This is a genomic window from Desulfitispora alkaliphila, from assembly GCF_050433185.1.
GTDB lineage: Bacteria > Bacillota > Desulfitisporia > Desulfitisporales > Desulfitisporaceae > Desulfitispora > Desulfitispora alkaliphila.
In genome coordinates, this window is the sequence record NZ_JBNPXS010000003.1 from 57672 (window position 1) to 141029 (window position 83358).

The 83358-nt window shown below is 39.0% G+C and carries 90 protein-coding genes, 1 pseudogene, 2 riboswitches and 1 other annotated feature (1 of these 94 cut by a window edge); of the genes and pseudogenes, 26 read left to right on the top strand and 65 right to left on the bottom strand.

The annotated features are described in order from the left end of the window. The 3 genes from ade to GGQ84_RS01920 form a co-directional block, all read right to left on the bottom strand. On the bottom strand, nt 1-181 hold the beginning of the coding sequence (gene ade, locus GGQ84_RS01910; protein WP_429158403.1) for an adenine deaminase. 1622 nt of this gene lie to the left of the window's left edge; only the first 181 of its 1803 coding nucleotides appear in the window; it begins with the start codon at nt 179-181; the stop codon falls past the left edge of the window. 33 nt (nt 182-214) lie between these two features. Beyond that, nucleotides 215-1657: a polysaccharide deacetylase family protein gene (locus GGQ84_RS01915; RefSeq protein WP_429158406.1), complete on the bottom strand. Its 1443-nt coding sequence runs from the start codon at nt 1655-1657 to the stop codon at nt 215-217. Between the two features lie 100 nt (nt 1658-1757). Continuing rightward, nucleotides 1758-2501, bottom strand: a complete 744-nt coding sequence (locus GGQ84_RS01920; RefSeq protein ID WP_429158409.1) for a TSUP family transporter — start codon at nt 2499-2501, stop codon at nt 1758-1760. 99 nt (nt 2502-2600) lie between these two features. On the opposite strand from GGQ84_RS01920, the gene GGQ84_RS01925 reads away from it, so the two are divergent. From GGQ84_RS01925 to GGQ84_RS01945, 5 genes are read left to right on the top strand one after another with little or no spacing between them, the layout of a single operon-like run. Next, nucleotides 2601-3596 carry an ABC transporter substrate-binding protein gene (locus tag GGQ84_RS01925; protein WP_429158411.1) on the top strand — a complete coding sequence of 332 codons (996 nt, stop codon included), beginning with the start codon at nt 2601-2603 and terminating at the stop codon, nt 3594-3596. Further along, nucleotides 3571-4344, top strand: coding sequence for an ABC transporter permease (locus GGQ84_RS01930; RefSeq protein ID WP_429158414.1), 774 nt, complete (start codon nt 3571-3573; stop codon nt 4342-4344). Before GGQ84_RS01925 ends, GGQ84_RS01930 begins: the two co-directional genes overlap by 26 nt. A gap of 1 nt (nt 4345) precedes the next feature. After that, the gene (locus GGQ84_RS01935; protein WP_429158417.1) at nt 4346-5059 is read left to right on the top strand and encodes an ABC transporter ATP-binding protein; all 714 of its coding nucleotides are present in this window, start codon (nt 4346-4348) and stop codon (nt 5057-5059) included. A gap of 5 nt (nt 5060-5064) precedes the next feature. After that, nucleotides 5065-5784: an AzlC family ABC transporter permease gene (locus GGQ84_RS01940; protein ID WP_429158420.1), complete on the top strand. Its 720-nt coding sequence runs from the start codon at nt 5065-5067 to the stop codon at nt 5782-5784. After that, nucleotides 5777-6094 carry an AzlD domain-containing protein gene (locus GGQ84_RS01945; protein ID WP_429158423.1) on the top strand — a complete coding sequence of 106 codons (318 nt, stop codon included), beginning with the start codon at nt 5777-5779 and terminating at the stop codon, nt 6092-6094. Before GGQ84_RS01940 ends, GGQ84_RS01945 begins: the two co-directional genes overlap by 8 nt. Here the strand turns inward: GGQ84_RS01945 and GGQ84_RS01950 are convergent. After that, nucleotides 6074-6964 carry a LysR family transcriptional regulator gene (locus tag GGQ84_RS01950; RefSeq protein WP_429158426.1) on the bottom strand — a complete coding sequence of 297 codons (891 nt, stop codon included), beginning with the start codon at nt 6962-6964 and terminating at the stop codon, nt 6074-6076. The genes GGQ84_RS01945 and GGQ84_RS01950 overlap by 21 nt on opposite strands. A 132-nt stretch (nt 6965-7096) precedes the next feature. On the opposite strand from GGQ84_RS01950, the gene GGQ84_RS01955 reads away from it, so the two are divergent. Beyond that, entirely contained in the window at nt 7097-8098 is a 1002-nt protein-coding gene (locus tag GGQ84_RS01955) for a YeiH family protein (RefSeq protein ID WP_429158428.1), read from the top strand. 68 nt (nt 8099-8166) lie between these two features. Here the strand turns inward: GGQ84_RS01955 and GGQ84_RS01960 are convergent, their stop codons facing one another. Next, entirely contained in the window at nt 8167-9756 is a 1590-nt protein-coding gene (locus GGQ84_RS01960; RefSeq protein WP_429158431.1) for an ABC-F family ATP-binding cassette domain-containing protein, read from the bottom strand. Nucleotides 9757-10394: 638 nt separating this feature from the next. On the opposite strand from GGQ84_RS01960, the gene GGQ84_RS01965 reads away from it, so the two are divergent. Further along, complete coding sequence (locus GGQ84_RS01965; RefSeq protein WP_429158433.1) at nt 10395-10556, top strand: DUF1540 domain-containing protein; 162 nt, start codon at nt 10395-10397, stop codon at nt 10554-10556. A gap of 247 nt (nt 10557-10803) precedes the next feature. On the opposite strand, the gene GGQ84_RS01970 is transcribed toward GGQ84_RS01965, so the two are convergent. Beyond that, nucleotides 10804-11187: a carbonic anhydrase gene (locus tag GGQ84_RS01970; protein WP_429158436.1), complete on the bottom strand. Its 384-nt coding sequence runs from the start codon at nt 11185-11187 to the stop codon at nt 10804-10806. A gap of 209 nt (nt 11188-11396) precedes the next feature. Between GGQ84_RS01970 and GGQ84_RS01975 the strand changes: the two genes are divergently transcribed. Genes GGQ84_RS01975 through GGQ84_RS01985 form a run of 3 tightly spaced genes read left to right on the top strand, consistent with a single transcriptional unit; the run spans nt 11397 to nt 13684 of the window. Then, nucleotides 11397-12227, top strand: a complete 831-nt coding sequence (locus tag GGQ84_RS01975) for an ABC transporter substrate-binding protein (RefSeq protein ID WP_429158438.1) — start codon at nt 11397-11399, stop codon at nt 12225-12227. A gap of 10 nt (nt 12228-12237) precedes the next feature. Further along, entirely contained in the window at nt 12238-12945 is a 708-nt protein-coding gene (locus tag GGQ84_RS01980) for an ABC transporter permease (RefSeq protein WP_429158440.1), read from the top strand. Next, nucleotides 12938-13684, top strand: a complete 747-nt coding sequence (locus tag GGQ84_RS01985) for an ABC transporter ATP-binding protein (RefSeq protein WP_429158443.1) — start codon at nt 12938-12940, stop codon at nt 13682-13684. The genes GGQ84_RS01980 and GGQ84_RS01985 overlap by 8 nt, the downstream gene beginning before the upstream one ends. Here GGQ84_RS01985 and GGQ84_RS01990 read toward each other — a convergent pair. After that, nucleotides 13673-14830 (bottom strand): substrate-binding domain-containing protein, encoded by a 1158-nt coding sequence (locus tag GGQ84_RS01990; protein ID WP_429158446.1) that lies wholly within the window; start codon nt 14828-14830, stop codon nt 13673-13675. The two genes, GGQ84_RS01985 and GGQ84_RS01990, sit on opposite strands and share 12 nt — an antisense overlap. Nucleotides 14831-14957: 127 nt before the next feature. Between GGQ84_RS01990 and GGQ84_RS01995 the strand changes: the two genes are divergently transcribed. Continuing rightward, nucleotides 14958-15317 (top strand): hypothetical protein, encoded by a 360-nt coding sequence (locus GGQ84_RS01995; protein ID WP_429158449.1) that lies wholly within the window; start codon nt 14958-14960, stop codon nt 15315-15317. 252 nt (nt 15318-15569) lie between these two features. On the opposite strand, the gene GGQ84_RS02000 is transcribed toward GGQ84_RS01995, so the two are convergent. From GGQ84_RS02000 to cdaA, 10 genes and pseudogenes are all read right to left on the bottom strand, one after another. Continuing rightward, complete coding sequence (locus GGQ84_RS02000; RefSeq protein WP_429158452.1) at nt 15570-16067, bottom strand: chemotaxis protein CheW; 498 nt, start codon at nt 16065-16067, stop codon at nt 15570-15572. A gap of 53 nt (nt 16068-16120) precedes the next feature. Then, entirely contained in the window at nt 16121-18127 is a 2007-nt protein-coding gene (locus GGQ84_RS02005; protein ID WP_429158454.1) for a methyl-accepting chemotaxis protein, read from the bottom strand. Nucleotides 18128-18539: 412 nt separating this feature from the next. Beyond that, complete coding sequence (locus tag GGQ84_RS02010; protein ID WP_429158457.1) at nt 18540-18968, bottom strand: EAL domain-containing protein; 429 nt, start codon at nt 18966-18968, stop codon at nt 18540-18542. Further along, complete coding sequence (locus GGQ84_RS02015; RefSeq protein ID WP_429158645.1) at nt 18955-19581, bottom strand: diguanylate cyclase domain-containing protein; 627 nt, start codon at nt 19579-19581, stop codon at nt 18955-18957. The genes GGQ84_RS02010 and GGQ84_RS02015 overlap by 14 nt, the downstream gene beginning before the upstream one ends. A 195-nt stretch (nt 19582-19776) precedes the next feature. Further along, nucleotides 19777-19859, bottom strand: a riboswitch (cyclic di-GMP riboswitch). A gap of 293 nt (nt 19860-20152) precedes the next feature. Then, complete coding sequence (locus GGQ84_RS02020; protein ID WP_429158460.1) at nt 20153-20755, bottom strand: hypothetical protein; 603 nt, start codon at nt 20753-20755, stop codon at nt 20153-20155. A gap of 168 nt (nt 20756-20923) precedes the next feature. Then, nucleotides 20924-22756: a glutamine--fructose-6-phosphate transaminase (isomerizing) gene (gene glmS, locus GGQ84_RS02025; protein ID WP_429158462.1), complete on the bottom strand. Its 1833-nt coding sequence runs from the start codon at nt 22754-22756 to the stop codon at nt 20924-20926. 274 nt (nt 22757-23030) lie between these two features. Continuing rightward, nucleotides 23031-24368, bottom strand: a complete 1338-nt coding sequence (glmM, locus tag GGQ84_RS02030; RefSeq protein WP_429158464.1) for a phosphoglucosamine mutase — start codon at nt 24366-24368, stop codon at nt 23031-23033. A 16-nt stretch (nt 24369-24384) separates the two neighbouring features. After that, a pseudogene (locus GGQ84_RS02035) lies at nt 24385-25999 on the bottom strand (NAD(P)/FAD-dependent oxidoreductase). After that, complete coding sequence (locus GGQ84_RS02040; RefSeq protein WP_429158466.1) at nt 25962-26708, bottom strand: CdaR family protein; 747 nt, start codon at nt 26706-26708, stop codon at nt 25962-25964. The pseudogene GGQ84_RS02035 and the gene GGQ84_RS02040 overlap by 38 nt, the downstream one beginning before the upstream one ends. A 2-nt stretch (nt 26709-26710) precedes the next feature. Continuing rightward, complete coding sequence (gene cdaA, locus GGQ84_RS02045) at nt 26711-27529, bottom strand: diadenylate cyclase CdaA (RefSeq protein WP_429158468.1); 819 nt, start codon at nt 27527-27529, stop codon at nt 26711-26713. Between the two features lie 197 nt (nt 27530-27726). On the opposite strand from cdaA, the gene GGQ84_RS02050 reads away from it, so the two are divergent. The 3 genes from GGQ84_RS02050 to GGQ84_RS02060 are packed head-to-tail and all read left to right on the top strand — an operon-like array spanning nt 27727 to nt 29499. After that, nucleotides 27727-28464, top strand: a complete 738-nt coding sequence (locus GGQ84_RS02050; RefSeq protein ID WP_429158470.1) for a DUF881 domain-containing protein — start codon at nt 27727-27729, stop codon at nt 28462-28464. Then, nucleotides 28464-28811 carry a small basic family protein gene (locus GGQ84_RS02055; protein ID WP_429158473.1) on the top strand — a complete coding sequence of 116 codons (348 nt, stop codon included), beginning with the start codon at nt 28464-28466 and terminating at the stop codon, nt 28809-28811. Before GGQ84_RS02050 ends, GGQ84_RS02055 begins: the two co-directional genes overlap by 1 nt. A gap of 10 nt (nt 28812-28821) precedes the next feature. Continuing rightward, the gene (locus GGQ84_RS02060) at nt 28822-29499 is read left to right on the top strand and encodes a DUF881 domain-containing protein (protein WP_429158476.1); all 678 of its coding nucleotides are present in this window, start codon (nt 28822-28824) and stop codon (nt 29497-29499) included. Here the strand turns inward: GGQ84_RS02060 and GGQ84_RS02065 are convergent. Beyond that, entirely contained in the window at nt 29486-31123 is a 1638-nt protein-coding gene (locus GGQ84_RS02065) for a CoA-disulfide reductase (protein ID WP_429158479.1), read from the bottom strand. The two genes, GGQ84_RS02060 and GGQ84_RS02065, sit on opposite strands and share 14 nt — an antisense overlap. Nucleotides 31124-31212: 89 nt before the next feature. Between GGQ84_RS02065 and GGQ84_RS02070 the strand changes: the two genes are divergently transcribed. After that, nucleotides 31213-32199, top strand: coding sequence for a polyprenyl synthetase family protein (locus tag GGQ84_RS02070; protein WP_429158482.1), 987 nt, complete (start codon nt 31213-31215; stop codon nt 32197-32199). 7 nt (nt 32200-32206) lie between these two features. Here GGQ84_RS02070 and GGQ84_RS02075 read toward each other — a convergent pair whose 3' ends face one another. Further along, nucleotides 32207-33247: a tetraprenyl-beta-curcumene synthase family protein gene (locus GGQ84_RS02075; protein ID WP_429158484.1), complete on the bottom strand. Its 1041-nt coding sequence runs from the start codon at nt 33245-33247 to the stop codon at nt 32207-32209. Nucleotides 33248-33480: 233 nt separating this feature from the next. Here GGQ84_RS02075 and GGQ84_RS02080 point away from each other — a divergent pair, with 233 nt between their 5' ends. Next, complete coding sequence (locus tag GGQ84_RS02080; protein ID WP_429158487.1) at nt 33481-34071, top strand: BsuPI-related putative proteinase inhibitor; 591 nt, start codon at nt 33481-33483, stop codon at nt 34069-34071. A gap of 49 nt (nt 34072-34120) precedes the next feature. Here the strand turns inward: GGQ84_RS02080 and GGQ84_RS02085 are convergent, their stop codons facing one another. Continuing rightward, nucleotides 34121-34249 (bottom strand): ATP-binding protein, encoded by a 129-nt coding sequence (locus GGQ84_RS02085; protein ID WP_429158648.1) that lies wholly within the window; start codon nt 34247-34249, stop codon nt 34121-34123. Nucleotides 34250-34354: 105 nt separating this feature from the next. Between GGQ84_RS02085 and GGQ84_RS02090 the strand changes: the two genes are divergently transcribed. After that, nucleotides 34355-34912, top strand: coding sequence for a hemerythrin domain-containing protein (locus GGQ84_RS02090; protein WP_429158490.1), 558 nt, complete (start codon nt 34355-34357; stop codon nt 34910-34912). 74 nt (nt 34913-34986) lie between these two features. Beyond that, complete coding sequence (gene serC, locus GGQ84_RS02095; RefSeq protein WP_429158493.1) at nt 34987-36078, top strand: 3-phosphoserine/phosphohydroxythreonine transaminase; 1092 nt, start codon at nt 34987-34989, stop codon at nt 36076-36078. Between the two features lie 4 nt (nt 36079-36082). On the opposite strand, the gene GGQ84_RS02100 is transcribed toward serC, so the two are convergent. After that, nucleotides 36083-36649 (bottom strand): GDSL-type esterase/lipase family protein, encoded by a 567-nt coding sequence (locus GGQ84_RS02100; RefSeq protein ID WP_429158496.1) that lies wholly within the window; start codon nt 36647-36649, stop codon nt 36083-36085. Between the two features lie 56 nt (nt 36650-36705). Beyond that, nucleotides 36706-36867, bottom strand: a complete 162-nt coding sequence (gene rd, locus GGQ84_RS02105; RefSeq protein WP_429158499.1) for a rubredoxin — start codon at nt 36865-36867, stop codon at nt 36706-36708. Between the two features lie 339 nt (nt 36868-37206). On the opposite strand from rd (GGQ84_RS02105), the gene GGQ84_RS02110 reads away from it, so the two are divergent. Both GGQ84_RS02110 and GGQ84_RS02115 read left to right on the top strand, forming a co-directional pair. Continuing rightward, nucleotides 37207-38562 carry a solute carrier family 23 protein gene (locus GGQ84_RS02110; RefSeq protein ID WP_429158502.1) on the top strand — a complete coding sequence of 452 codons (1356 nt, stop codon included), beginning with the start codon at nt 37207-37209 and terminating at the stop codon, nt 38560-38562. A gap of 35 nt (nt 38563-38597) precedes the next feature. After that, on the top strand, nt 38598-39041 hold the full coding sequence (locus GGQ84_RS02115; protein ID WP_429158505.1) for a universal stress protein: 444 nt from the start codon (nt 38598-38600) through the stop codon (nt 39039-39041). A 14-nt stretch (nt 39042-39055) separates the two neighbouring features. On the opposite strand, the gene GGQ84_RS02120 is transcribed toward GGQ84_RS02115, so the two are convergent. From GGQ84_RS02120 to GGQ84_RS02265, 30 genes are all read right to left on the bottom strand, one after another. After that, complete coding sequence (locus tag GGQ84_RS02120; protein WP_429158508.1) at nt 39056-39979, bottom strand: AEC family transporter; 924 nt, start codon at nt 39977-39979, stop codon at nt 39056-39058. A gap of 124 nt (nt 39980-40103) precedes the next feature. Beyond that, nucleotides 40104-41663: a citramalate synthase gene (cimA, locus tag GGQ84_RS02125; protein WP_429158511.1), complete on the bottom strand. Its 1560-nt coding sequence runs from the start codon at nt 41661-41663 to the stop codon at nt 40104-40106. A 12-nt stretch (nt 41664-41675) separates the two neighbouring features. Then, nucleotides 41676-42743, bottom strand: coding sequence for a 3-isopropylmalate dehydrogenase (leuB, locus tag GGQ84_RS02130; protein ID WP_429158514.1), 1068 nt, complete (start codon nt 42741-42743; stop codon nt 41676-41678). Next, nucleotides 42744-43235, bottom strand: a complete 492-nt coding sequence (gene leuD, locus GGQ84_RS02135) for a 3-isopropylmalate dehydratase small subunit (protein WP_429158516.1) — start codon at nt 43233-43235, stop codon at nt 42744-42746. It lies immediately after the preceding gene. Beyond that, entirely contained in the window at nt 43235-44503 is a 1269-nt protein-coding gene (leuC, locus tag GGQ84_RS02140) for a 3-isopropylmalate dehydratase large subunit (RefSeq protein ID WP_429158519.1), read from the bottom strand. The genes leuD and leuC overlap by 1 nt, the downstream gene beginning before the upstream one ends. Beyond that, the gene (locus GGQ84_RS02145) at nt 44457-46046 is read right to left on the bottom strand and encodes a 2-isopropylmalate synthase (RefSeq protein ID WP_429158522.1); all 1590 of its coding nucleotides are present in this window, start codon (nt 46044-46046) and stop codon (nt 44457-44459) included. Before GGQ84_RS02145 ends, leuC begins: the two co-directional genes overlap by 47 nt. Before the next feature lie 4 nt (nt 46047-46050). Next, the gene (ilvB, locus tag GGQ84_RS02150) at nt 46051-47730 is read right to left on the bottom strand and encodes a biosynthetic-type acetolactate synthase large subunit (protein WP_429158525.1); all 1680 of its coding nucleotides are present in this window, start codon (nt 47728-47730) and stop codon (nt 46051-46053) included. A gap of 19 nt (nt 47731-47749) precedes the next feature. Then, the gene (ilvN, locus tag GGQ84_RS02155) at nt 47750-48238 is read right to left on the bottom strand and encodes an acetolactate synthase small subunit (RefSeq protein ID WP_429158528.1); all 489 of its coding nucleotides are present in this window, start codon (nt 48236-48238) and stop codon (nt 47750-47752) included. A gap of 5 nt (nt 48239-48243) precedes the next feature. Continuing rightward, nucleotides 48244-49911 carry a biosynthetic-type acetolactate synthase large subunit gene (ilvB, locus tag GGQ84_RS02160; protein ID WP_429158531.1) on the bottom strand — a complete coding sequence of 556 codons (1668 nt, stop codon included), beginning with the start codon at nt 49909-49911 and terminating at the stop codon, nt 48244-48246. Between the two features lie 33 nt (nt 49912-49944). After that, nucleotides 49945-51603 (bottom strand): dihydroxy-acid dehydratase, encoded by a 1659-nt coding sequence (ilvD, locus tag GGQ84_RS02165; protein WP_429158534.1) that lies wholly within the window; start codon nt 51601-51603, stop codon nt 49945-49947. A 3-nt stretch (nt 51604-51606) separates the two neighbouring features. Continuing rightward, a complete protein-coding gene (gene ilvE, locus GGQ84_RS02170) occupies nt 51607-52488 on the bottom strand; it encodes a branched-chain-amino-acid transaminase (RefSeq protein WP_429158537.1) in 882 nt (293 codons plus the stop codon). 83 nt (nt 52489-52571) lie between these two features. After that, nucleotides 52572-52820, bottom strand: a binding site (T-box leader). A 69-nt stretch (nt 52821-52889) separates the two neighbouring features. After that, entirely contained in the window at nt 52890-54518 is a 1629-nt protein-coding gene (locus tag GGQ84_RS02175; protein WP_429158540.1) for a hypothetical protein, read from the bottom strand. A gap of 105 nt (nt 54519-54623) precedes the next feature. After that, the gene (locus GGQ84_RS02180; RefSeq protein WP_429158542.1) at nt 54624-54809 is read right to left on the bottom strand and encodes a sporulation peptidase YabG; all 186 of its coding nucleotides are present in this window, start codon (nt 54807-54809) and stop codon (nt 54624-54626) included. Between the two features lie 53 nt (nt 54810-54862). After that, nucleotides 54863-55090, bottom strand: coding sequence for a hypothetical protein (locus GGQ84_RS02185; RefSeq protein WP_429158545.1), 228 nt, complete (start codon nt 55088-55090; stop codon nt 54863-54865). Further along, entirely contained in the window at nt 55074-55265 is a 192-nt protein-coding gene (locus GGQ84_RS02190; protein WP_429158548.1) for a hypothetical protein, read from the bottom strand. The genes GGQ84_RS02185 and GGQ84_RS02190 overlap by 17 nt, the downstream gene beginning before the upstream one ends. 102 nt (nt 55266-55367) lie before the next feature. Continuing rightward, nucleotides 55368-56285: a cation diffusion facilitator family transporter gene (locus GGQ84_RS02195; RefSeq protein ID WP_429158550.1), complete on the bottom strand. Its 918-nt coding sequence runs from the start codon at nt 56283-56285 to the stop codon at nt 55368-55370. Nucleotides 56286-56345: 60 nt separating this feature from the next. After that, the gene (locus GGQ84_RS02200) at nt 56346-56969 is read right to left on the bottom strand and encodes a 4Fe-4S dicluster domain-containing protein (protein WP_429158553.1); all 624 of its coding nucleotides are present in this window, start codon (nt 56967-56969) and stop codon (nt 56346-56348) included. A 64-nt stretch (nt 56970-57033) separates the two neighbouring features. Continuing rightward, nucleotides 57034-57651 carry a YigZ family protein gene (locus tag GGQ84_RS02205; protein WP_429158555.1) on the bottom strand — a complete coding sequence of 206 codons (618 nt, stop codon included), beginning with the start codon at nt 57649-57651 and terminating at the stop codon, nt 57034-57036. A 58-nt stretch (nt 57652-57709) separates the two neighbouring features. Beyond that, a complete protein-coding gene (locus GGQ84_RS02210; RefSeq protein WP_429158558.1) occupies nt 57710-58273 on the bottom strand; it encodes a GNAT family N-acetyltransferase in 564 nt (187 codons plus the stop codon). A 24-nt stretch (nt 58274-58297) separates the two neighbouring features. Next, a complete protein-coding gene (locus GGQ84_RS02215; protein WP_429158561.1) occupies nt 58298-58669 on the bottom strand; it encodes a methylglyoxal synthase in 372 nt (123 codons plus the stop codon). Between the two features lie 74 nt (nt 58670-58743). Further along, on the bottom strand, nt 58744-59763 hold the full coding sequence (locus GGQ84_RS02220; protein WP_429158564.1) for a glycosyltransferase: 1020 nt from the start codon (nt 59761-59763) through the stop codon (nt 58744-58746). A gap of 5 nt (nt 59764-59768) precedes the next feature. Beyond that, nucleotides 59769-61016 (bottom strand): competence/damage-inducible protein A, encoded by a 1248-nt coding sequence (locus GGQ84_RS02225; protein ID WP_429158567.1) that lies wholly within the window; start codon nt 61014-61016, stop codon nt 59769-59771. 100 nt (nt 61017-61116) lie between these two features. Continuing rightward, complete coding sequence (locus tag GGQ84_RS02230) at nt 61117-61524, bottom strand: hypothetical protein (RefSeq protein ID WP_429158570.1); 408 nt, start codon at nt 61522-61524, stop codon at nt 61117-61119. A gap of 4 nt (nt 61525-61528) precedes the next feature. Next, a complete protein-coding gene (locus tag GGQ84_RS02235) occupies nt 61529-62341 on the bottom strand; it encodes an energy-coupling factor ABC transporter ATP-binding protein (protein WP_429158573.1) in 813 nt (270 codons plus the stop codon). Then, nucleotides 62338-63087, bottom strand: coding sequence for an energy-coupling factor transporter transmembrane component T family protein (locus GGQ84_RS02240; protein WP_429158575.1), 750 nt, complete (start codon nt 63085-63087; stop codon nt 62338-62340). The genes GGQ84_RS02235 and GGQ84_RS02240 overlap by 4 nt, the downstream gene beginning before the upstream one ends. Further along, the gene (locus GGQ84_RS02245; protein ID WP_429158578.1) at nt 63087-63698 is read right to left on the bottom strand and encodes a CbiM family transporter; all 612 of its coding nucleotides are present in this window, start codon (nt 63696-63698) and stop codon (nt 63087-63089) included. The genes GGQ84_RS02240 and GGQ84_RS02245 overlap by 1 nt, the downstream gene beginning before the upstream one ends. Nucleotides 63699-63803: 105 nt before the next feature. Continuing rightward, a riboswitch (cobalamin riboswitch) is annotated at nt 63804-63984 on the bottom strand. Nucleotides 63985-64001: 17 nt separating this feature from the next. Beyond that, nucleotides 64002-65261: an adenosylhomocysteinase gene (locus GGQ84_RS02250; protein WP_429158580.1), complete on the bottom strand. Its 1260-nt coding sequence runs from the start codon at nt 65259-65261 to the stop codon at nt 64002-64004. A 130-nt stretch (nt 65262-65391) separates the two neighbouring features. After that, nucleotides 65392-67032 carry a sodium:solute symporter family protein gene (locus tag GGQ84_RS02255; RefSeq protein WP_429158582.1) on the bottom strand — a complete coding sequence of 547 codons (1641 nt, stop codon included), beginning with the start codon at nt 67030-67032 and terminating at the stop codon, nt 65392-65394. Between the two features lie 19 nt (nt 67033-67051). Then, nucleotides 67052-67159, bottom strand: coding sequence for a symporter small accessory protein (locus GGQ84_RS02260; RefSeq protein ID WP_429158585.1), 108 nt, complete (start codon nt 67157-67159; stop codon nt 67052-67054). 187 nt (nt 67160-67346) lie between these two features. Then, nucleotides 67347-69461: a sigma 54-interacting transcriptional regulator gene (locus GGQ84_RS02265; protein WP_429158588.1), complete on the bottom strand. Its 2115-nt coding sequence runs from the start codon at nt 69459-69461 to the stop codon at nt 67347-67349. A gap of 113 nt (nt 69462-69574) precedes the next feature. Between GGQ84_RS02265 and GGQ84_RS02270 the strand changes: the two genes are divergently transcribed. Beyond that, nucleotides 69575-70243, top strand: a complete 669-nt coding sequence (locus GGQ84_RS02270) for a hypothetical protein (RefSeq protein ID WP_429158591.1) — start codon at nt 69575-69577, stop codon at nt 70241-70243. On the opposite strand, the gene GGQ84_RS02275 is transcribed toward GGQ84_RS02270, so the two are convergent. The 4 genes from GGQ84_RS02275 to GGQ84_RS02290 are packed head-to-tail and all read right to left on the bottom strand — an operon-like array spanning nt 70220 to nt 73774. Then, the gene (locus tag GGQ84_RS02275; protein ID WP_429158594.1) at nt 70220-71200 is read right to left on the bottom strand and encodes a lysylphosphatidylglycerol synthase transmembrane domain-containing protein; all 981 of its coding nucleotides are present in this window, start codon (nt 71198-71200) and stop codon (nt 70220-70222) included. The genes GGQ84_RS02270 and GGQ84_RS02275 overlap by 24 nt on opposite strands. After that, a complete protein-coding gene (locus GGQ84_RS02280) occupies nt 71136-71774 on the bottom strand; it encodes a class I SAM-dependent methyltransferase (protein ID WP_429158597.1) in 639 nt (212 codons plus the stop codon). Before GGQ84_RS02280 ends, GGQ84_RS02275 begins: the two co-directional genes overlap by 65 nt. A gap of 11 nt (nt 71775-71785) precedes the next feature. Continuing rightward, nucleotides 71786-73558 (bottom strand): FeoB small GTPase domain-containing protein, encoded by a 1773-nt coding sequence (locus tag GGQ84_RS02285; protein WP_429158599.1) that lies wholly within the window; start codon nt 73556-73558, stop codon nt 71786-71788. After that, nucleotides 73559-73774 carry a FeoA family protein gene (locus tag GGQ84_RS02290; protein ID WP_429158601.1) on the bottom strand — a complete coding sequence of 72 codons (216 nt, stop codon included), beginning with the start codon at nt 73772-73774 and terminating at the stop codon, nt 73559-73561. Nucleotides 73775-73973: 199 nt separating this feature from the next. Here GGQ84_RS02290 and GGQ84_RS02295 point away from each other — a divergent pair, with 199 nt between their 5' ends. Further along, on the top strand, nt 73974-74225 hold the full coding sequence (locus GGQ84_RS02295; protein ID WP_429158603.1) for a DUF1657 domain-containing protein: 252 nt from the start codon (nt 73974-73976) through the stop codon (nt 74223-74225). Nucleotides 74226-74269: 44 nt separating this feature from the next. Here the strand turns inward: GGQ84_RS02295 and GGQ84_RS02300 are convergent, their stop codons facing one another. From GGQ84_RS02300 to GGQ84_RS02310, 3 genes are all read right to left on the bottom strand, one after another. Next, nucleotides 74270-75406 carry a DUF362 domain-containing protein gene (locus GGQ84_RS02300; RefSeq protein WP_429158606.1) on the bottom strand — a complete coding sequence of 379 codons (1137 nt, stop codon included), beginning with the start codon at nt 75404-75406 and terminating at the stop codon, nt 74270-74272. A 113-nt stretch (nt 75407-75519) separates the two neighbouring features. Continuing rightward, a complete protein-coding gene (locus GGQ84_RS02305; RefSeq protein ID WP_429158609.1) occupies nt 75520-75780 on the bottom strand; it encodes a hypothetical protein in 261 nt (86 codons plus the stop codon). A 112-nt stretch (nt 75781-75892) separates the two neighbouring features. Continuing rightward, a complete protein-coding gene (locus GGQ84_RS02310; protein WP_429158612.1) occupies nt 75893-76324 on the bottom strand; it encodes a peptidylprolyl isomerase in 432 nt (143 codons plus the stop codon). 85 nt (nt 76325-76409) lie between these two features. On the opposite strand from GGQ84_RS02310, the gene GGQ84_RS02315 reads away from it, so the two are divergent. Then, nucleotides 76410-77444: a DUF1786 domain-containing protein gene (locus GGQ84_RS02315; protein WP_429158614.1), complete on the top strand. Its 1035-nt coding sequence runs from the start codon at nt 76410-76412 to the stop codon at nt 77442-77444. A 52-nt stretch (nt 77445-77496) separates the two neighbouring features. On the opposite strand, the gene splB is transcribed toward GGQ84_RS02315, so the two are convergent. After that, nucleotides 77497-78519 carry a spore photoproduct lyase gene (gene splB, locus GGQ84_RS02320; RefSeq protein WP_429158616.1) on the bottom strand — a complete coding sequence of 341 codons (1023 nt, stop codon included), beginning with the start codon at nt 78517-78519 and terminating at the stop codon, nt 77497-77499. Nucleotides 78520-78742: 223 nt separating this feature from the next. On the opposite strand from splB, the gene GGQ84_RS02325 reads away from it, so the two are divergent. Next, nucleotides 78743-79210 (top strand): hypothetical protein, encoded by a 468-nt coding sequence (locus GGQ84_RS02325; protein ID WP_429158619.1) that lies wholly within the window; start codon nt 78743-78745, stop codon nt 79208-79210. Between the two features lie 27 nt (nt 79211-79237). On the opposite strand, the gene rd (GGQ84_RS02330) is transcribed toward GGQ84_RS02325, so the two are convergent. From rd (GGQ84_RS02330) to GGQ84_RS02340, 3 genes are read right to left on the bottom strand one after another with little or no spacing between them, the layout of a single operon-like run. Beyond that, nucleotides 79238-79396: a rubredoxin gene (rd, locus tag GGQ84_RS02330; RefSeq protein WP_429158621.1), complete on the bottom strand. Its 159-nt coding sequence runs from the start codon at nt 79394-79396 to the stop codon at nt 79238-79240. A gap of 17 nt (nt 79397-79413) precedes the next feature. Beyond that, the gene (locus GGQ84_RS02335; protein WP_429158624.1) at nt 79414-79743 is read right to left on the bottom strand and encodes a rubredoxin-like domain-containing protein; all 330 of its coding nucleotides are present in this window, start codon (nt 79741-79743) and stop codon (nt 79414-79416) included. Nucleotides 79744-79766: 23 nt separating this feature from the next. After that, nucleotides 79767-80297: a rubrerythrin family protein gene (locus tag GGQ84_RS02340; RefSeq protein WP_429158626.1), complete on the bottom strand. Its 531-nt coding sequence runs from the start codon at nt 80295-80297 to the stop codon at nt 79767-79769. A gap of 204 nt (nt 80298-80501) precedes the next feature. Here GGQ84_RS02340 and GGQ84_RS02345 point away from each other — a divergent pair, with 204 nt between their 5' ends. Next, the gene (locus tag GGQ84_RS02345; protein ID WP_429158629.1) at nt 80502-80918 is read left to right on the top strand and encodes a Fur family transcriptional regulator; all 417 of its coding nucleotides are present in this window, start codon (nt 80502-80504) and stop codon (nt 80916-80918) included. Nucleotides 80919-81003: 85 nt separating this feature from the next. Here GGQ84_RS02345 and GGQ84_RS02350 read toward each other — a convergent pair whose 3' ends face one another. After that, a complete protein-coding gene (locus GGQ84_RS02350) occupies nt 81004-81978 on the bottom strand; it encodes a 2-hydroxyacid dehydrogenase (protein ID WP_429158631.1) in 975 nt (324 codons plus the stop codon). Between the two features lie 103 nt (nt 81979-82081). Between GGQ84_RS02350 and GGQ84_RS02355 the strand changes: the two genes are divergently transcribed. Continuing rightward, nucleotides 82082-82801, top strand: a complete 720-nt coding sequence (locus GGQ84_RS02355; protein ID WP_429158634.1) for a FadR/GntR family transcriptional regulator — start codon at nt 82082-82084, stop codon at nt 82799-82801. 155 nt (nt 82802-82956) lie between these two features. On the opposite strand, the gene GGQ84_RS02360 is transcribed toward GGQ84_RS02355, so the two are convergent. Further along, on the bottom strand, nt 82957-83358 hold a 402-nt coding region (locus GGQ84_RS02360; RefSeq protein ID WP_429158637.1), incomplete at its 5' end, for a (Fe-S)-binding protein.

Sequence of the window (83358 nt, forward strand, 5' to 3'; positions counted from 1 at the left end):
GTACAACTCGCCCCGCTTTAATTACCACATCTTTACCTTGCTCTATTTCTCCAGTGTGGACATTAACAACATTTCCACCTGTAATTATCACATCAGCTTTCTCTATTCCCATGGCAGCAGCTGATAATTCTCTAGAAACCTCTGCTAGTTTGTGGGCTTCATCTCTTTTCTTACTCTGCATACTCTTAACCTCCAGTATATTATTGTTCTATGTTTAGATTAACAATTCCCCGACAGTAACGAATTTGTATCCCTTTTCTTGAAACATTTCTATTAACTCCGGCAATAGTTCCACCGTATTTGGCCTTGGCCCACCCCCCGAATGCATCAAAACTATTGCGCCAGGATGCTTATATCTTTTTACTGTCTCAAACATAGTCTCTACGCTATTAAAGTCTTTATTCCAATCATGGGTGTCTATGGACCAGTTAACTGTCTTGATACCCTTCTCAGCAAAAAAATCAACTTGCTCAGGTGTAATAGCACCATAAGGTGGTCTGAAAATGTGAGGCTCTACTCCTAATACCTCTTTAAAAATCTCTTGTGTACGCTCTATTTGTTCACTGTAAACTCTTTCACTGGAAAAGCGACGAAAATCCGGGTGATTAAAGGAGTGGTTCCCCACCTCATGTCCTTCTGCTACTATTCTCTTGGCCACATCGGGAAAACGCAGTGTGTTCTCGCCAATAAGAAAATATGTTGCAGGCACACCGTACTCTGCCAATATATCAAGTGTTTCTTCAGTGTAGCGAGCATCTGGGCCATCATCAAAGGTAAGGGCCACCAGTTTTTCATCTGTTAGCCCTTCTATGTAAAAGGAATCTGAAAATCCTACCGCTCCATTGGGAACAGGAACCTGAGCAAAGTTTTTACGCTGTAGATCATAATAAGTCTTATAGGTAAAAGTCCTTTGTATATATCTAACTGCTAACCTACCCTCTTCTTTCAAATCTAGTCTCCACTCTCCTTGATTAGCTTTGATATTAAAATATATTTCCCTTTCATCGATTAACTTAATTTCCTCAGCACAAAAAACTGCTAACTTATAACTATTGTTTGCTCTGGCATAAACAATAGCAAACTTGCCTTCCTCTTCACTCCAATTCCAAGCCTTAACTTTGGGATCTCTTTTAACTTCAGCCAAGAACTTATCCCACGCTTTGTCATATACTTCTCTAATAGGCGGTACTTCCTTTGCCTTCCACATATTCCCTTCCCAAACTATATCTACTTCAAAGCTTACTACTGCTTTCCTATCATCTATCTTCTTTATTTGATAATTTTCTCCTGTTTGCTCTTCTAGTAGGAAGCCCCGCTCAGGGTGTGTTATTGCTACGGCTAGCGCTGCTTCGCTTTCACTTCTTTTATAGATATCTACCTCAAGGCTTGCATCTTTGAGTATTACTTGGATCGTTTCATCCTGTAAAATCTCAAGAAGCTCTTGAAATTTTTCTTCATCAGCTCCCTCTCCTATATAGTCCAACATTTCATCTTTTTTCCCATTGGCTAAAGCTACCATGAAACCATTTACATCCTCCCCAGGTTCATGGGCAATGCTGCGGCAACCACTTACTGATACAAAACTTATAAAGATAAAAACACTTAGAATAATTACTGTAATAATTGCTATATTGTTTTTTTCAATTGTTGTTTGCATTTTTGCCCCTCTTTCATTTTAATTATTCCTATGATTCGACTTCTACAAATTTCACCAAATTCCTTTACAAAAAAAACAACCACCATGTGATGGTGGTTGTTTAAATTCCATAAAGTCCTCTTATCAAGTTAAATACTCCCGAGATAATCAGCAAATAAAGCATACAGCGAGATAGCGCACCAGCAGGAACTAAGTGGAAAATTTTCATGCCTATCCCTATTCCTAAAAACAAAAATGGAATAGCAGGTATCCCAGAGCCCACTACAGCTAAAAGAGCCGCAGAATCAATAAACAGCCACATAATAAAGCTAAATGAAAATACAAATGTAAAGCAGGCTGCAATAGTTGCTCTATACGCTTTATTATTCAATCTCTGCTTAGCCAAAAGCATCATTAATGGAGGTCCTGCCAGACTACTAGTAATAGATAAAATTCCACTAAGATTTCCCGCCACTAACATAGCTTTTTTCTCATTTTTAAAAGGCTTTATTTCCTTAGACAGCACCATCATTAGTGCCCCCACAATAATTGCCACACTTACTATAATTCTCAGTTGTTCACTAGTTGTAAAATATAACACTGGAAAACCCATAATTATGCCTAATATAGCCGATTGGATATAATATTTAAGCAAATCATATCGAACTTCATCCCTTTTTAAAAACCAAATATACGGAGAACCAAAAAGCCCAAAGAACAAACTGTAAATAACAACATGCTCCATCGGAAACAATAAGAGCGCAAAAGGCAAAAAGGCAAGTGCAAAACCAGCACCGGTAATACCTTTTACCGTTCCTGCAAAAGTTACCAGAATAGCTAGTAAAAATGAAAACTCAATATGCATACCATCTTCTCCAATCCACAGTATCTTGACAAAAAAATAAAACTATTTATATAATGAAATGATATCATTCAATTCTTTTAATTGCAAAGGGGGATAAAATTGAAAATTAATTTAAAAAAATTCGCACTATTGTTTATTATTTTTACAATGGCAATTGGTATAGTTGCCTGTAATAGCGAACCTGAAACACAAGAGCAAGAAGAGATTTCAGTAAATGTGGCAGCACTTATGGGACCTACAGGCATGGGCATGGTTGAGCTCATGGAGCGAAGTGAAACAGCAGAAACTGATTTGGATTACCATTTCACTTTAATGGGCAGTCCCGATGATTTAGTTGGTAAAATTATTAACGGTGAAGTTGATATCGCGGCAGTTCCCACAAATTTAGCTTTAGTTTTACACAATAGAACCGAAGGAGCTGTGCAGCTAGCTGCAGTAAATACACTAGGGGTTCTTTATGTATTAGAAAATGGCAATAGCATTAATTCTATAGCTGATCTAGAAGGTCAGACCGTTAACATTAGTGGTAAAGGGGCTACGCCAGACTTTGCCTTTAGGTATTTATTACAGAATAATGGTTTAATTCCAGATGAAGATGTAATACTAGACTTTAATTTGCAACATTCAGATCTTGCTGCTGCTACAGCTGCTGGAGACGTTGATATTGCTTTATTACCACAGCCTCACGTTACTACTGCTTTGATGCGCAATGATGACTTAAGAATAGCTTTAGACCTGACTCAGGAATGGAATTCAGTAACGGACAATAGCCAACTAGCTATGGGTGCCATTATTGTTCAAAAAAACTTTGCTGAAAACAATAAAGAAATAGTGGATGCATTTTTAGATGACTATGAACAATCAGTAAATTTTGTTAACAACAATCAAGAGGATGCAGCAGAGTTGATGGCTAAACACGAGATCCTTTCCAACGCAGCCGTAGCTCAAAATGCTATTCCTTATTCTAATATTGTATTCATTGATGCTCAAGAAGCTAAGCCGTTCCTACAAGATTTTTATCAAATATTATTCGACTTTGAGCCAAGATCTATCGGAGGAAAATTAGCAGATGAGAGTTTCTACTATCAAAGATAGAAAAAAGGGATTAAATAAATTTTTAGTTTTTTTATTTTGGATTGCTGTATGGCAAATTCTATATTTAATAATTCAACGGGACATTTATGTCCCGTCTCCTTTTGATGTGTTTAATCGCTTAAATGAACTAATTTTCATGCTTTCTTTTTGGGAAACTGTATTCTCATCTATCTACAGAGTTATTATGGGGATGCTTTTATCTATTGTTTTCGGTGTAGTATTTGGTATTTTGGCAAGTCTGAACAGTTATATTTTCGATTTATTAAATCCTCTAGTCTCTGCTATTAAGTCCACACCAGTAATATCGTTTATCATCATAGCATTAATCTGGTTTTCCTCTAGCAATGTTCCAATTTTCATCTGCTTTCTTATGTGCTTTCCCATAATCTGGACTAATGTGGTAGAGGGAATACGAAATGTGGACAAAAAGCTTTTGGAAATGGCAGATGTTTATAGGGTTAATAGGTGGCTTGTTCTTAGGGAAATCTATCTTCCCTCAATTACTCCTTATTTTACTGCCGCTACCATTACTGCTTTAGGACTAGGTTGGAAAGTAAGTGTAGCTGCGGAAGTGCTAAGCCACCCTAGGAATGGAATTGGAACGCACCTATACAGCGCTAAAGTATACTTGGATTCAGTGGATTTATTTGCTTGGACCCTTGTAGTTATAATACTCAGTATTCTTTTTGAAAATATATTTTCCCGCTTACTGCGAAGTGCCAGAAAACATAGAAAAGAGTTGGTTTGAGATGCAATTGCAATTAAATAGTCTTTCTAAAAGCTATCATGACCTGCAAGTACTTAGGGACTTTACCTTGACTCTTTCATATGAAAAAATCCACTGCCTTTTTGGGCCTTCTGGTTGCGGCAAAACAACCCTATTAAATGTGTTAGTCAATCTAACTCCTGCTGATGCTGGTTCTATCGAGGGTATAAAGGGAAAAACCTTTTCGTATATCTTTCAAGAGGATAGGCTACTCCCTTGGGCAACTGTTAAAGAAAACATTTTATTCATCCTAAAAAGTCATTACTCAATTGTTGACTCAGAGCGTTTAGCAGACGAATACTTGGCACTTGTAAACTTAACTTCATTTAAGAAGCATTATCCAGATCAATTAAGTGGAGGAATGAAACAGAGAGTTGCCATAGCCAGGGCTTTTGCCCATCAGGGAGATATTCTGGTAATGGATGAACCCTTTAAGGGCTTAGATTTAAAACTAAAGAGAAACTTAATGGATTATATCATATCCTTTTGGAAACAGAAAAAAAAGCTTTTAATATTTGTTACTCACGACATAGATGAGGCTCTCTATATGGCTGATAAAATCCATGTATTTAGTGGCCCACCTCTTACGCTTATAAACCAAATTAGCATTCCCATTTCCCACGAAAAGAGAGCAGAGAGCAAAGAGGCACTAAATGAATATAGAGAGCAGTTAATAATAAGAGAAAGCACGAGGTGAGCTTTGTGGCTAATCAATATATTGCAGGATGCAAAGCGGGATTGCCTGTAGCCATAGGCTATATCCCAATCGCCATAGCATTTGGCCTTTTAGCTAAATCCTTTGATATATCAAATTACATTATATTACTGATGTCATTAGTTGTTTTTGCAGGTGCTAGCCAATTTATCGGAGTTAACCTGATTGTGGCGGGAGTCTCACACTGGGAAGTCGTAATAACAACTTTTATTGTAAATTTGCGGCACCTATTGATGTCAGCATCACTATCCCAGAGACTTCCCCAGCAAACACCAAAAAAATTTTTAGCGTTACTTTCTTTTGGAGTGACAGACGAGACTTTTAGTTTGGCCTCCACCCAGAGAGAACGAGAGTTAAATCCCCAGTTTGTGCTGGCCTTAAATTTTATAGCCTTTTCCTCTTGGAATATAGGTACTTGGATTGGTGTTTTTTTCGCTGTTGGGCTTCCCCAATCAATCCAGGCCAGTATGGGAATTGCTTTGTATTCTATGTTTATAGGCCTCTTAGTACCTTCTTTAAAACAAGCAGGTCCTATTCCCTACATTGTATTTATTGCTATTACGGTTAGTTCTGGGTTGCATTGGATTGCTCCGCATTTCATCCAACTCTCCTCTGGATGGAATATTATCATTACAACTATTATAACTGCTGGTATTGGCGCATTAATCTTTCCAGCATCTGAAAAAGTAGGTGATACAAATGGATAGTTTAGTGTTATTAGTGATAGGCATGGGTTTAGTCACCTATATTCCACGGATGCTTCCATTGGTATATTTAAAAAATATTGCATTACCTCCAAGGGTAAATCGTTTTTTGGAATTCGTGCCCTATGCAGTTTTGACCAGTCTAATCTTCCCAGGAATACTTTTCTCTGTGGAAACTATCCAAGCTGCAATTGTAGGCGGTGCGCTATCTGTTATTTTAGCTTTAATGCGCTTTAATCTAATTATTATAATTATTGGTGGAATTCTTGGCGTTTTTATTACAGAAAATTTTCTAATTGAATACATCTTCTAAGTGAGACACAAATGCCAAAAACAAGGGCGAGGGATATTTATTTTGGTGATAAATAAATTTCATATCTCTCGCTATTTTTAAATTCTTAACTGGCATTATTTTGAACTCTCCTACCCAAGTCTCATCATTTACTGCCATTTCCGATACAAATGCAACTCCGATGTTTTCTGTGACAGCTTTTTTAATTGCTTCAGTATTATTTAGTACATGTTTAATGGTGTAATGAACCCCATTCTCCGTCAAAGCCTGCTCAATTATCTCCCGAGTTCCGCTACCTATTTCCCGCAAAATTAAAGTCTCCTGCTCCAATTCTTCAGGAACAATAAACTTGCGCCCATTTTGCACCCAAGGGTGTTCTGATGAGCAAATAAGACACAATTCATCATTTACTAAGTGTTTTACAGTAATATCCTCTGCTCCAACCCCCCCTTCTACCAAGCCTATATCGATTTCATGATTCAGGATCATGCTTTCAATAACCTGAGTATTGTCGATATGAAAAAAAGTCTGGATTTGAGAGTATTTTTCCTGAAATGAGCGGATCAGTTTAGGAAGCATGTAAATTCCCACAGTAGTGCTGGCGCCCACTCTTAAAGTACCTTGCTTTAAAGATACAATATCCTGAATAGTAAATTCTGCTTCCTTGACTAAAAGTAATATTTTATTGGCATAAGTCTCTAAAACTTTTCCCGCGTCTGTTAAAATCAAGTTCTTGCTTATCCGGTCAAATAATTTTACTTGGAGACTATTTTCTAAATCAGAAATAGTCTGACTCACTGCAGGCTGGGTCATATATAACTCCTTTGCCGCCTCTGACATATTTCCAGTTTTTACAACATTTGCAAATACCTTCAACTGCCTTAAATTCAAAAAAATCCCCCCTATAAGTAATAGCTTATTTGTACTATAAATTAATACTATTTTACTAATAGTTTACCATAGTTTATGATTAGATTATACTAAATGCTTGGGCCCGCAAGCGAATGACAAGGAGGAAAACAATTGAACATAACAAAAGATAACCTACAAGGAGGACTTCTAGTACTTTCTATTGCCTCTATGGCACTGCTATTACAACAGTGGGAAAAACTTCAGTTATTGCACCTTAATGCACTTATAATAGCTATTATTTTGGGAATGATTATCAACAGTTCTTTTACCCTGTCCGATTCACTTCAGTCTGGCATCGCTTTCTGGTTAAAGAAAATGTTGTATTTAGGAATAATCCTAATGGGTTTTCGCTTAAACATCAGCGACTTGCAAGTGGTGGGATTAGAGACGTTTTTAGTAGTAACGGTTGTTTCTTTAGTCACCATTATGTTCTCCCTGTGGCTCGGTAAAAAGCTCGGATTGCAGTATAACCTAACCCTATTGATTGGTGTAGGCTCTTCTATTTGCGGTGCTTCTGCCATCGCTGCTGTAGCACCATTGATTAGGGCAAAGGAAAAAGATATCGCCTTCTCTATTGCAACAATAACTGTTTTCGGCACTATGTCCATGATACTTTATCCGGTATTTTTTCATATCTTTCATTTACCAAATCTCTTTTATGCTGTATGGACCGGCGCATCAGTTCATGAGGTAGCACAAGTTGTAGTAGCTGGCTTTGCTGCTGGCGACCAAGCGGGGGAATTTGCAACTGTGGTTAAATTGGCTCGCGTAATGTTAATTGTACCAGTAGCCTTGGTGGTAGTATTCTTGGAAATAAAAAAACAAAAGGACGAACAAGTTAGTTGGCGTGAAGTAACAATCCCTTGGTTCGTAATAGGCTTTTTAGTAGCCATGCTATTAAATTCAACCGTCACTTTGCCTCCTGTTGCAATAGATGGCTTTGTAAAGGCTAGTAGTTTTTCATTTACTGTGGCCATGGCAGCAATGGGCTTAGCCTTAGGAGCAAAGGTATTTAAAGATCTCGGCATCAAACCTTTTCTACTAGGCTTAATCACATCCATTTTTATTGCCTTTATCGGTTTTAGTATTACCTATTTGGTATATCAATTTTAGATTCAAAAAAAGTTAAGGAGTTGCAGCATGCTACTCCTTAACTTTTTTTATTATACTTGTCTGAAAATTTAAGCTTTCATTTTTTCCAAGTATTCATTATAGGTCATTTCCACATCAGTTACTCCCTCTGGAGTTATCTCAATTATTCGGTTGGCAATAGTCTCGATAAATTGATGATCATGAGACGTAAACAGAACGTTGCTACTGTAATTTTTCAACCCATCATTTAATGCAGTAATTGATTCTAAGTCCAAGTGGTTCGTAGGTTGGTCTAATAGGAGCACATTAGCATTAGCAAGCATCATCTTAGAAAGCATACACCGAACTCTTTCCCCTCCAGATAAAACTTTTACTTCCTTTAGTGCCTCTTCTCCCGAGAAAAGCATCTTCCCTAAAAATCCTCTAATATAGGATTCAGCTTTTTCTTCTGAAAATTGTCTCAACCATTCCACCAAGTTAAGGTCTACGTCTTTAAAGTACTCTGAATTATCCTTAGGGAAATACGCCTTTGTAATTGTGATACCCCATTTGAAAGAACCGCTATCTGGCTCTAATTCTCCCGCCAATATTTTAAATAAAGTAGTATTCAATAGTTCGTTAGAGCCCACAAAAGCTATTTTGTCTCCCTTGTGAACTGTAAAGCTAACGTTGTCTAATAGCTTTTCTCCTTCAACTGTTTTGGAAAGACCCTCTACAGTTAAGATGTCATTTCCAACCTCCCGCTCTGGCTTAAAGCCAACAAAAGGATACCTTCTAGTAGAAGGCTGAATATCATCTATTGTTATTTTTTCTAAAACCTTTTTACGAGAAGTAGCCTGTTTAGACTTAGATGCATTAGCACTAAATCGAGCAATGAATTCCTGGAGTTGTTTGACTTTCTCCTCTTTCTTGCGATTTTGATCCTTCATCATTTGCTGCGCAAGTTGGCTGGATTCATACCAGAAATCGTAGTTACCCACATATAATTTGATCTTGCCAAAATCCACATCTGCCATGTGAGTACACGTCTTATTTAAGAAGTGCCTATCGTGGGAGACAAGGATTACAATCCCATCAAATTCAATCAAAAATTCCTCTAGCCAATTAATAGATTTGTAATCTAAGTGGTTTGTGGGCTCATCGAGAATTAATATTCCTGGGTTTCCAAACAGAGCTTGCGCCAGGAGCACCTTTACTTTTTCAGAACCTTGCAACTCAGCCATCTTCTTGTCATGTAGATCCGTAGGAATACCCAGCCCCTGTAGTAAAGATGATGCATCAGATTCTGCTTCCCATCCATTTAACTCGCTGAATTCCGCCTCTAGTTCAGCAGCTCTCATGCCATCTTCATCGGTAAATTCTCCCTTTGCATAGATAGCATCCTTTTCCTTCATAATTTCATTGAGTCTAAGGTTACCCATAATTACTGTTTCAAGTACTTGTACATCATCGTATTGATAGTGGTCCTGCTTTAGCACAGACATCCGCATTCCCGGGCTAATATGAATTTCTCCCGTATTTGGTTCTATTTCACCAGATAAAATCTTTAAAAAAGTACTTTTACCGGCTCCATTTGCCCCTATGACACCATAGCAGTTTCCCTCTGTGAATTTTAGATTAACATCTTCAAATAGCTTCTGATCTCCAAAACGCAGACTTAAATTTGTAACATTTATCACTTCATTACCTTCCTCTACTATATAATTAAAATCTTCAGATATTGTAACATATATTTACTAAAATTACATCTCAACTTCATGTGAAAAAAAACACAATTCCTCTTGACTAATAGTCGTAAAAATCTTATAATTAAATTAACCAAGAAACAACTAGCCAAGTCGGAGTATTGGTAAGGCCTGAAACGTTCAGTAAACTTTGATAAGTTAATACATTACCCACGTTATATTTGTTAGAATTATCAAGACTAAAGGAAGCCCCTTAGGCTTAACGGTTCCCACTTGTGAGGTAACTTGATTGCTGGCAAAAGACAGGTAATGTGAAACTTGGAGTCTGTTTCAGGCAAAAAAGCTAGGAGGTTTTCTTTTGGTACAGCAGTACATTAGGGGAAAAGGGTAGTTCTATCTTGTAGACATACAAGATAGAACTACCCTTTTCCCCTTTAGTCACAAGGCCCTAACTCAAGATATGCTTTATTACCTTTTTCATTATATAGAAGAGGATGGCAAAGCATCTTAATTATTGGATGCTATTGATTTTTAATCGCATCAAATTTTTCTTACAAAGTTAATGGTATAATACATAATTTTTATTTACTTGGAGATACTTTTTAGAGATTGCACTATGGGGAGGTGAAAAAATGTCTGAAATTAAATGTAGAGTTGAAGAATGTCACTATAATCAGAGCGACCTATGCTTGGCTTCCACAATTGAAGTTAAGTCTAGAGTAAAGGACCATATGGTTAGTAATACTGATGATACTGCTTGTGAAACTTTTTTACCTAAAGGAAAAACTAAGTAGTGTAGGCAAGAAAGCCATCGTGTTATTAAAGCACGATGGTTTTCTTTATTTAATTATATGTTGCGAAACATGCTACTTTTTCTATATAAAAGAAATGTACACAACAAACCAATCAGCGACACTACTGATATAATACCAATTCATCAATGGTTAACCATGAAACAGAAAGAAAAAACATAGCAAATCCGAGCATTGCAAAAACGCCAGCTAACCATATTTAATCGATTATCCCCTAAAAGGGGGTTAACTATGCAACTCTATGAACTTTCCAGTTTTCGTCAACCCATAACCCTATTACTACACCTGGCAAATCCCATGATTTAACTGTTTCTACAGCAAGCATAATTTGTTGTAGGTGCTCATTTTTAGATACTGGGTTTCCTGCGCAATCGTAGTGTCCAGCTACAGCAAGAACTTTTGACTGATGTTTATTAAGTGATATGTTAACACTTTTTCTTATAGCTTCTAACGCATAGTGATTACTTCTTTCTGCTAAAACCTTGTCGCACCCTGGTTCTGTAATTACATCTACATAGTCTACTTCAAATTGTTCAAGTAACCATTCTATTACTGGTAGTTGAACCCTTCCGTCAATACAATTAATTGCCGTAGCAAATTTTACGTTACTCATAGCTCACCCCTATTTATTTTATCACGAATGATAGAGCTGAACAATTTAAATTTTAAAAAGCTATACACAATGAACGTATCTTTTCTACTCCAAAACGGCATTACACTTAGAAAAAATTATTTAGCAGGAATTTAGTTTATTATGGAGAACTAGTATCTGTATAGCGATGTGTTCTTCTGAACATAACACTCTTGAAAGGAGTTTTTATATTGAGAGGGTATCTACCATTTATTTTAATTGCACTTATGATTTCAGGACTTCTATTAGGATGCACAGGTTCTGATGAAGAGGCCACTGAAACCCTTCGACTGGCAACTACAACTAGTACTTATGATTCAGGGCTTTTAGATGACATAATACCAATATTTGAAGATAAAGCTAATTACAATGTGCAAATAATCTCAGTGGGAACTGGCCAAGCCTTAGAAATTGGTCGACGAGGCGATGCAGATGTACTATTGGTTCACGCTCTAGAGCTGGAATTAGAGTTTGTGGAGGCTGGCTACGGAACTGAGCGCTATGATGTTATGTATAACGACTTGGTGATAGTTGGCTCCACAGAAGACCCAGCAGAGCTTCATTCTCAAAATAGCGTAGTTGATACCTTAATAGCTATCCAAGAAGCTAACGCTGACTTTGTCTCCAGAGGAGATGATTCTGGAACTCACACCAAGGAAATGGACCTATGGGCTATAGCCAACATTGATACTGAAGGCCAAGCTTGGTATAAATCTTTAGGGCAGGGAATGGGTGAAACTCTGACTACTGCCAATGAAATGAAAGCGTATGCCCTGACTGACCGAGGAACCTACTTGGCAATGCAAAACAATTTGCCCAACATGGAAATTTCTTTTGAGGGAGACGAGAACCTGAATAACCCATACGGGATAATTCCAGTAAATCCAGAAAGTGCTTCCAGCATAAACTATGAAGGGGCGCAAGCACTGGTAGATTTTTTCTTATCTGATGAAATCCAGGAGAGAATTAGGGAATTCGGAAAGGACCAATACGGGCAACCGCTATACAAACTATTTAAGTGAGGTAATATTTATGGAACAATCGCTGATGACAGGAGTACAAGAAGGGATCACTCTATTATTGACCTTCGACCCTAAAGTTTACAATATTATTGCTACTTCTCTGATGGTTTCGGGCACAGCCCTAATCTTTGCTACTTTTATAGGTATTCCCCTAGGAGCCTTTATCGCTCTGACCAACTTCCCAGGTAAATCCTTTTTTATGGCTCTGTTGTATACTGGCATGGGGTTTCCCCCTGTAGCTATTGGTCTTTTTGTGTTCTTACTGCTGTCAGCCAGCGGCCCTCTAGGCGAGCTAGGTTGGCTATTTTCACCCAAAGCTATGATCTTTGCACAGACGATTATTTCCTTCCCTTTAGTAGCCGGCTTTACTATGACAGCTGTTATGGGAGTAGACAAAAACCTATTGCGCCAGCTTCAATCTTTGGGAGCAACTAAGACTCAAGCTACCTGGGCCACCTTGAAGGAGGCAAAACTGGGTATCTTAGTGGCTATTATTGCTGGCTTTGGTACAATTATATCTGAGGTTGGTGCTGTAATGATGGTGGGTGGGAACATTGAAGGAAGCACTAGAGTTCTGACTACAGCTATTGTCCTAGAGACTCGCCGAGGTAATTTTGGCTTAGCTATCGCTTTTGGTATAATACTTTTATCTCTTACATTTATAATAAATTTAGCTATGCTGCATCTGCAGAAAAAGGAGATTGCTGGAAATGACTGATTCCACTTCTGTTTACTCATTAGATAATATATCAAAATCATATAAGAACAGAACAGTATTGCAAATCCCCCAGTTGGACATTTACTCAGGAGAAATATTGTGCCTAGTAGGCCCTAGCGGGGCAGGCAAGAGCACTTTGCTCCGGATTCTTAACTTTATCGAAAACAGCGATTCGGGTGTAGTTGAGTTTATTGGCGACAAGTATCCGGTCCCTACCAAGCCTGCTTTAGAAAAGTTGCGTTTGATGACTACCGTGTTTCAACGCCCAGCACTTATGACAACTTCCGTTTGGAACAATATTGTCTATCCCCTAAAAATTCGTGGTGTAAGTATAAGTGAATCGCAGAAAATCTCTATTCACAAAATTATAAAGCAGCTAGGCTTAGAAAACTTTGTGAAGCAGCGAGCTGATAAGCTCTCTGGTGGTGAAGCACAAAGGGTTGCATTAGCTCGAGCGCTGGTATTTAACCCCAAAGTTTTGCTCTTAGATGAGCCCACAGCAAACTTGGATCCTACAAATATTGATATTATCGAAAAAATGATAGTAAAGTATGTACGGGAAAATAAGGCTACTATCATCATGGTGACTCATAACATCTTCCAAGCCCAAAGGCTTGCCCACAGAATCGGTCTTATGTACAAGGGAGAGCTCACCGAAATTGGCACAACCGACGACTTTTTCAACCGTCCCAAAAATAAAATAACCAGAGATTTTCTCTCTGGTAAGTTAGTATACTAAAAAAAGCGCTCTTCCATAGTTCTCTATGCCAAAGCTAGAAATAATACTTTTGCATTTTTGACCTTGTAGCCACTGAGTAAAGGAAATTGCCTCATTCCACTCTACTCCTGGAACCATTTCAGGGTTAACTGTAACTACTGAAAACACATTCTTCAGGTCTTCATCTTGGTTACCCTTGTCAGCTCCATAGACTATTTCCATTCCGTTCTTATCCCCTGCAATTAAATAGGTGGCATAATCTATAAGCGTATATGCTTCCCTTTCAACAGAATAGTGCAGTGTCCCCAAGTTACCAGCAATCCCAGGACATTTCATGTACCACTTCTCTTGAGGAGTAACCCCAGCTTTTTCCCAAATGCGCAATTCCCTCAAGTGAGTCCCCGAAGCATCTCCCCTACTTATAAAAGGAGCTTTTTTTTCTGAAATAACCCTGAATATATCAACTATTGATTTTTTCTCTTCTAGTTCATTATTACCCACTATTCCTCTGGTCGGACCCACTAAAACATAATTATTAGTCATAATTGGAACTTTAATAGTTCCCCACCCCTGGTTTATAAACTGATCCTCTAGTTCTGGAGCGTGGGTCAATGTCATATCTACTCGACCGCTTTTAGCCATTTCTAAGGCCATACTACTCCCAACCCCTATATGCCTAACTAGAATTCCTGTTTCTTGATAAAATGTTTGCTCAAGTACATCTAATAACCCGGTCTCCACAGGCTCAATAGTACTTGCCAACAACAGTGTCTTGGGTCTTGCTTCCTGCTCCCTTTTCTGGTAGTACCCCTTAATGGGTATTGCTTTCCCCACAAAGTTCTCTAGCTGGGCATCTACTTCTTGTTTAAAGCGCTTAAACTGTAATAACAGTTCCTTCCCTTCATCGGTAAGAAAGGCACCACCACCATCCTGACCACCTACCTTTTTTTCCACTAACTTCATGTTCAATTTTTCTTCAGCCCTTTTAATAAGTCCCCAAGCATAGCGATACGAACACTCTAAATGGGTAGCAGCTTGACGAATAGAGCCGTATGAATTAATCTTCTCTAAGAGATGAAATAAGTGATCTCCTGAAAGCTTCTTTTCATCTCTTAAATCGATAGATATTTTGAAGTCTGTAGTTTTTTTACCTTCCAATTTTATCACCTAAATCCCATGTTCTTAAAACCCTTATTCTATAAAAATATTATTTTTCCTTTCACTTACATGCATGAAAGTAGACTCATGTTATAATATAGTTATATCTTTTTAACATTTTGTCGGAGGTGATTCCTTGAGTACTGAGGAATATAACTTAATGGTAAACTATGAAGCCATAAGGAATATGTTAATTGCCGGTGTTTTTATTTTTATAATTGCATTTGTCATTAAAAATAAAGTGTTTAAAGTTGAAAAAGAACTAATGTACATGGCTGAAAGCCCGTACTTCTTGAAAGCTAGGTTTATATCCCTGCTGATAACAGCATTTTGCTATATTTCTTATTCGCTATATGGTTATTTTTTTTATGACTTAGAAACCGAACGAGTAGCACTTATACCTTTTCTTATTTTGATAGTTCCTATTTCTACCTGGGTCATAGTCAAAGTTCATGAACTAAGAGATCGAATTCGTGACGGTAATAGATCAACTTGACGAGACAGGCTTTTGCTGCACGTTTTAAAGAAGATGCGACTTACTACAAATCAGATTTCATAAACCCAACTGCTTCATTCTCTATATCGTAAGTTCTAAATATTTCTCCCTTATTGTCAAAAACAATGAATACGGGTACTTCTTTAATTGACAGTGTTGATAGGCTTTAAACGTTAATGTTAAATGTTGAGCTCCTCTAACCTAAACCAAAGGTTAGAGAAGCTCTTGTCACTGTTATTTAATATAAATTGATTAACTGCTAAAGGCTAAGTCTTTTTCATTATAATTTGTAGCTTTTTCTAACCTTTCTTTTTCGCCTAAGCTAAAGGTTTTATCCAGATCCAAGAGAATTAAAAGCCTATTCTCCAGCTTACCCACTCCTGTAATGTATTCGGAACCAATTCCCCCTATAAAAGTCGGTGGTGGTTCGATAGCATCGCCGGAAATGCGAAGCACCTCTGATACAGAGTCAACTACAATTCCTACCGTCTGCCCTGATACTTCTATAACAATAATCCGCGTCTCTTCATTGTATTCTATCATTCCCATATGGAATTTCTTTTTAATGTCTACAATTGGAATGACTTTGCCTCTTAAGTTTATTACGCCTTCCACAAAATCAGGCGAATTTGGTATCTTAGTCGGACTAGTTAGCCTGTTTATTTCATGAACCTGGTTAATATTTACTCCAAACTCTTGAGTAGAGTTCTCTGTTTTTAATTGAAAAACAACCAGCTGATTTTCAGTCACATAGATCCCCCTTAATTTTTACTTGGTACTCATAACACACAAAGCTTAAAAGATTACACTTTGAACTTACTTATCAAATTAGTTAGTTCTTCACTCATATTAGCTAATCTATTTGAAGCTTTGTTAATTTCCACCATTGATTTGGATGTTTCATCTGTTCCCTGAGCTATTTGATTAGCACCTTCAGCACTTTGTGATATGGTTTGGGTCACTTCGTCGATTGATTTAGATACTTCACTTACTGAATTTAATACTTTCTCACCCATTTGAGAAGCGTTATCTGTTAAGCTGTAAAATGTATTAGCATCTTTTTTATATTCTTCTGCTGTTTCTAAAAACTTTTTATAGTCACCATCAACGTCAGTGTTCATATACTTTAATAATTCATTGGTGTCTTCAATTAAGGATTTTATATTGTCTTGGACCTTTTCTGTCAATCCTTGAATATTTGTTACTGTTTCAGTAGAATCTGTAGCTAACTTACGAACTTCTTCAGCTACTACAGCAAATCCCTTCCCTTGCTCTCCAGCTCTAGCTGCTTCAATAGCGGCATTTAACGCTAATAAATTGGTTTGTTCAGCAATGCCTGCAATTTGATCCGCCATATAAGAAATTTCATTAACAATTTTGGCTTTCTCAATCCCCTCTTTTAGTCGACTGTCTAGTTCCTTATAGATTCTAGTAGCTTTTTCTTGACTATCTACTACTTCCCCTTGTATTTTTACAGCTTTTTCTTCTATTTCCCTAGCTGTCTGATTCCCTTTTTTCATATTAGTAACTAATTCGGTAGTAGATGTATTCATTTCTTCACTGGATGCAGAAACCTGTTCTGAGGATGCTGATACCTCTTCTAGGCTTGCAGATATTTCCTCAGTAGAAGCCGATACCTCTTCCATGTTTGCTGAGGAACTTTCAGACACACTTGACATTTGTTGGCTAGAGGCCGCTAGTTCCTGTGCAGTAGATTGTATCTCTCCAATAGTCTGTTGGAAACTCTGATTTAAAATTTTAAAGGCTTTGGATAACTCCCCTATTTCGTCATTTCGTGCTAAATATTTTTCGGAAACATTTTGGGTTAAATCTCCAGAAGCCATGGTAGTGGCAAAATTAGCAGCTTCTGTCATAGGGGTAGCTATTAAGCGACCTACAAATAAAGCAAACCCAATTCCCAAAATTAAGAATACTATAGAACCAATAATTATATAAGTCCTTAACTCATTTAATCCCTCTAAAAGCTCAGCTTCTGTAGCTACGACCCCTAGGGTCCAGTCTGTTGATGAAAATGTAGCTAAACCCATATGTATTTCAGACCCTTGTAGTTCATAGGTAATTACACCACTATTTCCCAACCCTAACTCTTGTATTGCCATCCCCCAGTTTTTTAATTCTCCATCGTTTTCTACTTCTGTTATAGCATTTCTTTGATCCATTACGTATTCCCTCGTGGGATGGGAGAATAAGGTGCCTTCGGATCCAATGATATTGGCGTAGCCTTCTTCACCATAACCCATTTGGTCCGTCAAATCATTTAATGCATCACCCGGCCTGCGAGCTATTAAGACTCCTCCTACTTCTCCGTTTAAATCATAAATTGGAGTGGCATACATCAGTACTGCTTCGTTTGTTACTCTACTATTAATGACATCAGACACATTAGTTTCTCCCGCAAAAGCTCGTTGAACATAATCTCTATCCCCTAAATTGGCTTCCGAGCCATCAACATATCTAGTATTTCCATCTGGGAAAACAACACCCACTCCTAAATAACCTCTATTTTCTAACCTGCGAAATTCATTTTGCAATGGCTCTAATTGCTCTTCCCAATCCATTGATCTTACTGAATTTCTATTAGCAATTGTCTCTAAAGTGTTAAAGTTGCCTTGAATAACAGCTTCAATATTGTTAACTCCTTCTTCTGCTAGAAGCATTAGGGCATCGTCGGCTTCATTGATGAGGGCATCTGAGCTGAGTTTATATGCAGTTAACCCCATTCCTAAACATACAACTAACACAAGAACACCTATGTATAAAGAAATTTGTTTAGCTAAATTAAATTTCATATCCAACCTCCGGCTTTCTAACTATTTTTAAATTTTGCTCTCCTCTAAATAATTCACAGATTTTGTAACAAAATATTCTCTTTTCTAAAATCAACAATATCATGCTTATTAGTTCAACAAATCCGTAGTTTTGCTATAACCCTGCACCTCCAGTAAATGAAGAGTTTATCTCCCAGATTGGTTAAGTTCACCCCTTTTCCTTAAAAAGTTCTCTGTTCTTTAATTGAATTAATCAAATAAAAAAAACACCCTTAAAGGCGCCCGGAAAACGTATTCGCAGTATATACCCCGGCAATCTGGCAATCGGAAGATAGAGAAGTTGTATTTTATTGCATTTGTAGACAGGATTATTGGGAGTTGTGTGCTATATGGGGTTAACAAATATTCGGTCCTAAAGAAATACGTTTCCTTACTAACATAGACTATCAGGTTTTAGAAAAAGTCTTTCTGCATCTTGAATATTCAGAGGTTTACTGAAAAAATACCCCTGAGCATAATGACACCCAGTATTTTTTATATGCTTATATTGTTCCTCTGTCTCTATTCCTTCAGCAACGACCTGAATTCCTAAGCTTTTCGCAAGCATAACGATACCCACTATTACTTTCATGCTTAATGATTCTTGATATTTATCACACAAGGACTTGTCCAACTTAATTAAATCAATAGGGAGATATGTTAAATAGTTTAATGATGAGTACCCCTTACCAAAATCATCCAAAGATATTTTTACTCCAATCTCTTTTAAACGATTTAAAAATTCAATAGTCATCTCTTCCTTTTCAATAAAAAGGTTTTCAGTAATTTCGATTTCTATATATGAAGGGTCAATTGTAGCCATAAACAGCCTCCCTTGTCACCCACCGTCCTATTTTAATAATCAAACCAACTTCTTCGGCAATTGGAATGAATTTAGCTGGCGAGATGTTTCTTCCATTTATTCGAAGCAATACTTCAAACCCTGTTATATTAACATCATCCACGCAAACCTTAGGCTGATACAACATTTTAAAGTCGTTTTTCAGTAATGCTTCGTGTAGCCATTTTTCTATCTGTTTCTTCTCATCTAATTGGGCCCCCATAGTGTTGTTATAAAATGCATAACTATTATGGGGTTCTGTTTTGACACTTCGAACTGCAAAATCAGCATACCGAATCAAATTTATAGGATTACTACTATTTTTCGGATATAATGCAATACCTATTGAGCATCTTATATTAAATCCTTTCTCTTCAATCTGTATTAATGTCTTGATTTTTTCATATTCACATGTATTTTCGTAAAGAAGTATAAACTCATCTCCACTAAGCCGATAAACTGATACCTGGTGACTTTCTAGTTTTTGCAAAATCTGAGCAACTTTGATCAGCACTTGGTCTCCAAAAATATGGCCATAACTGTTATTAAAATACTGAAACCTATCAATATTAACTATAATAACAGCACCCTTGATTAATGCTAATTAGCTCATTTAACTTTTCAACAAAAAAGTATCTGTTAGGCAACCCTGTTAAGTTGTCATGCTTATTTATACATCTTATAAATATTTCACTCACGGTTATCCCCCATTAGATATACTCTGCAAATGTATTCCCACAAAAAAAAGGAACCATAAAGGCTTCCAGGTAAACAGTATACTGCAAATAACCTCGGCAATCTGGCAATCGTAGCTTACGCCTTAGACCCATGATTTTGCGTCCCACCCTTTCGAGTGGTTTGCCTTTATCAATAGTTATACTTCGCATATTTAAAATATCACCAAATGGTACTTTAGTCCTGTTTCGTGCACACATAGCAATATACCATATTTTTGTTTTTATATCAATATTTTCTTTAAAATGATTCCCCATCACATAATACATCAACTGTGCCACATCATATAGAGAATGTGTCGCAAGAATTTCTAATTGCGTCCACATCTTGGTTGAAATCTGCAACAATGGCTTTCTAATTCCTCCTGTTTTTATCGATAAATAAGAATGATGTGTCATGCGAACCTCCTAAGATAACGCTCATACTCTGTATCAATAGTTAATTTCCCAAAAAGACTCTTTCAGCGCCAAATTCGCCTCTACATTGTATATGCCGTTATAAGAAACAAACTTCCAGTCACCATCATGACTGCGTTTAGTAAAGATATATTCCAAATACCAGTCTTTTAGCTTGTCGTCGCTACCTGAATATTCCTTTCGGATTACTAATGTACTAAAATGTGTAGTACATTCCCCAGTATCTTCTGAGGTTTCGCATGTCCGTTCTTCTGTTGCAGAAACGACATAAACACCTTCGTGATAAATTGTTGGGTGAATATAACTGTTTCCTAAAGAAAGTGTTTCTAAACTGCTGTTTTCCCAGTCTGCTCCATCAGTCATTGCTATCGTTATAATATTTTTGCCAGCATAACTAAGGACTTCGTTGAATCGTGCAATCAACTTTTCTGCATCGCTTCGTAATATTACATCCTGTGTCTGTAACCAAGCACTCAGCCATTCAACTTCGTCAATCAGAACTGTCGCTTCTTGAATATCGTAATCATATACGACTGTCGGTGCCGCATTTCTTGAGCAGCCACTTGTTAAAGCAATTAATATCATTAATCCCAGTAACAACATATTCTTTATCTTCATATAAGCTTCCCTCCTTGCTGAAAATATTATTAATCTTTGTTTCACATTGACCATCAAATGTAGTTTAGCAAACATTTTAGCGAAATTATAGAATGATTAGAATAAAACTACCAAAAAAACCTCACTCTATCAAGTGAAGTTTTTTTGATATAAATATTGCGATTGTATTTACTCCACAGTCACACTTTTAGCTAAATTCCTCGGTTTATCCACATCTTCTCCCCGTTCAACTGCACCGTAATAGGCTAATAACTGTAGTGGGATTACTGTCAATATAGGTGCTAATAATGTGGTTGTTCGAGGCAAGTAGATAACTTGATCTACAACCTTTTCTATTTCTTTTCTACCTTCAAATGCGATTGCTGTAACAAAAGCATCCCTAGCTTTTACCTCTTTAATATTGCTTACTGTCTTCTCATATATATCCTCTTGAGTTACCAATGCCATCACAGGTATCCCAGGCACAATCAGTGCTAATGTCCCATGTTTCAGTTCACCTGCCGCATAGGCCTCTGCATGAATATAGGAAATTTCTTTTAGCTTCAAAGATCCTTCTAAAGCTACAGCATAGTCTAGACTGCGACCGATGAAGAAGGAATCGTCCCAAGCCACAAATTCTTTAGCTAACTTTTGTATTCTCTCCTCGTCCTGTAAAACAAGCTCTGCTTTTTCAGGAAGCTGCTCTAACTCTTGTAAAAAGTTCTTTCTCACCTGTGCATCCATAGTACCAAGCTTTTCTGCCAAATATACTGCAACTAAATAGAGACTAGCGAGCTGAGTAATATATGCTTTTGTTGAAGCCACGGCAATCTCAGGACCTGCCCAAGTATAGATAACATCGTCTGCCTCTCTAGATACAGAGCTTCCCACAACATTAGTTATGGCTAGTACTCTTGCCCCTTTTCGCTTGGCTTCTCTCAGAGCCGCTAGTGTATCAGCAGTTTCTCCCGACTGACTTATTACAATCATCAAAGTTCTCTTGTTTATCAATGGGTCTCTATATCTAAACTCTGATGCTATATCTGTTTCTACAGGTATGTGCAAAGTCTTTTCCATTACGTACTTACCCACTAACCCTGCGTGATAAGCAGTTCCGCAGGCCACTATGGCAATTTTGTCAATTCGGCTTACCCTCTCTTTTGTCAGTGCTACATTTTCGTCAAATAAAACTGAAGATTTATTCTCTGATATTCTCCCAGTAAGCGTCTCTCTTATGGCTTTAGGCTGCTCGTGTATTTCTTTAATCATAAAGTGGTCATATCCGCCTTTTTCAGCTGCAGCTGCGTCCCACTTCACCCTAAATATTTTCTTATCTACCTCATTGCCCTTAAAATCAAAAACCTCTATTCCATCGGCAGTTACCACAGCCATTTGTCCATCATCTAGAATATAGGTATCTCTAGTGTAGTTTAAAATTGCCGGGATATCAGATGCTACAAAATTCTCTCCATCTCCCAATCCCAGCACCAGTGGACTATCCTGCCGTGCTACAACTAATTTATCTGGTTCATCTTCACAACAAACAGCAAAAGCAAAGGACCCTTCCACTTTTGTCAAAACCTTTTGCACTGCTTCTTGCAGATTGCCCTGATAGTAGTGTTCTACTAAGTGAGGTAAAACTTCTGTATCTGTTTCTGAAGTAAAATTGTGTCCTTCACTCTGTAACCATTCTCTCAAATAAAGGTAGTTCTCAATAATACCATTGTGAACAACAGCAATTTTGCCACTACAGTCGCTATGAGGGTGAGAATTCTTGTCTGAAGGACTTCCATGAGTCGCCCATCTAGTGTGACCAATACCCACATTCCCTTTAAGGGATTTGGCTTTCAACCTCTCTTCTAAAATCTTAAGTTTACCTTCCTTCTTCTCTATTTTCACTTTTCCTTCTTTTACTACAGCAATACCTGCAGAATCATAACCTCTATATTCAAGCTTACTCAATCCATCTAAAAGTATTGGTTCTACTTCCTTAGAACCAATGTATCCCATAATACCGCACATATATTAAATCCTCCTGTCGGTTATAAACAACTCTGCTTACCTACAGGACACCTTTTGTCCTTCCAATTACTCAGAAGCTTTGTAGTGCCCTTTACGACTCTAGCTTGCTTGAGCCGGGAGGCATCCGCCGAAAATCGATAAACCTCCACCTCGTCAACCACTTCTATATTTGTGGTCCTGGCGCTTTAAAATAAAATCTCCAGATTCACCTCCTCTTACTTAGTGCCCACCCCTTGCCCATAACCAATTGTGGTCCATTGGTTAGCCAAAACTATTACACCTTTTGCTTAATTACTGCGGCAATCTTATTTGTTACTTCTTCTAATTCTGCCATATCTGGTCCCTCTGCCATCACTCGAACTAAGGGTTCAGTTCCCGATGCCCTCACTAAAATTCTTCCTCGACCATCTAGTTGAGCTTTAGCTTCTTCTATAACATTATTAATTTCCGCTACTTTGTCTAAATTCCTCTTGTTTTTTACTGTCACGTTTACCAAAACTTGTGGCAGCTTCTCCATTACACCCTTTAATTGGGCTAAGTTCTCTTTCTTCCCGGTCATTACGCTTAATAATAATAGTCCTGTTAGGACCCCATCTCCTGTTGTATTGTGCTCAAGATAAATAATGTGACCTGATTGCTCTCCACCCAATATGCTTCCACTCTTGAGCATTTCCTCTAGTACATAGCGATCGCCCACTTTTGTCTGGGAAACGCTAATATCCAGTCTTTCGCAGGCTTGGTAAAGGCCTAAGTTACTCATAACTGTTACAACTAGTAGGTTCTCCGCTAATAAATCCTGCTCTTTAAGGTTGGAAGCACAAATTGCTAAAATCTGATCTCCATCTACTACCTCACCCTTTTCATCTACTGCAAGAACCCGATCAGCATCCCCATCAAAGGCTAAACCTAAATCAGCACCGTATTTAACTACATTGTCCTGTAAGCTCTCTAGGTGAGTAGAGCCACAGTTGTGATTGATATTGAGACCGTTGGGCTCACAATGCGTTTTTATTACCTCTGCTCCTAATTCTTCAAAAACTTGTGGTGCTACCTGGTAAGCTGCCCCATTGGCACAATCAAGTACAATTTTTACTCCGCTTAAATCAGCTTCTACTGTATTTTTAAGAAAGTTGACATATTCCTGAACTCCTTCAGGATAAGCTCTAACTTCTCCCACCTCTCCTCCTATAGGCACATTATCTTTGTCAACTTCTACCTGAAGTAGCTCTTCTATTTGATCCTCTACACTATCTGAAAGTTTGAACCCGTTTTCTGCAAAAAACTTAATCCCATTATCGGCAACTGGGTTATGGGATGCAGAAACCATAACGCCTCCCATCACCTGGTGGGTCCTAGTAAGATAGGCAATTCCCGGTGTAGGGATTACACCTACAGAAATCACATCTACACCAACAGAGCAAATCCCTGCAGTCAATGCCGCTTCTAGCATACCACCTGAAATCCTCGTATCCCTACCTATGATAATAGCTGGATTTTCTGTATCCTTTTTTAAAACTTGAGCTCCCGCTTTTCCTAACTGAAAAGCCATTTCAGGTGTTAATTCTGAATTTGCTACTCCTCTAACTCCATCTGTTCCAAAAAGTTTACCCATTAAAGCAAAACCCCTTTCAATTTGGTCTATTATATTGACTAATAATCGCCTCTGCTACTCTAATACCATCTACTGCCGCACTGACAATCCCCCCAGCATACCCTGCTCCCTCACCTGTAGGGTAAATACCCTTAATGTTAACAGAGTGGAGGTCCTTTCCTCTTGTTATGCGCACTGGGGACGAAGTTCGAGTCTCAACTCCCGTCATTACCGCATCTCTTGCTGCAAATCCATTTAGCTTTTTGTCAAAGGCTTCAATAGCCCCTCGTAGCATTTCACAGGTCCACTTGGGCAGTAGCTCATTTAAATTATACGGCTCCACCTGAGGCATATAGGTGGGCGTTACCGTACCATTTATCTCACCACTTGTATTATCATCTAAGAAGTCTCCCACAGTCTGCGCAGGTGCAGCGTAATTTGCTCCTCCAGCTTTAAAGGCTGCCCGCTCCCACTGCCGTTGCATGCTAACTCCAGCTAAGGGCCCTTTATTGCCAAAGTCCTCTGTGCTCACTGAAACTACTAAACCGCTATTTGCAATACCGGTATCCCTGTTAAAGTGACTCATTCCATTAGTAACAACTGTGTTGTGTTCCGAGGCAGCAGCTACCACCTGCCCCCCTGGGCACATGCAAAAGGTAAAAGCTGACCTTTCTAAGTCTCGATTTTTATAAACTAACTGATAATCCGCAGCTCCTAACTTCGGATGTCCTGCCATATGGCCGTATTGCGATTTATCTACCAGTTCTTGAGGGTGTTCTATTCTTACTCCCATAGCAAGTGGCTTTTGTTCTATGGCTAATCCCTTTTTCTCCAGTAGTTCAAAGGTATCTCTAGCGCTATGACCTATTGCCAATACAGCGTTTTCTGTCAGTATATGCTCTCCCTGGTTTATTGTGAGTGAGTTTAAGACGCCTTTTTCTATCCCCATATCCGTTACTTTTGAATTAAATCTCACTGTTCCACCTAGGTTAATTATTTTTTCTCTTATCTCCTTTACAATATGGCTCAATTTATCTGTCCCCAAATGTGGTTTCTGTTCAAAGAGTATCTCCACAGGTGCTCCAGCAGAAACCAACTCTTCTAAGACTCTTCTGATCCTCACATCTTTAGTTCTAGTAGTCAATTTACCATCGGAAAAAGTACCTGCCCCACCTTCGCCAAATTGGACATTTGAATCTGTGTTAAGCTCTCGCTGTTTCCAAAACTGATGCACATCTTTAGTTCTAGCTTCCACATCCCGTCCCCGTTCTAGAAGAATTGGTTTATAGCCATTCTTTGCTAGTATCAGGGCGGCAAAAAGTCCAGCAGGACCTGCCCCCTATGACAGCCGGTCTATGGCGCATAGGCTTATCTCCCACAATTATTTTGTTATTTGTGCTTTCCCCTTCGACTTTTATTATATTTTTATCTTTTAGGGCTTTTTTAGTAATATATTTATTCTCCACCTCAAACTGTACGTTAAATATAAATAAGATTTGAGGTTTTTTACGGGCATCTATGGATTTTTTTAGAATTTTCAAGTCTTTGATTACTTCTGATTTAACACCTAATCTTTTTGCAATAGCTGCAGTCAAATCCGTATAATTTGAGTTATCAATCTCCAGCTTCACTTGGTTCATTTGTAATTTCATCATCTGTAACTTCGTCATCTCTTTCGTCATCTTCAGCCTCCTCATCAGGAGTATTATATGCTATTGGAAAAAACACCTCAACCCATTGAGGTCTAGTTTCCACTAAATTGCCCATGGCAACACCTGCTTGGTTTACTACTTCTAGTGGCAGGTTTAGAGTTTGATCACTTTCCAATTGATCATCTAGTTCCACAGTAACAATAACTCTATCAACTCGATTTAAGGTCTCTCTTGCACCTTTTACAAATACCTCTTCAGGTTTAACCAAGGGTTCTGCCAAATTTAGTTCTTCAGGAAATTCTCCTACTAACTCAATACTAACTGGAAACTTACGCTCTTCTACAGAATCCACTATTAAGTTAACCTGAGAAGGTCTAATAGATACTATTTCTATTCCTGAGGGCACAATAGCATTAACGGCTAAGATATTATTGCCAGGGGATACATCCCTCATATCCACAATAGCTCTAATATCTTGAGACGATAAATTTGCCAATGCCGACCTAGAACCCTGTATTCGCACTTGTACCCCTGGAGGACGATTTGTAACTACTAAGCCCTCACCTAACTCGCTGATTTCAACAGGCACATTGCTATATACATCTTCAACTTGGACATTTGTCTGACTATTGACAAATGCCCACAGGAGCACAGCCAATAATATTGCAGATATTTTATATGTCCGATTGCGCTTAAACCCGTTGCTCACTATTACTTTCTCCTTCCCCGTTCAAAAATACTGCTCTTACTCTCAGACATAAAACCAATAAGTAATTCCTTTAAGGTATCAATCTCTATATAACGAGATAGCTGACCCTCGTTGGCAATTGATATAATTCCCGTTTCTTCAGAAACCACTACTGCAATTGCATCAGATTGCTCAGTTATACCCACAGCTGCTCTGTGCCTTGTCCCCAGGGCACGACTAACACTTACACTTTCTGCTAAAGGTAAAAACGCACCTGCTACCGAAATTCTGTCACCTCTTAAAACTACTGCTCCATCGTGTAAAGGGCTTTTGGGTTCAAATAAATTTACTAATAACTCCGCAGAAACCGCTGCATCTAACTTAGTTCCTGAATCAGCTAAGTCTCCTAGCCCCGTTTCTCTTTCAATGACAATTAATGCCCCGGTGTTATTCTTAGCAAGTACTTGTACCGCTCTGGTCAATTCATCTACCAAATCACTTATATCTTCTTTGTTCATTAACTTATAAGGTTTTACAAAAAACTTGCCTCGCCCCAGTTGTTCCAATGCTCTCCTCAGCTCTGGCTGAAACACCACTGGCAATGCAACAAAGAGCATAGTCCAGATATTATTCAAGAGCCAATCTATAGTGTTTAATCCCAACTGACTACTAAAGGTAGAGGCAATTAACAACACTACTAGTCCTTTTATCAACTGCACTGCTTTAGTGCCCTTGATAAGCATCATCAACTTGTAGATAACAAAAGCCACGATTAGAATGTCAATTATATTAACAATTATCATAGCTGGGTTATTCTTTAAATAGATTAATTGTGAAAACATGGCATCATCCCTTTGGAACATAATCCCTACGTTAAAATAAACTAATTCGACAACATAAATCTAAATCCTTTATCTGTATAAAAAAGGATTTTCTGCTTTAGTGGTTAAATTTAAAGCTAGCTAGTGTTTTTCACAAATGTTATAATTAGTTATTACCAAAATAGTATAGTATCATTTACAAATAGGAGGGAAATGGAGTGCAGTTGAAAAAATGGCAGATAACTGTTACACTAGTTTGTCTCATATCGGGCTTCTTGATTTCGCTACAGCTTCAAGTGCAATCCAATATGGCTGATACAGAATTAAATGAGAAAGATGAATTAGTTGCTATGATAAAGGAACTAGAGGAAGAGACCTTCTCAATGGAGGATCGAATCGATACTCTGCGACAGTCCATAAAAAGTTTTCAGGAAGATCTCACAACTGGGCAATATGCCCTAGAGAGTCTTCAAAGTGAATTAAGCATCCTTCGCACCGACTTAGGATTAACAGAAGTTACTGGATCAGGTGTTGTCATTACAATTGACGACAATGTGTCTGGTGCAGAAAGTGCTAGAGCTGAGGGCTTAGATAGATATCATCCAGATGATTACATTATTCATTATAAGAATTTACTATACTTTATTAATGAAATTCGAAATACTACAGACGCTATTTCTATTAATAATCATAGAGTAGTAGCAAGTACTGATATCCGCTGCGTGGGGACAGTAATCTTGGTTAATACTACCAGGCTTGCTCCGCCCTACGAAATCAAGTTAATAGGGAACCCGCGGCAACTTGAATACGCTATTAACAATAGCAGTGAACTAAATTATCTAACCAACAGGGGATTTCCCACTGAAATTAACTTACAAGATGAGTTGACTATTAACGCTTATCGCGGTAGTTATAGATACAATTATGCAGAAATATTTGAGGAGGCTGACGCCTAATGTGGTTACCTATTCTTGGTCTTATAGTTGGTTTGATTCTAGGATCTATTTTTACTTTTCAAATACCTGTCTTTTATGCCAAATATTTGGGAGTAGCTCTTTTAGCAGGATTAGATTCAGTTTTTGGTGGAATTAAGGCTGTAATGGACGACTCCTTCGACAGTACTATTCTTTTGACTGGTTTTTTTACTAACACTCTCCTTGCTGCTTTTTTGGCCTACGTGGGAGACCGCTTGGGGGTTGAATTGTATCTAGCTGCAGTTTTCGCTTTTGGCGTGCGCTTGTTTCAAAATTTAGCAGGTATTCGTCGTATTATAGTATTAAAGCGTACTACTAACGAGAGGTGAAAAAATTCATATGCGAAATAATAAGCACTGGAAAGTACCTTTGACAATTACAATGTTGATATTAGGTTTTTTTCTATCGGTACAGTATAAAGTACAGCAGGATGTGGAAAATGCACTTGCTATGCAAAAAACCGAAGACTTAGTAGCAATGATGCGCAACTTACACGAAAAACGCAATGTGCTAGAAGATGAAATTTCAGATTTACTTCAGGAACGACGCAGTTACCTTGACAATGTTACTGCAGAACAAGCACTTGTTGAAAGCATGGAAGCAGAGCTAAAACGCCTGCAAATTGCTAGTGGTTCCGTACCCATTAAGGGACCTGGTATATCGGTCACCATAACCGGCGAATCTCACCTTCTGTATTTAGATTTGGTTGATATCATAAACGAACTGTGGGCAACAGGAGCTGAAGCCATTGCAATTAATGATATTCGAGTTGGAACTAATACTACTATTTATGACCAAATTTCTAGGGATGCACCTGAAATTATGGTTAACGGAAGAAGTGTGCTCTATCCTGTTATCATTTATGCCATCGGCGACCCTCACACTTTAGAAAAAGGACTTACTTTTCCCGGTGGAATTATTGATAACCTAAATACCCTGTACAATATTTATCCTGAAATACGTCAGGATAAAGAAATTATCTTGCCTGGGAAAAAGAAGGCAACTAGCTCTCGCTAGTTGCCTTTTCATATATATTAAATCCTCCCGAAAGATTCTTAGTTCTATATCCCCTTTGGTTCAAAATGCGTGCTGCTATATAGGAGCGTAAACCCGTTTGGCAAATAATCAATATCTCCTTATCTTTAGGAATTAAGTCTATCTTCCCTCTTAGCTGATCTATGGGAATGTGCAAAGCTTCTTCTATTCTCCCATCTTTGTATTCCTTATCAGTTCTAACGTCTAATAAAAATAGCTCAGGGTCATTTTTAACTTGATGTAACTCATGCCAGTGGATTACGTCTACATCTCCTTTTAAAATATTACTTGCTACAAAACCAGCCATATTCACTGGATCTTTTGCCGATGAATAGGGTGGGGCATAAGCTAACTCTAAATCCTCTAGCTGGTATACAGTCATCCCTGCTCTTATAGCTGTAGCCAAAACATCTATCCTCTTGTCTACCCCTTTTACTCCTACTATTTGTGCCCCTAATATCTCTGCCCTTTCATTAAAGATAAGCTTTACGTTCATGGGAACTGCTCCTGGATAGTAACCTGCATGAGAGGCATTATTTGTTATGGATACTTGGTATGGAATCCCTAGTATCTGAAGAGTTTTCTCATTTACACCAGTTGTCGCCACTGTCAAATCAAATACCTTGGCAATACTAGTTCCTTGGGTGCCCTTATAAGCTTCCATATAGCCAGCTATGTTATTTGCAGCAATTCGCCCCTGCCTATTAGCTGGACCGGCTAAAGGAACATAGGTATCGGTCTTTGTGACAAAATCCTGCACTTGAATAACATCACCCACTGCATAAATATAAGGGTTAGATGTACGTAGGTAACTGTCTACAATGACAGCACCCCTATTACCTAGCTTTAGTCCTGCTTCCTTGGCCAAGTTTGACTCAGGCTGTACACCAATAGCTAAAATAGCTAAATCAAAATCCCTCTGGGTTCCATCTGCAAGGGTTACCTTAGAGTTCTCCAGTGATTTAACACTATTATTTAAAAATAGTTTTACACCCTTCTCTCTTAAATGCTTGTGCACAATGGCTGCCATTTCAAAATCCAAAGGCGCCATCACCTGATTGGCAGCTTCCACTAAGGTTACCTCCATACCCGCATCGGCCATATTTTCCGCCATCTCTAGACCGATGAATCCACCCCCAATCACCACTCCCTTTTGGGGATGGGATGTTTGAATGTGCGCTTTTATCCTATCAGTATCATCTAAGCTGCGCAGACTAAAAATGTTATCTTGGTCTATTCCCGGTATTGGCGGCTTTACAGGATTGGCGCCTGGGGATAAAATTAAATAGTCGTAAAATTCCTCGTAGCTTTCACCAGTTTTACCATTCTTTACTTCTACAATTTTCTCTTCTGGCTTTATTTTTACTACTTCACTATTTGTCCTAATATCCATGTTAAATCTTTTACCCATTCCTGCAGGGGTTTGTACTAAAAGCTTTTTGCGTTCATTAATTGAACCTCCAATATAGTATGGTAGTCCACAGTTAGCAAAAGAGATATAATCTCCTCGCTCAAACATAACGATCTCCACATCTTCTTTCAGCCTTCTCAACCGAGCTGCAGCTGAAGCTCCTCCTGCTACACCTCCGATTATTAGTACCTTCAAATAAAACACCTCCAAATAAGTGGATTTTTAATGCCGTACAAGGCAATAATACCAAATAATATTAGATTACTAAAAAGGTGGTTACTTTAATGACTAACACACTAGTGCAAGAAAAAACTATGGTTGAACTGACAGATATTGTGCCTGAGCTAAAACAAGTAGAAGAAGAGCTCCACAATGTATTAGTATCTGAAAGTATCACCCAAGAGCTATGCACCAGTCTGCTTAAATCTGGGGGTAAAAGGCTACGTCCCTTGTTAGTATTGCTCTCAGGTAAGAGCTGCGGCGCAAAGACACAGGACTTGATTGCAATTGCTGTAGCTGCAGAGCTCATTCACATGGCTTCTTTAGTCCACGATGATATTATTGACAATTCCCATAGTCGTCGAGGTGCTGAAACTATAAATAGCAGTCATGGTAATAAGACCGCAGTGCTTACTGGCGATTATCTTTTTGCTAATGCCTTCAGATTATTGGCTGAAGCTAAGCAGTATAAATCCCTCTCTCTAATGGTAAAAGCAATCAGTGACATGTGTGACGGTGAAATATGTCAGGCAAACAGTTCATTTGACTTGTCACAAGATGAAAGTAGTTACATTGACCGTATTGACAAAAAAACAGGTAAGCTTATAACTGCTTGCTGTCAAGCAGGTGCTCTGGCCGCTAATGCCAGCATGGCTGAAATTGCAGCTCTTAGCGAATACGGGCGAAATCTGGGCATAGCTTTTCAAATTGCCGATGACATCTTAGACTATACTGGTAGCGATTCTAGTTTGGGCAAGCCTGCTTGTAATGATTTGTCTCAAGGAATTTTAACTTTGCCCATTTTACTCCTATTAGAAGATGAAAAGTATGGACCCTGGCTCAAAGATCATTTAAAAAATAAATGTTTAGCTTTGGTGTCACAACAGCAGTTACTAAAAGCTTTACAAGAAACTGGTGCATTAAAGGCTAGTGAAACAAAAGCCTTCCAGCACATTCAACAGGCAAATAGAGCCTTAGATAGGATACCCGCAAATCCTCATAGGGATGTACTCATAAGTATTGCCCATATGGCCTTAAAAAGAAAAAAATAATAGTTATCTAGAGCTTGCCACTATATCTTAATATTTTGCACAGGCGATGCAGTAACTTTGCTCTGCTTCCGCCTGCTTTTATTATCTGAGAGCAATCTCTAGTGGCTACTTTGGGATCTGATAGATACATACCAAGCAACCCCTCAACAACAGTGTTGTGAAAGCTATGTTCCGGAAGAAGTGCTGTACTTTCTTTAGCTCTCTTCACAAAATACTCAAGCCTGTCATGACACTGACTAGAGCTATTATAGTAAAAAACAAAATTTAAATCTCCCTCTTTTTGGTCCTCTTCTTGATCTATATAATAGTCTAGCAGTATGTGTAAGCCACATATCCATGGAAAATAAGCTTCCTTAATCTTATTAGCTTCCTCCGCAGTAAGATTAGGGTTTGAGGCTGCTGCAGTGAGCATAAATATGCCCAGAGTAGAGCCAGTTGCTGCGGCAAATTCATAGGGTAGTAAGTCAGGATATTTGGGTTGATGCTTTTCTATCCACTGCTCCATATAATTTTCCCTTACACTAACATGTAGATGCTTGTATGTCTGTAAGTCACAGTATAACTCTGCTAAGAAGAGTAAGTGTTCCTTTACCAGCCCATAAGATGGCAATTTACTCATGTAGCTTCTGCATTCGTGGACCAGACTTTTTAAGTAACCCCCATCCTCATTATGAGGGTAATGGGCATAGTAATCTCCAGGAGTCCTTTCTATGTCCACTGCATCCAAAAAAGAGTTGTGTAGCTGACGAAACCCTTCTTCACTTTCAAATCCCACCCGATCACACAAGTTATCCAAATAATCGCTAATCGTCTGTAGCGCCACTATAAAAGACACATGCTCTTCATGGGCTTGGGGATGCAAGGCGTATACACTTCCACCCTGACAATGAAACTTTTTGGCCCTAATGCTGGCCATAGCTTGATCTGCCAACACAGTATCAGGGCAAGCCGCACCCAGTTGAGCCCAACGGTCTAACTCATTATCTACCTTTGGAAAAACATCTTTTACAAACTTACTTACAAAGAGTATTTGTTTTAGTAAGTGCATTTAGCATCCCTCTCTCTTAATGTAAATTCTGAATTTAGATGAAATTTCCTCTAAACATTCTCTATTACCATTATCTGCTCTAATAGCATGTTTTAAACAAAAATACAACTATGCTTCGGTAAATATTTGATAATTGTATTCTAAAAATAAAGTATACGTAAACCAAAGCCAGTAATAGAGCATATAATAAATTACACTATTCAATCATTACGTATAAAAAGGGGGGAAACTCAATGTTCTTCACTCACGAAGTGCAAGCAGGTGAGAATTTAGAGACACTAGCAGAGCGCTTTGATGTCACCGTGGATGAAATTTTAGCAGTTAACGAACTCCCAAATCCCGGCAGACTTCCTACTCGTATCGTTATTCGCATACCTATAGCATTTTTACCACCAACAGTACCTTCTCCTAGACCCATGCAAAATATAACAACACGGATCGTAGGAAACTTGCTCTATGTGTTTATAACAGATAGAATGCTTTATCGCCGCCAACAGCCTGTTCGGCTTACACTAATTAAAACTAACATTTCTAATAGACCTGTTGTGCTTACCTACCGTACTACACAGAGATTTAATTTTCTTGTGCGTAGAAGTAGAACTGGAAGGCCCATCTGGGATTGGGCTTTCGATCGCGCATTTGGCCCTGCCATAGAGAGAAGAGTTTTGGAACCTGGTCAATCCCAAGTATTTAGAGCAACCTGGGATCAACGCACAAATGAAGGTAATCTGGTAACACCGGGAGTGTTTTTTGTCTCAGGAGTAAATGTTGCTGAAGAGCTTCGCGGAAGAGAGATAACCTTGCGTATAAGAATAACTGGATAATTATAGAAAGCCTGTAACCAAGACGGCTACAGGTTTTCTATAATTATCTTCACTCCCCAGGGAAGGATACATGCATGGTAGTCCCTTCTCCTATTTTGCTTTCTACATTAATATCTCCCCTGTTTTCTACAACGTATTGGTACACAATAGCTAAACCTAACCCCGTCCCGTTTTCAATAAATCTTGGTACTAATTTCTACATAATAATTTGCATTCCTCTAAATAGATTACTCATATATTGAAGAACTTTTTCACATGCTATAGGTATGGAGGTGTTTAGTGGATGAATCCAATCCAAATATTAGTTGATGAACATGTGCATATAAAGAAGGTGCTGAAAGCTATTCGCAAACACTGTTTAGACGTTGTAGAGGGGAAGAGGGTAGACCCAGAATTACTTCGAGATGTTATTGATTTTGTTAGAAATTACGCAGATAAATACCATCACCAGAAAGAAGAGGATTACCTGTTTAATAAAATTGAACAGGTAGAAAATTACCAAAAAAACACGGGTCCTATTGTAGGAATGCTTTTGGAGCACGATTTAGGAAGATCGTATATTTCTAATTTAGAAGAAGCCATCAAAAAACATGAAACTGGTTTTAAGGATGCAAAATTAGATATAGTGGCCAATGCCATTGCATATGTAAACTTGCTTACAGACCACATCCATAAAGAGGATAATGTTATCTACCAAATGGGCGAAAAGGTTTTAGATAAAGAAATTCTTCAAAGCTTAGAGCAAACTTTTACTGAAATTGAGGCCAATGAAGAAAATACCACCATAAGAAAACGTTATATCGCTCTTGCTCAAGATATCTACAGCCGTGCTAATATTTAAAATTTCATGTTGTAATGCTGTTGTATATTAATTATAATAGAATGAAAACAATTGCATTACAAGGAGGAAAAATCATGTCAAATCGTGTTTTTAATTTTAGTGCAGGGCCTGCAACTCTGCCATTAGATGTCCTGAAAAAAGTACAAGAGGAAATGTTGAGCTATGATGGCAAAGGTATGTCATTAATGGAAATGAGCCATCGCTCAAAAGAGTTTGAGCAAGTTATACATGAAGCCGAAGCTCTTTGCAAGGAACTTCTCAATATATCAGATGACTATCGTGTATTATTTTTACAAGGTGGTGCTAGTACTCAGTTTTCCATGGTGCCTTTAAATTTCTTGACTGAAGATAAAACAGCTGACTATATCGTTACTGGAAGTTTTGCTAACAAAGCATATAAAGAAGCTGTCAAATTAGGTAATGTAAATGTGGCTGGAAATACTAAGGAAGCAAACCACAATTACATCCCAAGTCAAGATGAGCTTACTCTAAGTGAAGATGCTACTTATGTTCACATTACATCTAATAATACTATCTTTGGAACCCAATGGAATGAATACCCTGATACAGGAGACGTTCCGTTAGTAGCTGACATGTCTAGTGATATTATGTCCAAGCCAATGGACGTTAGCAAGTTTGGCTTAATCTATGCAGGTGCTCAGAAAAACTTAGGTCCTTCCGGAGTTACTCTTGTTATAATTCGCAAAGACCTATTAGAAAAAGTTCCTGAAACTTTACCTAGCATGAGTCGCTATGACCTAATGGCTGAGTCAGATTCCATGTACAATACCCCCCCTACCTTTGCTGTCTACATATTAAAGTTAGTGCTTGAGTGGCTTAAGGCAAGAGGTGGCTTAGATGCAGTTAACCAGTTCAACTTGGAAAAGGCAAAGTTTATTTACGATGCCATTGATAACAGTGATGGTTTTTACCAGGGTCATGCTCAAAAAGAACATAGATCTCTAATGAATGCCACTTTCCGTTTAGCAGATTCCGAACTGGAAAGTACGTTTATTAAAGAAGCTGCTGAAAACAACTTAGTTGGCCTAAAGGGACACCGTTCCGTTGGTGGTATCAGAGCCTCCATTTACAATGCAATGAGCAAGGAAGGTTGTATTGCTCTAGCTAAATTCATGGAAGACTTTAAGGCTAAGCATAGCAAGTAATTTCTTAAAGTAAATCTGGAGTTATTAATTGGGCCATCAAATGATGGCCCTTTTCATTTGGGTGCAAACCATCATCTAAGCAATCAATTACTTCAGGATTACTACTAAAATCTACATAAGGAATCCCAAGAAGCTTTAGACCCTGCTTTAAATCATCTTGATATTGCTCCATCTGTTTATAGATATGGTCTAAATCCAGCTCTCTACTCCACTCTTTCGAGACTCTTTTAGGATTGATATTGAAGGGTATACCTACAATTGGCGCTATTTCTCTGTGTAGAGCATGGGCTACTAGAGTCATTATATTACTTATTGCTACTTTAGGTTCTATCTGCCACCAGATATCATTTGTACCACCCATTATAAACAGGTGGGATAGATTAACTGCTTCTACCTCTTTGTCAAATCTCGAGACCATACCCAAAGTTGTATCACCGTTTATACCCATATTAATGTGATCTGATTTCAGTTTATTACTAGCAATAGTTGTCCACCTTTTGTTAACTGCAACTTCTGACCCAACAGTTAAGCTATCTCCAATAAAAATTATGCGTTTTTCATAAGCATTCACTATATAATTACCTCCAATAAAAGAACAGTGCAGAGCACTGTTCTCAGATAATTTTATTACTTAGAAACTTCAAAGACTTCTTTCCCAGCTCCACAAATAGGACAAACCCAATCCCCTGGCAAATCCGCAAAGGCAGTTCCTGCATCAACACCATTTTCAGGATCTCCTTTTTCAGGGTCATATACATATCCACATACTGTGCATTCGTATTTATCCATGCTTACCACCCCCCTCACTTCACCATTTATCCAAGTAGCCTATTTATAATGTTAACCCTTATTTCTATAACATATCATGTTTTTCCTCTATATGCTGTCTATTTACTTTTAAATTTTAATTTTTCTGAATAGTGAAATAAATTTGTGTAAATTATACTTTACATGTAAACAATGCTAAAAAGTCAACTGTATAAAGGTTCTACACCAAACTGTAAATTATAGTATACTTTTTGTTTTTGGATATTTCTAAAAGTTCAGAAAATACAGTAAACTTTCTCTTGGCATAAATCTTGCATAATAATACCCTTTAACAACTAATAAAGGAGCGTGTTTAAAAAAATGGCATTTCTCAAGCGCGAAGATGGAAAGGAACAACCTTATTGGCCTGCTGGCCCTTTTAAAATTAGGTTACCAGTAATCCACTATAAACCTGAACCTGCTGAATTTATTCAAGCTCTGTTTATGTTTGTAGTAAGTTTATCCATGATACCCCTACTACAGCAATACCTCGGACTTCCTTACGAAGTTGCTTTGGCTTTTGTGGTTATTTGTGGGATTGGGTTTATGCTTCCCGCACTATTAGGAGTGCCATTTGTCCCAGGCTGGATTACCCCAGCAATTCCAGTTGTAGTTTTATATTTGGGACAATTTACTCCTGGACCAGAGGCTATTAGAGCACTGGTAGCTCTCCAGCTAATTGTAGCGGTGATATTCTTGCTCTTGGGAATTACAAAATTGGGAAGTACATTGGTCAATAATGTTCCCAATTCTCTTAAAGCAGGAATATTGATGGGAGCTGGAATAGCAGCTATTATGGGAGAAATTCAAACCGGTGGTAGATTAGATGCAACTCCTATCTCATTAATCATTGGCTGTGTTCTCAGTATTTATATCCTATTTTCCCTTTCCTTTAAAAACTTACGAGAAAAGAGCGCTATAGCTAGAATCCTTGCAAATTATGGAATGGTACCTGGAATTATCGTGGCTATGGTTATAGGCTGGATAGTAAATGAATATCCTGTTCCAGATATTAAGTTTGGAATTACTCAGCCTGCTTTTACTGAAATGTGGGCATACTTGCCTTTTTCTGTAGGTTTTCCATCTCTAGACCTTTTTCTTTTAGCAATACCCACTGCAATCATAGCTTACATTATCGCATTCGGTGATATAATCGTGGGAACTACTCTAGTCAAAAAAGCAGATGCTATCAGGAAAGATGAATTTGTTGATATAAATTCTGATCGAGTCCATATAGTTACTGCTATTAGAAATTTCATTCACGCTTTTTTTGCTCCTTATCCAGGCTTAGCAGGTCCCATCTGGACGGCTGTCACTGCAACAGTTGCCGAACGCTACAAATATGGACGTAAAGCTATGGATTCAATCTACGGTGGCGCAGGAACCTTCTGGATTGCTGGCTTTATAGCCCTGTTCATCCTACCTCTAGTCTCCATGTTCCAACCAATCTTACCAATTGGTATGTCCTTAACACTTATTATCACTGGATATCTCTGTATCAGCGTTGGAATTGAACAGGTTAACAAATCTACTGAAAGGGGAGTAGCCGGAGTTATGGCGGTAGTCTTGGCAGTTAAAGGAGCTGCTTTTGGGTTGGCAGTAGGGATAATTCTCTATTTATTAGTCGAGAGACCCTCTCTCATGAAGCAATCTAAAAAAGATAATATCAACATTTAGTAAGAAGAATAACAATTATTTTGGGGGTGTTCATTATGAAAAAAATTTTATTGGCAGTCGATGGATCAGAAACATCGTTAAAAGCAGCTGAACAGGCTAAAAAGTTGGCTCAAGCTTTTGGTTCAGAAATAGTTATTTTATCAGTAGCCCATGAGCCAGAGCTTCATATCTTTACCGAGGGAGCTTTTTTGCCAGATATTAAAGAGGAGCAGGCTAAAATCCTTAAGGCTAGAATAATTGCCTGCGAAAAACTAGCTAAAAGCATTGCCGAAGAAAACGTGGAAAAGGGCATTAAGGTAGATTATAAGGTAAGGGAAGGTAGACCCTCTGATGAAATTATCAAGGAAGCTGACCAGGAGCCCTATGACTTAATTATTCTTGGAAGTAGAGGTCTTACTGGGGTAAAGCGATTTGTCTTAGGTACTGTTAGCGGAAAAGTAGCTAATAATAGTATCTGCTCAGTTATGATCGTCAAATAACATTACTTTGTTTGCTAAATTCCAAAAGCTAGCATAATTAGGGGTATTGTTATAACGCATAACAAGGTAGTAATAAATACAGCTGTAGCCGAAAAACCTGCTTCTCCTCGATATCTTTGAAATAGAAGAGGTGCACTTACCATTGTCGGTGTAGCTGCCTCTAACAAAATTACAGCTGCCACAATACCACTTATATTAAATAACTGTATAAATCCATAGGCGACCGCAGGTAGAAACAGTAATTTAATAGCTATTAAAAGATTCATTTCTTTTCCTTGCCACTCTATCTTACCCTTAAGTTGACTTAAAAGTGCCCCAACAAATATCATTGCCAAAGGTCCAGTCATACCTGCCACCAATTCCACTCCATCTAGTAGAATCACAGGAATAGTAACATCTAGCATACTAATAGCAAAACCTAAAATTAGTGCTATTACTGGTGGGTTTATGAATAATTTTAACTTTTCTAGAACGCCGTTCTGATTAGAACTACTGATTACATATATTCCAAAAGTAAAAAGCACAAAAGTCATACCCAAGTCAAAAACTGTAGCTAGCAAAGCTCCTTGGGGTCCAAAAATTGCCAAGCATACAATAATACCAATAAAGCCAGTATTACCAAAGGTTGCTGAAATGGTAAACTGGTCTTTTTTTTCCTCATTTAGAGATAAAATTTTATATATAGTTTTAGAAATTCCATACCCCAAAAAGGCCATTCCCATTCCAAAGGCCAGCACCACATACATTGAAACTAACATATCTCGATCGAACCCAGCTACAAAACTGTAAAAAATCAGGGCGGGTAATCCTACATCTACTACCAACTTAGATATATCTTCTAAGCTTTCTTTTTTTATTTTTAAACTATAGCCTAATACTATTAGGGCAAACATCACTCCTAAGTTTCCCATTAAGTTAATACCAAAAGATAGATCCACCTATTCCCCTCCCAGCATTATAAAATCGTGGATTAAACTAAAAACACAGCCTCTCGACAAAAGTCGAGAGGCCTCTTTATTTCTTATATCCCTTTTATACTATAACAGGTAGTAATACTTTTTGCTACTTTTTTAGTAAACCGTACTTCATACTGTCAGCTAACGCCTGCCAACTGGCCTCAATTATGTTGGCCGATACTCCAACTGTACTCCAGTTTCTATGTTTATCTTTAGTTTCTATTAGAACTCGCACTTTAGCTTCTGTACCATCTTTTTCTTCCAGTACTCTTACCTTGTAATCAGCTAGATACATTTGTGCCAGCTGCGGATAGAACTGTTCCAAAGATTTTCGCAAGGCGTTATCTAGAGCATTAACAGGACCATTTCCCTCAGCTGCCGTGTGCACAATCTCTCCGTTCACTTCTAGCTTTACAATCGCCTCGGATATAATTCCGTTATCCGATTGCTTCTCTAACATTATCTTAAAGGAGACTAGCTTAAATAACTCATCTATTTCCCCTTTAGCCTTCATTAAAAGCAACTCAAGTGATCCCTCTGCACCTTCAAACTGGTATCCCTGATGCTCCAATTCTTTAATTTCTTGAATTACTTTCTTAGTCTCCGGAGCGTCTAAGTCCACATCTAAATTAAGCTCTTCAGCTTTGTAGCGTAGATTACTATAGCCAGAAAGCTCAGATACTAGTACTCTCCTTTTATTACCTACTAACTCTGGCTCTAAGTGTTCATAGGTTTTAGGATTCTTGAGCAGGGCACTCACATGAATACCCCCTTTATGTGCAAAGGCACTATACCCTACAAATGGCTGGTTTGTGGGCGGAACTACATTAGCTATCTCATTAACATATCTAGACACTTCTGTAAGCATACCCAGTTGCTCTAATGTGACTACCTGATAATTTCCCTTTAGCTGCAGATTGGGGATAATGGAACAAAGATTGGCATTACCACATCGCTCGCCAAAACCGTTAATAGTCCCTTGAACCTGCCGTGCTCCCGCTTCCACCGCTATAACAGTATTTGCAACAGCCATGTCACCATCATTGTGGGCGTGAATTCCAACGGGAACGTCTATCTCCTCTACAACTGTAGAAATTATGTCTTGAATAGTATGGGGAAGGGTTCCCCCATTAGTATCACATAGGGCTATCCAGTCCACCCCTGCCCGTTGAGCAGCCTCTAGTGTTTTCATTGCATACTGAGGATTTTTTTGATATCCATCAAAGAAGTGTTCTGCATCAAAGATTACTTCCAAACCTTTTTCTTTCAAGTATTTGATGGAGGAGTAAATCATATCTAGATTTTCTTCTAATGTAGTATTTAATGCTGCTTCTACGTGAAAATCCCAGCTTTTACCTACTAAAGCACAGGCCTTAACTCCAGCTTCTACTAAAGCTTTTAAGTTGTTATCCTCATCAACTTTAACATTAGGCCGCCTAGTGCTACCAAAAGCCGTTATGACAGCGTTTTCTAATTCTAAATCCTTAGCTCGGTTAAAGAACTCCATATCTTTAGGGTTGGAACCAGGCCAGCCCCCTTCGATATAATTTGCTCCCAGTTTATCGAGCTTAAGAGCTATTTTCAACTTATCTTCTACACTGAGACTGACTCCCTCGCCCTGGGTTCCATCTCTCAGTGTAGTGTCATATAAGTATACTTTTTCCACACCATCATCCCCTTACAATTGCTCAACTACTAGGTCGCCTATTTGTGAAGTAGTGGCTTCCTTTTTCCCTTCTTCCATTAGGTCAGCAGTTCTATACTCTCCATTTAGAACCTTTTCTACAGCTATCTCTATTTCTTCAGCAGCACTTTGTAGATTAAAGGAGTATTTAAGCATCATAGCTACTGATAGGATAGTAGCTAACGGGTTAGCCTTCTGCTGCCCTGCAATATCGGGTGCAGAACCGTGAGCAGGTTCGTAAAGTGCCACTTCCCCTCCAACACTTGCTGAAGGCAACATGCCTATTGATCCCGAAAGCATAGAAGCTTGGTCAGTCAATATATCTCCGAACATATTCTCTGTAACAATGACATCGAACTGCTTGGGCCAACGCACTAACTGCATAGCACAATTGTCTACATACATGTGTTCCAACTCAACCTCTGGATAATCTTTTGCTACTTCATTTACTACATCTCTCCACAAGCGCGATGATTCCAATACATTGTGCTTATCAACTGAGGTAAGTCTTTTATTTCGCTTCATAGCTGTTTCAAACCCAAGACGAGCTATTCTCTCTATTTCCTCGGTAGTGTAAACCATTGTATCATAAGCTCGCTCACCTGTTTCAGTTTTTTCTCTCTTTCTCTCGCCGAAGTAGAGACCACCTGTTAATTCCCTGATACAAACTAAGTCTACACCTTCAATTACATTTTTCTTAAGGGTAGATCCATCAACTAAGGCAGGATATATTTTTGCAGGCCTAATGTTAGCATATAGACCTAAGTTTTTTCTCAATCCAAGCAAAGCTGCTCCCTCTGGTCTAAGGTGGACAGGTAGGTCATCCCACTTTGGCCCACCAACTGCTCCTAACAGCACTGCATCACTATTCTTACACAATTCCAGTGTCTTATCTGGCAATGGTACTCCAACCTCATCTATTGCAGCTCCACCAATTAAGCCATATTCATATTCAAAACTTACATTGTGTTTTTCACCTATGGCATCTAACACCTTTACAGCTTCTGCCACAATCTCTGTTCCAATACCGTCACCGGGTAATACTGCGATCTTTTTTGTCATCTACTTCACCTTCTTTTCCACATATTTCATCAATCCACCAGCACTAATCAGTTCTTGCATGAATTCCGGTACTGGAGTTGCTTGATAAGTTTCATCTTTCGTCAAATTGTATATCTTCCCTGTAGAAGCGTCTACTTGCACCTGGTCGCCTTCGTCAATTCCTTCTACCGCCTGTGCAGATTCGAAAATTGGCAATCCGATGTTAAAGGAGTTTCTATAAAAAATTCTAGCAAAAGACTTTGCGATTACACAGGAAACTCCAGCAGCTTTAATAGCAATTGGTGCGTGCTCCCTGGAGCTACCACAGCCAAAGTTCTTGTCTGCAACTATAATATCTCCTAGATTTACCTTGTTAGGAAATTCTGCGTCTGCATCTTCCATACAGTGCTTTGCCAAATCTTTTGGATCTGAAGTATTTAAGTACCTAGCAGGTATGATTGCATCTGTGTCTATGTCTTTTCCAAACTTCCACGTTTTTCCTTTGAACTCCATTATTTACATACCTCCTCTGGGCTAACTATATATCCTGCTACTGCCGAAGCTGCTGCTACTGCTGGATTTGAAAGGTATACTTCGCTATCAGGTGATCCCATTCGACCTTTGAAGTTTCTGTTAGTAGTTGCTAATGCCTTTTCGCCTGCGGCTAGAATACCCATGTGCCCACCTAAGCATGGTCCACAAGTAGGCGTACTAAACACAGCGCCAGCATTTACAAAAATTTCTGCCAAGCCTTCCTTAACCGCCTGCAAATAAATCAGTTGCGTTCCAGGGATAACTATCAAACGCAGGTCTCTGTTAACTCTCCTGCCCTTAAGCACTTCCGCAGCTACACGCAAATCTTCTATACGGCCATTAGTACAAGAACCAATTACTACTTGATCTAATTTCACATTCCCCGCTTCACTTACAGGTCTAGTGTTTTCTGGTAAATGAGGAAAAGCAACTTGTGGTTCTATATCTGCCACATCAAAGTCATAAGTCTCTACATAATTGGCATCCTCATCGCTCTTGTATAATTCAAACTGCCTTTTTGCTCTCTTTTCCACATAAGCCAGTGTAGTTTCATCAGGGGCAATAATTCCGTTTTTGCCTCCAGCTTCAATAGCCATATTAGCCATGGTCATACGACCGTCCATGGATAGGTTCTCGATAGCCTCACCCATAAATTCCATTGAGCGATATAGGGCTCCGTCCACTCCAATTTTACCTATGGTATAAAGGATTAAATCCTTCCCACTAACCCACGGCTTAAGCTCTTTTCCGTGATAGTTAAACTTCATAGCTTCCGGCACTTTAAACCAGGCTTCTCCTGTAGCCATTCCCGCAGCCATATCAGTACTTCCCACACCAGTAGCAAAAGCACCTAAAGCTCCATAAGTACAAGTATGAGAATCGGCACCTATAATTACATCTCCCGGCAATACTAATCCTTGTTCTGGCAACAAGCAATGTTCTATTCCCATTTCTCCTATTTCAAAGTAGTTAGTAATCTCGTGCTTACGCGCAAACTCTCTTACTAGCTTTGCCTGCTCAGCTGATTTAATATCCTTATTTGGTGTAAAGTGATCGGGAACCAGCATAATTCTGTCCTTATCATAAACTTTGGTAGCACCTGCTTTTTCAAATTCCTTTATAGCAACGGGGGCTGTAATATCGTTTCCCAATACTACATCTAGCTTTGCATTAATTAATTCCCCTGCCTCTACCCTTTCCTTACCGGCATGTGCAGCTAAGATCTTTTCTGTGATTGTCATTCCCATTTTCTTGTTCCTCCCCTTCATTTTGCTTTTCTACTCCTATTTCATATGCTAATTTATTTAGTGCATTTATATAAGCCTTAACACTGGCTTCCATAATATCAGTGCTGATACCTCTGCCTGTAAATACGTTTTCATGGTGCTTTAAGGTTACATTTACTTCTCCCATAGCATCTCTTCCACCAGTAATGGCGTTTAGAGCAAAGTTTTCTAGCGTAGGGTGAATTCCAATAGCCTTATCTAACGCTCTAAAAGATGCATCAATAGGTCCTCCAGACCCACAGGCAGCTTCTTCAATCAGTTGCTCATCCACAATTACCCCCACAGTAGCAGTGGGCATTATTCTAGTACCGCTAGAAATATGGACGTATTCAAGCTTAAATGCCTCAGGTATCTTTTTAATTTCATCTTCTACTATGGCATCTAAATCTTTATCAGTTATTTCCCGCTTTTTATCTGCTAAAGACTTAAATCTCACAAAGGCCTTCTCCAAATCTCCTTCGTCCAAGTTGTGTCCAAGCTCTTGTAGCCTCACTTTAAAAGCGTGTCTGCCCGAGTGCTTACCCAATACTATGTTCTCTTGAACCAAACCAATCAGTTCAGGATTCATAATTTCGTAAGTAGTTCTCTCTTTTAGCACCCCATCTTGATGTATTCCCGATTCGTGAGCGAAAGCATTCTTGCCCACAACTGCTTTGTTAGGCTGAACAGACATGCCGCTAAGGTTTCGCACCAGGCGGCTAGTTCTGTAAATTTCCCTTGTGTCCACGTCAGTTTCATAATTAAAAAATGTCTTTCGGGTATAGAGGGCCATCACTATCTCTTCTAGGGATGCATTACCGGCCCGTTCACCAATCCCGTTTACTGTACACTCAACCTGCTGCGCTCCATTCTTTATAGCTGCCAGTGAATTGGCAACCCCTAAACCTAAGTCATTGTGGCAGTGTACACTTAAAAGCGCTTTGTCTATATTTGGAACTTTCTTCTTTATTTCTGCAATAAAGTTTCCGAATTCCCAAGGGGTAGCATACCCCACCGTATCCGGGATGTTCACCACAACTGCTCCTGCATCAATTACTGCCTCAACAATTTGGCACAAGTAATCTAAATCGCTTCTGAATGCGTCCTCTGCAGAAAATTCCACATCATCTGTCAAAGTAGCAGCGTAAGCAACTGCTTCAACTGCCTTTTTCAGCACTTCATCTCTAGTCATCTGCAACTTGTACTTCAAGTGAATATCAGAAGTAGCGATGAACGTGTGTATTCTCGGTCTGTCACTATATTTAATGGCTTCCCATGCTCTGTCAATATCCCCCTTAGAAGCCCTAGCTAGAGCAGCTATTGCTGGGCCTTTAACATTCTGAGCAATAGCTCTAACTCCCTCAAAATCGCCTTGAGAAGCTATAGGAAAACCTGCTTCGATAACATCTACCTTTAACTTTGCTAGTTGTTGAGCTATTTCCAACTTTTCCTGAAGATTGAGACTGACACCAGGTGATTGCTCCCCATCTCGCAAAGTAGTATCAAATATGTGAATTTTATTCATGTCTTCACTCCTCTTTATTGGGTCCTGTTACCATTTCTCCTATTCCAGCTCCTGCCATAACCATTGGATAAACTAACTCCTTGTCGCTAACATGACAGTCAACTATAGTCAGTTTTCCGTTATTTAATGCTTCCTTTAAGACAGGCTCTATTTCCTCTACTCGTTCTATGCGAAGCCCTACTGCATTGCGATAGCATTTAGCAAGCTGCGCAAAGTCTGGGTTCCCAGTAAATTCTATTGCAGAGAACCTTTTGTCGCAGTAAAAGTGCTGTAGCTGCATTACCATCCCTAAAGAGCTATTATTTAATATAATTATTTTTACAGGTAGCTCCTGCTCCACAGCAGTAGCCATCTCAGTCATATTCATCTGGAAGCTACCATCTCCTGTTATTGCTATTACTGTTTTATCCCTCTTAGCCATTTGAGCACCAATAGCAGCTGGAAAACCATAGCCCATAGTACCAAGGCCACCTGAACAGATAAAACTGCGGGGCTCTTCAAATTTTAGGTGTTGAGCCGCCCACATCTGATGCTGCCCCACATCTGTGGCTACTATGGCTTTTCCTGCTGTCAACCTCCCTAAAACTTCTAAAACCTGTTGAGGCTTTACCTGCTTCCCTTCATCTATGTGAATTTCGTTTTCTCTTTTTAGATCCTGTACCCGCTCAATCCAAGCAGGCTTTTCTTTTGGCTCTAATTTCTCCAGTAGTTGGTCTAAAATGTTCTTTATATCCCCTACAATAGGCAAATCTACCCTGACATTTTTTCCTATTTCAGCAGGGTCAACATCTAAGTGTACTACTTTTGCCTTTGGAGCAAATTTATTTACTGCACCAGTAACCCGATCATCAAATCGTACTCCTACTCCAATTAACAGATCACATTCAACTACAGCTTTGTTAGCTCCAGGTAGACCGTGCATCCCCAACATCCCTACGTTAAGCTCGTGGGAACTGGGAAAAGAACCTATCCCCATTAAAGTGGTAGTAACGGGAGCGTTTATTCTCTCTGCCAGGGTGCGCAGCTCTTCATGGGCGTTGCCACTGACAACTCCTCCCCCAGCATAGATTAACGGTCTTTCACTTTCTCCAATCCACCTAATTAAAGACTTAACTTGAGAGGGATGACCTTTATAAGTGGGTTTATAGCCTCTTAAGTCCACTTCTTCAGGGTATACAAATTCTAACATGCTGTCTGTGATATTTTTCGGCAAATCTATTAAAACTGGTCCCGGCCTCCCTGTTCTGGCAATGTGGAAAGCCTCTTTAACTATTCTAGGAATATCTGCTGTATCTTTTACTAGGTAATTGTGCTTGGTCATGGGCATAGTTATACCCGTGATGTCTACTTCCTGAAAGGCATCAGTTCCAATCATGCTAGTTGGAACTTGCCCAGTAATGGCTACAATCGGAATTGAATCCATATATGCTGTAGCCAAACCAGTTACTAAATTAGTGGCACCTGGTCCCGAGGTAGCCATGCAGACTCCCACACCTCCACTAACCCTTGCGTAACCACTAGCCGCGTGAACAGCACACTGTTCATTGCGGACAAGGATATGTTCAATAGGAGCTTCTATGAGTTCATCATATATATTCAGAACTGCTCCTCCTGGATATCCAAATATCTTTTCAACACCTTCTCTTACAAGAGATTGCATTAATGCCTTTGATCCGGTAATCAAACCAAGCACCCCCCCATTTTTAATCTTTATTCTTATGCCCCCTAACCATGGCTATTTTTCCCGTCCTTACTAATTCTTTAATCCCAAAGGGTCTAAGTGACTGTTCTAAGGCATTGATTTTCTCTTCGTCTCCAGTACCTTCAATCACCAATGATGTTCTCCCTATATCTACTATTCTAGCTCTGAAGATGTCAACTATCTGCATTATTTCCCCTCGCACAGCTGGCTCAGCAGTTACTTTAATCAGAACTAATTCCCTATCCACAAAAGCATCTTCCGTAACATCACTAATTTTAATAACATCTACCAGTTTGTTTAGTTGCTTCGTAACCTGTTCAATTACATCCGCATCCCCTTCAACTACTATGGTCATCCTAGAAATTTGCGGATCCTCAGTTGGTCCCACGGCAAGACTTTCTATGTTGTAACCCCTGCGAGCAAAGAGGCCTGCCACCCTCGTCAAGACACCTGAATGGTTCTCTACCAATACTGCTAAAATATGTCTCATAGTACTTACCTCCCTAACAACATATTGGTTATTGGTTGGCCAGGAGCCACCATTGGAAATACATTTTCCTCTTCTTCTACAATACAGTCCAAGACAAAAGGCACTCTTGCTTTAATTGCTTCTTCTAGTGCTGGGCCTACTTCTTCAGCCTTTGTGACTCTTTTGCCCTTAGCCCCATATGCTTCAGCTAACTTTACAAAGTCTAAGCCTTGGTCTTCAAAGCTACTATGAGAATACCTCTTGTCAAAGAATATATCCTGCCACTGTCTAACCATTCCTAAGTATCCATTGTTTATAATAACTGTAATTACTGGTAAATTGTTATCCACAATTGTGGCAAATTCCTGTGAATTCATTTGAATACTGCCATCCCCAGAAATGTTTACTACTGTCTGGTTTGGTTTTCCTACTTGGGCACCCATGGCTGCTGGCAGCCCATATCCCATAGATCCAAGCCCACCTGATGTGAGTAGGCTGCGATTGTTAACAAATTTATAGAACAATGCTGTCCACATCTGATGCTGACCTACTTCAGTAGTAATAATGGCCTCTCCACGAGTCACTTCAAAAACCTTCTCAATTACTTGCTGCGGTTTTAGAGTGCTGTCATCATACGTAAGTGGATTTTCCTTACGCCATTGATATATCTTGTCAACCCAACCCTCAATATCTGCTTTTGTCACCAACTTATTCAGCTCTTTTAGTACTATTTTTACATCTCCTACAATGGGAACATCTATTTTTACGTTCTTGCCTATCTCTGCAGGATCTATATCTATATGAATTACTTTTGCGTTAGTGGCAAAACTATCTACTCGACTGGTAACTCTATCATCAAATCTAGCTCCAATTGCAATAAGCAAGTCACATTCACACACTGCAAAATTTGCAGGTTTTGTTCCATGCATTCCAAGCATTCCCATAAACAGAGGATGGGTACCCGGAAAAGCGCCTAAGCCCATAAGCGTACTAGTAACCGGAATTCCAGTCTTTTCCGCTAACTCCACTAGCTCCTTATTGGCATCAGCAGAAACCACTCCACCACCATAATAAATTACTGGTTTTGCTGCCTTTTTAATCAAGCTAGCTGCTTGTTTGATTTGGTTCTTATTACCCTCTTGAAAGTATTTATAGCTCTTAATGGATATTGTTTCTGGATATATAAACTCGTGTTTTTCCGCTAAAACATCCTTGGGAACATCTATCAAGACCGGTCCTGGCCTACCTGTTGTGGCAATGTGAAAAGCTTTCTTAACCGTTTCTGCCAACTTTGAAATATCCTTTACTAAAAAGCTGTGTTTGGTTATGGGCATTGTAATCCCTATTATATCTGCTTCCTGAAAGGAATCCTTGCCGATAGCCGCACTGGCAACCTGCCCAGTAATAGCTACTAATGGTACCGAATCCATGTATGCATTAGCTATTCCCGTCACTAGGTTTGTTGCACCGGGCCCAGATGTGGCAAACACCACACCAGGTTTTCCCGTGGAACGAGCATACCCGTCAGCAGCAAATATCGCCCCCTGCTCATGCCTGGTGAGAATATGTTTTATGTCTGAGTGATAAAGGGCGTCATAGAGAGCTAGTACAGCACCACCTGGTATTCCAAAAATTGTTTCTACACCTTCTGCTTCTAAGGACTTTAAAAGCATTTCTGCACCTGTACACTGCATAACTGTCTCTCCCCCTATTATTGTTTTTATTACTTAATATTTAAACACCGCACCCGTGCTGGCAGATGTAACCATCTTTGCATAGCGGACTAAATATCCACTCTTTACTTTCGGTTCTGGCTTCTGCCAAGCAGACCTGCGCTTTTCTAATTGCCCTTCATCTACCTCTAACTTAATACTTCTTTTTGGGATGTTAATGGAAATTAAATCTCCATCCTCTACTAATGCTATATTCCCACCTTCTGCAGCCTCTGGTGAGACATGGCCGATTGATGCCCCCCTAGTTGCTCCAGAAAAGCGCCCATCTGTAATCAATGCTACTTTATCGTCTAATCCCATTCCAGCTACAGCAGCTGTAGGAGTTAACATTTCTCTCATACCTGGACCACCTTTAGGTCCTTCATATTTAATAACTACAACATCTCCAGCTACTATTTTATTACCCATAATGGCCTCTACAGCCTCTTCTTCTGAAGCAAACACTCGAGCAGGACCTTGGTGAATTAGCATTTTATCTGCTACAGCACCCTGCTTAACAACGGCACCATCAGGAGCTAGGTTTCCTCTTAAGATTGCAATTCCACCAGTAGCAGTGTAGGGGTTATCTACACTTCTAATCACCTCTGGATTTACCACTTTTTTATCTTTAATATTTTCAGCAACAGTTCCCGTTACTGTTATGCTTGATGTATCAATCAAATTGGCCTTTGCCAGTTCACTGATGACAGCTTGGATGCCTCCTGCTTCGTTTAAGTCTTCCATGTGATGAGCACCTGCTGGACTCAACTTACACAACTGAGGCGTTTTGTTGCTAATCTCATTAATTACGTCTAAGTTTAAATTCACTCCCGCCTCATGGGCAATAGCTGGAAGGTGTAGTACTGTGTTAGTTGAACATCCAAGTGCCATATCCACAGCCATTGCATTATTAAAGGCTTCTTCAGTTATAATTTGGTTAGGCCTAATGTCTTCTTCATGCATCTTCATAACTAGTTTTCCAGCCTCTTTGGCAAGTCTAGTTCTTCCTGCATGAACTGCTGGAATAGTCCCGTTTCCAGGTAAACCTAATCCTAAAGCTTCCGTCAAACAGTTCATTGAGTTTGCCGTGAACATGCCTGCACAAGAACCGCATCCCGGACATGCACCTTCCTCTATCTCACTTAGCTCAGCTTCATCCATTTTGCCAGCTTTCACAGCACCTACAGCTTCAAAAACATTACTCAGACTCAGCTCTTTTCCGTTAACTTTTCCCGCTAGCATTGGCCCGCCGCTTACAAACACAGAGGGTAGATTCAGCCTAGCTGCTGCCATTAACATACCCGGTACTACTTTGTCGCAGTTAGGAATAAAGACCAGTGCGTCAAAAGCGTGACTGATTGCCATAACTTCAATGGAGTCTGCTATTAACTCCCTACTCGCCAGGGAATACTTCATCCCCAGGTGATTCATTGCAATTCCATCACAAACAGCAATTGCTGGAAATTCTAACGGTGTTCCCCCTGCCATTAACACTCCTTTTTTAACTGCCTTTGCAATTTCATCTAAATGGATATGCCCTGGTACTACTTCATTTTGCGAGTTAACAATACCAATTAAGGGCTTTTTTATTTCATCATCGGTGAGTCCCAATGCTTTCATGAGCGATCTGTGGGGTGCCTTTTCTACTCCACTTTTCATCTTGTTGCTATTCATTTCCTAACCCTCCCTGATAAGTGGTCCATCGACTTTTGTTAGCTGTCGATAATCTTCAATTAAATTATTGGTAATTTGCCCTGGGTGTCCTGTGCCTATTTTTCTGTCATCTACTTCTATTACAGGTATTATTTCTGCTGCTGTTCCCGTGAGGAAGCATTCATCGGCTATATACACATCAATCCGAGTAAATAGCTTTTCCTCCACTTTCATTCCCCTTTTTTCAGCTAACTCCATAACTGTATTGCGAGTAATTCCCTCTAGAATACCTACATAGGTAGGTGGAGTGATAAGAACTCCATTTTTTACTAGGAAAATATTATCCCCTGTCCCCTCGGTAACGTATCCTTCATTGTTAAGCATAATTGCTTCATTGACACCAACTGCCGTGGCTTCCATTTTAGCCATTATATTGTTCAGGTAGTTTAGTGATTTAATTCTAGGGTTTAGCGCTTCTGGCACATTTCTTCTGGTTGGAACTGTTCGAACCGGCATTCCCTTTTCATATAACTCCTGAGGAAATAACTTGATATTGTCAGCTATGCATATAATAGATGCTTTAGGACACTTTCTAGGATCTAGCCCCAAGTCTCCTTTGCCACGGGAAACTACTAGTCGAATATACCCGTCTGTTAAATTGTTTCTTCTCAGTGTCTCAAGCACTACCTCTTCCATTTCTTGCTGACTCAGCTCTATGTTTAGTCGGATAATATGAGCTGATTCATATAATCGTTCGATATGCTCCTTTAGCTTAAATACTCTTCCGTTATAAGCTCTAATTCCCTCAAAAATCCCATCTCCATATAATAGTCCGTGGTCAAAAACTGAGACAACTGCCTCTTTTTCATCCACATACTCTCCATTTAAGTAAATAATCAGTCCCACAACTATCACTCCTTATATTTTAGTAACTGTTTAACTATCATTTTTTATATAAAAAAACCCCCTCGTGCCCTGAAAAATAAGACTTCAGGGACGAGAGGTTTCCCGCGGTACCACCCTGATTGCTGCGTCGCAACAACCAACTTTGTGTTCTATCAAACACTCAAGAATAATTAACGGCTCTTGACATCCGGCACAGCCTACTTAGCTCTATTGAACCTTTCAGCCTGCAGCTCCGGGAAGAGATTTATATAACACATTAGCGCTGGTTTTCAGCTACCCCAGCTCTCTGTGGCTAAGAGATGATATATACAGACTCCCATCATTGCTTTTGTAAATTATATTATAACAGTTTGTATTAAAAACAAGTATACTGGAACAGGGCATAAAAGTCAATACTTTTTCTATATTTCTTTACTTGTCTTTTTCCCCCATCCAACAGCTTTTATCAGCTGCCTATAATCAATAATTGGTTGATCTCCATTCCTCCTCAGCTTGACCTGTTTGCGCTGCATATCTTTAAAAAGGGCCCATAGCAAATGTGACCCTTCTGAGCTTTCCTTAGCCTCGATTGGCGTCATCCCATTTAAATCAACCAGCTTGGTACTTAGCCAACTGGAGAGCTTTTCGTCTTTATCTTTCCCTGTTAATTCCCATTGATATAGTAATTGGGAAAGACTAATATTATCTTGGTCTAGAATAGTATACTCTATCTCTAAAGGAACAATGGTATCTAGTAGCTCAAGTTCTTCGTCAAACTCTTCCTCAAAAATATCCAATACATGTTCTAGCTTTTCTGAATTCTCAGCTGCTACTACTAGTTCATCCTCGTGAAGAATAAAATCAGCTTTGACGCCTTTTCTTAAATCTATCCCATTCTCCAAAACATTATCTAGTTCCCACCACTTGTAAAACATCATATCTTCACCAGCTTGAAATAACTCAACTCCATAAAAACTTTCCAGCACCGATTGAACCTTTTCCCATTCAAACACTTCAAAAACTGCACTGACTTTATTATCTGATATGACCTCTTCAAGCCAATTCCAATCCAGTTGTTCTCTGAGCACTTCATCTAAATGGGTTATTTTCCATATTTTTTCCGAAGTCAACCTTAAAGAAAACTTCCAATGAATCCTCCACAGCTCAGCACCGCTATCTAAAATTAATTCCGCCAAAGCATTACACACTTCTCCATCTTCCTCTATATTTAGTATTTTACTTTGGAGAATAACACCCTCTTCTCTTATGGAATACTTCCCCCCACTTAACTGTTCAATTAATCTTCGGTCTCCTTGCCGCTCTGCTAAACAAAAGGCGTTTACAGTCTTAGTAGGTGTAATATTATTGCCCAAAATCTCATTTTTCACTTTATATTCCCCTTGTGCTAGAGCTAACTCCAAAAAGTCCTTATATATACTCAAACCAATAGCGGGAAGAGTGTCGTTTTCTTCATTACATTTAAAGGCATGATTTACTAGTATCAGCGCCTGTTCAAAACCAACTTCTTCATACTTTTCATCAGATTTAGCTGATTCAAGTTGTTCCATAGAGAGCTCTGTACTTCTATAGAAATCCCTAATGCCAAATTTATCAAAAGATAACATGAAGAAAAAAGCGTTGTATGTTTGGCTACTCTCATTCCTAAAAGCCACTAACAAATTAACATGACCTTCTAACCGAGACTTTGATGCCATTGCAATTTCAAAGTCTTCTTTTGAAAACTCTCCCAAGTTCAAGTGTATTTCTTCAATATCTATTCCAGCCATTTGCAACTTGTTTAAAGCCCTTTTGGCCTCAGCAGAAATACTATCTGTAGAGTATTCTCGAAGAATAAGTTTGAAAAAAACACCCACATAAGGGCTGTGTACTACAGATAGGTTTCGCAGTAGAGAAACACGCGCCTCCCAGGGAATTGTTTCAAAGAGCTTTAGCGCCAATAAACAACCCTCTTCAGTATCGATTAGGTCGCTTAAGTCTTCGGCAAGCTTTTTCATCATATTCTTTGATAGGTTACCCTTTTTATTTATCATTACAACTCTCCCTTAATCCCATGTAATTTCTTAGCTACTCCCCAAGTTTATCGTATTTGTAGTACAACATCAACTGAGCAAGTGGGTTTTTAAAAAATAAAAGCCCTAGAGCTTCCCCTGGGCCAAAATGTTTTCTAAATCACTTAATGGTGCATCTACTAAAAAGGAATGATTATACAATGCTTTTAAAATAGCTATTATTTCACCATCTTCACCAGCCGTGAAACCAATTATACAAAAAGCTATATCGTTATCATAGGATTTTCTAGTTACCAAGTCTCCAACCTTCATTTTCCACACCTCCTAGTTCATCATATGAGAATGACAACTAGAAGGTGTTTCACCTAATCTAGGTCTATTTCACTATTTTTATCTATAATAGAGAATGGTGCCACGCCTTGATTGTGGGGCTCCGATCTATACAAATAGCCATCGTCAAAAGAGGTGCCGTACCACCAGATATCCCTATGGGAACTAGAGCCCTCCGCATTTGTTTTGTGCATTCGCATGGATCGCTGTCCTCTGTTTAATACTCCACTAACTCTTCGTTCACAATTATATTTTTCTGTCATCTAAATCCTCCCCTTCTTCGTCATCTATTTCGTCTAAAATTTGCGCCTCTGTTTCATTCATTCTCATTGCTAGGTTTGGCTTTGTCTCTGGCTTTCTCGTTAGCCAAATGTACAGTCCTCCTAGAAGAATAACTGTCGGTATAGCTAAAGCAATCCAAAAAGCAGTAGAAAACATTAAGTCAGTCCTCCTATGATTTTCTTTTCACATGCTTATTGTTAGCATTAATGGTTTTTTTTAAACATAAAAGAACCGAGCAATTGCTCGGTTCTTTTATGTTTAAAGCGCCCATTTACGGTCACTTGTAAATGAAATTGTCAACCATTTTTCATAATTTATTTTGCTTAAATTTTGTTTTATTTCCTCTCTGACTTTATCCTGATCAGTTATAGTTTTAATTTTCGAGTTGTTGTCAACTACAAAATCTACTTCAATCCATAATGTTTTACTTGTTTTCGAAACGCGAATAAAACTTTCAGCTAAATTATACTCTTTCTCGATATTAACCATAACTTGTTCCACTTCTTGTCTCAATTCTTTTTTTGGTGCCATGCTCAACACTTCACGCAAAGAGGCTTTAATCCCTTTAATCGGTAGTTTCATAAAATACAAGGATATTATTATTACCATAACTGGATCTACATAAGGTACTATATAGGCTAAGGAACTTATATTTTGCAGAATAGATGCAACTATGAAAGCGATTAGCACTCCAGCACTTACAAATGTATCTATTAGCCACTGGTTGGATTCTGCGGTTAAAAATCCAGATTGAGTTTTTCCCGTATGCTTTTTGAAGTATAAATAAGTTAAAAAACAACCAACTGTTCCTACAAGTGAGTATATCAACGCAACTCCAATTGCCACATCTCTACCGCCTTGAAATAAGGAAATCATAGCTACTATAAGAGACGCAACCACTAATAGAAATATAATAGTATACTTTATAATAATCACAATAGGCTCTATAACATCTTTACCAAAAGGGAACCTCTTCCAGTCATTTTTTCCTATATACTTAGCCGCCAATAGCGATAACCCAGAGAGAGCTACACTTATCAAAGAGTAAATTCCATCAAAGAAAATAAATTGCGAATTGACTAGCAACCCGATAACAATACCCAAAACAGAAAACCCTATTGCTGCATAAACAGAAATTAACAGCAATCTTTTTTCTAAATTACTAATTTGAATCATAAACTTGCACCTCAATATATTTCATTTATCTATATATTATATGTCTAATTCCTTTTATAGTCAAATACTGAACTTTTCCAACCCTAATCTATCAACCAAATGACTTAAACGTTCTTCTGGCTCGGAGTGGCTCTTGTACAGTCTAATGCAATTTCTCAGTAATTGTTCTACTTGACCTTCATCAGCTAGCTCAACTAACGTCCTGGCTAGAACTGGTCTTCTACCTAATCTGCCTCCAATTATTACTTTGTATCCCCCTTCACTGGCAATAGCTCCTTTTGAGCAGGCGGAGATACATCTACCACAGCTTAGACAGTTATCCCACAGCACCCTAGCCTTTCTACTCCGCAATTCTATTCCCCGTTCACGGCACGAGGTAACACAGACACCACAACCGTTGCACTTTTGCTCCATTACAAAAGGTTGCTGTTGACCTATTACAGCAAAATCTTTAATCTGAGGTTCTGAGCAACTATTAGGACAACCGGACACAGCAGCCTTAAAGCGATGATGGGAACGAACAGGCTTCCCCTCTAGTCTTTTCGCAATAAATTGCTCAAGTTCTTCCTCTTCATTTACCCTTTTAATTAAATTAACTATTCTATTATCATCTATTACAGAATGAGGGCAACCCTTAACACCGCCACAAACTTTAATTTGATAAAACTCTTCCTCTATATGCATCTTACTCCCCCCCTTGGTAGCATTCTAACTAAATTCAATAAAACCATCTATGACCTATATCACTTCAACACCACTCTTGACCTAATAGTTCAATTTTCATCTGTCCATTTGTAAATTCTATTACTTGACTATGAAAATCATCTACTTCACTGACCAGGACCTTTAAATACAGCTTGACCACATGGGAGTAGTCAGTCTCCTCCACCTCAAATCCTTGCTGGGTTAGATAGTGTTGAACTGCACCTAATTGCTGATAATCTAGAGCTAGTTCTATATTTTCATAGAGGCCTCGGCGCACTATTCCACTAGCATCTATTCCACATTTGGCAGCTTGTCCATATGCTCTGATAAGTCCTCCAGCTCCTAGCATAATTCCACCAAAATAGCGAGTAACTACTATAACCACATTGGTCAGTCCCTCTTTTTTAATCACCTCCAGCACTGGTGGTCCCGATGTCCCTTGGGGTTCCCCATCATCACTCATTCTCTGTATTTCACCCTTAAGTCCCACCTGATAAGCATGTACATTGTGAGTAGCATCCTTAAACTCCTTCTTTAACTTATCTACAAAGTCTTTTGCTTCTTCTTCTGTATCTACAGGAGCTACAGAAGCAATAAACCGAGATTTTTTAATTTCAATTTCAGTACGAGCGTATTTTTTTACAGTTAGATAACTTTCCACTACGACTTCCTCCTTTAAACCGAAAATCCTCAACACATATTCTGCCTGTGTTGAGGAACTAGAGTAAAACATTGGACAGAGCGCCCTTAATATTATCGGCCACTATTTCGTTAACCTCTAAGCTTTGAACATTAAAAGAGTGAAACATCATTTCTAAGTTTGTATCCTGGACTACTTTTTTGTATTTTGATAAATCTAGCTTTACTGCCCCTTGTTTTCGAAAAAAATCTTTACGCATTTCTAACCCTTCTGCCTGGTGAACCTCAAACAACATCCCATAAACATCTTCCTGATGCTCCTCTAACATAGACACCGTCTTTTGATACAACCCTACTCCAATTCCTTCACCCCTGTACTCAGGGAGCACTGCTATATAATCTAAATATCCCAAATTAACCCTTTGCAGATAATAAAATAGCGAAAACCCAACTAATTGGTCCCCTTTTTTGGCAACAACAAAAAAGAACCTATTGGGAGCCAATTTCTTAGGTATAAGTAAATGTTTTAATACCCTATGGGTGTCGGCCCTACTCAAATTAAATAACAACTGACAATAAAACATGGCTTCCTTGTAGTCAAAGGAGTGGGGACTAGTCAGCTCTTCATAGCGGACGGTATCCATCAAGTATGACACCTCTTTCAAATTCTATTCGCAAACAGTTAGATGCTGTAATATCAAGGATGCCGTTCTATAATTTGTTGCTACTGGAATATTGTGAACATCACAAATTCGCAAAAGAGCAGTTATATCAGGTTCATGAGGCTGTGCTGTTAAGGGGTCGCGCAAAAATATTACTAAATCCACATTTCCAGAGGCGATTTCTCCACCTATTTGTTGATCCCCTCCCATTGGCCCTGATAAATAGCAGTGAATATCAAAATTTGTAGCATCTTTAACCATACTACCTGTTGTCTTTGTTGCACACAATTGGTGCTGCGAAAATTCTCCTTCATGTTCTTTAACAAATTTCAACATCTCTTCCTTTTTCTTATCATGAGCTATTAGTGCAATTTTCATTGTGCTTCCCTCCGTTAAAGGTAATTAAGGATAATATAACATAATCCTAGAAAGATGCAAAGTTTTGGTAATTTTTAGCAATTTTTATCTATTAGCATTTTGTATAGCTGTACATAACGTTCCCTTTCTGCATCTAAATCATAAGCAAATCTAAGAGACTTCCCCTTTTGCCCAAGCGCCTTCAACCATGGAGGGTTTGCAGCAAGCTCCACAGCTAAACTTATAAAGTGATCTTTATTTTTAAACAGAAGACCTGAAATTTCATCTGCAACTATGGCTCTATTCCCAGCCACATCATGAGCCAATGCTGGAACCCCGAACACTTGCGCCTCTAAAAGTGAATTAGGCATTCCTTCTGAAGCTGAGGTGTTTATTATAATATCAGCGACTCCATAGACATAGGGCATTTGGCTGTGGGGAATTTCGCCTCTATAATTAGCCCACCACTTAGATTTCAATCTATTTTTAAGCTCCTCAGCTAATTTTACATCTAAGACTGGCCCAACCAACTCTAATCTCACTGCAGAGTTTTGCTCATGCACTGCTTCCATTAAATCTAGTGCCCAGAGTGGTCTTTTGACTTCCCTTATCCCTCCAGCATATAAAAACACTATTTCATTTGGTTTTATAGACCATTTTTCTTTAAAATTCACCCCTTTTTCCTCATCAAAGGGATATGCGGCCTGGGGAACTACTTTGACTTTACCTGCATCTATACCTATATTTTTCAAATCATCTTTTCCCTCATTGTGGAATACATAAATTCCTTTTGCATAGTTTAGCAGCCTTAGAGCCTCTGCATTTTCTATTTTATTATTCTGCTCATTAATTGTGCTCAAATCGGTTCCCGTAAAACTTATTGCTAATGGTTTCTTTGCTTTATAGATAACATCCTTTATTACTAACCCCGACTTATAAAGATGAAAGCAGTGAATAATATCATATCCTCTAACCATTTCTGCGTCTACTTTGTCTACATCTATAACAGAAACTTTTTCAACATGTGCTTCTAATCCTAATTTTAATCTGTTAGCTGTAACCCAATTTCCCGCTGTCCTTTTAGTGTTTACAGGTACTACCATTAATATTTTCATGTATTTTATTGCCCCTCTAACCCTTTTAAACTGCGCCACAGGTCATATAGTGCCAGTTGAGTACTCCGGTATTTAACCTCTTGGCGCCCACCGATAAGTATCCTATGACGACGAATAGTTTCAATTCCCTTGCCTACAATTGCCAAGTGCACAGTTCCTACTGGCTTATCTTCTGTTCCCCCCCCTGGACCAGCTATTCCCGTAATAGCCACAGCCACATCTGCACCAGTTACTTTTATTGCTCCTTCAGCCATCTCCACAGCAACTTGCTCACTGACAGCGCCGTATTGCTCTAAAGATTGCCTAGATACTCCTAGTACATTTTCCTTGACACTGTTAGCGTAAGAGACAATCCCCCCCAGAAAATATGCAGAAGAACCAGCCATAGAAGTTATCCTGTTCCCCAATAGGCCTCCTGTACAGCTTTCAGCACAGGCCAGCTTAAGCCCCTTTTGACGCAACAGATCTCCCACTACTCCCTCTATTGTATCGTGGTCAGAGCCAAAGATATACCTACCTATTCTAGTAGTAATTTCATCTTTAATTGGCTTAATCCTACCCCAGGCTTCCTCATCACTAACTGCTTTCGTGGCTAATCTTATATGTACCTCTCCACTCTTAGCATAAAGCGCTACAGTTGGATCTGTTTGCTTTTCGATTAACTCTCTAATTTCATTTTCTAAAGGCGCTTCCCCTATCCCAATAGTTTTGATAACATGAGAGCATAAGTGTTCCTTAGATTTGACAGCCAGTCGCTGATATAACTCATTGTCAAATACATACTGCATTTCTATTGGTGGACCCGGTAAAGCAACTACAATTTTTTCATCTTTTTCAATATATACCCCAGGAGCAGTGCCTCTGGAGTTGCTCATGGGGATAGCTCCTTCAGGCATGTATGCTTGTTTTATATTGTTTTCTGTTAACTTAACGCCAAACTTCGCAGTTACTTCTCTCAAATATTCCAGCCAATCTTCATATAAAACCAAGGGACTATCCAAGGTGCGAGCAATAACATTAACAGTAATATCATCTTCAGTGGGCCCTAAACCACCGGTAGTAATTACAATATCAGATCTATTAAGCGCTTGTTTAATAACTTCTTTTAGACGCTGATGATTATCCCCCACAGTAGTTTGATAGTATACATCTATCCCCAACTCCCGAAGCTTATCTGCAATATATCTGGCATTGGTGTTAGTTATTTCTCCCATGAGTATTTCTGTTCCCACACTAATTATTTCCGCCTTCATATTATCAGCTCCAATATTTTCATAAATTTATTTATATATATATCCTACCACAAAAAAACAGCTATATAAAATTATAGCTGTTTTAAAAAAAATATATTCTTTACTTTTTATTTCTCATATGAAAAAGACCAGCAATAACTGCTAAAAATAATACCCCACCTGTTGCTCTCAACCACAGTGATCCGTGTTCCTGAACCGGTTCACCTATCACCCACTGGACTCGATGCCCTACACCATCATCAGCCACCATCTTCATTCCCTCTAGGTTTGGATCATATTTAAAGTACCCATCCCCATCAGTCTGTCCAGTTAATATTTCTGTGCCATCTAAATCCGTAATCACAATATCTGCAACAGCCACTGTGTCGTCGTCAAATACTACCCGCACTAATCCTTCTTCCACAGGTCTGATGATCATCCTATGAGCATGTGCATCATTGCTTACAACTAGCATGAAAAATAAATTAAGTATTAATGCAGTTACAATAACCTTCTTAAATTTAAACATTTTTTTAACCTCCTTGTGTTTTTCTAATTTTTCTCAAAATTTGATTTGCCTCACCAGCGCTCTTAGGGGTGAAGTCAGTGCCTGCAAAAACTTTTGCCAACAAAGGGGTTCTGAGCTTTGCCTCCTTCATGACTTTTTCCTCACCTAACATAGCAACAGAACCCTTAATTTTTAATTCTCCTTTTGCTAGTATGGCTACATCTTCAGCCCATGAGTAGGCTATATCCACATTGTGAGTTGAGAGAATAATCGTCTTACCTTCCTTAGATAACTCCTCTAACAGATCCACTATTTTCTCTGTTGTATCAGGGTCTAATCCTGAAGTAGGTTCATCTAGTACTAATATTTCTGGCTTCATGGCAAGCACACCAGCTATTGCCGCTCTTTTCTTTTGTCCCAAGCTCAAGTTATGGGGTGACTTATTCTTCAGATCAATTATTCCAACTTGATCCATGGCAGCCTCTACTCTTTCCTGTAACTCTTTCCCTCTAATACCTTGATTCATAGGCCCAAACGAAACATCTTCTGCAACAGTGGTTGAAAACAGTTGATTATCCGGATTGTCGAAAACCATACCTATCTTGTTTCTAATCATAGTTAAGTTACTTTTTTTAACTCTATAGTCTTTGATAGATATTTCGCCTACCTGGGGCATTATTAAGCCATTTAGGTGGTATAACAAAGTCGTCTTACCACTGCCATTTGCCCCCAATATAGCTACCTTTGTACCCTCCACTATGTTCAAACTCAAGTTATGCAACGCCTTAGTTCCATCTGCATAAGTATGGCTCAATCCAGTAATTTCAACTGCATTCATCCAATCATCCCCATATCTATAATCGAAATCAAGACAATCACTACCATAGCAACTCCGCATTTAAACCAATCAATAGCACTAGCAGAATTGACTACTTCTGTTGAACTAAAACTTCCATTATAACCCCGGGCAAGCATAGCCTTGTGCACTGCCTCAGCCCTATCCAAAGATTTGACAAACATACTTCCACTTATCTCTCCGTAGGTCTTAAAAGAACTCACACATAATCCCCCAGAAAAACCCCTTGTTACCAATGCCCGTTTAAGCCCTTTCACTTGGTGATAGAAGATTGCTACGTATCTATAAGCCAGCATTATGATATTGACTACCGTGGGCGGGACACCTACTTGAGATAAGCTTTTAATATATTCATGTACTGGTTGTTTACCCATTAGCACTACTACTATTATAACTGAGGTAATGGTTTTGAGCATTAATCCAGCCGAAAAAACAATTCTCTCAACAGAAGGATTTAACCCTCCTCCAAAAGTGATTGCTAAACACATAAAAAGAGCAAAGGGCAATGCTAGAGCTACCCTAGTTCCTATGTGCTTCAAGGACAAACCCGTACTAATTGCTACACCTAAGGTAATAATAAAAGCTAAAGAAAGTGCTGTTAAACTAGATAAATTTATCACACCCACTGCAAAGAGTAATGCAGATATAGTTTTAATTTTTGGGTGCCAACTTTTTTTATGGGAATTAGTCTCAAATGTAGTACCCATATGCAGCGTTTTGATTTTCATTAAACGCCCACTCCTCTTTCTAGCAATTGGGGTCTTGCAACAGAAACCATCTTGATAGCAAACCCTGTCATTATTCCCTCTACTATGGCTAGAGGTAGATAACCTACGGCCAAAATATTGATTACTGAAAACATCCCATCTCCGTATATATAGCTACTACCAAGAAGTATTAAAACTAACAAAACAAAACACCCTACCACAGCCACGCCGCCAGCTATAGCTCCACGCCAAAAAATTGGTATGTTCTTTAGTATGTAAAACAGTTCTCTCGCTGCCAGAGAGGGGATTACAACCAGTAACATATTGGCTCCCAAGGTGGTTATGCCACCGTGTTGAAATATAAATGCCTGTAGCAATAAGCCCCCCAAAACAGCCACGGCTACTCTTCTACCCAACACAATGCCCATAAACCCAGCTAACAAGGGATGAATTGTTGTTGGCCCAACAGGGATACTCACTAGAGACAGTACAAAAAAGGCACCAGTTATTAGACTTATTTTCGGAACTTCTTCGCTCTTTATGTTTTTGCTTCCCCAATAGGCAACAGCACCGGCCACAACCACAGAAACCCCAACCACTGGCGTGCTAAGCACTCCATCAGATAAGTGCATACTTTATCCCTCCTTTTGTAAAAAAAAGCTCTCCAGATATAATTCTGGAGAGCCTAAAAGTTAAGAAAAACCTTCACTCATCACCTCCCCATCTCTCGCAGTTCAACAGTGATCAAAAAACAGGCAGGTCTCCTGGCTCTGGTTCAACACTTTACTCCGCCTTCCCAGACATAGTCCAGTGGCTTCTTGGAGCAAGCTCCCCATTACAGTGGCGGGACCGCGTCGGAATTACACCGACTTCCCTATTAAGTCTCTATTACGAGACACCTATTTTTGCAGTTATTTAATTGTTTTATCTTTTATTTAATACGTAAAGTCAGACCAGTAACTCTTCTGTTGCTGTAAACCTGACATACTATCCTTATCAATACCCTTAGTTTCTAAGTACAGGTCTGTCACATATTGATCTAATTCAATAGGCATTTTTATAACTTCAGCCTTACATTTTTCCCCACACTCTATTAAGTGCTTGATTGCTAGAGCGTGAATAGCAAAACCGATGTCCATCACCTCCGCAGGCTGCCCATCACCAGAAGCTGAATTGACAACTCGTCCTTCAGCGATTAAGAATACTTTTCTGTCATCTTTGAATTTATATTGCCTAATATTATTTGCCACTTCTTTAGTTTTTATCGCTTCCTCTTCTAAAGCGCTTTTATCTATCTCTACATCAGAATGACCTGCATTGACTAGAATGGCTCTGTTTTTGAAATAGGGTAAATGCTCTTTGTTAATAACTTCTTTATTTCCAGTAGCGGTAACAATATAATCTCCTCGCTTTACTGCTTCAACTACTGGCATAACCTGAAAACCTTTTAGCATTGCTTCACTTGCCCTAACTGGATCTAATTCACACACTATCACCCTTGCACCAAGTCCACGCGCAACTTTTGCTATTCCCCTACCGCACCAGCCATAGCCTATGACCACAACAGTCTTTCCACCAACTAAAATGTTTGTGGTGTAAGTTATGCTACTCCACACCGATTGACCAGTTCCATGAATATCCTCAAAGATGTGTTTACTAACAGAACAATTCACTGCCAAAACAGGGTATTTTAGCTGCTTCTTTTCATACATAACCTCTAGTCTTCTCACACCTGTAATGCTCTCTTCACTTGTCCCGATAAAATTCTCAGCATACTCTGCGCTTTCTTCATGAAGTTGCTTAGTTAGAATAGCTCCTGAATCCACAATCACATGAGGCTTGCACTTTAGTATCTCTTTCTGATATTTTTTGTGTTCTTCTAAATTTGACCCATATTGACCTAGGACTCTTATTCCCTCTTCGCTTAAAGCTGCAGCCACATCGTCTTGTGTGGTGAGGGGGTCTGCCTCTACTAGGCAGACATTTGCTCCTGCCCTTCTGAGCATTATGGCCAAATTGGCAGTAGTTGCCTCTATATGTAAACGCAACACAATATTCTTATCTTCAAAAACTCTAGTTATAGAAAACTCTTCTTCTAATTGCCTCAAGATGGGCATGTGTTCGCGAACCCATTTTATTTTTTGATTTCCTTGTGGGGCCAATGTTATTAAGCGTATCATGGAATTACTGGGCACGAAAATTCCTCCTTTTTTCAGAAAAATTAATTTATTATCCTAATTATAACACAGGTCGTTATAAAGAAATAGTAAAGACGATAAACTTTTCCAGATTATGAAAAGTTTATCGCCTTTAAGGGGGGGAAAGCTATTTTGACACTTGCTGTATCGGGGCACTAACAGCTTGCTTGTTAGATATAATACTATCAAAGCATTCATCTACGTGATAAGACGACATTGGTTCAGTTGCCAAACTTACTAATATTAAGGTTATTGCAGAAAGGGGTAATCCCACTAACAATGGGTCAATTACCGTCCACGGAAACTCAACCAAAACTGGTCTGCCAAAAAGGGCCTGACTAACTCCTAAAGCTTGTGCCTCAGCTGCATGAGTGAACAGATACATCATAATAGTCGCCATTACTCCTACACACATACTGGCCAACGCTCCTTCTTTGGTAGCCCTAGGCCAATACAGGGCTGCCACATAAGTTGGCAGAAATGTTATAGCGCATAACCCAAAGAACATAGCCGTAGCCACAGCGATTATATTCCCTGGAAGTCTATAACTTAGGAAAACCGTTACCACTAAAGCAACTATTATTCCCAAGCGATGGATGAAGATACTTTTGCTCTGATCACCAGTTTTTCCACCCATGTAAATATCCCTACTTATAGATGTCCCCATAACATGAAACTGACCGCTAAGGGTGGACATGGCCGCACTAATTAATACTAACATGAACATTACTGAAAACCATTGGGGCAAAGCTTCGTTTATATAAAGGGGAATTACCCTATCCATATTGGGAGCACCAGTTCCTGGGTCCACAGCAGCTAACATAGAAATTTTGCCTAGGTTCTCGTAAAAGTAAACGTTAGTCAAAGCACCTACTGTCATAGCCACACCAGTCATGAAAAGAATAAAAACTCCGCCAATAGCAACAGCCCTATTTATTTCTTTATTAGTCTTTACAGTCATATATCTTACTGCCAACTGAGGCTGAGCTAAAACTCCAATTCCTACCCCCATTACAATGGTTGATACTAACACCCACCAAAGCTCCGAACCATATTGGGGCATTTTCGTCCAACCCATATGCCCCTGCTCAACAAGGGAATTTGGTACTTGCGACGCCAGGCTAGTTAAGGCTTCATGGGCTGGTGTTATCCCTCCTAGATTTTTATAGGTTATCACAATCAAGATTGCCATTCCAATAAACATAATTGTTCCTTGAAAAGCATCAGTGTAGAAAACTCCCTTTAAACCACCGGTCATTACATAAACTGCTACTACCAAGGCAAATACTATTAGTCCTACATTATAATTGATATTCAAAGTCTGCTCTATAAATCTGGCTGCACCAATCATCACCGCAGCCGCATACAAGGGCATTGTCACAAATACTAGCGTTGCTACAAGCTTTTGCATTAAAGGAGATTGAAATCTCCGTGATAAAAGTTCAGGAAAAGTTGTAGCTCCAATATTTTTACTCATTGCTCTCGTTCGCTTACCAAAGAATACAAAGGCAATAAATATGCCTACAAAGATATTAAGAACCGTCAACCACAAGATGCCCAACCCGTATACTGCAGCAGCTCCACCAAAGCCTACAATTGCCGCAGTGCTGATAAATGTTGAACCGTAAGCCATAGCCATTAAGTAAGGGTGCACTTCTCCCCCAGCTAGTAGATAATCCTTATCTGAGTTAGTTTTTCTATAAGCTATATACCCCAACATAGCAATAATAGCTAAATAAATCACTAATAAAACATACGTCCAATTCATCCAACTTCACTCCTTTTAATTACTTATAACTATTCCAGTTAATAACCCCATACGCTAAACACAAGATCCCACCTAAAATCGATAATCCATAGGCTAAAAAAATCGAAAAGTCAGGTATACCTAACATGTTATCCCTCCTAATAATTCTTAGTCGTTTCTCTCGGCATACTATTTATATATGCAAAAACTGTGCCAAACTAAAAAGAGCCCTATTTAAGGACTCTCCATAACTTAAAGTTTTCCAAACTATCATTTATGACACTTTACTAAACTTGTGCCTTGCTAGATCGAAACAATAGTTTCACTTTTGACATTTATTTTTTTTCGTACTTCCGCTGCATCCCATATTTTTTTATTCTCCGATTGAGGGTGGACAAACTTACACCTAACCGCTCCGCAGCTTGCATGTTATCACTGGATCTATTTAGTGTAGCTAGTAATATTTTTTGCTCTACCTGGGCCAATATTTCATCCAGTCCCAGAGTTCCTACTTGTTCCTCCCACCCACAATTATTTTTACCTTCCTCTATTTCCGCAGCTCCTTTTTCAAACAGTTGCATAGGCAAATCATCTAAATCGATCTTATCACGACCTGTGGTTACAGCAAGTCTCTCCACTATATTTGCTAATTCTCTTACATTCCCAGGCCAGCGATATTCTTCCATGACATTTAAAGCAGCCCTGGTAAAGTGCTTATTAAAGCCATACTTTTCATTAAATCGCTGAAGGTAATACCCTACAAGCAATGCAATATCCTCTTTTCGCTCTCGCAGGGGAGGTATTTTAACCGGTACCACATTTAGTCTATAATATAAATCTTCTCTAAATTCCCCTCGAGCAATCATCTCATCTAGATCCTTATTAGTGGCAGCTACTATCCTCACATCTATTTTAGTTGCCTTTTCTCCTCCAAGCCGCTGAACCTCCTGCTCTTGAAGGACACGAAGTAATTTAACCTGTAACTCCAAAGGCAAATCTGCAACTTCATCTAAAAAGAGGGTTCCCCCGCTTGCCAGCTCAAAGTAACCCATCTTCCCTTCTTTCTTCGCCCCTGTAAACGCACCAGGTTCGTAACCAAATAGCTCAGATTCAAGCAACTCTCCAGGAATTGCACCGCAGTTTATTTTTACAAAAGCCCCCTTGTTCTTACGATAGCTTAATTGATGCACTAGATGGGCCACATTCTCTTTCCCCACACCAGATTCTCCTAATAAAAGTACAGTGGTGTCTACTGGAGCAATCCGCTTAGCCACTTCTATCACCTGGATTATCCCTTCACTTTTCCCTACAATATTACTTTCGGCTAACTGCTGTTTCCTAAACTCCTCTAGCTGCTTTTCATACTTGTTAGTTAGTTCCCGAGATTGCTCAAGTTCCTGCTTCAGGTAGTTAAGCTCGGTGACATCTCTTACATTAGTCACAACTCTCTCTACTTGCCCATTATTATCAAAAATCGGGTACGCCGTAGCGATTGCGTGTTTTCCTGTATTGAATTGCTGCATTACAGTAATTGGCTTTTTTTGCTCTATTACCTTTATAGTAGCCGATTGGTTGACCACTTTTTCCTCAAGCATACGATATAGACTTTCCCCCATAAAATCTTCCCGCTTTAATCCTGTAACTCGAGCAAAGGCTGGGTTAAGTCGCAAAATCTTCCCATCGCCATCGGTTATACATATTCCATCATGAGAGCAATCTATAACAGCATCTAGTTCTCTGTTGAGCTCTTTAACTACCTCCAACTCTGAGGATATTCTGGTAATCTCAGATATATCTTGAAATACAGCAACAGCCCCTGCCAATTTCCCCTCCAATCTCAAAGGGGTTCGATTGGATATAAAAGTCTTTTCTCCATGGGTTACTTTTTGACTGTATTGAGGCTTCCCAGTCTCCAGAACCTCTATTAAACCTGTGTTAGGAAACATATCCTTCACGTATTTACCTAAAACCTTTGCAGGCTGTACTGACAACAGTCTAGCTGCTGCCTCATTAAATAGTGTGAGCCTACCATCCTGATCTACAGCCATTATCCCATTATGAGTAGAGTCCAAAATATGCTGAAATCTCTCTTTGTGCATACTCAAGGTCCGCTTAAACCCCTGATTGATTAGCTCAGGAGTGGTAACCCCCACAAAGTCATTTCTCTTATTTACCACTACAGTTGGCTCTGATACTTTTTTTGACCATTGCTGCCAATCATCTTCCTGGTACAAGATTAAATTAGGCTCTCCCATGATTAACTCTACTTTAACATTGCGCACATCAGTAAGAGTAGAGAGGACCATAGGAGAGAGCTTTAGCACCCCTGCAACCTTGTTGCCTGAAAGCACAGGTAGAAATTCAATCTCCTTTGTTTTTATAATAGTAATGGCTTCCTTTACTAACTTCCCTACCTCAATAGTGGGCCATTTCTCATCTATAATTTTCATGTATATTCACCACCGCTTTTTATAAATTTTATAGTGGCTAAAGTTCTGATATCTGTTATTATAAAGATAATTATAACACAGCACAATATTATTACTACCTAGAGGTGACTACTATGTATTCTAAAATTATAAAAGCTCTACTGCTTCTTATAGTAATTGCTTTTGCAATCCTGTATTTCTCAACTAGTAACCGCAATACTAGTCAGTTGCCAGCTGCACATATTGGCGATATCCTGGCTCCTAAAATCGCATCCGGAATCGAAGATTCGCTGAAAAATAGAAAAGATCATTTGATAATATCTATATCCGAGGATGAGCTCACTTACCTCCTAAACCATGCCTTACAGACAAGCCTTAAGGAGGAGTTCAGAGTCACAGGCACAGCTGCTACTATTGATGCAAATCAAGTAGCTTATTTAATTAATATGAGACCATACAATCTATTTCCATTAAAGCTTCAAGCTTCAATTGTTCCTGAAATAAAAGAAAGCTCCCTTCACTTTTTCGTTAAGGAGCTTAAGTTATGGAATTATACTCTACCAACAAATACCACCGCTAGAGTTCTTGAACTATCACAGGATAGGTACTTTTCAAAAAACAACATCGCTCACCTTAACCCACAAGAACGAATAATTGTAATTACACCAGAGCTGCCCAACTTCGTGTATTTAAAAAATATTGAAGCATCTAATGGAAAACTCAACACAACTGTTTCTTTGGATTGGGATATAATAATGTCCCATTTAGAAAGGGCACTTCTAGAAAGAGCACTTGGTTTTTAGCTCTTTTGTCATCCACGCCGAAGCAACAAATAGGGTGCTGGAAGCAAAGACAAACCAATATGTGATAAATCTTATTAAAATTGCAAAGGCCATGGCTGTTGCAAAGGAAATACTTAGGGGCATAAGTAAAAAGGCAACTGTAGCTTCAAAGGTACCCAATCCACCAGGTGTTAAAGGCACCATCGCAACTATATAAGCTAAATAAATCACAGCTGCTAAATTCCAAAACCCCACATCAATCCCCAAAGCTATTGCCACAATATAGGCCTTTAAGGGAAAAAAGCTCCAAATGAAAAAGGACAGTGCAAGATTAAACAAAAGTTCCCCTCTGGAACTTTTAATTTTTTGTATGGACTGCTGAAATTGATCTACCATTTCAGCTATTTTAGTCTTATATTTTCCTGGAGTAAAGCGATTTACTACTCGTTTAGTCCACCGAGGATAATAAAGCGCTCCTACAAGAAAGGCTACAGCTACCAGCACAACAGCAAAGCTGGCGAGAATAACCTTACCTTGAAGCCCCATGACACCGTGGTTAAATAGGTATTGAATCAAGGAGATCGCCACTAAAACCATTAGAGGCACAATACTTACTACTTTTTGTACACCTACCACAGCTACAGCCTCTCCCGAGGTCATACCGAGCTTAGATTTTAGCATAATAGCCTTAACAGCCTCTCCTCCGGCCTTTACTGCAGGAGTTACTGATTCTACAAAGGTGCCAACCATATTAATATGTAGCACATTCAAGAAGCCTACCCGCACCTTAATAATACCAGCTAGGCGCTTCCATTGCCAAGCTATTACTAAGATTGTTACTACTTGCAATCCACAAGCTAACAGAAGCACATCAAGTTTTACGAGCAACAATGTGGCAAGGACTATTTCTAAATCAGCCTGCCAAAGTAGTACTATTGTTGCCAGTAGACCGATTAAAAACAGTAGAAGGCGCTTCAAGAGCCTCCGACCCCCAATCTTTTGTAAACAGAATAGTAGCTTTCATGGTACAGTTTTTTTGTCCAATAACTTTACAATGGTTGCAATCGCAATATTGATTCATTGAATGGTATAATCCCCGCAAGCCTTGCCTGGGGTTTCTTACCAATACTTTAGCACCGCTAGGAGCAGTCTTCCAAACGTTTTTTAAGATTTTGTCTTTAGGATAGGCCTGTAGAGCAATGTGAACCACTGAGTATTTTGAGGCGTCAAAAGTGCATCCATCTCCATAAAAGACCTTAACCCTATTGTCTAATCCAAAATGCCTTACTATTCGCTTGGCAGCAGAAACAGCTCTGGAGTCGTTATCAATAACCGTCACCTCAGCACCAGTATTAGATGCTATTTCCATGGCAGTACAGGGAAGAGGTCCTCCACCTATGCAGAGGACTCTATCACCCTCAGAAACGACCCCTTGCTTAACCTCGTTTTCTACAATTTGTTTATAATACTTTCTCTTAAGACATACTAAAACAGGTAGTGCAGCACAGATATTTTCTAGAAGCTTAGTTATTCCAGGAATGATTTTCACCATTTTGCACTCCTTTATAAAAGCGTAGCTATAAATTGACCAATGTGGTTAATTAGTCCTGCTACTCCAAATGCTAAAAATAAAGTTAAACCCATTAAGTAAAGAGCAAATTTCACAGTAAATTCCTTCACAATAATCGCCATTACTGTCAAGCAAGGTAAATAAAATAAAGCAACTGTAGAGCCAACTATCAACTGTAGTAAGCTTAAATCCAACTCTAACAGCGGCAATACCGCCAGTTCTCTCCTAATTATACCTAGCATTAGCGCTAGACTGGCTTCACCAGGAAGTCCAAGCCATCCCTCAGTAAAGGGTTGCATTACTCCTGCAATTATATTGAGCACTCCCGTCTCCGCAATTAGCGCCGCAAAACCAATCCCAAGAATCATGGGCACTTCAGCTTCTAGCAAGAATTGCTTTATTCGCAGCCATATTTTCTTCGCTAATGCTTTTGGATCAGGGCGCAGGAGATTTGGTATCTCCAACAACATGGGGTCAACTTTCCCCGGTATCATTTTGCTCATTATCAATCCAGCAGTAAACATTGCTATAAATGAAAGCATATATACAAATATAAGTGCTGCTAGGGAATGATCCCCTAGCAAGGCTATGAATGCCCCAGTCTGAGCAGTACATGGTACAGCTATAGCCACTAGACCCGTGATCATAACTCGCTCCTTAGAGCTGGTTGCAGCCCTAGTACCCAAAATAGCTGGTACCGCACATCCATAACCCATAAACATGGGAACTATATTTCCACCTTGCACTCCCATCTTTCGCATTACATTATCCAATAAGACTCCCAACCTTGGCAAATAGCCACTATCTTCTAAAAAGGACATTACAATATAAAAAAGTGCAACATATGGCAATATTAGTGCAATGGGCCACTCAATACCCTTGATGAGCATCCCAAACTCTCCCACTAGTATATTCCTCAACATACCTTCTGGGACGAAGCTTGAAACAACTGCAGTTATAAATGGGGACACGTACCCATCAAAAATAGGTAATAGAATTACCGCTCGCAGAGCTTTCCCCCCTCCTACAACTAAACCCATAGCTGCTATCAATACGAATATAGCAATGGGTAAACCAGGGAAGGGGCGAATCATGGCATCCCCCATCTTCTCCCAAAAGGTAGGGTGTCTGTGCTCTACCTTTTGCACATTTTCAGCTATTTCTCCAACCTTCTGCCAGCGCTCGCTTTGGGAAAGCTGAATCTTCTGTTCATCTTCTTTTATTTTTTTGTCTGCTGCCACTTCCCATACATTTTGCAGTATCTGCTGTAGACCTATATTTCTCACTGCCACTGTGGGCACAACTGGTGCTCCCAGTTCTTTTTCCAAAGCTGGCACATCAATAGTAATCCCCTTGCGCTCAGCTACATCTATTAGGTTTAAGGCATAAACAATAGGTACATCCAACTGCTTTAATTGAAGCGCTAAGTTAAGGTTACGCTCTAGGTTTGTGGCATCTAAGACGCATAAAACAACATGAGCCCCTTCTCTCAGCAGCCTTACAGCTACTTCCTCTGCAGGAGAAGTGGACTCCAATGAATAAGTTCCGGGTACATCTATTAAAGTCGCTTTTTTTCCTCTATAGTTCACTTTTCCAACTGTGTAGTTTACAGTGGAACCTGCATAATTTGCAGTGAGAACTTCCATTCCGGTTAATTTTGAAAATACTACACTTTTCCCCACATTGGGGTTTCCCATTAAAAGTATCTTTATTTCATTATCTTCTAGCTCTATTGGTTCCTTGCCTTGTTCGTCGTGACAGCCCAACTAGCTCACCTCTTTTACTGTAATTTGTTCAGCTACGTCTTTAGAAATAGCTAGACATCTGCCTCCTAATTTAACTACTACAGGTCCTCCTAAAGGCTGCTTAGACATAATGGATACCACCGCACCTTCTCGCATACCCAAAGAATTTAACAGTCCTATTTGAGGCAACTTATCTATTATGTAACAATCTTTATTTTTTATGGTATATAATGTCATTATAATCCTCTCCTTTCTTGAGAATGATTTTCATTGTCTATGGGTAAAATTATACATCCCTTAAACTTCAAAATCAATAGTACAATAGTACTATTGATTTTGATTGGAAATCAGTTCAAAATCTACCTGCTATAATTCTGTAGAAAAAACAGATAATAAAAATGTCCTTAAAAATTATTAATTAAAAGGAGGAGTTATTTTGACAGTAGGACAGAAAATGCATCAAACACTTTCCACTATAGAGGGAGCAAAGGCTAATTTAGAGACATTTGCATTAGATACTCAAGATACTCAAGCCAAAAATCAGTTTAATCAATACGCAGCTCAACTTGACGATATTGCAAATGGGATCAAGGGAAGGGTAAACTATATCGAACAACAAGAGCCTCAGTATAAGGTTAAGCAACAAGCTCAGCAACAGGCACAACAACAGCAAAACCAACAAAAATAGATTAAAATAAATGAGAGCACTTCTCCATGGGGAAGTGCTCTCATTTATTTATTAAATATTAATTTACCCAACAGTGACCGCTTTATTTCTACCGCTTTCTCCGGGCAGAGTTCTTGACAACAAAAGCACCTGATGCATTTATCTATATCTAATTCAGGATTATTTTCTCCCATTTTTAAAATTTTTGGGGGACAACTGTGAACACAATGGCCACATTTTGAGCATATATCCCTTGAAAAAACAGGTTTAGGACTCAAGTATTGTTCTAAAAAATTGTTTATCCCTGTCGGAAAGGGAAAACGCGCTTCTCTTCTTATTTCAGGAACTTCAAACTTAGCTACTGGGAAAGAAATATTATCTCCAACTAAATCTACATGCTCTAGTGACCAAGGCAGCTTCCGCTCTTTAGCTCTTACCACCGTTGGAACAGATAAAGGATCTATTCCAGCCACTTTAACAGCAACTGCATCAACTGCAAAGGGATTAAAACCAGCGATAAGAACGCCCAAGTCCTTGGGTTTTCCTCCCGAAGGGCCCTCACCCTCCATCCCCACCACTCCATCTACTAAGTGAAAGCAGGGCTTCGTAGCCAATGCCAAATCCACTAGCATATTGCTAAATTCTTTAATCCCTGGCATTCGAAAGTGATATTCAGCTTTTTCTAATCCCGGAATGGCACCGAACATTACTTTAACTGCCCCTGTAAATCTTGTCATCCCATGAGTTTTGAGCTTAGAAAGAGACACAAGCTTATCCGTTTCCACCATTGCTTTACACAGTGAAAATTGCTTTACTACCTCTCCATCAGGAAAACTCACGTTTATGACCTCTGTATTGTAATTAAGTTCTACATTTAATTCTTTTGCTACTTCTTCTATCCCACACTGACGATAGATTCCATTTAAAATAGTTTTATTAAAAGGACCACCAGGGCTGTCACCAATTACAACATGAGCACCAAGTTTAACTAATTTTTTTGCCACTGCTTTCACAACTGCAGGATGCGTTGTAACCGCTTCTTCAGGTCTTTTTTTCATCAACAGATTTAATTTCAAAAAAACTCTATCACCAGGTTTGATTATGCTTTCCAATCCTCCTAGTGCATTTACCGCTCTATCAACAGCAGCTTGTACCTCTGTGTCAGAATACTCATGACATTTGGCCACTGAGATTTTATCCACTAAAACCACCCTCTCCAACTTCTACTTCTTTAAATCTTTTCGCTTTATAACCTGTATTTCCTCTCTAAAGTTGTAAAGAAGACAACTCACCATGGGGAGTTGCCTTCTAGTAGTTACATAAAATCCTGTTTTGTTAGATTGTTTTGAATAAACTCTATGGCTTGCTGCTCTATTTCTTCAGGCAATTTCACTTTAACTGGTTCACCTTTATCCAATAACTCCATATCCACTAGCTCTCCATTTTCTAATTTAATAGTTAAGCTCGGGGCTGATAACTTAGGTTTTCCCTGCAATTCACCATCGCTCAATTCTAACCCCAGGTGAATTTGGTGATCGTAGTTATTTCGCTCTACTCTGTAATCCATAACGCGCATCTCTAGACACCTCCCTTTTAAGAGTATTATTTCAGTTTCTTTTAGCTTTTATCACATAAAAATAAAAAACCAACACCTCTTTGTTTTAAGGTGCTGGTTTTTATTAAAAATATTACTCTTCAACTATGCTAACTTTAAGCATTTTGTCGTTAGCTCTGATGTCATCAACTACATCAAGCCCCTCTACTACTTTGCCAAAAACAGTATGGTTTCCATCCAAATGAGGCTGAGGACTATGGCAGACGAAAAATTGACTGCCACCAGTGTCCCTACCAGCGTGGGCCATTGATAGACTACCTCGCATGTGCTTGTTAGGATTGTTGTTCACTTCGCACTTAATAGTGTATCCAGGGCCTCCCATGCCTGTTCCCTCAGGACAACCACCTTGAATTACAAAGTTAGGAATTACACGGTGAAAAGTCAAACCATCGTAATACCCTTCTTTGATTAACTTCTCAAAATTTGCAACAGTTTTAGGTGCATCCTTCTCAAATAATTCTACTACCATTTTACCCTTTTCAGTTTCAATAATTGCTTTTTTCACTATATCTCCTCCAATTTTATTTATTACCCACTTGTGTGGTATAATTAGCAAAAATATAAATATTAATTCAAAGGCGGTGTCAGATATGTACAAAGAAAATACAATCCTAGCCCTAGACATAGGGGGCGGTACTCAAGACATTCTCCTATATGACCCCAATAAAACAGTAGAGAACTGCTTCAAATTTGTTTTACCCTCGCCAACGGTACTAATTAAAGAAAAAGTTCAGTCCGCAACAGCTGCAAAAAGAGATATCCACTTAACTGGAGACATTATGGGTGGTGGCCCATGCAAAGCTGCCGTAAAAAAACACATACAAGCAGGCCTTTCAGTTACTTCCACCCCTCAAGCTGCAAAAACTTTTTTTGATGATATAAAAAGAGTAGAGCAAATGGGAATTGTTATTTGTGAAAACCCCAAATCTAACGCTCTGGAAATAGAGCTAAAAGACCTTGAACTCCCAAGCTTGATGACTGTTTTCGATACATATAATATAGCTCATCCCCAAACTGTAGCAGTAGCGGTGCAGGATCACGGAGAAGCTATCGGGCAAAGCAATAGGGTTGTACGTTCTCAAAACTGGCGCACTTTCATTGAAGCTGGCGGCAACCCCTTAGACTTAATATACACAGATGTTCCTGATCACCTGACGCGAATGCTAGCTGTTAAAAGAGCCTACCCTGATGCACTATTAATGGATACAGGACCTGCAGCAATTCTAGGAGCTTTATGCGACCCTAAAGTAGCCTCGAAGCAAGATCAGGGAATTGTTGTGGTAAATATAGGTAACATGCACACTCTAGCTTTCCTCCTAAAGAACAATCGCGTCTTTGGTATGTTTGAACATCACACCAGTATGCTCAGCCCAATTAAACTTGCTCAGTTGGTATCTAAACTGCAAAAGGGAGCAATTACCCAAGAGGAAATATATAACGACGGCGGCCACGGAGGCTCTGTCTCAGATGCAGCTACAAATATGACCTTTGACTTTATAACCGTAACTGGCCCCAATAGACACCTTGCCCATAAACTAAATTGTCATCCAGCTGTTCCTCACGGTGATATGATGCTCTCCGGGTGCTTCGGTCTTGTGTCAGCAGTGCACGCTTTACCTTCATAGATATTTTAACCTTGGTAAGAGCAAATGGCAATGCTTAATAAATAGTTCACACTCAAACTAAGTAATCTAATTGAGCCTCTGGAAAATATTTTTCCAGTTTTAAGCGGAAAAATTCCTTAAGTTCTTCATAGTTCTCTTTTGGGTACACATATTTCGTATACCCAAACTGCCCATATTTAAGTTTCCTCTCACTTTCATCCATGGGAAGCTGACTGTCGGGAAATACTTGCTCAATATTTGCCTTAGCCCTTTTTGTAAAACGGTGAGCTATAACCTCAAACTTCAGGTCTAAGTCTTTACAATCTGATGGCAGCTTCTCTGATAATTGCCTTAGCATTTCATCATACTCATTTTTCCAATCCTCGTATATTATCACAGGAGCTATAATAAAACCCATGGGATACTTCGCTCTAGCCACTTTTCCACTAGCTTCTATGCGCAAATTAGCACTAGGGGTCCCCTGTTCAAACTGCTTAATAATTCTATCCGTATTTATACTAAATCTAAACCTGGTATGGCCTCCATGGTCTAAACTTAATAGGGAGTCAACTCCTGTAAACTTAGTTACAAATCGAAACCGTCCTAATTTTTCTTTTGCAAAAAAAGAGATTGTATTTTCTAGGGCTTTCGAATAAGGCTCCACTGCTAAGGGATCTGATGTAGCTGCTCCTTCAAACACCGTTATTTCAGGTGCCCTCTTTTCTATATACTCTTTAGCTTTCTTTAATATTTCCTCTTGGTTTACATAAATTCGCAAATATGGTTTTTTCCCCAGGGTAGTTTGCAAATAACAGTATTGACACATACCCGGACAGCTTGTAACAAGTGGTAGCTGGTAGTTAGCCGATGGCTTACAGCTTTGAAAGCTTAATGTTTTTCTAACTCCCACAACTAGAGTTTTTTTTGCTTCCATATAGGCCTGCTGTGGTGTTTTACCCGGGATTCCTGTAACTCTATTGTGAGCAGGAAGCACCTTTGTCAGTACTTTTTCCTCTTTAAAGCGTTGGTATAACTCTTTTCCCAAAGGATACTCTAGTGCATCTTGCTCAAATAACACTCGCTTTGGACGATACATAGCCTCCTCCTTTATACGTTATCAATGACTTTATACAACTTATTCTCCCCTTAATTTCTGACTATATGATTAAAGCAAACACCAATCGACTTGTTGTTTAATATTTTTTCACTTCTTATTAGAAAAACAGTCGAAGACAACTAGTTTTTGACAGAATTAAATCCTATATTTCCCATATAGGACATGTTATAATTTCATTAACTTTTTACCATCTAAGAGGGGGATGATGGCACCAATGCGATATCCATGCTTAACAGTTCTAATACTTGTCATATTCATCTGGGGAGCAAGTGTAGAACCGGCTACTTCCTCTGAAAGAAAACATTGCAATATTACTAAGGTCGTTGTGCGCGCCATGGAAGATGATTGGTGGATGGTTTCTTCTTCAGAGGAACAACTAACTGAGGCACTGGCCGAAGTTTTTGCAGGAGATCTACTTGAGGAAATGGTGGGTACTATCTACCCTTTTGTTGCAGAACCTCAAGGCATCCACCAAAAGGTAACTGCTTCATGTCATAGGGTTTTCGCTATATCCGATAAAGCCATAGTATTCTCTAAGTTGGGCCTGTACGAGAGAGACCTCTTTGATGTAAATAAAGTAGACACAGGAGTTGGCATGTTCTTTCTAACCAAAAATCAGGAAAGTTGGTATATAGAAAAAATGAAATTAGAGTGGAATAAAAGCCGTTGACTGCAGTCAACGGCTTTTATAATAATCTTATTCTTTTTCAAAAGCGTCTTTACCTAAACCACAAAGAGGACAAACCCAATCATCAGCTACTTCTGAAAATGGCGTTCCTGGATTAACACCATTATCTGGATCTCCCTCTGCAGGGTCATATACATAACCACAGGCACTACATACCCATTTTTCCATTTAGCACTCCTCCTTTTTTATCCCCATTTTCCTTTTGAAATGTGAGTTTGAATTTCTGCTTTAATAGACTGTTGTAAAAATTCAGATGTTTCTAATGCCTCTTTAAATACTTTTACGCAACCGGGATCTAGTTCATCTTCAATCCCCTCTTCACTAAGATAAGCTACTTCATTAAGTACAGTGTTAAGTTGCATTAATAAATCGTTAGTATAGGCAGAGCGCTCAATTTTATCCACTTGCTCATCTGGTAACTGGGCAAACTTTTCCTTTGGAGCTCCGCACTTAGGACACTTTTCTGGTGCATCTTCATCATAAGTAATATAATTACACACTTCACATTGCCACATAAAATAATTACCCCCTTTTATAATTAACTTTTAAAAGCCTCTGCTTCTGGTCGGTAAAACTCGTGAGAGTGCTTACACAATGGGCAAATATCCACTGGTACATTGTCTTCTACGATATACCCACAAACCTTACATCTCCAAGTCACTTTTTCTTCAGTAGCAGGTCGCTTATTAGCCTTAACTAGTTTTAATAGAGCCTCATAGCGTTCAGCGTGAGCTTTTTCTACCTTTGCCAACTCCTCGAAAAGCTGTGCTGCTTCTTCATTCCCCTCTTCTCTGGCTTCAGCAGCAAACTTTGGATACATATCTTCGTGCTCATAAGTTTCGCCTTCTAAAGCAGCCTGAAGGTTTTCTTCTGTATTCCCAAGGCCTTTAACAAGCTTAAGTAGAATCTCAGCATGTTTTCTTTCATGATCAGCTGTCTCCTCAAATATGTCTGCAAGCCAGTGCTTCCCCTCGGACCTTGCTACTTTTGCAAAAAAAGTATACTTGTTTCTGGCTTGGCTCTCTCCTGCAAATGCAGCCATGGCATTTTTAAAAGTCTTATCACTCACAGTTATTCCCCCTTGTAGATATAATATGTTTCCTTAATAGTTATATTAGACATTTTTGACCCATTTCCTGCATGAAAAATATATTAATATAAATAATTACTATTAGCGTTAGATTTAATTTGTAATTTAATTAATTGACAAAAATCTCAAAATTAAGTAAAATAGTTAATAATATTCTGTACTTTTCAGAATAGGAGGTGAATTATGAATCTAAAGGATATCACTCAGTCACTTAAAGACAGTGGCTATAAACTCACACCGCAAAGGATAGCTATTATAAAAGTAATGTTGTCTTTTGATAAGCCAGTGAGTGCTTCTAAGGCACACCAGAAGCTGAAAGAACACCATCCTAATGTCAGCCTAGACACTATATACCGCAGCCTACATCTACTATCCAGCCTAGGGATTGTCACACAAATCAACCTGGCTAATCGCGAAAGAGAGCTTTTTGAGCTAGCACACCACCACCATCATCTCGTATGCCTTAAATGCGGAAAAGTAATTTGCTTTGATGCCTGTCCCATGTCTTGTACCGAAACAGAAGAAATTGCAGTTAATCAAAACTTTAGTATTGTTAGTCATGCCTTTGAAGTATATGGCTACTGCTCTAATTGTAAGTAAACTACTAAACGCCTAATTTTATAAGGTCCACGACTTGTATTAGCTTGATTTGCTAACTCATACTTTGTCTTGGACCTTATAAAACTCAGGAAGGATTATTAATTAAATTAGGAGGGGATTCACCTTTCAGAGCTTTCACCAGGTTTTGCGCAGCTATAACTGCCATTTTTGTTCTAGTTTCAATACTAGCACTACCTATATGCGGAAGACCCAAGAAGTTATCTAAGGTCAATAGCGGGTGCTTCGTATCCACAGGTTCCTTTGCAAAAACATCTAATCCAGCACCCCATATTTTTTTCTCTTTTAAGGCCCAGTAAAGAGCTTCTTCATTTACAATAGAACCTCGAGCCACATTAATTAAAATTGCTGTTTCTTTCATCAAGCTTAACTCTCGTTCATCTATTAAATCCTTAGTCTCTGGCGTCAGAGGAGTTAAAATTACCACATAATCAGATTGCTTTAATAGTTGTTCAAACTCTACATACGAAACCCCCAGCATCTCTTCCACTTGTGGCTTTCTGCTGCGATTATTATAAATGATATTCATACCAAAGCCCTTAGCTCTTTTTGCTACTGCCTCGCCAATGCGACCCATTCCAAGAATTCCAAGGGTGGCACCGTGAATGTCCATTCCAGTTAGCTCCATAGGAACCCACGTCTTCCATTTTCCCTGCTTTAAATGCTCACTTGCTTCTACTATTCTCCTAGCTACAGCCATCATCAAGGCAAAAGTTAAGTCAGCGGTTGTTTCAGTTAAAACCCCAGGTGTATTAGTAACCATCACGCCTCTTTCTGTACATGCAGGTACATCTATATTGTCATACCCTACAGCCATATTGCTCACTACTTTTAAATTGTTCGATCGGCTAAGTACTTCCTCATCTACCCGATCAGTTAACAATGTGTACAGACCATCTACACCTTCGCTCATTTTCAACAGTTCTTCTCTAGGTATAGGTTCATCTTCTCTTGTCCAATATGCTACGTCTCCAAAATCATTTAAAATTTTTTTTGCTTCTTCAGGAATGTTTCTTGTTACTAAAATTCGTTTCTTCCCCATGCTTTAACCGCCTTTCTAATTTTTTTATATTCCTATTTGTATGAAAATTTGATATAATTACATTATTCAGCACATTATATTTTAGAAAACGAGGTATCTAATTATGGATTTAAAACCAGTCAAAACTCGTCGAATTTATGAACAGATTGTGGACCAAATAAAAAGCCTTATTACTCAAGGAAATCTACACCCAGGAGATAAATTGCTTTCTGAAAGAGAACTGGCAGAGCATCTGTGCGTCAGTCGCGCATCTGTGCGGGAAGCTTTGCGTTCTTTAGAAATAATGGGTCTGCTAGAAATCAAACCCGGTGAAGGCACATATATACGTAAAGCAGATATAAATACTGTGGTCGAACCACTAGTCCTCATGTTCTTGCTTGAACAGGACAAGACCAGAGAACTATTAGAGGTGCGCAAAGGCCTAGAGGTAGAGGCTGTAGGCTTAGCAGCAGAAAGAGCTCTTGAGGAAGATTTATTTTCCTTAGAAAGAGCCTTACAGCAAATGGAACAGGGCTTAGATATAAGTGGTAATGCAGGTGAAAAGGCAGATTTGAAATTTCACTTTGCTATTGCCGAAGCTTCTCATAACTCTATTCTCATTCGCTTAATGAATACTGTTCACGATTCTATGAATCAGACTTTAAAAACTACAAGGCAGTTATGGATTTCCAATACTGATGGGACTGCCGAAAGACTTTATGAAGAGCATAGGGCAATCTATATGGCTATAAAAAATAAGCATATAGAGAAGGCCCGACAAATAATGTACGAACACTTAATTAAAGTAGAACAAGAACTTTGTAAAATTAGAGCTAACTCTTGATATTCACCTTATTTTATTTTTTATTTTGTGTAACTTATATTATTATTATTTTCTTTTTATATTAACAGATTCCTGCAATACTTTAACCAAAATAAAGACAGGAGCCTTGACAAAGGTCAGTTCATTGAGGCACCTGTCTTTTATCATATTTCTATTTACTTTTTATACTTTTCATCCAATTTTTCTGCCAGTAACTGGGCTGTGTGCTTTACCTTGATTGGCGAGTTCTTTTTGTGAAGTCCTCCCCCAATCTGTAGCATACACCCTGGACAATCTACTCCAACTATTTCCGCACCTGTTTCTTCAACGTTTTTCATCTTTAATTCAAGGATTGGCTTGGATATTTCAGGGTGTTTTGCCATGTATGAACCACCCATACCGCAACAAATGTCGCTACCATTCATTTCTACTAAATCATAGCCTGCTCCCTTTGTAATTAGCTCTCTCTGCTCTTTGTGAATGCCTAAAGAGCGCTTAAGGTGACAGGAGTCATGGTAGGTAACCTTTTTCCCGTTTGCTTTAGCTGCTGGAGCATTACCCCTAAGCTCATGCACTAG

What these genes read in the sequence shown, in the direction of transcription:
- GGQ84_RS01915 (WP_429158406.1), bottom strand. Translation starts at nt 1,657, where the DNA reads ATGCAAACAACAATTGAAAAAAACAATATAGCAATTATTACAGTAATT.
- GGQ84_RS01920 (WP_429158409.1), bottom strand. Translation starts at nt 2,501, where the DNA reads ATGCATATTGAGTTTTCATTTTTACTAGCTATTCTGGTAACTTTTGCA.
- GGQ84_RS01930 (WP_429158414.1), top strand. Translation starts at nt 3,571, where the DNA reads ATGAGAGTTTCTACTATCAAAGATAGAAAAAAGGGATTAAATAAATTT.
- GGQ84_RS01935 (WP_429158417.1), top strand. Translation starts at nt 4,346, where the DNA reads ATGCAATTGCAATTAAATAGTCTTTCTAAAAGCTATCATGACCTGCAA.
- GGQ84_RS01945 (WP_429158423.1), top strand. Translation starts at nt 5,777, where the DNA reads ATGGATAGTTTAGTGTTATTAGTGATAGGCATGGGTTTAGTCACCTAT.
- GGQ84_RS01965 (WP_429158433.1), top strand. Translation starts at nt 10,395, where the DNA reads ATGTCTGAAATTAAATGTAGAGTTGAAGAATGTCACTATAATCAGAGC.
- GGQ84_RS01970 (WP_429158436.1), bottom strand. Translation starts at nt 11,187, where the DNA reads ATGAGTAACGTAAAATTTGCTACGGCAATTAATTGTATTGACGGAAGG.
- GGQ84_RS01980 (WP_429158440.1), top strand. Translation starts at nt 12,238, where the DNA reads ATGGAACAATCGCTGATGACAGGAGTACAAGAAGGGATCACTCTATTA.
- GGQ84_RS01985 (WP_429158443.1), top strand. Translation starts at nt 12,938, where the DNA reads ATGACTGATTCCACTTCTGTTTACTCATTAGATAATATATCAAAATCA.
- GGQ84_RS02005 (WP_429158454.1), bottom strand. Translation starts at nt 18,127, where the DNA reads ATGAAATTTAATTTAGCTAAACAAATTTCTTTATACATAGGTGTTCTT.
- GGQ84_RS02010 (WP_429158457.1), bottom strand. Translation starts at nt 18,968, where the DNA reads ATGGCTACAATTGACCCTTCATATATAGAAATCGAAATTACTGAAAAC.
- GGQ84_RS02020 (WP_429158460.1), bottom strand. Translation starts at nt 20,755, where the DNA reads ATGAAGATAAAGAATATGTTGTTACTGGGATTAATGATATTAATTGCT.
- glmS (WP_429158462.1), bottom strand. Translation starts at nt 22,756, where the DNA reads ATGTGCGGTATTATGGGATACATTGGTTCTAAGGAAGTAGAACCAATA.
- glmM (WP_429158464.1), bottom strand. Translation starts at nt 24,368, where the DNA reads ATGGGTAAACTTTTTGGAACAGATGGAGTTAGAGGAGTAGCAAATTCA.
- cdaA (WP_429158468.1), bottom strand. Translation starts at nt 27,529, where the DNA reads ATGTTTTCACAATTAATCTATTTAAAGAATAACCCAGCTATGATAATT.
- GGQ84_RS02055 (WP_429158473.1), top strand. Translation starts at nt 28,464, where the DNA reads ATGTGGTTACCTATTCTTGGTCTTATAGTTGGTTTGATTCTAGGATCT.
- GGQ84_RS02060 (WP_429158476.1), top strand. Translation starts at nt 28,822, where the DNA reads ATGCGAAATAATAAGCACTGGAAAGTACCTTTGACAATTACAATGTTG.
- GGQ84_RS02070 (WP_429158482.1), top strand. Translation starts at nt 31,213, where the DNA reads ATGACTAACACACTAGTGCAAGAAAAAACTATGGTTGAACTGACAGAT.
- GGQ84_RS02075 (WP_429158484.1), bottom strand. Translation starts at nt 33,247, where the DNA reads ATGCACTTACTAAAACAAATACTCTTTGTAAGTAAGTTTGTAAAAGAT.
- GGQ84_RS02080 (WP_429158487.1), top strand. Translation starts at nt 33,481, where the DNA reads ATGTTCTTCACTCACGAAGTGCAAGCAGGTGAGAATTTAGAGACACTA.
- GGQ84_RS02090 (WP_429158490.1), top strand. Translation starts at nt 34,355, where the DNA reads ATGAATCCAATCCAAATATTAGTTGATGAACATGTGCATATAAAGAAG.
- serC (WP_429158493.1), top strand. Translation starts at nt 34,987, where the DNA reads ATGTCAAATCGTGTTTTTAATTTTAGTGCAGGGCCTGCAACTCTGCCA.
- rd (WP_429158499.1), bottom strand. Translation starts at nt 36,867, where the DNA reads ATGGATAAATACGAATGCACAGTATGTGGATATGTATATGACCCTGAA.
- GGQ84_RS02110 (WP_429158502.1), top strand. Translation starts at nt 37,207, where the DNA reads ATGGCATTTCTCAAGCGCGAAGATGGAAAGGAACAACCTTATTGGCCT.
- GGQ84_RS02115 (WP_429158505.1), top strand. Translation starts at nt 38,598, where the DNA reads ATGAAAAAAATTTTATTGGCAGTCGATGGATCAGAAACATCGTTAAAA.
- leuB (WP_429158514.1), bottom strand. Translation starts at nt 42,743, where the DNA reads ATGACAAAAAAGATCGCAGTATTACCCGGTGACGGTATTGGAACAGAG.
- leuD (WP_429158516.1), bottom strand. Translation starts at nt 43,235, where the DNA reads ATGGAGTTCAAAGGAAAAACGTGGAAGTTTGGAAAAGACATAGACACA.
- leuC (WP_429158519.1), bottom strand. Translation starts at nt 44,503, where the DNA reads ATGGGAATGACAATCACAGAAAAGATCTTAGCTGCACATGCCGGTAAG.
- GGQ84_RS02145 (WP_429158522.1), bottom strand. Translation starts at nt 46,046, where the DNA reads ATGAATAAAATTCACATATTTGATACTACTTTGCGAGATGGGGAGCAA.
- ilvN (WP_429158528.1), bottom strand. Translation starts at nt 48,238, where the DNA reads ATGAGACATATTTTAGCAGTATTGGTAGAGAACCATTCAGGTGTCTTG.
- ilvB (WP_429158531.1), bottom strand. Translation starts at nt 49,911, where the DNA reads ATGCAGTGTACAGGTGCAGAAATGCTTTTAAAGTCCTTAGAAGCAGAA.
- ilvD (WP_429158534.1), bottom strand. Translation starts at nt 51,603, where the DNA reads ATGAATAGCAACAAGATGAAAAGTGGAGTAGAAAAGGCACCCCACAGA.
- GGQ84_RS02175 (WP_429158540.1), bottom strand. Translation starts at nt 54,518, where the DNA reads ATGATAAATAAAAAGGGTAACCTATCAAAGAATATGATGAAAAAGCTT.
- GGQ84_RS02180 (WP_429158542.1), bottom strand. Translation starts at nt 54,809, where the DNA reads ATGAAGGTTGGAGACTTGGTAACTAGAAAATCCTATGATAACGATATA.
- GGQ84_RS02185 (WP_429158545.1), bottom strand. Translation starts at nt 55,090, where the DNA reads ATGACAGAAAAATATAATTGTGAACGAAGAGTTAGTGGAGTATTAAAC.
- GGQ84_RS02190 (WP_429158548.1), bottom strand. Translation starts at nt 55,265, where the DNA reads ATGTTTTCTACTGCTTTTTGGATTGCTTTAGCTATACCGACAGTTATT.
- GGQ84_RS02195 (WP_429158550.1), bottom strand. Translation starts at nt 56,285, where the DNA reads ATGATTCAAATTAGTAATTTAGAAAAAAGATTGCTGTTAATTTCTGTT.
- GGQ84_RS02200 (WP_429158553.1), bottom strand. Translation starts at nt 56,969, where the DNA reads ATGCATATAGAGGAAGAGTTTTATCAAATTAAAGTTTGTGGCGGTGTT.
- GGQ84_RS02210 (WP_429158558.1), bottom strand. Translation starts at nt 58,273, where the DNA reads ATGGATACCGTCCGCTATGAAGAGCTGACTAGTCCCCACTCCTTTGAC.
- GGQ84_RS02215 (WP_429158561.1), bottom strand. Translation starts at nt 58,669, where the DNA reads ATGAAAATTGCACTAATAGCTCATGATAAGAAAAAGGAAGAGATGTTG.
- GGQ84_RS02220 (WP_429158564.1), bottom strand. Translation starts at nt 59,763, where the DNA reads ATGAAAATATTAATGGTAGTACCTGTAAACACTAAAAGGACAGCGGGA.
- GGQ84_RS02225 (WP_429158567.1), bottom strand. Translation starts at nt 61,016, where the DNA reads ATGAAGGCGGAAATAATTAGTGTGGGAACAGAAATACTCATGGGAGAA.
- GGQ84_RS02230 (WP_429158570.1), bottom strand. Translation starts at nt 61,524, where the DNA reads ATGTTTAAATTTAAGAAGGTTATTGTAACTGCATTAATACTTAATTTA.
- GGQ84_RS02235 (WP_429158573.1), bottom strand. Translation starts at nt 62,341, where the DNA reads ATGAATGCAGTTGAAATTACTGGATTGAGCCATACTTATGCAGATGGA.
- GGQ84_RS02240 (WP_429158575.1), bottom strand. Translation starts at nt 63,087, where the DNA reads ATGAAAATCAAAACGCTGCATATGGGTACTACATTTGAGACTAATTCC.
- GGQ84_RS02245 (WP_429158578.1), bottom strand. Translation starts at nt 63,698, where the DNA reads ATGCACTTATCTGATGGAGTGCTTAGCACGCCAGTGGTTGGGGTTTCT.
- GGQ84_RS02255 (WP_429158582.1), bottom strand. Translation starts at nt 67,032, where the DNA reads ATGAATTGGACGTATGTTTTATTAGTGATTTATTTAGCTATTATTGCT.
- GGQ84_RS02260 (WP_429158585.1), bottom strand. Translation starts at nt 67,159, where the DNA reads ATGTTAGGTATACCTGACTTTTCGATTTTTTTAGCCTATGGATTATCG.
- GGQ84_RS02265 (WP_429158588.1), bottom strand. Translation starts at nt 69,461, where the DNA reads ATGAAAATTATAGATGAGAAATGGCCCACTATTGAGGTAGGGAAGTTA.
- GGQ84_RS02270 (WP_429158591.1), top strand. Translation starts at nt 69,575, where the DNA reads ATGTATTCTAAAATTATAAAAGCTCTACTGCTTCTTATAGTAATTGCT.
- GGQ84_RS02280 (WP_429158597.1), bottom strand. Translation starts at nt 71,774, where the DNA reads ATGGTGAAAATCATTCCTGGAATAACTAAGCTTCTAGAAAATATCTGT.
- GGQ84_RS02290 (WP_429158601.1), bottom strand. Translation starts at nt 73,774, where the DNA reads ATGACATTATATACCATAAAAAATAAAGATTGTTACATAATAGATAAG.
- GGQ84_RS02305 (WP_429158609.1), bottom strand. Translation starts at nt 75,780, where the DNA reads ATGCGCGTTATGGATTACAGAGTAGAGCGAAATAACTACGATCACCAA.
- GGQ84_RS02315 (WP_429158614.1), top strand. Translation starts at nt 76,410, where the DNA reads ATGTACAAAGAAAATACAATCCTAGCCCTAGACATAGGGGGCGGTACT.
- splB (WP_429158616.1), bottom strand. Translation starts at nt 78,519, where the DNA reads ATGTATCGTCCAAAGCGAGTGTTATTTGAGCAAGATGCACTAGAGTAT.
- GGQ84_RS02325 (WP_429158619.1), top strand. Translation starts at nt 78,743, where the DNA reads ATGATGGCACCAATGCGATATCCATGCTTAACAGTTCTAATACTTGTC.
- rd (WP_429158621.1), bottom strand. Translation starts at nt 79,396, where the DNA reads ATGGAAAAATGGGTATGTAGTGCCTGTGGTTATGTATATGACCCTGCA.
- GGQ84_RS02335 (WP_429158624.1), bottom strand. Translation starts at nt 79,743, where the DNA reads ATGTGGCAATGTGAAGTGTGTAATTATATTACTTATGATGAAGATGCA.
- GGQ84_RS02345 (WP_429158629.1), top strand. Translation starts at nt 80,502, where the DNA reads ATGAATCTAAAGGATATCACTCAGTCACTTAAAGACAGTGGCTATAAA.
- GGQ84_RS02350 (WP_429158631.1), bottom strand. Translation starts at nt 81,978, where the DNA reads ATGGGGAAGAAACGAATTTTAGTAACAAGAAACATTCCTGAAGAAGCA.
- GGQ84_RS02355 (WP_429158634.1), top strand. Translation starts at nt 82,082, where the DNA reads ATGGATTTAAAACCAGTCAAAACTCGTCGAATTTATGAACAGATTGTG.